General features: G+C 56.4%; 74 protein-coding genes and 5 tRNA genes. 20 read left to right on the top strand and 59 right to left on the bottom strand.

Annotated elements, in window-relative coordinates:
- Window positions 1–139 precede the first annotated feature (139 nt).
- The 4 genes from hemG to pepQ are packed head-to-tail and all read right to left on the bottom strand — an operon-like array spanning window position 140 to window position 4,134.
- Window positions 140–685, bottom strand: coding sequence for a menaquinone-dependent protoporphyrinogen IX dehydrogenase (gene hemG, locus AB8818_RS20900; RefSeq protein WP_192984991.1), 546 nt, complete (start codon window positions 683–685; stop codon window positions 140–142).
- 10 nt (window positions 686–695) lie between these two features.
- Entirely contained in the window at window positions 696–2,147 is a 1,452-nt protein-coding gene (trkH, locus tag AB8818_RS20905; protein WP_116343725.1) for a Trk system potassium transporter TrkH, read from the bottom strand.
- A gap of 41 nt (window positions 2,148–2,188) precedes the next feature.
- Entirely contained in the window at window positions 2,189–2,803 is a 615-nt protein-coding gene (locus AB8818_RS20910) for an IMPACT family protein (protein WP_063155602.1), read from the bottom strand.
- Window positions 2,803–4,134, bottom strand: a complete 1,332-nt coding sequence (gene pepQ / locus AB8818_RS20915) for a Xaa-Pro dipeptidase (protein WP_116343724.1) — start codon at window positions 4,132–4,134, stop codon at window positions 2,803–2,805. Before pepQ ends, AB8818_RS20910 begins: the two co-directional genes overlap by 1 nt.
- A gap of 190 nt (window positions 4,135–4,324) precedes the next feature.
- Between pepQ and fadB the strand changes: the two genes are divergently transcribed.
- Entirely contained in the window at window positions 4,325–6,514 is a 2,190-nt protein-coding gene (gene fadB / locus AB8818_RS20920; protein ID WP_163330929.1) for a fatty acid oxidation complex subunit alpha FadB, read from the top strand.
- A gap of 9 nt (window positions 6,515–6,523) precedes the next feature.
- Complete coding sequence (gene fadA, locus AB8818_RS20925) at window positions 6,524–7,687, top strand: acetyl-CoA C-acyltransferase FadA (protein WP_192984993.1); 1,164 nt, start codon at window positions 6,524–6,526, stop codon at window positions 7,685–7,687.
- A gap of 125 nt (window positions 7,688–7,812) precedes the next feature.
- Here the strand turns inward: fadA and fre are convergent, their stop codons facing one another.
- Window positions 7,813–8,514, bottom strand: a complete 702-nt coding sequence (fre, locus tag AB8818_RS20930) for an NAD(P)H-flavin reductase (RefSeq protein WP_116343720.1) — start codon at window positions 8,512–8,514, stop codon at window positions 7,813–7,815.
- 42 nt (window positions 8,515–8,556) lie between these two features.
- Window positions 8,557–10,050: a 4-hydroxy-3-polyprenylbenzoate decarboxylase gene (gene ubiD / locus AB8818_RS20935; protein WP_162874999.1), complete on the bottom strand. Its 1,494-nt coding sequence runs from the start codon at window positions 10,048–10,050 to the stop codon at window positions 8,557–8,559.
- Between the two features lie 170 nt (window positions 10,051–10,220).
- Between ubiD and rfaH the strand changes: the two genes are divergently transcribed.
- Window positions 10,221–10,712: a transcription/translation regulatory transformer protein RfaH gene (gene rfaH, locus AB8818_RS20940; RefSeq protein ID WP_020882871.1), complete on the top strand. Its 492-nt coding sequence runs from the start codon at window positions 10,221–10,223 to the stop codon at window positions 10,710–10,712.
- Here rfaH and tatD read toward each other — a convergent pair.
- The 9 genes from tatD to udp all read right to left on the bottom strand — a co-directional run bounded on the left by tatD (window position 10,709) and on the right by udp (window position 18,619).
- Window positions 10,709–11,491 (bottom strand): 3'-5' ssDNA/RNA exonuclease TatD, encoded by a 783-nt coding sequence (tatD, locus tag AB8818_RS20945; RefSeq protein ID WP_163330931.1) that lies wholly within the window; start codon window positions 11,489–11,491, stop codon window positions 10,709–10,711. The two genes, rfaH and tatD, sit on opposite strands and share 4 nt — an antisense overlap.
- Before the next feature lie 41 nt (window positions 11,492–11,532).
- Window positions 11,533–12,303 (bottom strand): Sec-independent protein translocase subunit TatC, encoded by a 771-nt coding sequence (tatC, locus tag AB8818_RS20950; RefSeq protein WP_116343717.1) that lies wholly within the window; start codon window positions 12,301–12,303, stop codon window positions 11,533–11,535.
- Window positions 12,304–12,305: 2 nt separating this feature from the next.
- A complete protein-coding gene (tatB, locus tag AB8818_RS20955) occupies window positions 12,306–12,848 on the bottom strand; it encodes a Sec-independent protein translocase protein TatB (protein ID WP_116343716.1) in 543 nt (180 codons plus the stop codon).
- A gap of 3 nt (window positions 12,849–12,851) precedes the next feature.
- Window positions 12,852–13,106, bottom strand: a complete 255-nt coding sequence (tatA, locus tag AB8818_RS20960) for a Sec-independent protein translocase subunit TatA (protein ID WP_013099238.1) — start codon at window positions 13,104–13,106, stop codon at window positions 12,852–12,854.
- A 76-nt stretch (window positions 13,107–13,182) separates the two neighbouring features.
- Window positions 13,183–14,823 (bottom strand): ubiquinone biosynthesis regulatory protein kinase UbiB, encoded by a 1,641-nt coding sequence (ubiB, locus tag AB8818_RS20965; protein WP_080330389.1) that lies wholly within the window; start codon window positions 14,821–14,823, stop codon window positions 13,183–13,185.
- A complete protein-coding gene (ubiJ, locus tag AB8818_RS20970; RefSeq protein WP_192984995.1) occupies window positions 14,820–15,425 on the bottom strand; it encodes a ubiquinone biosynthesis protein UbiJ in 606 nt (201 codons plus the stop codon). Before ubiJ ends, ubiB begins: the two co-directional genes overlap by 4 nt.
- Window positions 15,426–15,438: 13 nt before the next feature.
- Window positions 15,439–16,194 (bottom strand): bifunctional demethylmenaquinone methyltransferase/2-methoxy-6-polyprenyl-1,4-benzoquinol methylase UbiE, encoded by a 756-nt coding sequence (gene ubiE, locus AB8818_RS20975; RefSeq protein ID WP_028014779.1) that lies wholly within the window; start codon window positions 16,192–16,194, stop codon window positions 15,439–15,441.
- Window positions 16,195–16,260: 66 nt separating this feature from the next.
- Window positions 16,261–17,718: a DNA recombination protein RmuC gene (gene rmuC / locus AB8818_RS20980; RefSeq protein ID WP_192984999.1), complete on the bottom strand. Its 1,458-nt coding sequence runs from the start codon at window positions 17,716–17,718 to the stop codon at window positions 16,261–16,263.
- Between the two features lie 139 nt (window positions 17,719–17,857).
- The gene (udp, locus tag AB8818_RS20985) at window positions 17,858–18,619 is read right to left on the bottom strand and encodes a uridine phosphorylase (protein WP_003860792.1); all 762 of its coding nucleotides are present in this window, start codon (window positions 18,617–18,619) and stop codon (window positions 17,858–17,860) included.
- A gap of 255 nt (window positions 18,620–18,874) precedes the next feature.
- Here udp and AB8818_RS20990 point away from each other — a divergent pair, with 255 nt between their 5' ends.
- A complete protein-coding gene (locus tag AB8818_RS20990) occupies window positions 18,875–19,681 on the top strand; it encodes a dienelactone hydrolase family protein (RefSeq protein ID WP_023333795.1) in 807 nt (268 codons plus the stop codon).
- A gap of 48 nt (window positions 19,682–19,729) precedes the next feature.
- On the opposite strand, the gene metE is transcribed toward AB8818_RS20990, so the two are convergent.
- Window positions 19,730–21,991: a 5-methyltetrahydropteroyltriglutamate--homocysteine S-methyltransferase gene (gene metE, locus AB8818_RS20995; protein WP_163330934.1), complete on the bottom strand. Its 2,262-nt coding sequence runs from the start codon at window positions 21,989–21,991 to the stop codon at window positions 19,730–19,732.
- A 115-nt stretch (window positions 21,992–22,106) separates the two neighbouring features.
- Between metE and metR the strand changes: the two genes are divergently transcribed.
- Complete coding sequence (metR, locus tag AB8818_RS21000; protein ID WP_116343712.1) at window positions 22,107–23,060, top strand: HTH-type transcriptional regulator MetR; 954 nt, start codon at window positions 22,107–22,109, stop codon at window positions 23,058–23,060.
- On the opposite strand, the gene AB8818_RS21005 is transcribed toward metR, so the two are convergent.
- The 3 genes from AB8818_RS21005 to pldB all read right to left on the bottom strand — a co-directional run bounded on the left by AB8818_RS21005 (window position 22,948) and on the right by pldB (window position 25,754).
- Window positions 22,948–23,847: a carboxylate/amino acid/amine transporter gene (locus tag AB8818_RS21005; protein WP_163330935.1), complete on the bottom strand. Its 900-nt coding sequence runs from the start codon at window positions 23,845–23,847 to the stop codon at window positions 22,948–22,950. The two genes, metR and AB8818_RS21005, sit on opposite strands and share 113 nt — an antisense overlap.
- 82 nt (window positions 23,848–23,929) lie before the next feature.
- Window positions 23,930–24,730: a sugar/pyridoxal phosphate phosphatase YigL gene (gene yigL / locus AB8818_RS21010; protein WP_045336944.1), complete on the bottom strand. Its 801-nt coding sequence runs from the start codon at window positions 24,728–24,730 to the stop codon at window positions 23,930–23,932.
- Window positions 24,731–24,761: 31 nt separating this feature from the next.
- The gene (gene pldB / locus AB8818_RS21015; RefSeq protein ID WP_116343710.1) at window positions 24,762–25,754 is read right to left on the bottom strand and encodes a lysophospholipase L2; all 993 of its coding nucleotides are present in this window, start codon (window positions 25,752–25,754) and stop codon (window positions 24,762–24,764) included.
- Window positions 25,755–25,865: 111 nt separating this feature from the next.
- On the opposite strand from pldB, the gene rhtB reads away from it, so the two are divergent.
- Window positions 25,866–26,486 carry a homoserine/homoserine lactone efflux protein gene (rhtB, locus tag AB8818_RS21020; RefSeq protein WP_008501533.1) on the top strand — a complete coding sequence of 207 codons (621 nt, stop codon included), beginning with the start codon at window positions 25,866–25,868 and terminating at the stop codon, window positions 26,484–26,486.
- Here the strand turns inward: rhtB and rhtC are convergent.
- The 3 genes from rhtC to pldA form a co-directional block, all read right to left on the bottom strand.
- Window positions 26,483–27,103 (bottom strand): threonine export protein RhtC, encoded by a 621-nt coding sequence (rhtC, locus tag AB8818_RS21025; RefSeq protein ID WP_163330936.1) that lies wholly within the window; start codon window positions 27,101–27,103, stop codon window positions 26,483–26,485. The two genes, rhtB and rhtC, sit on opposite strands and share 4 nt — an antisense overlap.
- Before the next feature lie 61 nt (window positions 27,104–27,164).
- Complete coding sequence (recQ, locus tag AB8818_RS21030) at window positions 27,165–28,994, bottom strand: ATP-dependent DNA helicase RecQ (protein ID WP_047653585.1); 1,830 nt, start codon at window positions 28,992–28,994, stop codon at window positions 27,165–27,167.
- A 90-nt stretch (window positions 28,995–29,084) separates the two neighbouring features.
- A complete protein-coding gene (gene pldA, locus AB8818_RS21035) occupies window positions 29,085–29,954 on the bottom strand; it encodes a phospholipase A (RefSeq protein ID WP_061096767.1) in 870 nt (289 codons plus the stop codon).
- A 162-nt stretch (window positions 29,955–30,116) separates the two neighbouring features.
- Here pldA and yigI point away from each other — a divergent pair, with 162 nt between their 5' ends.
- Both yigI and rarD read left to right on the top strand, forming a co-directional pair.
- Window positions 30,117–30,584, top strand: coding sequence for an acyl-CoA thioesterase YigI (yigI, locus tag AB8818_RS21040; protein ID WP_028014789.1), 468 nt, complete (start codon window positions 30,117–30,119; stop codon window positions 30,582–30,584).
- 51 nt (window positions 30,585–30,635) lie between these two features.
- A complete protein-coding gene (rarD, locus tag AB8818_RS21045; RefSeq protein WP_116343708.1) occupies window positions 30,636–31,532 on the top strand; it encodes an EamA family transporter RarD in 897 nt (298 codons plus the stop codon).
- A gap of 82 nt (window positions 31,533–31,614) precedes the next feature.
- Here rarD and corA read toward each other — a convergent pair whose 3' ends face one another.
- The 8 genes from corA to AB8818_RS21085 all read right to left on the bottom strand — a co-directional run bounded on the left by corA (window position 31,615) and on the right by AB8818_RS21085 (window position 38,546).
- The gene (gene corA / locus AB8818_RS21050) at window positions 31,615–32,565 is read right to left on the bottom strand and encodes a magnesium/cobalt transporter CorA (RefSeq protein ID WP_008501540.1); all 951 of its coding nucleotides are present in this window, start codon (window positions 32,563–32,565) and stop codon (window positions 31,615–31,617) included.
- 150 nt (window positions 32,566–32,715) lie between these two features.
- A complete protein-coding gene (gene ysgD / locus AB8818_RS21055) occupies window positions 32,716–32,772 on the bottom strand; it encodes a YsgD/CorL family protein (protein ID WP_212743980.1) in 57 nt (18 codons plus the stop codon).
- A gap of 149 nt (window positions 32,773–32,921) precedes the next feature.
- Window positions 32,922–35,084, bottom strand: a complete 2,163-nt coding sequence (gene uvrD, locus AB8818_RS21060) for a DNA helicase II (protein ID WP_045631335.1) — start codon at window positions 35,082–35,084, stop codon at window positions 32,922–32,924.
- A 79-nt stretch (window positions 35,085–35,163) separates the two neighbouring features.
- Window positions 35,164–35,880, bottom strand: coding sequence for a 5-amino-6-(5-phospho-D-ribitylamino)uracil phosphatase YigB (yigB, locus tag AB8818_RS21065; protein ID WP_116343706.1), 717 nt, complete (start codon window positions 35,878–35,880; stop codon window positions 35,164–35,166).
- Window positions 35,880–36,782 carry a tyrosine recombinase XerC gene (xerC, locus tag AB8818_RS21070; RefSeq protein ID WP_116343705.1) on the bottom strand — a complete coding sequence of 301 codons (903 nt, stop codon included), beginning with the start codon at window positions 36,780–36,782 and terminating at the stop codon, window positions 35,880–35,882. Before xerC ends, yigB begins: the two co-directional genes overlap by 1 nt.
- Window positions 36,779–37,486, bottom strand: a complete 708-nt coding sequence (locus AB8818_RS21075; protein ID WP_192985001.1) for a DUF484 domain-containing protein — start codon at window positions 37,484–37,486, stop codon at window positions 36,779–36,781. The genes xerC and AB8818_RS21075 overlap by 4 nt, the downstream gene beginning before the upstream one ends.
- On the bottom strand, window positions 37,483–38,307 hold the full coding sequence (gene dapF, locus AB8818_RS21080; RefSeq protein WP_061096761.1) for a diaminopimelate epimerase: 825 nt from the start codon (window positions 38,305–38,307) through the stop codon (window positions 37,483–37,485). The genes AB8818_RS21075 and dapF overlap by 4 nt, the downstream gene beginning before the upstream one ends.
- Before the next feature lie 35 nt (window positions 38,308–38,342).
- Window positions 38,343–38,546, bottom strand: coding sequence for a lipoprotein (locus tag AB8818_RS21085; RefSeq protein WP_041911830.1), 204 nt, complete (start codon window positions 38,544–38,546; stop codon window positions 38,343–38,345).
- A 135-nt stretch (window positions 38,547–38,681) separates the two neighbouring features.
- Here AB8818_RS21085 and cyaY point away from each other — a divergent pair, with 135 nt between their 5' ends.
- Window positions 38,682–39,002 carry an iron donor protein CyaY gene (gene cyaY / locus AB8818_RS21090; RefSeq protein WP_003860816.1) on the top strand — a complete coding sequence of 107 codons (321 nt, stop codon included), beginning with the start codon at window positions 38,682–38,684 and terminating at the stop codon, window positions 39,000–39,002.
- A 43-nt stretch (window positions 39,003–39,045) separates the two neighbouring features.
- Here the strand turns inward: cyaY and cyaA are convergent, their stop codons facing one another.
- Window positions 39,046–41,589: a class I adenylate cyclase gene (gene cyaA, locus AB8818_RS21095; RefSeq protein WP_116343703.1), complete on the bottom strand. Its 2,544-nt coding sequence runs from the start codon at window positions 41,587–41,589 to the stop codon at window positions 39,046–39,048.
- Window positions 41,590–41,939: 350 nt separating this feature from the next.
- Between cyaA and hemC the strand changes: the two genes are divergently transcribed.
- The 5 genes from hemC (at window position 41,940) to AB8818_RS21120 (ending at window position 47,403) form a co-directional block, all read left to right on the top strand.
- Window positions 41,940–42,881: a hydroxymethylbilane synthase gene (hemC, locus tag AB8818_RS21100; RefSeq protein ID WP_192985003.1), complete on the top strand. Its 942-nt coding sequence runs from the start codon at window positions 41,940–41,942 to the stop codon at window positions 42,879–42,881.
- Window positions 42,878–43,618 carry a uroporphyrinogen-III synthase gene (hemD, locus tag AB8818_RS21105; RefSeq protein ID WP_192985005.1) on the top strand — a complete coding sequence of 247 codons (741 nt, stop codon included), beginning with the start codon at window positions 42,878–42,880 and terminating at the stop codon, window positions 43,616–43,618. Before hemC ends, hemD begins: the two co-directional genes overlap by 4 nt.
- A gap of 20 nt (window positions 43,619–43,638) precedes the next feature.
- Window positions 43,639–44,820 (top strand): uroporphyrinogen-III C-methyltransferase, encoded by a 1,182-nt coding sequence (gene hemX / locus AB8818_RS21110; RefSeq protein WP_192985007.1) that lies wholly within the window; start codon window positions 43,639–43,641, stop codon window positions 44,818–44,820.
- 2 nt (window positions 44,821–44,822) lie between these two features.
- On the top strand, window positions 44,823–46,022 hold the full coding sequence (gene hemY, locus AB8818_RS21115; protein ID WP_116343728.1) for a protoheme IX biogenesis protein HemY: 1,200 nt from the start codon (window positions 44,823–44,825) through the stop codon (window positions 46,020–46,022).
- Between the two features lie 169 nt (window positions 46,023–46,191).
- The gene (locus AB8818_RS21120) at window positions 46,192–47,403 is read left to right on the top strand and encodes an MFS transporter (RefSeq protein ID WP_163330941.1); all 1,212 of its coding nucleotides are present in this window, start codon (window positions 46,192–46,194) and stop codon (window positions 47,401–47,403) included.
- Between the two features lie 506 nt (window positions 47,404–47,909).
- Here AB8818_RS21120 and AB8818_RS21125 read toward each other — a convergent pair.
- From AB8818_RS21125 to trxA, 17 genes are all read right to left on the bottom strand, one after another.
- Window positions 47,910–47,986 (bottom strand) — tRNA-Pro (locus AB8818_RS21125).
- 45 nt (window positions 47,987–48,031) lie between these two features.
- Window positions 48,032–48,117, bottom strand: a tRNA-Leu gene (locus AB8818_RS21130).
- Between the two features lie 21 nt (window positions 48,118–48,138).
- Window positions 48,139–48,214, bottom strand: a tRNA-His gene (locus tag AB8818_RS21135).
- A 68-nt stretch (window positions 48,215–48,282) separates the two neighbouring features.
- Window positions 48,283–48,359, bottom strand: a tRNA-Arg gene (locus AB8818_RS21140).
- A gap of 102 nt (window positions 48,360–48,461) precedes the next feature.
- Entirely contained in the window at window positions 48,462–49,847 is a 1,386-nt protein-coding gene (locus tag AB8818_RS21145) for an amino acid permease (protein WP_116343698.1), read from the bottom strand.
- Between the two features lie 197 nt (window positions 49,848–50,044).
- Window positions 50,045–50,785: a lipopolysaccharide N-acetylmannosaminouronosyltransferase gene (gene wecG / locus AB8818_RS21150; protein WP_192985193.1), complete on the bottom strand. Its 741-nt coding sequence runs from the start codon at window positions 50,783–50,785 to the stop codon at window positions 50,045–50,047.
- Between the two features lie 12 nt (window positions 50,786–50,797).
- The gene (gene wzyE / locus AB8818_RS21155; protein WP_116343696.1) at window positions 50,798–52,150 is read right to left on the bottom strand and encodes an ECA oligosaccharide polymerase; all 1,353 of its coding nucleotides are present in this window, start codon (window positions 52,148–52,150) and stop codon (window positions 50,798–50,800) included.
- Window positions 52,147–53,226, bottom strand: a complete 1,080-nt coding sequence (locus tag AB8818_RS21160; protein WP_192985197.1) for a TDP-N-acetylfucosamine:lipid II N-acetylfucosaminyltransferase — start codon at window positions 53,224–53,226, stop codon at window positions 52,147–52,149. Before AB8818_RS21160 ends, wzyE begins: the two co-directional genes overlap by 4 nt.
- Window positions 53,223–54,473, bottom strand: coding sequence for a lipid III flippase WzxE (wzxE, locus tag AB8818_RS21165; RefSeq protein WP_192985199.1), 1,251 nt, complete (start codon window positions 54,471–54,473; stop codon window positions 53,223–53,225). The genes AB8818_RS21160 and wzxE overlap by 4 nt, the downstream gene beginning before the upstream one ends.
- A 1-nt stretch (window position 54,474) precedes the next feature.
- The gene (gene rffA / locus AB8818_RS21170) at window positions 54,475–55,605 is read right to left on the bottom strand and encodes a dTDP-4-amino-4,6-dideoxygalactose transaminase (RefSeq protein WP_116343693.1); all 1,131 of its coding nucleotides are present in this window, start codon (window positions 55,603–55,605) and stop codon (window positions 54,475–54,477) included.
- A gap of 4 nt (window positions 55,606–55,609) precedes the next feature.
- Window positions 55,610–56,287, bottom strand: coding sequence for a dTDP-4-amino-4,6-dideoxy-D-galactose acyltransferase (rffC, locus tag AB8818_RS21175; protein ID WP_192985201.1), 678 nt, complete (start codon window positions 56,285–56,287; stop codon window positions 55,610–55,612).
- Window positions 56,284–57,546 carry a UDP-N-acetyl-D-mannosamine dehydrogenase gene (gene wecC, locus AB8818_RS21180; RefSeq protein WP_163330945.1) on the bottom strand — a complete coding sequence of 421 codons (1,263 nt, stop codon included), beginning with the start codon at window positions 57,544–57,546 and terminating at the stop codon, window positions 56,284–56,286. The genes rffC and wecC overlap by 4 nt, the downstream gene beginning before the upstream one ends.
- Entirely contained in the window at window positions 57,543–58,673 is a 1,131-nt protein-coding gene (wecB, locus tag AB8818_RS21185) for a non-hydrolyzing UDP-N-acetylglucosamine 2-epimerase (RefSeq protein WP_163330946.1), read from the bottom strand. The genes wecC and wecB overlap by 4 nt, the downstream gene beginning before the upstream one ends.
- 56 nt (window positions 58,674–58,729) lie before the next feature.
- The gene (gene wzzE / locus AB8818_RS21190; RefSeq protein ID WP_116343689.1) at window positions 58,730–59,776 is read right to left on the bottom strand and encodes an ECA polysaccharide chain length modulation protein; all 1,047 of its coding nucleotides are present in this window, start codon (window positions 59,774–59,776) and stop codon (window positions 58,730–58,732) included.
- Between the two features lie 13 nt (window positions 59,777–59,789).
- On the bottom strand, window positions 59,790–60,893 hold the full coding sequence (gene wecA, locus AB8818_RS21195; RefSeq protein WP_080330358.1) for a UDP-N-acetylglucosamine--undecaprenyl-phosphate N-acetylglucosaminephosphotransferase: 1,104 nt from the start codon (window positions 60,891–60,893) through the stop codon (window positions 59,790–59,792).
- A gap of 241 nt (window positions 60,894–61,134) precedes the next feature.
- On the bottom strand, window positions 61,135–62,394 hold the full coding sequence (rho, locus tag AB8818_RS21200) for a transcription termination factor Rho (RefSeq protein WP_008501566.1): 1,260 nt from the start codon (window positions 62,392–62,394) through the stop codon (window positions 61,135–61,137).
- Window positions 62,395–62,738: 344 nt separating this feature from the next.
- Window positions 62,739–63,068, bottom strand: coding sequence for a thioredoxin TrxA (gene trxA, locus AB8818_RS21205; RefSeq protein WP_006179218.1), 330 nt, complete (start codon window positions 63,066–63,068; stop codon window positions 62,739–62,741).
- 144 nt (window positions 63,069–63,212) lie between these two features.
- Between trxA and rhlB the strand changes: the two genes are divergently transcribed.
- Both rhlB and gppA read left to right on the top strand, forming a co-directional pair.
- Window positions 63,213–64,481, top strand: coding sequence for an ATP-dependent RNA helicase RhlB (rhlB, locus tag AB8818_RS21210; protein WP_021242834.1), 1,269 nt, complete (start codon window positions 63,213–63,215; stop codon window positions 64,479–64,481).
- A gap of 6 nt (window positions 64,482–64,487) precedes the next feature.
- Window positions 64,488–65,972 (top strand): guanosine-5'-triphosphate,3'-diphosphate diphosphatase, encoded by a 1,485-nt coding sequence (gene gppA / locus AB8818_RS21215; protein WP_163330948.1) that lies wholly within the window; start codon window positions 64,488–64,490, stop codon window positions 65,970–65,972.
- Between the two features lie 47 nt (window positions 65,973–66,019).
- Here the strand turns inward: gppA and rep are convergent, their stop codons facing one another.
- Entirely contained in the window at window positions 66,020–68,044 is a 2,025-nt protein-coding gene (gene rep, locus AB8818_RS21220) for a DNA helicase Rep (RefSeq protein WP_116343687.1), read from the bottom strand.
- 85 nt (window positions 68,045–68,129) lie between these two features.
- Between rep and ppiC the strand changes: the two genes are divergently transcribed.
- Complete coding sequence (ppiC, locus tag AB8818_RS21225; protein ID WP_004886861.1) at window positions 68,130–68,411, top strand: peptidylprolyl isomerase PpiC; 282 nt, start codon at window positions 68,130–68,132, stop codon at window positions 68,409–68,411.
- Between the two features lie 93 nt (window positions 68,412–68,504).
- Here the strand turns inward: ppiC and ilvC are convergent, their stop codons facing one another.
- Window positions 68,505–69,980, bottom strand: a complete 1,476-nt coding sequence (gene ilvC, locus AB8818_RS21230; RefSeq protein WP_045261004.1) for a ketol-acid reductoisomerase — start codon at window positions 69,978–69,980, stop codon at window positions 68,505–68,507.
- Window positions 69,981–70,132: 152 nt separating this feature from the next.
- Between ilvC and ilvY the strand changes: the two genes are divergently transcribed.
- Window positions 70,133–71,023: an HTH-type transcriptional activator IlvY gene (ilvY, locus tag AB8818_RS21235; protein ID WP_116343686.1), complete on the top strand. Its 891-nt coding sequence runs from the start codon at window positions 70,133–70,135 to the stop codon at window positions 71,021–71,023.
- Here ilvY and ilvA read toward each other — a convergent pair.
- The 7 genes from ilvA to ilvL all read right to left on the bottom strand — a co-directional run bounded on the left by ilvA (window position 71,020) and on the right by ilvL (window position 77,570).
- Window positions 71,020–72,564, bottom strand: a complete 1,545-nt coding sequence (gene ilvA, locus AB8818_RS21240; RefSeq protein ID WP_116343727.1) for a threonine ammonia-lyase, biosynthetic — start codon at window positions 72,562–72,564, stop codon at window positions 71,020–71,022. The genes ilvY and ilvA overlap by 4 nt on opposite strands.
- A gap of 2 nt (window positions 72,565–72,566) precedes the next feature.
- Window positions 72,567–74,417, bottom strand: a complete 1,851-nt coding sequence (ilvD, locus tag AB8818_RS21245; RefSeq protein ID WP_192985203.1) for a dihydroxy-acid dehydratase — start codon at window positions 74,415–74,417, stop codon at window positions 72,567–72,569.
- Between the two features lie 60 nt (window positions 74,418–74,477).
- Window positions 74,478–75,407, bottom strand: coding sequence for a branched-chain-amino-acid transaminase (gene ilvE, locus AB8818_RS21250; RefSeq protein WP_003860182.1), 930 nt, complete (start codon window positions 75,405–75,407; stop codon window positions 74,478–74,480).
- 18 nt (window positions 75,408–75,425) lie between these two features.
- Window positions 75,426–75,689 (bottom strand): acetolactate synthase 2 small subunit, encoded by a 264-nt coding sequence (gene ilvM / locus AB8818_RS21255; RefSeq protein WP_003860184.1) that lies wholly within the window; start codon window positions 75,687–75,689, stop codon window positions 75,426–75,428.
- On the bottom strand, window positions 75,686–77,332 hold the full coding sequence (gene ilvG, locus AB8818_RS21260; RefSeq protein ID WP_116343684.1) for an acetolactate synthase 2 catalytic subunit: 1,647 nt from the start codon (window positions 77,330–77,332) through the stop codon (window positions 75,686–75,688). Before ilvG ends, ilvM begins: the two co-directional genes overlap by 4 nt.
- Window positions 77,333–77,334: 2 nt before the next feature.
- Window positions 77,335–77,385 (bottom strand): peptide IlvX, encoded by a 51-nt coding sequence (gene ilvX, locus AB8818_RS21265; RefSeq protein WP_192985207.1) that lies wholly within the window; start codon window positions 77,383–77,385, stop codon window positions 77,335–77,337.
- Between the two features lie 86 nt (window positions 77,386–77,471).
- A complete protein-coding gene (gene ilvL / locus AB8818_RS21270; RefSeq protein WP_001311244.1) occupies window positions 77,472–77,570 on the bottom strand; it encodes an ilv operon leader peptide in 99 nt (32 codons plus the stop codon).
- Window positions 77,571–77,911: 341 nt separating this feature from the next.
- Here ilvL and AB8818_RS21275 point away from each other — a divergent pair, with 341 nt between their 5' ends.
- Window positions 77,912–79,432: a YifB family Mg chelatase-like AAA ATPase gene (locus AB8818_RS21275; RefSeq protein WP_192985205.1), complete on the top strand. Its 1,521-nt coding sequence runs from the start codon at window positions 77,912–77,914 to the stop codon at window positions 79,430–79,432.
- A gap of 24 nt (window positions 79,433–79,456) precedes the next feature.
- Here AB8818_RS21275 and AB8818_RS21280 read toward each other — a convergent pair whose 3' ends face one another.
- Window positions 79,457–79,795 (bottom strand): DUF413 domain-containing protein, encoded by a 339-nt coding sequence (locus AB8818_RS21280; RefSeq protein ID WP_008501577.1) that lies wholly within the window; start codon window positions 79,793–79,795, stop codon window positions 79,457–79,459.
- 118 nt (window positions 79,796–79,913) lie between these two features.
- On the opposite strand from AB8818_RS21280, the gene hdfR reads away from it, so the two are divergent.
- The gene (gene hdfR, locus AB8818_RS21285) at window positions 79,914–80,735 is read left to right on the top strand and encodes an HTH-type transcriptional regulator HdfR (RefSeq protein WP_116343682.1); all 822 of its coding nucleotides are present in this window, start codon (window positions 79,914–79,916) and stop codon (window positions 80,733–80,735) included.
- 99 nt (window positions 80,736–80,834) lie between these two features.
- On the opposite strand, the gene AB8818_RS21290 is transcribed toward hdfR, so the two are convergent.
- Window positions 80,835–80,910 (bottom strand) — tRNA-Trp (locus AB8818_RS21290).
- Window positions 80,911–80,956 lie beyond the last annotated feature (46 nt).

Genomic DNA, 80,956 nt, shown 5'->3' on the forward strand with positions numbered 1-80,956 from the left:
ATTTTGCTTTTCTCTGCTGACCCGGCGGCGTGTGTGCCGTTGTTCCGTGTCAGTGGAGGCGCATTATAGGGAGTTATTCTTCAGTGACAAGCACAAAATACAAAAAACTTTTCGTTCGCTCACTTTTCAAACTTAACGCTTATTTAAGTCGCGAATCGCCCGCTAAATGCGCAATTTCCCGTGCAAAACCGGCTACCTGAGACCAGTCGGTATAAACCACTTCTTTACGCGTATCGGTTTCCCCCCCGGTCATCTTCATAATCAGGCGGATCATAAAGCGGTCATACCAGCGGTAGCGAGGGTAGCGCAGCGCGCCGGCAAAAACGGCACACAGGTCTGGCTGCCACGGCGAGCTGAGCAAAAACTTGCGCGTGTAGCTGTTGGTCTGCGGCGTACGCTTTTCGGCTTTACGGGCAACCAGATTGACCGAGTAAAACGCGCCCGGCAATTTGTTGAGTACCGCCGTGTGCTTTTTCACGAAGCGATCCAGCGCCGGATGGAAATGCCCGTAACGAATGGAGGCGCCAATCACCACGCGATCGTACTCCTGCCAGGCAATCTGCTCCGCGCGATTCAGGTTCACCACATCCGAGTAAATGCCCAGCTCTTTTAATTCCGACGCCAGATACGCGGCAATCTCACGCGTTTGCCCGTCTCGCGTAGAGAAAAGAATCAGTGTTTTCATCAACGGCTCCTTATTCGCGCCAGAATGTTGGGGTGAACAGCACCAGCAGGGTAAAGACCTCAAGACGACCAAACAGCATATTGGCAATGAGGATCCATTTCGCGACCGGGTTCATACTGGCAAAGTTATCCGCCACAACCCCCAGGCCAGGCCCGAGGTTATTCAATGTTGCGACGACGGACGCAAAGGCGGAGAAATCATCCACCCCCGTCGCGATGATCGCCAGCATGCTGACGATAAAGACCAGCGCATACGCCGAGAAGAACCCCCACACCGCCTCGAGGATACGTTCCGGCAGCGCGCGGTTACCCAGCTTGATGCTGTAGACCGCATTCGGGTGAACCAGACGCTTCAGCTCACGGTTCCCCTGCTTGAACAACAGCAGAATACGAATCACCTTCAGGCCACCGCCCGTCGACCCGGCGCAGCCGCCGATAAAGGCAGAGCACAGCAGCAGTACCGGCAGGAACAGCGGCCAGCGCGCGATGCTGTCCGTAGTAAACCCAGCGGTCGTCGCCATCGACACCACCTGGAAGAACGCCTGATTAAGCGTGGTTAGCGCAGAGTTGTAAACATCATGGAACCACAGCACCAGGGTGCAGATGACGACCAGTGTAAGCTGGACGCCAATGAACATACGGAACTCAGGATCGCGCGAGTACACCTTCAGGCTACGCCCGCTGAGTAACGAGAAGTGCAGACCGTAGTTACAACCGGAGATAAGCAGGAAAATGGCAATGATGGTGTTTATCGTTGGACTGTCGAAGTAGCCCACGCTGGCGTCGTGGGTGGAGAACCCGCCGATAGCAATTGTCGCAAAGCTGTGTCCGATAGCATCGAAAGCAGGCATCCCGGCAAACCAGAGCGCCAGCGCGCAGGCTACCGTCAACAGAACATAAATCAGCCACAGGGTTTTCGCCGTCTCGGCAATACGCGGGCGCATCTTGTTGTCTTTCAGCGGTCCCGGCATTTCAGCCCTGTACAGCTGCATCCCCCCGACGCCCAGAATCGGGAGAATAGCCACCGCCAGGACGATGATCCCCATCCCCCCGAACCACTGCAGCATCTGGCGATAAAAGAGAATAGCGTGCGGTAACGAATCCAGCCCCACCAGCGTCGTCGCCCCGGTGGTCGTTAATCCGGAGAAGGATTCAAAAAAGGCGTCCGTGATGCTGAGATTAGGCTGTTCAGAGAAGATAAAGGGCAGCGAACCGACGCTTCCCAGCACCGTCCAGAACAGGACCACAATCAGAAATCCTTCGCGAGATTTCAGCTCACCTTTCTGACGACGGTTCGGCCACCACAGCAGCGAGCCGATCGCCAGCGCGACAAAGAAGGTCTGGGTAAATGCCCGCCCCGCGCCGTCCCGGTAGATAAGCGCCACCAGTCCAGGGAGAATCATCGTCCCCGAAAAGAGTATGACCAGCAGTCCAACGATTCGGGTTATGGCACGAAAATGCATCTCTGCCGTTTCCTTTGGTATTCAAAAAAGTGAGGTGGGGATTATTCTTCAATCGGCAGCAATTGCAACGAACCGCGACTGAAATCAGCCAGTTTTGCTGAAAAAGCAGCCAGTTCCGCCTGAGGAAGCGCCACGCGTAATTGCACCATTGCCTGGTAATCACTGTGCGCAATCACGCCGTTAAATTGTTTGAGCAGCGTTTCAATGCCCGATAGCTGAGCGTAATCGCACAACAAAGTATATTCGGTGAGCGGCGTTTTGCGGATGGTCGTCAGGATATTCAGTGCCTGCTGAACTCCGCCACCATACGCTTTAACCAGCCCGCCCGTACCTAACAGAATGCCGCCGTAGTAGCGCACCACCACGGCGGTAATTTCACCCACGCCGCTGCCCATCAGCTGTGAAAGCATGGGTTTACCGGCCGTGCCCGCCGGTTCACCATCGTCGGAAAACCCCAGTTGTTGTGAATCATCAGGCGGCCCTGCCACCCACGCCACGCAGTGGTGACGTGCGTCGGGATGCTCGGCCCGGACGGACTCGACAAACGCCTTTGCCGCCTCTACGCCATCGGTATGCGCCAGCAGCGTAATAAAGCGGCTTTTCTTGATTTCCTCGACAAAGGTGACCGGTTCAGCCGGTATCAGCCAGCTTTCCATCAGGCCAGCTTCAGGTCTCGCGTCATATTCTCGATACCGTTTTCGTGAACCACCACGTTATCTTCGATACGAATGCCGCCAAACGGCTTCAGCGCGTCGATTTTTTCCCAGTTGAAGTGTTTGCTGAACTGACCTTCACGCCACGGCGCCAGCAGGGATTCGATAAAGTAGATCCCTGGTTCAATCGTCAGTACCATACGCGGCTCAAGAATACGGGTGCAGCGCAGGTAAGGATATTTAGACGGTGCCGCCAGGTGCGTGCCGGTATCATCCTGCATAAAGCCCGCAACGTCGTGAACCTGCAGGCCCAGCGGGTGGCCGATACCGTGCGGCATAAATGGCCCGGTCAGATCGTTCTCGACCATCGCCTCTTCGCTCATGTCTTTCACAATCTGATGCTTACGCAGCAGTTTGGCGATGCGCTGATGGAACTGGATGTGGTAATCCACGTAGCTGGTTCCGGCTTTCATGGTGCCAATCAGCGCCAGCTGCTCATCATTCACGTCTTTAATCAACTGCGCGAAATCGGTGTCCGCATTTGCCGCCCAGGTACGGGTCAGGTCGGCCGCATAGCCGTTGTACTCTGCGCCTGCATCCAGCAGGAAGCTGCGCATCTCAGACGGAACCTGGTGATCCAGTTTGGTGTAGTGGAGAACAGACGCATGCTCGTTCAGCGCGACGATGTTGCTGTACGGCACGTCGGTGTCGCGGTGACCGGTTGCGGTCAGGTAGGCCTGGTTAATGTCGAACTCGCTCATGCCTGACTGGAACGCCTCGTGCGCGGCACGGTGGCCATTCACCGCCGTTTTTTGCGCTTCACGCATGCAGTAAAGTTCGTAGTCGGTCTTATACGCGCGATAGTAATGAAGGTAATCCAGCACGCCTTTCGGGTTGAGTTTATCTGCCGGAATATCCAGACCGAGCGCACGTTCAGGTACGGGGCCGATGTAGCCGATGTTGCCGCGCGCCGCTGGCAGCTGGCTACCAATACCGTCCGCTTTCGGCAGAGCAATAACCTCAATTTCTTCCGTCCAGAAAGAGGTCGGCAATGGTTCAACGTTGTGCCAGTAATCGACCGGCAGGTAGAACCACAGTTTCGGCTTGTTCACGCCATCCACCAGCAGCCAGCAATTTGGAACCTGAGTCACCGGCACCCAGGCTTTAAACTGCGGGTTGACCTTAAACGGGTAGGCGTGATCATCAAGAAAAGTATTCATCAGCTCGCCGGAGTGGATCAGCAGGGCATCCAGCTTGAAGCGGGCCAGTACATCGCGGGTACGTTCCTGTAGGGTAACGATATGATTTTTATAAAGCGAAGCCAGTGAGTCCATCATTCTTCCTTTCGTTTTTTTGACCTCAAGTCATCGCATCTTAGCACACCTCACTCCGGCTGCGTGATTTCCACCGACCGTGATCAATGCAGCATTTTCTTAATGAGTAATTTGCATTTTATTAACATAAATTCCACACTCCGTCTCATCTGGTATGACCAGATCCACTTGCTGGATTCAGGAGACTGACATGCTTTACAAAGGCGACACCCTGTACCTCAACTGGCTGGAAGACGGCATTGCCGAACTGGTGTTCGATGCCCCCGGCTCAGTGAATAAGCTTGATACCGCGACGGTGGCCAGTCTTGGCCAGGCGCTGGAAGTGCTTGAAAAGCAATCTGAATTAAAAGGGCTGCTGCTGCGCTCTAACAAAGCGGCCTTTATTGTCGGTGCCGATATCACCGAATTCCTTTCGCTGTTCCAGGTTCCGGAAGAACAGCTGAGCCAGTGGCTGCACTTTGCCAACAGCGTCTTTAATCGCCTGGAAGATCTGCCTGTTCCAACGATCTCTGCCGTGAACGGCTACGCGCTGGGCGGCGGGTGCGAGTGCGTGCTGGCGACCGACTACCGTTTGGCGACGCCGGACCTGCGCATCGGCCTGCCGGAAACCAAGCTGGGCATTATGCCGGGCTTTGGCGGATCCGTGCGCATGCCGCGCATGCTGGGTGCAGACAGCGCCCTGGAAATCATTGCCGCTGGTAAAGACGTAGGCGCGGAACAGGCGCAGAAAATCGGCCTGGTCGACGGCGTCGTGAAGCCAGAGAAGCTGGTTGAAGGCGCACTTGCCATACTGCGTCAGGCGATTAACGGCGATCTCGACTGGAAGGCCAAGCGCCAGCCGAAGCTGGAGCCGTTAAAGCTCAGCAAGATTGAAGCCACCATGAGCTTCACCATGGCCAAAGGCATGGTGATGCAGACGGCGGGTAAACACTACCCGGCGCCAATTACGGCGGTGAAAACCATTGAAGCGGCAGCCCGATTTGGCCGCGACGAAGCCCTGAAGCTCGAAAATCAAAGCTTTGTTCCGCTGGCGCACACCAATGAAGCCCGCGCGCTGGTTGGCATCTTCCTCAACGATCAGTTCGTGAAGGGCAAAGCCAAACAGCTGACCAAAAACGTTGAGACGCCAAAACATGCGGCAGTGCTCGGCGCCGGTATTATGGGCGGCGGCATCGCTTACCAGTCGGCCTGGAAAGGCGTACCGGTAGTGATGAAAGACATCAACGAGAAATCTCTGACGCTGGGCATGACCGAAGCGGCCAAGCTGCTGAATAAGCAGCTGGAACGCGGAAAAATTGACGGGCTGAAGCTTGCAGGCGTGATCTCCACCATTCAGCCTGTGCTGGAATACAGCGGTTTTGACCGTGTCGACGTGGTGGTCGAAGCCGTCGTCGAGAACCCGAAAGTCAAAAAAGCGGTGCTGGCGGAAACGGAAGACAAGGTTCGTCCTGAGACCGTACTGGCCTCTAACACCTCCACCATTCCAATCAGCGAGCTGGCGAGCGTGCTGAAGCGTCCGGAAAACTTCTGCGGGATGCACTTCTTCAACCCGGTACACCGTATGCCGCTGGTCGAAGTGATCCGTGGGGAAAAAACCTCTGACGAAACCATTGCTAAAGTGGTGGCGTGGGCAAGCAAGATGGGTAAAACACCGATCGTCGTTAACGACTGCCCGGGCTTCTTTGTTAACCGCGTGCTGTTCCCGTACTTCGCCGGTTTTAGCCAATTGCTGCGCGACGGCGCGGACTTCCGCAAAATCGACAAAGTAATGGAAAAACAGTTCGGCTGGCCAATGGGCCCGGCATATCTGCTGGACGTGGTGGGCATTGATACCGCCCACCACGCCCAGGCGGTGATGGCGGCAGGCTTCCCGCAGCGCATGCAGAAAGATTATCGTGACGCCATTGACGCGCTGTTCGACGCCAACCGCTTCGGCCAGAAAAACGGCCTGGGCTTCTGGCGCTATAAAGAAGACAGCAAAGGTAAACCGAAGAAAGAAGAAGATGCCGTGGTCGATGGCCTGCTGGCCGACGTTAGCCAGCCGAAGCGCGACTTCACGGACGATGAGATCATCGCCCGGATGATGATTCCAATGATCAACGAAGTGGTGCGTTGCCTTGAAGAAGGCATTATCGCCAGCCCGGCAGAGGCCGACATGGCGCTGGTATACGGCCTCGGCTTCCCTCCGTTCCACGGCGGCGCGTTCCGCTGGCTGGACACGCTCGGCAGCGCCCGCTATCTCGATATGGCCCAGCAGTACCAGCACCTCGGCCCGCTTTATGAGGTGCCGGAAGGGCTGCGTAACAAAGCGCGCCATAACGAACCCTACTATCCAGCAGTTGAGCCAGCCCGTCCGGTTGGCGAGCTGAAAACGGCTTAAGGAGTCACAATGGAAAAGGTTGTCATTGTTGATGCGATTCGCACCCCGATGGGCCGTTCAAAAGGCGGCGCGTTCCGTAACGTGCGTGCGGAAGACCTCTCCGCGCACCTGATGCGTAGCCTGCTGGCGCGTAACCCGGCGCTGGACCCGGCAGCGCTGGATGATATCTACTGGGGCTGCGTACAGCAGACCCTGGAGCAAGGTTTCAACATCGCCCGTAACGCGTCGCTGCTTGCGGAGATCCCACACTCGGTTCCGGCGGTCACCGTCAACCGTCTGTGCGGTTCGTCCATGCAGGCGCTGCACGACGCGGCGCGCATGATCATGACCGGCGATGCCCAGGCCTGCATGGTGGGGGGCGTGGAGCACATGGGTCACGTACCGATGAGCCATGGAGTCGATTTCCACCCAGGCATGAGCCGTAACGTGGCGAAAGCCGCGGGGATGATGGGTTTGACCGCCGAGATGCTCTCTCGTCTGCACGGCATCAGCCGTGAAATGCAGGATGCCTTTGCCGCGCGCTCTCACGCTCGCGCATGGGCGGCGACGCAGTCCGGCGCCTTTAAAAATGAGATCATCCCGACCGGCGGCCACGACGCGGACGGCGTACTGAAGCAGTTCAGCTACGACGAAGTCATCCGCCCGGAAACCACCGTAGAAGCGCTTTCCACGCTGCGCCCTGCGTTTGATCCGGTCACCGGTACGGTAACGGCGGGTACTTCGTCAGCGCTGTCCGACGGCGCCGCCGCGATGCTGGTAATGGGCGAAAGTCGCGCCCGCGAGCTGGGCTTAACCCCTCGTGCTCGGGTACGTTCGATGGCGGTGGTGGGCTGCGATCCTTCCATCATGGGTTACGGACCGGTTCCGGCCTCGAAGCTGGCGCTGAAAAAAGCGGGGTTAACCGCCAGCGATATCGATCTGTTCGAGATGAACGAAGCGTTCGCCGCGCAGATCCTGCCGTGCATTAAAGATCTGGGGCTGATGGAGCAGATCGACGAGAAGATCAACCTCAACGGTGGCGCGATCGCTCTCGGTCACCCGCTGGGCTGCTCCGGGGCGCGTATCAGCACCACGCTTATCAACCTGATGGAACGCAAAGATGCCCAGTTTGGTCTGGCAACGATGTGTATTGGTTTGGGTCAGGGTATCGCGACGGTGTTTGAAAGAGTGTAAATCAGGAAAAGTATCTCAAAGCCAATGGCGTCAGAACGAGCGCAGCCAACGCAGTTATGGCGTCATTGGCGAAGAGAGACAGTTTAGTTGCCGTTCTTCCCGCCTGTCAGGGGCGGGTTTTTTATTTAGATAAACGCAAACGCATCACCGAACAGACGGTCTTCACGCGCGTCACGTTCGTTACAGAACAGATCGCGGGCAATTTTCGCCATCTCGAAACGGCCTGCAATGTAGATATCATGTCCCGCCAGCGTACCGTGATCCTGCAGTACCGCCGTCAGCACCGTTCCACTACGTCCACGCCAGCCCTCTTCAGGCTGCTCGACCACTGGCTCGATGCGTAGATTTGGATGGTTGATGCTCAGCGCTTCCAGTTCAGACAGGTCATACAGGTGCTTCTCTTCGCGGCCGCCCCAGTAGATGGTGATATCACGTTCCGGGTTACGCGCCAGTGCGGTCAACAGAATAGAGCGCACATATGAGAAGCCTGTACCACCAGCGATCAGGATCAGTGGACGGTCTTCGTCATCACGTAACCATGCCTCGCCGTGAGGAATATCGACCACAATCTCACGCTCTTTCAGGATGCGGTCCATCACGGCCATCGCGTACAGGTTAAGCTCAGACGCACCAATATGCAGCTCAATAAATTCCTGCTCTGCTGGCGTAGAGGCCATAGAGAAAGGACGCTTATCACGCTCATCCATCACGACCATCAGGTACTGGCCAGCACGGAATGAGAATGCCGCTTCAGGAACCAGGCGGACGCGATATACGGTGTCGGTAATAGCATCTACCGACGTCACTTTACAGCTTAAGGTTGTCATTCGCTCTCTCTGTCGGGAAGTCTATAGGGCTTAACGGTCAGCTCAGGGTTTACCGTTATTCATTATGGCCAGTTCGTCCCAGATCGCGTCAATTCGCGCGGTCACGGCAGGATCTTTTTTGATCGGGCGACCCCATTCACGGTCGGTTTCGCCAGGCCATTTATTTGTGGCATCCAGTCCCATCTTTGAGCCAAGACCGGAAACCGGCGAGGCAAAATCCAGATAATCTATCGGCGTGTTTTCGACTAACACCGTATCACGCGCAGGATCCATTCGCGTGGTGATTGCCCAGATGACGTCATTCCAGTCGCGGGCGTTAACGTCATCATCGCAGACAATAACAAATTTGGTATACATAAACTGGCGCAGGAAAGACCATACGCCCATCATCACGCGTTTAGCATGACCTGGGTACTGTTTCTTCATCGTAACCACCGCCATGCGATACGAGCATCCTTCAGGCGGCAGATAAAAATCAACGATTTCCGGGAACTGCTTTTGCAGGATCGGCACAAATACTTCGTTCAGCGCCACGCCCAGCACCGCCGGTTCATCCGGTGGACGGCCAGTATAGGTTGAGTGATAAATCGCATCTTCACGCTGGGTAATGTGCGTGACGGTAAACACCGGGAAGTTATCCACTTCGTTGTAATAGCCGGTATGGTCGCCGTAAGGGCCTTCTGGCGCCATTTCACCCTGCTCAATGTAACCTTCCAGCACAATTTCTGCACTGGCCGGTACTTCGAGATCGTTAGAGATACACTTCACGACCTCGGTTTTGGTCCCGCGCAGCAGGCCGGCAAAGGCATATTCAGAGAGCGTATCCGGGACGGGCGTGACCGCGCCCAGAATGGTGGCCGGATCGGCGCCTAAGGCGACAGACACCGGGAAACGTTCACCCGGATGCGCAGCACACCACTCCTGGAAATCCAGCGCACCGCCGCGATGCGACAGCCAGCGCATGATGAGCTTATTTTTGCCAATCAGCTGCTGGCGATAAATACCGAGGTTTTGCCGCTCTTTATGCGGCCCGCGCGTCACGGTGAGGCCCCAGGTGATCAGCGGCGCAGCATCTTCAGGCCAGCACTGCATAATCGGAATTTTGGTGAGATCCACCGCCTCACCTTCCAGCACTTTCTGCTGGCACGGCGCGCCGCGCAGTCGTTTGGTGGGCATGTTCAGCACCTGCTTAAACTGCGGCAGCTTGTCGAACAGATCGCGGAAGCCTTTCGGCGGCTCTGGCTCTTTCAAAAATGCCAGCAGTTTACCCACTTCACGCAGCGCGGTAACGTCTTCCTGCCCCATCCCCAGGGCGACACGACGCGGAGTGCCGAACAGGTTGCACAGCACCGGCATGGAGTAACCTTTGGGATTTTCAAACAGTAATGCGGGACCACCGGCACGCAGAGTCCGGTCAGCAATTTCTGTCATTTCCAGATAAGGATCAACAGGAAGCGTAATGCGTTTCAATTCACCCTGCTGTTCCAGCAGCGTCAGGAAGTCGCGGAGATCGTGGTATTTCATGCAGTTAGTCATGGCCTCTCTGTAAGCGCTTCATTATACGGCGTAAGCCTTCTCGATGCTGTAATTTTGTTAAATTCGCGTGAACTTATCCGTTGTGTTCGAATTTCCCCCATTATAATCAACTTAGCGATCCCTCCAGGGTTTTGATATGCTTGCGCCCCGAACTAAGGGAAAGAGTGATTATGCAGGCCTGGTATTTACTGTATTGCAAACGCGGGCAACTTCAGCGCGCGCAGGAACATCTTGAACGTCAGTCAGTAAATTGTCTGACACCCGTGATCACGCTTGAAAAAATGCAGCGCGGGAAGCGCACAACCGTCAGTGAGCCTCTATTCCCGAACTATCTGTTCGTGGAGTTCGACCCTGAGGTGATCCACACCACCACCATCAGCGCAACGCGCGGCGTCAGCCACTTCGTTCGTTTTGGTGCCCACCCGGCCACGGTTCCGTCGACCGTCATTCATCAGCTGTCTGTTTATCAACAGCCTGAAGGGATCACCGATCCGGAAACCCCTTACGCGGGCGATAGCGTCGTCATTACGGAAGGCGCATTCGAAGGCCTGCAGGCGATTTTCGCCGAGCCGGACGGTGAAGCACGCTCAATGCTGTTGCTCAATCTGCTGAACAAGCAGGTGCTGCAGAGCGTGAAAAACACCGACTTCCGCAAAGTCTAAACGTTTATCCCGAACAGGCGACGCACGTTGTCATCCGTCTGCGCGGAAAGCCAGTGCGGATCCTCTCCGCGCCAGTGCGCTACGCGCTCAACAATGTGCCCCAGCCAGGCGGGCTCATTTCGCCGCGATGCCGGTTTGGGCTTCATATCTCGCGGCAGCAGATATGGCGCATCGGTTTCAAGAAGCAAGCGTTCTGCCGGGATCGCCGGCAGCAGCTCGCGAAGCTCAAGCCCGCGACGCTCATCGCAAACCCAACCGGTAATGCCCAGATAAAGCCCTCGCTTCAGGCAATCCAGCGCTTCCTGCCGTGAACCGGTGAAGCAGTGCAGCACTGCGCCCGGCAGTTTATCCAGCCACGGGTCGAGCAGTGCGAGAAAACGTTCATGCGCATCGCGACAGTGCATAAAGACGGGCATCTCAAGCTCTGCAGCCAGCGCAAGCTGGGCAGTGAATGCCTTTTCCTGTTCGTCAGGCGTCGAGAAGTTGCGGTTGAAATCGAGCCCGCACTCGCCAATAGCCACCACCTCTGCTGTTTTCGCCAGCGCGCGCAGTGTTTCTGCGCCCTCCTCAGTCCACTGGCTGCTGTCATGAGGATGAACGCCTGCGGTTGACCAGCAGCGTTGATAACGTTGCGCCAGCCGCTGCGCCTGCTCACTCTCATGCAGGTTGGTCCCGGTCAGGAGGAGTCCTTTGACGCCGGCGTCAAAAGCCCGTGCAACCACCTCGTCACGATCTTTCGCAAACTGCGAACTGGTCAGGTTGAGACCGATATCAAACATGCGAATCCCCATAGAACAACCGCCCTGACGGGCGGCTGGTTTTACTCTTCAGTGGTCTTTTCGGACGCGTCGTCTTCATCGTCCGACCGGCGTCCTTTACCCACGTAAAAACGCGAGAAGAAGACGCCAACCTCAAACAGGCAGTACATCGGTATTGCCAGCAGCGTTTGCGAGAAGACGTCCGGCGGCGTCAGCAGCATGCCGACTACGAAGGCGCCTACCAGGATATACGGACGCTTCTTACGCAGGTCATCAGGGGTGGTTACCCCAACCCAACAAAGCAGCACAATGGCCACCGGCACTTCAAATGCCACGCCGAACGCCATAAACAGCGCCATCACAAAGCTGAGGTAGCTGGCGATATCCGTCGACACCTGGACACCTTCCGGCGCGGTGTGCGTCAGGAAGCCGAAGGCCAGCGGGAAGACAACGAAGTAGGCAAACGCCATGCCGATATAGAACAGCAGCGAACTGGATACCAGTAGCGGGATGACCAGCTTGCGTTCGTGCTTATACAGTGCCGGCGCAACAAACGCCCATACCTGATAAAGGATGACCGGAGCAGAGGCAATCAATGAAACCCAGAAGGTCAGCTTAATCGGCGTAAAGAACGGAGAAGCAACGTCTGTTGCAATCATCGTTGCGCCCAGCGGCATCTGCTTGATCAGCGGCGCAGAGACCACCTGATAGATATCGTTGGCGAAATAGACCAGGCAAAGGAATATGAGGAATACCGCAATAATGCAGTTTAACAGGCGCTTACGCAGCTCAATAAGGTGCGTAATAAGCGGTTGAGTATCATCTACTGCCATGGTTACGCTTTATCACTCGACGAGGGGGATGATTCGGAAACGGGCGCGGCGGGTTTAGCTTCAGCCGTTTTTACCATCGGCTCTTCCGGCTGTGCCTGTTTTTTCAGTTCAGTTTCCTGCGGCGTTTGCTCAGGCGCTGCGGCCTGGTGCTCCGCACTCGCTGGCGTCACGCCCTCACGCTGCGCTTCGCTGTCCTTCACCACCGGGTTATGAATAGTGTTCGCTTCATCGCTCGCTTTTTCAGGATCGTTAACGCTGTAAGAGCGCTTCATGGATTCCGCCGCTTCGCGCAGTTCATCCATTGAGGCTTTCAGTTCCGGCGTCAGGTTATCCATGCTCGCCTTCTCGACCTTTTTCAGGCTTTCCTGAAACTCCTGCAGCTTAAGTTCCTGCGCCAGCTCATTTTGAACGGTCGAGGCCAGCGATCTTAGCGCACGAACCCAGCCCACGACGGTTTTTACCGCAACCGGCAGACGCTGCGGTCCCAGCACGATCAGACCAATCACAAAGACCAGCAGCAGCTCACTAAAACCAATGTCGAACACGACTTACACCTGCTCTTTATCGTGGCGTTTAGCGTCTTCCTTTTTGGCATCTTCTTGCTTGTCGGAGATGGATTTAGCAGTAAAGTCAGCGTCCTGGCTGGTTTTATCCTGCTTGCTCTCATCATCGCTCATCGCTTTCTTGAAGCCTTTGATAGACGCGCCCAGATCGGAACCAATAGAACCGAGCTTTTTGGTGCCAAACAGCAGCACGACGATGACGGCAATAATGACTAATTGCCAGATACTGATACCACCCATACATATTCCTCAGGGATAGATGATTAATTGGTCAGATCGCATTATACGTATGCGACCCGTCGATGGCGACGCAAACTCAGCGCGTTTTTCTCCATCCTGCAAGCCAGACAACAACCCCGCCAGCCATCAACCAGGCGGGCATCATCTGCCAGTCAGGACGGTTGATCAGCAGCAGCGTACCGCTCAGCAGCAGCGTTGCGCCAATCCCAAAAAGATAGCGTGACTGTCCCTGGCGCACACGGCTGGACTGAAGCTCGCGGGCGATTTTATCCATGCTGTGCTGAAGATTCTTGCTCTGACGCAAACTGTCGTAAACCAGCTCAGGAATTTCAGGCATTTTTTCTATCCAGAACGGGCCTTTCTCTTTAAGAGACCGAACCAGCGCCGGAAGGCCAACCTGATCCTTAATCCAGGATTCCAGGAAAGGTTTAGCCGTCTTCCACAAGTCTAACTGAGGATAGAGTTGTCGACCTACACCTTCAACGTAAAGTAATGTTTTCTGAAGTAAAACTAACTGCGGCTGAACTTCCATATTAAAGCGGCGAGCCGTATTGAACAGGTTTAACAATACGTGGCCAAAGGAGATTTCTGCCAGCGGTTTTTCAAAAATTGGTTCGCAAACGGTCCGGATCGCAAACTCGAACTCTTCGACGTTGGTGTCCGGCGGAACCCAGCCGGAATCAACGTGCAGCTCAGCCACTTTTCGGTAGTCGCGGTTGAAGAACGCGATGAAGTTTTCAGCCAGATAACGTTTATCTTCTTTGTTCAGCGAGCCCACAATCCCACAGTCGATACCGATGTACTTCGGATCCTCAGGATGCTCGTAGCTCACGAAGATATTACCCGGGTGCATGTCCGCGTGGAAAAAGCTGTCGCGGAAGACCTGGGTAAAGAAGACCTGAACGCCACGTTCGGCCAGCAGCTTCATGTTCGTTCCCTGCTTCTCCAGGGCCACCACGTCCGAAACCGGAATACCGTAGATGCGCTCCATGACCATCATGTTCTGGCTGCAGTAGTCAGAATAGACTTCAGGCACATAGAGCATCGGGCTGTTTTCAAAGTTCCGACGCAGCTGAATAGCGTTTGCCGATTCGCGCAGCAGATTAAGCTCATCAATCAGCGTTTTTTCATACTCCCGCACCACTTCCATCGGGCGCAGTCGGCGACCATCAGGTAACAAACGCGGTACCCAACGCGCCAGACGATAAATCAGCTTCATGTCGGCTTTGATGATCGGCAGGATATCCGGGCGGATCACCTTGATCACCACCTCTTTACCGTTCTCTTTCAGACGCGCAGTGTGCACCTGAGCGATAGAAGCCGACGCCAGCGGTTCTATTTCGAAATCGTCAAACCAGGCTTCAACGGGAAGATTTCCCATCGCCTCTTCGATCTGTTTCTTCGCTCTCACCCCATCAAACGGGGCGACACGGTCCTGAAGCATCGCCAGTTCATCGGCAATGTGCGGCGGGAAGAGATCGCGGCGGGTTGAGAGCATCTGCCCGAACTTAATCCATACCGGGCCGAGCTCCTGCAGCGCCAGACGCAGGCGTTCACCCAGCGGCTGACCTTTATGGCGATTTGGCATCCAGAACAGCGTCCGCCGCCAGATTCTGAGCGGCAGCGTGATACGCATTTTGGGGATAAGCTCGTCGAGCCCGTAACTCAAAAAGGTGTGGATGATAAAATAGAGGCGCCGAATTTCACCAGGCGTCATTTGCCCTCCAGTTTTTCCAGCCGTTTGGTTAACGCATCAACCGCGCGTTCAACAGCAGCAGTCTCTTCCGCAAACCACGCCACTTCCAGCGGTCCAGGGGCCATGCGCCACTCTTCCGTCAGTACTTCCGCGGCATAGCGCTGTTGACGTTGCAGATTTTTGCGCAGGAACGCCGTGCCGCCATGAATAACTTTCCCGATCCCTTCAGCGGCGATGTCGCCAATAAAAGGCGCCAGCAGCTCTGCCGGGTCGAATTCAGCCAGATCGCTGAGCGCAACAAAGTTCTGCACGACCTGGATGTCACCTTCTACTTCCAGCTCACCGCTGCGGATAAGCGCCGTTAATTGCTGGCGATCGCGCAACTTTGGCAGCACGCTCATATGGGTAATGACCGAGCAATCAGCCTCGCCTTCCCACTCACCCAGAACGTCAAGCTGGCGTTCGCTGAAGACCAGCACGAGCGGCGTCGAGAACTCTTTTAATACAATGCGCAGTACCTTCCCGTTTAGCCGCTGACGTGCGGCTTTCAGCGCCGGAGCGCGATACAGGAAGGCATTCAGCACATTCTCGATGCCTGCGGTGACTAAGGGTTTAAAGGGCACGGGACACCTCCACTCAGAATTTGTAACCGCGATGCAGCGCGACGACACCCGCCGTCATGTTGAAGTATTCAACGTTCTCAAATTCCGCATCCTGCATCATGGCTTTTAAGGTGTCCTGATCCGGGTGCATGCGAATTGATTCCGCCAGATAGCGATAGCTTTCCGCGTCGTTTGCCACCAGCTCGCCAATACGCGGCAGCACGTGGAAGGAATAGGCGTCGTAGGCTTTGCTCAGCGGGTCGATAATCGGTTTAGAGAACTCGAGCACCAGCAGGCGTCCACCCGGCTTCAGCACACGGTACATGGAGCGCAGCGCTTTTTCTTTATCGGTGACGTTACGCAGACCGAAGGAAATAGTGATGCAGTCAAAGGTATTGTCCGGGAACGGCAGCGCTTCGGCGTTGGCCTGCACGTACTCCACGTTACCCACCACGCCGATGTTACGCAGCTTTTCGCGTCCCATTTTAAGCATGGAGTCATTAATATCAGCCAGTACAACGCGACCGGTTTCGCCCACCAGACGGGAGAATTTCGCCGTCAGATCGCCCGTACCGCCAGCCAGATCGAGAACCGTTTGTCCACGACGCACACCGCTGCAGTCGATGGTGAAGCGCTTCCACAAGCGATGAATGCCGAACGACATCAAGTCATTCATCACATCGTACTTCGCCGCCACAGAATGAAATACGTGGGCCACCATGTCAGCTTTCTGCGCTTTGGCTACAGTCTGAAAGCCAAAGTGCGTCGTGTCTTGTGAATCGTCAACCATCTCAGAGCCTGCTAATCAGTCAAATGTTCGTGAAGTGTAACAGATTGGGCGCAATTGCCCTACGATTCAACCACCGCGAAAGAAACGCGCCGGCTGTTCATCTGGCGATAAACCCGCCGCTAAATCGTTGTCCTGGCTGAGGGTATTTTGTTCATCCCTGCCCTCACGCAGACGGAACTCTTCGTCCTGCGCTGTCGCCTGTTCGACCAATTCCGGATTAATCTCGCGTTTAACCTCCACCCCCAGGCTGCGGAATGCTTCAGCCTGCGCAAGCAGGTTGCCACGCCCCGAGGAGAGCTTTTTCATCGCCTGGCGGTAGTTATCCTGCGCACGGTCCAGGCTTTGTCCGACGGAAGACATATCGTCCACGAACAGACGCATTTTGTCGTACAGCTTGCTGGCGCGATCGGCAATCTGCTGGGCATTGCGGCTCTGGTGCTCATAGCGCCACAGGTTGGCAATGGTCCGCAAGGCCACTAACAGCGTGGTGGGGCTGACCAGCATAATGTTATTTTTCAGCGCTTCAGTGATAAGCTCAGGCTGTCTGTCGAGCGCCAGCAAAAACGCGGGTTCGACCGGGATAAACATCAGCACGTAGTCCAGCGAGCGCAGCCCCGGCAGCTGCTGATAATCCTTTCTGCCCAGCAGGCGAATATGGTTACGCACGGAAGCAATGTGCTCCTGCAGCGCCGATTCGCGCGTGTAGTCATCTTCGGCATTGAAGTAACGCTCATAAGCCACCAGCGTCATTTTGGCGTCAATGACCACATCTTTGCCCTGTGGCAGCCGCACAATCACATCCGGCTGCAGGCGCGAGCGGGCGTCGTTTTCGATACTTACCTGCGTTTCGTATTCATATCCTTCCCGCAGGCCGGAGGCTTCCAGCACGCGGGTAAGTACCACTTCCCCCCAGTTACCCTGAGTTTTGTTATCGCCTTTCAGCGCCCGCGTCAGGTTGACCGCCTCCTGTGCCATCTGCGCATTCAGCTGCTGAAGATTGCGAATCTCATGGGCCAGCGTGTGGCGCTCGCGGGCTTCCTGACCAAAGCTGTCCTGCACCTGACGGCGAAAGCCGTCCAGCTGTTCGCGCAGCGGCGTCAGGAGGCTGTTCAGGCTCTGGCGATTCTGTTCGTCAACGCGGCGGTTGCTGTGCTCGAAAATGCGGTTAGCGAGGTTCTCAAACTGCTCGCTGAGGCGCTGCTCGCTGTTAATCATCTGGCGGATTTTGTCTTCGGCGTGCAACTGAGTGGACTCAAGGCGGGTAGTCACTTCGCGGAGATCGGCCTCCAGCGAGGTGTTGATATCACGCAGGTTACGCAGTTCGTTATTGAGCAGCTCGCACTCGTCGCGCCAGTGGTCGCTCAGCGCAACCTGTTGTTTTGCCGCGCTAAGCTCGGCGACGATCTCTTCCCGCTCAGCCAGCTGCTCGGCTTTCTGCTGCGCGTGCTGGTAACTGGAAATCAGCCAGCCTATCCCTACGCCCGCCAGCGCAATCACCGCATAAATCAGGATTGAGATATCCACAATGCCCCCTGCATCAACGTATTACCCGCACAAAATAAGATTGTGCTGTATAAACGTCCAGTTTGAAAGGGTTTTCCTGCGAGGCGCTACGCAAAAAATAAAGGCCGAACGCGTCGGCCTTTTATCTCAGAGAGGAGAACTAGATCAGGCGGCGAGCCGCTTCAACCACGATTTTCACCGCATGACTTTCGGTCTGCTTCATAGTTTCGGCGTTCGGGATCTCCTGCTGGGTACGGTTGACGATAACGCCCGCCACCATACCGGCACGCAGACCCTGGCTTGCGCACATGGTCAGCAGCGTTGCGGATTCCATTTCGTAGTTCATCACGCCCATAGACTGCCACTCTTCCATTGAGCCTTTGAAGCGGCTTACAACGCGGCCAGAGAAGGTGTCGTAACGCTCCTGGCCCGGGTAGAAGGTATCGGAAGAGGCGGTTACGCCCACGTGAGTGGTTGCGCCCACGGATTTCGCCGCTTCAACCAGCGCGGTGGTGCACTCGAAATCAGCCACTGCCGGGAATTCCATCGGCGCAAAGTGCAGGCTCGCGCCGTCCAGACGCACGGACGCGGTCGTCACCAGCACGTCGCCGACGTTGATGTGCGGCTGAATAGCGCCGGTGGTACCGATACGCAGGAAAGTACGAATGCCCAGTTGCGCCAGCTCTTCAACCGCAATCGAGGTAGACGGGCCACCGATACCGGTAGAGCACACAATCACCGCTTTGCCATCCAGCTCTGCGCGCCAGGTGGTGAATTCACGATGGGCAGCCAGCTTGACCGGCTTATCCATCAGCGCGGCGATCTTTTCCACACGCTCCGGATCGCCAGGGACGATAGCGAGCGTAGCCCCTTGTAAATCGTTTTTAGTGAGGCCGAGATGAAAAACATCAGACTTAGACATAGGTGACTCCTCTGTGGGTCGGTTAGTCAGAAGAAGTAAAACGGTACTTTACAGAAGCAGTAAGCATATTTTCGTGACGCACCTCACCATGAATGAAAATGATTACATTGAATTTCCATAAAAAAGTGATTTACATCACATTAACAAGTTATATCGCCAGGTGCTGCACAAAAGATAGACCGTTTAAGGCACTGTGAGTTGTTAACCTGGTGTCTATATTTACCTTTGCGCTAACTCATTGGTACGGAGAATGCCATGACTGAAAAAACCGGTTTTGCACCTGCTGCGGCCCCACATGCTTCAACCATCGTGTCGACGCCAGAAGCGGCAATTACCGCGGGTGAGACCTCCATTCCCTCGCAGGGGGAGAATATGCCTGCTTATCACGCACGGCCAAAATCGGCAGACGGCCCGCTGCCCATCGTGATTGTGATTCAGGAGATATTTGGTGTTCACGAACACATTCGCGACCTCTGCCGCCGGCTGGCGCTGGAAGGGTATCTGGCCGTTGCGCCAGAGCTCTACTTCCGTCAGGGCGATCCGAACGACTACAGCGATATTCCAACATTGCTCAGCAACCTGGTCAGCAAAGTCCCGGACGCGCAGGTGCTGGCCGATCTCGATCACGTCGCCAGCTGGGCGGCGCGCAACGGCGGTGATCCGCATCGTCTGCTGGTCACCGGTTTCTGCTGGGGCGGACGCATTAGCTGGCTGTATGCCGCGCATAACCCGCAGCTCAAAGCCGCTGTCGCCTGGTACGGCAAACTGGTGGGTGAAAAAACGCTGAATTCACCGAAACATCCCGTGGATATCGCCACCGAGTTAAATGCCCCCGTGTTAGGGCTTTACGGTGGACAGGACACCGGTATTTCGCTTGATTCGGTAGAGACCATGCGCCATGCGCTCCGTGCGGCCAATGCGAAGGCGGAGATCGTGGTGTATCCGGATGCCGGGCATGCGTTTAACGCGGATTATCGTCCGAGCTATCACGCTGAATCGGCTAAAGATGGCTGGCAGCGGATGCTGGCGTGGTTTAGCCAGTACGGCGGTAAGAAGGCGTAATAACAAAAAAGCCCGGTGGCGGCTACGCCTTACCGGGCAATCCAGCACCTACGCCTGACGCAAATTCTGCGCCGCCTTCACCATGTTGGCGAGCGCCGCGCGCGTCTCTGGCCAGCCGCGAGTTTTCAGTCCGCAGTCCGGGTTCACCCACAGGCGCTCTGCAGGGATGCGCTGGGCCGCTTTTTTCAGCAGGGCTTCAATCCACTCCACGCTCGGCACGTTCGGGGAGTGAATGTCGTACACGCCCGGCCCGATTTCATTCGGATAGTCGAACTCTTCAAACGACTCCAGCAGCTCCATGTCTGAACGCGAGGTCTCGATGGTGATCACGTCAGCGTCCAGCGCGGCAATCGAATCCATGATGTCGTTAAATTCGCAGTAACACATGTGGGTGTGGATCTGGGTGTCGTCCTTAGCCACCGCAGCGTTGATGCGGAACGCTTCCACGCCCCACTGCAGGTAAGCATCCCAGTCGCTGCGGCGCAGCGGTAAACCCTCGCGCAGCGCCGGTTCGTCAATCTGGATGATGCCAATCCCCGCAGCTTCCAGATCCGCCACTTCATCACGCAGCGCCAGCGCAATCTGTTTGGCAATGGTCTCGCGGGTCACGTCTTCACGCGGGAACGACCAGCAGAGAATGGTAACCGGGCCGGTGAGCATGCCTTTCACCGGCTTGTCGGTCAGGGACTGCGCGTACTTCGCCCACTCAACCGTGATCGGTTCCGGACGGCTGACGTCACCGATGACCACCGGCGGCTTCACGCAGCGGGAGCCGTAGCTCTGCACCCAGCCGTTTTGGGTAAAGACGAAGCCGTCCAGGTGTTCACCGAAGTATTCCACCATATCGTTACGCTCGGCTTCGCCGTGCACCAGCACGTCCAGCCCCAGGCGCTCCTGCTCGATAATCGCCTGCTTGATGTGTTCCGCGATGCCGGTGCGGTAGTGGTTCGCATCCAGATTGCCCTTTTTGAAGTCCAGACGCAGGCCGCGGATCTCCGTAGTCTGTGGGAAGGAGCCGATCGTCGTGGTCGGCCACGCGGGAAGGTTGAAGCGGGCGCGCTGGGCTTCGGCACGTACCTCATATGGGCTCTGGCGCTGGCTATCCTGGGCGGTGATGGCCGCCAGACGTTTTTCCACCGCCGGGTTGTGCACGCGGGACGAGTGACGACGCGCCTGGATCGGAGCGCTCCAGTCGGTGATCGCCGCCGTGTCGCCGCTGTTCAGCGCGTCGCGCAGCAGTGTTAGCTCTTCGCATTTTTGCAGGGCGAAGGCAAACCAGCTTTTCACTTCAGGGTCGAGGCGGGTCTCCACGCTGAGATCGATTGGGCTGTGCAGCAGCGAGCAAGAGGATGCAACCCACAGCTCACGTTTGCCGACGATGTCTTTAATCTGTGCATATTTTTCGGTCAGATCGGCGCGCCAGACGTTACGGCCGTTGACCAGACCGGCGGAGAGCAGCCAGTCTGCGGGCAGGCGCTTGTGCAGTTCCACCACATCGTCCTTACCGTGAACCAGGTCAACGTGAAGGCCCTGAACCGGCAGCGCGGTAATGGTCTTCAGGTTCGGCGTCACGCCTTCGAAATAGGTGGTGAGCAGGAGTTTTACCTGTCCGGCGAGCGCGTCATACGCCGGTTTGAAGGCATCGAGCCAAACCTGGGGAAGCTCCAGCACCAGCGCAGGCTCGTCGATTTGCACCCACTGGATACCGCGCTTGCCCAGCTCAATCAGCACCTGCTTATAGACCGGAAGAATATCGTTCAGCAGGCTGAGGCGGTCAAACTGCTCGCCCTTCACTTTACCCAGCCACAGGTAGGTTACCGGCCCCAGCAATACGGGCTTCACCTGGTGTCCCAGCGCCAGCGCTTCATCCACCTCCTCCAGAAGCTGCGTCCAGGTCAGCTTAAACTGCTGGCCTTTGACGAACTCCGGCACCATATAGTGATAGTTGGTATTAAACCACTTGGTCATTTCCGCCGCTGCCGCTGGCTCACCCGTTGGTGCGCGGCCACGGCCGATGCGAAACAGGGTATCAATATCCACCGATCCATCTTTGTTCTGATGACGAGCCGGTACGTTGCCAAGCAGCAGGCTGGTCGTCAGAACATGGTCGTACCAGGCGAAGTCGCCCACCGGCAGCAGGTCAATGCCCGCCTGTTTTTGCTGATCCCAGTGGCGGGCGCGCAGCTCCCGCCCCACCGCCAGTAGTTCTTCACGGGAGGCGTTGCCCGCCCAGTAGCTTTCTTGCGCTTTTTTCAGCTCGCGACGCAGGCCAACGCGAGGGAAACCGAGAGTGTGATTGCGGATTGTCATGGTGTGCCCCTTGTGAAATTCGTTATTTAGACGTCCAGATGTTTACACTTCTATAATTGGCAGGTACTGTATATTCCTCAAGCGCAAAATGTTCATGGCGGAGTGAAGGACTTTCATGATCGAGATTAAACACCTGAAAACGCTACAAGCGTTGCGGAACTGCGGTTCGCTCGCGGCGGCTGCGGCCACGCTGCACCAGACCCAGTCCGCCCTTTCTCACCAGTTCAGCGATCTGGAACAACGCCTCGGATTTCGTCTTTTTGTGCGTAAGAGCCAGCCCCTGCGCTTTACGCCGCAGGGTGAAATTCTTCTTCAGCTGGCGAATCAGGTGCTGCCGCAGATCGCCAGCGCGCTGCAGGCGTGTAACGAGCCGCAGCAGACCAAACTGCGCATCGCCATTGAGTGCCACAGCTGCATTCAGTGGCTGACCCCCGCGCTTGAAAACTTTCGCCAGAAGTGGCCGCAGGTGGAGATGGACTTTAAATCCGGCGTGACGTTCGACCCGCAGCCTTCGCTCCAGCAGGGCGAACTGGATCTGGTGATGACGTCCGACATCCTGCCGCGCAGCGGCCTGCATTATTCACCGATGTTCGATTATGAAGTGCGCCTGGTGCTGGCGCCGGACCATCCGCTGGCGGCCAAAACGCGCATCACGCCGGAAGACCTGGCGACGGAAACGCTGCTAATTTATCCGGTCCAGCGCAGTCGTCTGGATATCTGGCGCCACTTCCTGCAGCCAGCAGGCATTAGTCCGCAGCTGAAAAGCGTGGATAACACCCTGCTGTTGATTCAGATGGTGGCGGCCAGCATGGGGATTGCGGCGCTGCCGCACTGGGTGGTGGAAAGTTTTGAACGCCAGGGTCTGGTGGTCACCAAAACCCTGGGAGAAGGACTGTGGAGCCGGCTGTACGCCGCCGTGCGCGACGGAGAGCAGCGTCAGCCCGTTACGGAAGCGTTTATTCGCTCAGCGCGGAACCACGCGTGCGACCACCTTCCGTTTGTGCGGAGCGCGGAGCGACCCAGCGGCGATGGACCCACAGCGAAGCCAGGATCACCGCTCCCCCAATAAGGAAGCTCGGCCAGTGCGGCTGTTCCTGCCAGATGGCGAGGTTCACCAGCAGCCCCGCTGGCACATGCACGTTGTTCATGATCCCCAGCGTCCCGGCGTCGACCTGCGTAGCGCCGTAGTTCCACATGAAGTACCCCAACCCTGACGCCACCACGCCCAGCCAGACCAGAACGCTCCACTGCACGGTGGTGGTCGGCAGCTTTTGCGGGTTACCGAGCAGAAACCACGCCGCCACTGCGACAATCGCCGCACCCATATAGAACCACGCAAACGCGTTGTGCTGCGGCATAGGGCGGGTTTCCATCAGGCGTTTGTAGCCTACCATGCCGATAGCAAAGCTGATATTGGCGAGCTGGACGAACATCAGCCCGGTCCAGAAGTGATCGCTTACTTTGTCATAGCGAATTATCGCCGCCCCGACCACCGCCAGCGCGGCGCTCAGCAGGTATCCCCAGCGCAGACGGCGTCTGCTGAGCAGGTCGTAAATCAGCGTGATATAGAGCGGCGTCAGCACGGTAAAGAGCAGGAATTCAGAGACGGACAAGTAGACGTAAGCCCGGAAGCTAAACAGATACATGATGCCGAGCTGCATCGCGCCCACCAGCATGTAGAGCAGAATGGTTTTCAGCGATTGCCCGCGCGTGCGCAGGAATGGCAGGAACACCAGCGCCGCCAGCCCCACGCGCATCAGCACCGAGAAGTAGCTGTCGACCGAACCGGCAAGGTATTCGCCAATCAGGCTAAAGGAGAAGGCCCACAGGATAGTGGTGATAATGAGTAGCGCCACAATGCTTGTCTCTCAGAAAGAAGGAGAGGCATTGTAGCGAACTCTTTAGTTGACAACTGAGCAATAAACAACCGAATGAAGATTATTCAAGGAACAGCTTGCGCAGATACTTCGGTACCGCGTTGTCTGCGTTGGTGCCGATCACTTCCAGCTCCGGGTGCAAATCTTTCAGACGCTGGTGTGCGTTTTCCATAATGCAGCCCTTGCCTGCCATCGAAAGCATCTCGGCGTCGTTCATGCCGTCGCCGAAGGCGATACAGTCCTTCAGCTCAAAGCCCAGTCGTTTCGCGACGGCTTCGAGCGCGTGGCCTTTAGAGACGCCCCCGGCCATTACTTCCAGACAGGTCACGGTGGAGAAGCTCACGTTGACACGATCGCCCCAGCGGGCGTTGATCGCCTGTTCCAGCGGCAGCAGCTCTTCGTGGCTGTCGCAGGTGAAGAACACCTTGCTGATCCCCTCTGGATCCAGCAAACCCGGCTCATAAAGGGAGTAGTTGAATACCGCTTCCCTGAAGAAACGCATTTCATCCGGGCGGTGGCGATTCATGAACCATTCGTCGTCGCGGTAAACGTTAGTGACGATAGCCGGGTTGTTATGCACCACGCCGAACAGATCGGCTGCAATATCGCGATCCAGGTTGTGCGTAAAGATCAGGTTGCCGTCGGTATCATGCACGCGCGCACCGTTGGAGGTGATCATGTACGACTTGATCTCAAGGTTATCGCGGATCTGCCCCACGTCCACGTGGTGGCGGCCGGTGGCAAACACAAAGTTCACGCCACGGGCGGTCAGAAGCTTTAAGGTCTCTTTCGCGTAAGGCGACAGGGTGTGGTCGGGGGAAAGCAGTGTGCCATCTAAATCAGATGCAACAACCTGGTACATAGGGATTTCAACCTCTGGTGGAAAACAATAATCAATTATGCCTGTTGAAAAATTCAACAATGGCGTTAAGCGCGACTGAGCGCATAGCGTCCTTTTCAAAAAGGATCTCATGGAACGCGCCGTTGATGACCAGCGGTTTACCCCCTTCGCAGGGGTGTCCCGCCGCAGCGCGCAGTTCACAATAGCGGTCATGCATGCGGTTATCCACCACACGCTCTTCTTCCGCCTGAATCAGAAGCGTCGGCGTGTCATCATCGCCTACGCCCGCCAGCACCTGCTCACCAGCCAGAATACCCTCCCGCACCCAGTGCCAGGTCGGGCCGCCGACGCGCAAGCGCGGTTCATCGGCATAAAAGCGCAGGTTGCGGCGATAGCGCTGCCGACTGTGGGTCAAGACGTTGATGGCGAACGGCAATGCGCGCCAGCGTCCGGTTCCGATGGCATAGCCTTCACGAATGCGCTGATGGCCCTCAGCCCAGTCGAGTAGATGGCGCACCATCCAGTCGGGGAAGCGAATAACGATACCGTACATCGGCGCGGTAAGCGCAATGGCGTCGCACTGGTGCTCATACCGCTGCAAAAACAGCGTCGAAATGGCACCGCCCATGGAGTGGGCAAGGATATACCGCTTGCGCCAGGGGCCGGGCTGCAATTCCTGCTGCCAGAATGCGGCAAAATCGTCGACGTAATCGCTGAAGCGATCCACGTGCCCACGGTGCGTGTCGGGCAGCATACGCCCGGACAGCCCCTGCCCACGGTGGTCGATGATCAGCACATCAAAACCCATATGGACCAGATCGTAGGCCAGTTCGGCATATTTAACGTAGCTTTCGATACGCCCAGGGCAAACCACGATCACCCGGTCATTTTTTTCATTGCGGAAACGAACGAAGCGCACCGGGATGCCCCCGACGCCGGTAAACTCGTCTTCCTCGCGCTGCCGCCAGAAATCGGTCAGCGGCCCCATTGAGAAAGCAGCAAATGCGTTTTCTCGTGTTTCCCAGTCCTTTTTCTGCTGAAACATTGGGTTTCCACTCACGTAATCCAGGGAATATCGTTTTTTTTCGTCACTGGTCACAAAATGACTCAACAATAGCGTATTGTGGCATAAAAATAGACGGTTCGGGAGTTTCAAATGACCTTCGAGTGGTGGTTCGCCTATCTGCTGACATCCATAATCCTCAGCCTTTCACCCGGCTCTGGCGCCATTAACACCATGACCACCTCCATCAACCACGGCTATCGCGGTGCGGCGGCGTCGATTGCCGGTTTGCAGACCGGGCTGGGCATTCATATTGTGCTGGTCGGGATTGGTCTGGGGACCCTGTTCTCCCGCTCCGTGCTGGCCTTTGAAGTGCTGAAATGGGCCGGGGCAGCGTATCTGATTTGGCTCGGTATCCAACAGTGGCGTGCGGCAGGCTCCATTAACCTGAATACGCTCGCTCAGACGCAAAACCGCGGCCATCTGTTTAAGCGCGCGGTGTTCGTTAACCTGACCAACCCGAAGAGCATCGTTTTCCTCGCCGCCCTGTTTCCGCAGTTTATCGTGCCGCATCAGCCCCAGGTGATGCAGTACGTGGTGCTGGGTGCGACCACGATTATTGTCGATATCATCGTGATGATTGGTTACGCGACGCTGGCGCAGCGAATTGCGGCGTGGATTAAAGGGCCTAAGCAGATGAAGGCCCTGAATAAAGTTTTTGGCTCGCTGTTTATGCTGGTTGGCGCGCTGCTCGCGTCAGCGCGTCATGCTTAGCGAGAAATGATGAGATGAATGCCGAAGCCGGCGAACAGCGCGCCGGCGAAGCCGTCGATCCACTTCGCGATACGCTGGTAGCCGCGGCGCATCGCCGGTAAGGCGAACAGGCTGGCCACAATGGTAAACCAGGCAAAGGTTTCAACGACGATCAGTAGGAAGATGCCCCAGCGTGCGCCCGCGCCAACGCTATCGCCGACAAACAACGAGAACACGGAGCCGAAATAGATAATCGCTTTCGGGTTCGCCAGGTTGGTCAGCAGCCCTTTTACAAAGCTGCGTCCGCCCGTTGCCAGCTCTACTTTTGGTTCTTGCGGTTTTTGCTCTTCTTTCTTCAGCGCCCCGCGCAGCATCTGGTAGCCCATCCAGCACAGATACAGCCCGCCGCCAACCATAATGATGTTATGCAGCCAGGCCATCTTCGCCAGGATCAGGTTCAGACCGAGCAGCGCGACCGCCGCCCAGATCATAACGCCCATGGTGATACCGAGCACGCCCATCATCGCTTCTTTGCGGGAGCGGCTGACGGCCGTTTGCGACACGAAGAAAAAGTCAGGGCCGGGGCTCATCAGCGCAACGATGTGCACTAACGCCACGGTGAGAAATAGCATTAACATAATTAGCTCGCGGGGAAATAATTTAGTGAGTCATCATCCTGGCACTTTTTCGCCCGGCTGACTACTCCTCATCATCACCATCAACGTGTGAACGGATGAGCGCCATAAACTCTTTACCAAAGCGCTCCAGCTTGCGCGTGCCGACGCCGTTGACGCTGAGCATTTCACTGGCGCTAAGCGGCATCTGCTCGGCCATCTCGATCAGCGTCGCGTCGTTGAACACCACGTAAGGCGGGATGTTTTCTTCGTCGGCGATAGCCTTACGCAGCTTGCGCAATTTGGCGAACAGCTTGCGGTCGTAGTTACCGCCGTAGGATTTCTGCATCACGCGAGGCTTGAGGGCGACCACGCGCGGCACGGCGAGCTTGAGTTCAACATCACCGCGCAGTACCGGACGCGCCGCTTCGGTCAGCTGCAGGGCGGAGTGCTGGGCAATGTTCTGCGTGGCAAAGCCGAGGTGGATCAGCTGACGAATAATGCTGACCCAGTGTTCGTGGCTCTGGTCTTTACCGATGCCGTAAACCGGCAGCTTGTCGTGGCCCATGTCGCGGATACGCTGGTTATTGGCACCGCGCAGCACTTCTACCACGTAGCCCATCCCGAAGCGTTGATTCACGCGGTAAATGGTCGAGAGCGCTTTGCGCGCGTCCATCAGGCCATCGTACTGCTTCGGCGGATCGAGACAGATATCGCAGTTGCCGCACGGCTCCTGTCGCCCTTCACCAAAGTAGTTGAGCAGCACCAGACGGCGGCAGGTTTGCGCTTCAGCGAAGGCGCCCATCGCGTTGAGCTTGTGGCGCTCGATGTCCTGGAGCTGCCCCTGTGGCTTCTCTTCCAGACAGCGGCGCAGCCACGCCATATCGGCCGGATCGTAAAACAGCATCGCTTCCGCCGGCAGACCGTCACGCCCGGCGCGGCCGGTTTCCTGATAGTAGGATTCGATATTGCGGGGGATGTCGAAGTGCACCACAAAGCGCACGTTCGGCTTGTTGATGCCCATCCCAAATGCCACCGTCGCGACGACGATTTGCAGGTCATCGCGCTGGAATTTCTCCTGCACGTCGGCGCGGATGTGGTTCTCTAACCCGGCATGGTAAGCAGCGGCGCTAAAGCCGCGGTTTTGCAGACGCGCGGCGGTGTCTTCCACCTTAGCACGGCTGTTGCAGTAGATGATGCCGGACTTGCCGCGCTGCTCCTGCACGTAGCGCAGGAGCTGATCCAGCGGCTTGAACTTTTCCATCAGCATATAGCGGATGTTAGGGCGGTCGAAGCTGCTGACCTGAATATACGGGTCGTTCAGCCCCAGCAGGCGAACGATATCCAGACGCGTGGTGTCATCTGCCGTGGCGGTAAGCGCCATAAACGGCAGCTCGGGGAAGCGTTGACGTAGCTGGCCGAGAGCGGCGTATTCCGGGCGGAAATCGTGTCCCCACTGGGAGATACAGTGCGCTTCATCGACCGCCAGCAGGACCGGGTTCCAGTGCGCCAGGTGATCGAGGAAGTTATCCAGCATCAGGCGCTCTGGCGCGATATACAGCAGGCGAATCTGCCCGGTGCGGCACCCGGCCATGACCTCTTGCTGCTGCTCGCGGGTTTGCGTCGAGTTCAGACAGGCCGCCGCCACGCCGTTGGCGAGCAGCTGGTCCACCTGGTCTTTCATCAGGGAAATGAGAGGCGATACCACGACCGTCAGGCCGTTCAGCACCAGCGCGGGCACCTGATAGCAGAGAGATTTACCGCCGCCAGTCGGCATTACTACCAGACAGTCCCGGCCTTCCAGCACGGTTTCAATGATGGTTTCCTGGCCGGGGCGGAACTGCTGGTAGCCAAAGGTTTCATGCAAAACCTGTTTAGCCAGCGACTCCTGATTCAATACTTCCGCCTGCGCCACGTTAACCCCATTTGCGAAAAATAAAACAGGCGCTATTTTCAGCGCCTGAGAGAGAAACTTCAACGTTTAACGCAAAAACATTCGAGCAGCCTAGAGAATATCGTTCAGCATTACGCCTACGCCAACGCGAGTCTGGTTAAAGTTGTAGTCGATCAGCGACTCGCCATAGCCGCTATACACCTGGGTATAGAGACGCACGTGCTTCGTCACCGGATAGCTTAAGCCCACTTCAGCACCGCCGTAGCCAGTGTTCCAGTTGTACTGGCCTTTCGCGCTCAGCACGGCGTCGCCTAACTGGTAGCCGACTTTGAGCTGGTAGTAGCCCATATATTTGGTAATGTCCGGGTTATCATCCGTGCTGCCGACCACGTACCATGGCTTCACTTCCACCATCCAGTTGCCGTTCTGCGCCATCAGGCGCGTATAGGCACGGTTCCAGCTGCGTGAAGTAGGGTCAGACCGGCCGTTAGAGTCGTGATTAAAACCGACCTCAACGTCACGCAGCGTCCAGCCAGCAAATTCATAATCCGTTGCGAAGCCGAGGAAGAGCTGCGGCTCATAGTTGGTTTCACGGAACGGTGAGGATTCGCCGCTGTTAGAGAGCTGCCACCAGGATTTCTGCGTGTAAGAGGCACCGAGCACCGAGTTCGGCCCCAGAATACCGCGCCAGAACGGGAACGCGAGGCTGAGCTGGAACTTCACCTCATCCTTACGCGCATTATCAGACCAGTTATAAGAGCTTATCGCCTCTTTGTTGAGATCGCTGGTCTGGGTATAAATCACGTAGTTCGTGTCATACGGGTAGAGCGTGAACGGGTTGTCATGCTCCTGAAGCATATTGGCGATAATGCTGCCCTTAACGGCAGGCTTATCATGGACTTCTTTGATCGTCGCTTCCTGCGCATATGCTGTGAGGGGCAGCGCAACCGCCGCCAGTAACCAGGCCAGATACGTCCGCATCGGTGGTGTTCTCCTGCAAAGAGTAAAATTACCTGAATAGTTATGAGGCGAACATTCTACAGACTTCTGCGATAACTGCTGCATCCTCGTTTCTGAAAGTGGAATTCCTTATTGCCGAGGCATAAAATCAACATTTCATTAACAATAAGGATGTGATGCCTCATGTCAGCCATGCTTACCGCCGAAGAAGTGTTAAAACTCGTGGGCGAGATTTTTGTTTACCATATGCCGTTTAACCGTGCGCTGGGACTGGAGCTGGAGCGTTACGAGAAAGAGTTTGCCCAGTTAAGCTTCAACAACCAGCCGATGATGGTGGGTAACTGGGCGCAAAGTATTTTGCACGGCGGGGTGATTGCCTCCGCGCTGGATGTGGCGGCAGGCCTGGTCTGCGTGGGCAGTACGCTGACCCGTCATGACACCATCAATGAAGACGAACTCCGCCAGCGTCTGGCGCGCATGGGCACTATCGATCTGCGCGTCGACTATCTTCGCCCGGGCCGCGGAAATCGCTTCACCTGCACCAGCAGCCTGCTGCGCGCGGGGAATAAAGTTGCCGTGGCGCGTGTTGAATTACACAACGAAGAACAGGTGTATATCGCCAGCGCAACCGCTACTTATATGGTGGGTTGAGGCGGCAAAATCGGGTAAAATTGATTCACTTTTTTGTAACGGATTTTCCCGATGGATGCTAAACAGACGCGGCAGGGCGTTTTACTCGCCCTTGCCGCTTATTTTATTTGGGGTATCGCCCCGGCGTACTTCAAATTTATCGCCTATGTACCGGCCGATGAGATCCTCACTCATCGCGTCATCTGGTCGTTCTTCTTTATGATCGCGCTGATGAGCATCAGCCGTCAGTGGTCCGGTGTTAAAACGCTGCTCAAAACCCCGAAAAAGGTCCTCCTGCTGGCGCTCTCTGCGGTGCTGATTGGCGGAAACTGGCTGCTGTTTATCTGGGCGGTGAATAACCACCACATGCTTGAAGCAAGCCTCGGTTATTTTATTAACCCGCTGGTGAACATCGTGCTGGGGATGATTTTCCTCGGTGAGCGCTTCCGCCGGATGCAGTGGGTGGCAGTGATTCTGGCCTTCTGCGGCGTGCTGGTGCAGCTCTGGACGTTTGGCTCGCTGCCAGTTATCGCCCTCGGTCTGGCGTTCAGCTTTGCCTTCTACGGCCTGGTGCGTAAGAAGATTGCGGTGGAAGCCCAAACCGGGATGCTGTTTGAAACCCTGTGGCTACTGCCGGTGGCGGCGATTTATCTCTTCGGTATCGCCGACAGCCCCACCAGCCATATGGGCAGCAACACGTGGTCGCTGAACCTGATGCTGATGGCGGCGGGTGTGGTGACCACCATTCCGCTGCTGTGCTTTACCGGTGCGGCGACGCGCCTGCGTCTCTCCACGCTGGGCTTCTTCCAGTACATTGGCCCGACGCTGATGTTCCTGCTGGCGGTGGTGTTTTACGGCGAAGTGCCGGGTGCGGATAAGATGGTGACGTTCGCCTTTATCTGGGTGGCACTGGCGATTTTCGTCGCGGATGCGATTTATACCCAACGCAGGGCGCGCAAAGGGCTGTGATGTTGCCCTCACCCTAACCCTCTCCCACAGGGAGAGGGAATTCGATCGTAGGGCGGGTAAGCGCAGCGCTACCCGCCAAATTTTACAGCCAGTTACGACGCTTAAAGTAGAGATACGGCGCCAGCCCGGCGAGGATCATGAAGATAATCGCCCCCGGGTAGCCAAAGCTCCACTTCAGCTCAGGCATAAACTCAAAGTTCATCCCATAGCTGGACGCCACCAGCGTCGGCGGCAGGAACACCACGGACACCACCGAGAAGATCTTAATGATGCGGTTCTGCTCGATGTTGATAAAGCCCATCGCCGCCTGCATCAGGAAGTTAACCTTCTGGAACAGGGATTCGTTGTGCGGCAGCAGGGATTCGATATCGCGCAGGATCTCACGCGCCTGTTCCAGCTGACCGCCCGGCAGACGCGCCTTGCGTACCAGGAAGTTCAGCGCGCGCTGGGTATCCATCAGACACAAACGCACCTTCCAGCCGATATCCTCCAGCTCTGCCAGCGTTGACAACGCTTCATCGTACTCATCGCCCTGATGGCCTTCCATGATCACGCGGCTCAGCTTTTCCAGATCGCTGTAGATGTTTTCAATTTCGTCCGCCAGCTGTTCAATTTTGGTCTCGAACAGATCGAGCAGCAGCTCGTAAGCGTTACCGTCCACCATCGCCTGGCTGCGGGCGCGCATGCGGTAGAGACGAAATGCCGGCAGCTCACGCTCGCGCAGAGTGAACAGACGACCGTCGCGAATGGTAAACGCCACGGTGGAGTTACCCGCGTGGTCTTCTGCATCTTCAAAGAAGAAGAAGGAGTGAATGTGCAGGCCGTCTTCATCTTCAAAGAAACGCGCGGAGGCTTCGATGTCTTCCAGTTCCGGGCGGGTTGCCAGGCTTTGCCCCAGCTCAGATTGTACGCGAAGGCGCTCATCGTCGTCCGGCTCGACCAGATCCACCCATACGGCATCAATGAGGGGCTGTGACTCTTCGGCTTCAAGCCGAGTCAGTCGGTTATTTTCGAGTTGAAATGCGCTCAACATGACCGGGACTCCCAATGCAAAAAATATCGGACAGTTCGGTGGGCACACAGAAACAAATTGGGTTTCAGACCATTAAACAGCCTGACTCAGCGCGACGGGAATAATGCAGTCGCTGACAACCACTAAGGCCATCAGCAAGAGGAGATAGCCTTAGGAGTTGTTCCTGGATGACAGGGAATTGAGCCAGTATCTACTGGGTGTGTCCAAGGCGAATGTCCTCTTAGCGTAATCGTGCGCGCATGTTACGCCAGCTATAACTGTGGCGTCAACACGCAACGGAACGCTGAAGGGCATTAATTGACCTTCAACGTATAAGGCTAGCAGATTATTACAAAATAATGATATTTTTCTGAATGTTAGACTGTTTCCAGCTTCGCATAGGCCGCCACCAGCCATTTAATCCCCTGTCCCTGGAACGCGACCTGCAGGCGGCTGTGCTCGCCGCTGCCTTCCAGATTCACAATGGTGCCTTCGCCAAACTTCGAATGGCGCACGCGCTGGCCAAGCTTATAACCGGTGTCGGTTTCAGAGATCGGCGACCCCATGCGCGGATGGCTAACCGGGCGGCTGATGCTGGCGCGCAGACGCACCTCCTCCACGCACTCCTCCGGCAGTTCGCCGATAAAGCGCGACGGACGGTGATAGACCTCTTTACCGTACAGGCGGCGGGTTTCCGCGTAGGTTAGCGTTAGCTTTTGCATCGCACGCGTCACGCCCACGTAGGCCAGTCGACGTTCCTCTTCCAGACGCCCGCCTTCATCCAGCGACATCTGGCTCGGGAACATTCCTTCCTCCATCCCGACGATGAACACCTGCGGGAACTCCAGGCCTTTGGCGGAGTGCAGGGTCATCAGCTGAACCGCATCCTGCCAGGTGTCCGCCTGCCCTTCACCCGCTTCCAGCGCGGCGTGGGAGAGGAACGCCTGCAGCGGCATCAGATCTTCGTCTTCTTCGTTGTAGCTGAACTGGCGCGTTGCCGTGACCAGTTCCTCTAAGTTCTCAATACGGGTCTGGCCCTTCTCGCCTTTTTCCTGCTCGTACATGGTGCGCAGGCCGGAGTCTTTAATCACCCGGTCGGTCTGCACGTGCAGCGGCATGTCGGCGGTTTCCTGCGCCAGAGCATCAATTAATTCCAGGAAGCGCTGCAATGCGCTGGCGGCACGTCCGGCGAGGGCTTTTTCCTGGAGCAGCTCGCGGCACGCCTGCCACAGCGTCAGCTGGCGATCGCGCGAGGCCTGACGCACTACGTCCAGCGTACGGTCGCCAATGCCGCGCGTCGGCGTATTGACGACGCGCTCAAACGCCGCGTCGTCGTTGCGGTTAGCGATCAGGCGCAGGTATGAGAGCGCATCTTTGATTTCCTGACGCTCGAAGAAGCGCATGCCGCCGTAAATGCGGTAAGGCATGCTCACTTGCAGCAGCGCCTCTTCCAGCACGCGCGACTGGGCGTTGCTGCGGTAGAGAATAGCGCACTGCTCCAGCGCGCCGCCGTTGTCCTGCCAGGTTTTGATGCGGTTCACCACGAAGCGGGCTTCGTCGAGCTCGTTGAAGGCGCAGTAAATCGAAATCGGTTCGCCGTCGACGCCGTCGGTCCACAGCTTTTTCCCCAGACGCCCGTTATTGTTCTCAATCAGGGCGTTGGCCGCGCTCAGGATGTTGCTGGTTGAGCGGTAGTTCTGCTCCAGACGAATGGTTTCCGCGCCGGGGAAATCGTTGAGGAAGCGCTGGATGTTCTCCACCTGCGCCCCGCGCCAGCCGTAGATCGACTGGTCGTCATCGCCCACGATCATCACCTTGCCGGTATCCCCCGCCAGCAGGCGGATCCACGCGTACTGGATGTTGTTGGTATCCTGGAATTCGTCCACCAGGATATTGGTGAAGCGTTCGCGGTAGTGCTGCAGGATGTGCGGCTTGTTGAGCCACAGCTCGTGGGCGCGCAGCAGCAGCTCGGCGAAATCCACCAGGCCGGCGCGATCGCACGCTTCCTGGTAGGCCTTGTAGACGTTCTGCCAGGTCTGCTCGACCGGGTTGCCGAAGCTCTGAATGTGGTGCGGGCGCAGCCCCTCGTCCTTCTGGCCGTTGATGTACCACATCGCCTGACGCGGCGGCCACTGCTTCTCGTCGAGATTCATCGCCTTGATCAGGCGCTTCAGCAGACGGAGCTGATCTTCGCTGTCGAGGATCTGGAAATCCTGCGGCAGATTGGCGTCCATATGGTGCGCGCGCAGCAGGCGGTGCGCCAGGCCGTGGAAGGTACCAACCCACATGCCGCCCTGGCTGGTGCCCATCAGTTGGGCGATGCGGTGGCGCATCTCCGCCGCCGCCTTGTTGGTAAACGTGACCGCCATGATGGAGTACGGCGAGCAGTTCTCCACGCTCTGCAGCCAGGCGATGCGGTGAACCAGCACGCGCGTCTTACCACTGCCCGCCCCAGCCAGAACCAGCAGGTTGGTGCGCGAGGCGGCAACCGCGTCACGCTGTTTGTCATTAAGGCTGTCGAGCAGGTAAGAAACGTCCATTGGCACCGTCACGTCATGTCGGGCAGGCAACTGTTTCCATTCGCCAAAACCCTGTTAATTTATACAGAACAATTGATGATTATATCAGCGTCGTGAGGGATGCCAACCGCGAAATTTCCACGTGCGGCAGAAGACGGCTGTCGGTTGCGGTCATCAGCTCCGCATTTTCTGGCCTGATCCAGCAGGCCTGCATCCCGCAGCGGATGGCGCCGGCCACGTCCGTGGTCAGGTCATCCCCCACGTGCAGGATCTCACCCAGCGGCAGGTTAAGTTTATCTGCCGCCAGATGGTACATGTCACTGAACGGCTTCGCGCGCCCGTGCGGACCCGCGCGCAGCACGAACTCAAAGTAATCGCTGAGGCCAAACAGCTCCGGCTGGGCATTACCGTTGGTAATGGCCACCAGCGGCCACTTTTCGGCAAGCGTCGCCAGCGTGTCGTGGGTCTCCTGCGGCACGTCGATACGGCTGCGCCATTTGGCGAAGTTTTCCATTGCCGCTTCAGCACCGATGGCCGCATCCTGCGCGCTCAGGCCAGCGTTGAGCATCGCCTGCTCAACCGCACGGCGACGCCATTCGGTCACGTCATGGTAAATGTCCGGTTCGGTCTCCCGCAGGGACTGGCGCAGCTTCTGGAAATCCTTGTTCTGCATCGCTTTCAGCGCGGGGTGGTAGTTCTGTACAAACGCCAGCGACTCCTGCTCGGTACGCAGGATCACCTCGCGGTTGTCATAAAGGGTGTCATCAAGATCAAACGTCAGGGCTGAGATCTGTCCGAGTGGGCGGTAAAAACGCATTATTTCCCCCGTTTGGCGCGTGGATGCGCCGCGTCATACACCGAGGCAAGGTGTTGGAAGTCTAAGTGGGTGTAGATTTGAGTGGTCGACAGATTCGCGTGGCCAAGCAGTTCCTGCACGCCGCGCAGATCGCCGCTCGATTCCAGCATGTGTGTCGCAAAGGAGTGGCGCAGCTTGTGCGGGTGAACGTGGCTGTTCAGCCCCTGCTTAATGCCCCACTCCGCAAAGCGCTTCTGCACGTTACGCGCCGAGATCCGCTTGCCGAGCTTCGATAAAAACAGCGCATCTTCTTCCGCGCCAAACAGCCCGCGTAGATCCAGCCAGTGCTCAATCCAGGAGACCGCATTGCGGCCAATCGGCAGGCGGCGCTCTTTGCTGCCCTTGCCCATCACCCACACTTCGCCGGTGTCGAGATCGAGATGCTTTAAGTCGAGGTTCACCAGTTCAGACAGACGCAGGCCTGCGCCGTACATCACCTCCAGCATCGCGCGGTCGCGCACGGCGAGCGGATCGTTAAGATCGATATCCAGCAGGCGGTTTACGTCGTCGACGTCGATATTTTTCGGCAGATGGCGCGGAGCTTTCGGCGTGGCGATCCCTTTCGCCGGGTTGGCTTTCAGGCCGCCCTGGCTGACCAGCCAGTCGAAGAAACTGCGCAGCGCGGAGAGCCGGAGCGCCAGGCTTGCCGGACTGAGATTTTTTTTTCGGCTACGCACGACGAACCCGCGTACCGTGGCAGCATCACATTGTTGCCAGCTTTTCAGGCCGATTTCGTCGGCAATCTGCATGATGGCATCAAGCTGACGCTGATAGTTGAGCAGCGTGACAGGGCTGAGCTGACGCTCAACGCCCAGATAGCGCAGAAAGCGCGAGACGTCAGTGGCGAGCAGTCCGTCCGTCATACGCGTTCAATCCAGCGCTCCAGCAGCTCGGGCAGCATCAGGGCGATCTCCTGCAGCAGGTGCGTGGCTTGCCCCTGCTCGTAGTGGTGCGCGTCGCGGCTGGTAAATAATATTACCCCCAGGTCACCATCGCGCCCCATCAGCGACATTGCCACCGAGCCAATCGCTTTGGCTTCCGGTAACACCACCAACAGCTCTGGCCCGTTAAGCGGCCCCAGATAGTGATGCTCATGGCCCAGGCGCTGAATGCGCAGCGGCTCAAACGCCTGACGGCTGAGCGCCAGATGGGTGAATCCCGACGGTGCGCCAATGCGCCAGCGGTCAGGGAACAGACGAATCGTTGCGCCTGCCAACCCCAACTCCCGGGCCCATCGGTGGAAGCGGCTGAGGAACTCGTCAAGGCTGTGCGCCGACGCCAGACGCGCCTGAAGATGCAGCAGACGATAGAACAGGCTTTCGTTGGTGCTGGCCTGCTCCATCAGCAGCGTCATGTTCTCTTCAAGCTGATTGATGTGGTTGCGCGAGCGCGCCATGTGCCATTCGACCAGCGACACGGTCCCGCGAACCGGATGCGGCACGCGCATCTGTTCGACGATGCGCGCATTGCGAATAAAAAACTCAGGATTGTTCAGCAGATAATCAACAACAGCGCTGTCGTCCAGTTCCGTCACTGTTTCCTGCAGTTCTTCCCCTGGTTGTTTCATAGATGGATAAACCCGTCATAAACATGTGTCGCCGGGCCCGTCATATACAGTGGATGACCCGGTCCTTTCCAGGCGATATCAAGCCGACCGCCCGGTAATTCCACGCGAACCTCTTCTGCCAGTAACCCCTGAGAGATCCCGACGGCGACGGCCGCACAGGCACCGCTTCCGCAGGCCTGAGTCTCGCCCGCGCCGCGCTCGTACACCCGCAGGCGGATGTGCTCACGCTTCACCACCTGCATAAAGCCGATGTTCGCGCGCTCCGGGAACCGCTCGTGGCTTTCCAGCACCGGACCGAGCGTTTCGACCGCAGCAGTTTCCACGTCATCCACCTGAATCACGCAGTGCGGGTTACCCATCGAAACGACGCCGCACAATACTGTCTGCTCGGCCGCACGCATAATATAGGTCTTTTCCGCTTTGTTTGCGCGAAACGGCACGGCGGAAGGCTCGAAATTAGGCTCGCCCATATTCACGCGCACCAGCTCGTCGTCGGTGACGCTGAGCACCATGCGGCCGTTGGCGGTGCTGACCCGAATATCGCGCTTGTTGGTCAGCCCTTTCAGGCGGACAAAGCGGGCAAAACAGCGCGCGCCGTTGCCGCACTGGTTAACCTCGCTGCCGTCCGCGTTAAAAATACGGTAGTGGAAATCGAGGTCGGGATCGTAGGGCGGCTCAACCACCAGCAGCTGATCGAACCCCACGCCCACGTGCCGATCCGCCAGTCGACGGATCAGCTCCGGGGAGAAAAACACATTCTGCGTTACCGCGTCGACGACCATAAAATCGTTGCCAAGGCCATGCATTTTAGAGAACTGCATCATTTGCTCCATTGCGCGGGTACAGAACGTTGTCGTCAGAGGTTAACCTGAGTTGGGCCACCGTTGTCGCCACGATCGTTAGTCTTTGGCGTGGAAGACTCGATGCCGCTGTTAACAGGTTTTGTCGGCGGCGGCGCGGTTTTATCCGCAGGTGGGAAGTAGAGTGGTCCCTTCAGTCCGCAGCCGGTCAGGCTAAACAGCGTGATGAGAACGGCAAGCGTTCGGAAAGCGTTTTTCATTATAAAGTTGCCCGTAAGTTCAAATCTGTTTCTATCATCGCAGGAGAAGACACAAAAGCAAGAGTTTGCCGCTTTCCTGCAACGGGAATTATTTAGCGTTATACTGCCGCCATCACGAAAAACAGGAACAAAACCATGAACGACAGTGAATTCCATCGCCTTGCCGACACCCTGTGGATGACCATCGAAGAACGTATCGACGACTGGGACGGCGACAGCGATATCGATTGTGAAATCAACGGCGGCATTCTGACCCTGAGCTTCGAAAACGGCAGCAAAATTATTATTAACCGCCAGGAACCACTTCACCAGGTGTGGCTGGCGGCCAAACAGGGCGGCTATCACTTTGATCTGAAGGGTGACGAGTGGGTTTGCGACCGCAGCGGCGAAACGTTCTGGGATCTTCTTGAACAGGCGGCGACCGCGCAGGCGGGTGAGGATGTAAGTTTCAGATAGTTTTGTTGCCCGGTAAGGCGTAGCCGCCACCGGGCGAAAAACCTCAGGAGAAATATTGCTGCAACAGCGGTGCGGTATCCTGATTAGCGGGTACTGCTGGGGTAATCGCCTGCGTACGGAACGGGATCACCTGCGCTCGCCCATCCACGTTCACAATCTGGTAGAACTGCGGCAGGTTGAAGTTGATAAAGCTGGAACCGTAGGTAAAGCGGTCATGTGAGGAAGAGTAGAAGCGGCTGACGTCGCGCACCAGCTCCTCTTTGCTGCCTTCACAGTGGTGATACACCTCGGCGCGGTTGGTCTCATCCAGAATGTAGATGTTGAACCCGGCATCGTCGCCAGACTCTTCAAAGAAGAATTGAATAATCCCTTCACTGGCAAAGCCGTCCACCACCTGCGGCAGCTTGACGTGGTTGGTTTCCACCTGAACTGAGAGGCCATGCAGCTTGTTGTGTGAAATCGCGCCGTAGAACTCAATGGCATTTTCCAGCTTCTGTACCGACACGTTCAGACGCTCGAAGAACAGGCCCCAGGTCTGCCCGGAGACGCGCAGCGCTTTAAAGCGCCCGGTTTCCTGACGGGTGCTGGAGAGACGTAGCTCGATACATTCAGAAACCAGCTGCTGCACGCGGGTACGAATTAAACCACGCAGGTGCTGGCTGTAGCAGAACACTTCGACGCTGTCCGGCGGCGCGGCGTCCTGGTGCATCTTGCCGAGAATGGTTTTCAGCGCTTCGATCATCGCCTGCTCGCCGTTAAAGTGCAGGGTACGCACTTCGTTCCACGAGTTGCGGTACAGCAGGTCTACGCTGCCCACCAGGCAGTTTTGCTGCTCGCCAAAGCTGAACACGTCCAGCTTGCGGAAGTCAAAATGAACCACCTGATTGCGGAAGGCCGCCGTCGGGTCGTATTCCAGGTTGACGATGATCGCCAGATGGCGGATCTCGCACGGGCTGTAGAGCGCTTTTGGCGTTGGCGCAGGCAGACGCAGCGGGAAGTGGTGCGAGACATCCGCCACCATCTCCTGCAGCTTGGCTAAATCGACCACCTCGTTGCCCTTGATAAACAGGCGCGTGCGCGAGGTCAGCAGGCCGTTAAACCAGGCCCACGCCACCAGCTTGTTCAGGTAGCGGTTATACTCCAGCGGCTGATGGCTGATGATCGAATCCATGCTTGGCGCACGGTTGTACAGATACCACCCGGTGCGGTTTGCGCGACCCGGCGGCACGTAAATAAAGGTCAGGTTTGGTTCAGACAGGTCAGGCGAAATCTGCGGGTTAACCAGGGTCACTTTGCCCGGGAGCGCTTCAAACGCGGCGTACAGCTTACGGGTTAACACCCCGATATCCTGAGGGCTGGCGGACACGCTGAGGTTGTTGCGGCGCGCAAAGCGGATCAGGTTACGGTAGCTCTGCATCATTGCGTCGAGCAGTTCATTGTGCGCTTCACGCACCTGATCGATCTTCCAGTTGGCGCGGTTATCGAGCATGGACAGACGCGCTTCGTCCCATCCCCACTCTTTCACTAGCTGACTGACCACTTCACGACGCCAGCCCACGCAGGCGCGCTCGCGGCTCAGCTTTTCACAGACTTTGAGATAGAAACATCGACGCACCAGGTCAAGACGCGTGGAATCATCAATGGCTTTCAGGTATTCGGTAACGCGCTCCAGCATCATGCAGTAGGCATCGAGCCCGTAGGAGACAATCTCCCCGTCGTGCAGGCGCTGCTTGATATCTTTCGCCAGCAGGCGCGGCGTAGGGTATTCCCACGAGTAGGCTTCGAGCAGCAGCGTTTTCAGCACCGCTTTATACGGTGAATCGATACTTTTGTAGAGCTGCCAGAGGCTTGCGCCAAAGTACTCTTCGGCGGACAGAGAGCTGAGGCCGCCCAGGTCCAGCCATTCGTTTGGCGTCAGTACGCCCTGCGCATAGAGCGACATGACGTAGTCATCGTAATGCTCTTCTTCTTCGCACGGGACCATATTCCACAGAATACGCTTTCCGGCGAGGCGAACGGCAGTACGGTAAAATTCATCCAGCAACAAGATGTGCTGAGTCGAGCCGCAGTCTTCACCACCCAGACTGCCGCTTTCGTTATGGCGGAAACGGTTTTCATCAATCAGGAAGAAGCTCACTTCCACGCCGAGCGAGGCTGCCCAGCTCTCCAGCAGGCTGCATTTACGCTGCAGTAGCTGGCGCTCTTCGTTATCGAGCCAGGATTGATGGCAGACCCAGATATCCAGGTCCGAAGAACAGCTCTGCCCTACCGATGAGGTACTCCCCATCGAGTAAACGCCGGTGATAGGCAGTTCACCTTTCGGAGAAACCTGAGGCGGCATGCCGCGGTAGAGTTCCAGCTCGTTCAGATAATGCTGTTGGGTTTCATCAGGCGTGAAGAGGCAAATGCCCTGGGGAACGTTACCATCAAGGTAGCCAGGCATCAGCGGATGGTGATAGTGCAATAATGTCGGCAGCAGACTGTATACCTGCTGGAAAGCAGGGCCCATGGCAGCAAGCGCGCGATCCACACGCAGTTGATTTATGGCATCCAGTCTCTGTTTCAGAGTCTCAATATAGAGGTACAAGACGTATCGCCTGATGTTTCCGGGTGTCGTAAGCTATTCAAAACACGAACAACAGCGAGCCCGCAGTATTTCAAAAAGATAACCGTTACCCTTTTTTCGCCCTTGTGATTATGGTGGTACCGACGAAAAAATGGTCTAAAACGTGATCAATTTAACACCTTGCCGGTTGACCGTAAAGAAAGATGCGCTACATACAAGTGTAGCACCGTTCTGTACGTGTAAATTCCTGAATACGGCTATGGCTGACGAATACGCCGCCTTGTCCCTCTCGCGCTTAATCAACCGTAAAACTGCCATCCCAGAGTCAACAATGTTAGGATGGTTAGCGATTGATAATGACGGTAACAAGCATGTTAGACAATGTTTTGAGAATTGCCACACGCCAAAGCCCTCTCGCGCTCTGGCAGGCACATTATGTTAAGCAGCGCCTTGAAGCCTGCCACAGTGGATTGCGCGTCGAGCTGGTGCCGATGGTCACGCGCGGTGACGTGATCCTGGATACGCCACTGGCGAAAGTGGGCGGCAAGGGCCTGTTTGTCAAAGAGCTGGAACTGGCATTGCTTGAGAACCGCGCCGATATCGCCGTACATTCGATGAAGGATGTGCCCGTCGAGTTCCCGGAAGGGCTGGGGCTGGTGACCATCTGCGAGCGCGAAGACCCGCGTGACGCGTTTGTCTCTAACCACTATGACTCGCTCGACGCGCTGCCTGCGGGTAGCGTGGTTGGCACGTCCAGTTTACGCCGTCAGTGTCAGATGGCGGAGCGTCGTCCTGACCTTATCATCCGCTCGCTGCGCGGCAACGTTGGCACGCGTCTGGGCAAGCTGGATAACGGCGATTACGATGCCATTATTCTCGCCGTTGCCGGCCTGAAGCGTCTGGGGCTGGAGTCACGCATTCGCGTGGCGTTGCCGCCAGAGCTGTCGCTGCCGGCCGTGGGTCAGGGTGCCGTCGGCATCGAGTGCCGTCTGGACGATGCGCGCACCCGCGAGCTGCTCGCCCCGCTGAACCATGACGAAACCGCTACCCGCGTAAAAGCCGAGCGGGCGATGAATACCCGCCTCGAAGGAGGGTGTCAGGTGCCGATTGGCAGCTATGCTGAATTAACCGATGGTGAACTGTGGCTGCGTGCGCTGGTCGGCGCCCCGGATGGTTCACAGATGGTGCGCGGCGAACGTCGCGGCAAGCCGCAGGATGCCGAGCAGCTTGGCGTTTCGCTGGCGGAAGAGCTGCTGAATAACGGCGCGCGTGAAATTCTGGCCGAGGTCTATAACGGAGAACCCCCTGCATGAGTATTCTTGTCACCCGCCCTTCTCCCGCAGGAGAGCAGTTAGTGAGCCGTCTGCGCGCACTGGGGCAGGTGGCCTGGAGTTTTCCGCTGATTGAATTCTCCCCCGGTCGGGAGCTCTCTGCGCTCGCCGACCAGATGAATACCCTGCAGGAAGGCGACCTGCTGTTTGCGCTATCGCAGCATGCCGTGGAATTTGCCCACGCGCAGCTGCAACAGCAGGGCCTGGCCTGGCCTGTCGCTCCGCGCTATTTCGCGATTGGCCGCACAACGGCACTGGTGCTTCATACCGTAAGCGGCGCGGATGTTCGTTATCCGTTAGATCGGGAAATCAGCGAAGTCTTGCTACAATTACCTGAATTACAAACTATTGCCGGAAAGCGCGCGCTTATTTTGCGCGGCAACGGAGGCCGCGAACTGCTGGGCGAAACGCTGCGTGAACGCGGGGCTGACGTCACGTTTGTTGAGTGCTACCAGCGCTGTGGGAAACACTACGACGGCGCGGAAGAGGCCATGCGCTGGCACGCGCGCGGAATTAATACGCTGGTGGTCACCAGCGGTGAAATGTTACAACAGCTTTGGTCGCTGATACCGCTTTGGTATCGCGAAAACTGGTTACTCCGCTGTCGGCTTCTGGTCGTCAGTGAGCGTCTGGCGAACCTCGCCCGGGAACTGGGCTGGCAGGATATTCGGATCGCTGATAACGCCGACAACGATGCGCTGCTGCGCGCATTACAATAACTCTCAAATGGGAAGCCATAATGACGGAACACGAAAAATCCTCCGCCGTGGTTGAAGAGACCAGGGAGACTGTGGACATAACGCCACAGCCAGAGACGACTGAGAAAACCGCTGAGAAGAAAAACGGCAGCAATAAAACCAGCCTCGCTTTGAGCGCGATTGCCATCGCCATTGCGCTGGCAGCCGGCGTTGGCCTGTATGGTCTGGTGAAGCAACAGAGTGCTAACCAGACGGCCACCAGCGATACGCTGGTGAATCAGCTTACCTCCCTGCAAAAAGCGCAGGAAACGCAGAAAACCGAGCTGGAAGCGGTGATTAAGCAGCAGGCCGCCGCGCTAGCCGAGGCAAACAGTAAACAGGAAGAGCTGACCAAACAGCTGGGTGAAGTACAGCAGAAAGTCGCCACGATTTCCGGCACCGATGCTAAAACCTGGCTGCTCTCGCAGGCCGATTTCCTCGTAAAACTCGCCGGGCGTAAACTGTGGAGCGATCAGGACGTGACCACCGCCGCCGCGCTGCTGAAAAGCGCCGATGCGAGCCTGGCAGACATGAACGATCCGAGCCTCATCGCAGCCCGTCGCGCGATTACCGAAGATATCGCCAGCCTCTCCGCCGTTTCGCAGGTGGATTACGACGGCATTATCCTCAAGGTGAACCAGCTTTCGAATCAAATTGATAACCTGCAGCTGGCGGATAATAACGACGACGACTCCCCGATGGATTCCGACGGTACCGAACTTTCCAGCTCCCTGAGCGAATGGCGCATTAACCTGCAGAAAAGCTGGCAGAACTTTATGGACAGCTTCATTACCATCCGTCGCCGCGACGAAACCGCCGTACCGCTCCTGGCGCCGAATCAGGATATCTATCTGCGCGAAAATATCCGTTCCCGCCTGCTGGTCGCGGCGCAGGCCGTGCCGCGCCATCAGGAAGAGACCTACAAACAGGCGCTGGATAACGTCTCAACGTGGGTGCGCGCCTACTACAACACCGATGATGCGACGACCACCGCCTTCCTCGAAGATATCGACAAGCTGAGCCAGCAGAACATCACCATGAACGTGCCGGATAAGCTGGCCAGCCAGCCGATTCTGGAGAAGCTGATGCAGACGCGCGTGCGTAATCTGCTGGCGCAGCCGGGCGTTCCGGCCGAGCAGACCGGCACAGCGCCAGCGCCTGAAAGCGCGCCACAGGGAGAGTAATGATGCTAAAAGTCCTTTTACTCTTCATCCTGCTGATCGCCGGGATCGTCCTGGGGCCGATGCTTGCGGGTCATCAGGGATACGTCCTGATCCAGACCGATAACTACAACATTGAAACCAGCGTAACGGGTCTGGCGATCGTTCTGATCCTCGGCGTCGTGGTACTGCTTGCCGTTGAATGGATCCTGCGCCGTATTTTCCGTACCGGTGCCCATACCCGCGGCTGGTTCGTAGGCCGTAAGCGCCGCCGCGCCCGTAAGCAAACGGAACAGGCGCTGCTGAAGCTGGCCGAAGGCGATTATCAGCAGGTTGAAAAGCTGATGTCGAAAAACGCCGATCACGCAGAACAGCCGGTGGTGAACTATCTTCTGGCAGCCGAAGCGGCCCAGCAGCGCGGTGATGAAGCCCGCGCTAACCAGCATCTGGAACGCGCGTCTGAACTGGCGTCTGGCGACCCGATCCCAGTGGAAATTACCCGCGTCCGCCTGCAGCTCGCGCGCAATGAGAACCACGCGGCGCGCCACGGCATTGACCGTCTGCTGGAAATCGCACCACGTCATCCGGAAGTCCTGCGCCTTGCGGAGCAGGCCTATATTCGTACCGGCGCGTGGGGCTCGCTGCTGGACATCATTCCGTCGATGGCGAAGGCCGAGGTGGGTGATGATGAGCATCGTGATGAGCTTCAGCGTCTCGCATGGATTGGCCTGATGGATCAGGCGCGCGCCGACCTGGGCAGCGACGGTCTGAAAACCTGGTGGAAAAATCAGAGCCGGAAAACGCGCCAGCAGGTTCCTCTGCAGGTGGCTATGGCGGAACATCTTATTGAGTGTGACGATCATGACACCGCGCAGGAGATCCTCCTCGACGGCCTGAAGCGCCAGTACGACGATCGTCTGGTCATGGTGATCCCGCGCCTGAAAACCAATAACCCTGAGCAGGTCGAGAAAGTGCTGCGCCAGCAGATCAAAACCGTCGGTGACCGTCCGCTGCTGTGGAGTACGCTGGGCCAGTCGCTGATGAAGCACGGGGAATGGCAGGAGGCGAGCCTGGCCTTCCGTGCAGCGCTGAAACAGCGTCCGGACGCGTTTGACTACGCGTGGCTTGCCGATACGCTCGACAAACAGCATAAGCCAGAAGAGGCAGCCGCCATGCGGCGTGATGGGCTGTTATTGACGCTGCAAAATAACGGAACGCAGCAGTAATTCATCAGGAGGCCAGACGGCCTCCTTTTTTTATCACTGTTCTCCTGCTACATTCTTTACACCGACAGCCGCAAACGAACCCGCCAATGTAACGATATCTTTTCATTAACCTTTTTTCGCACATGCGCGATCTGCGCATGGACTAAATCGTTTCTGAAAGGAAAGCGTCATGAACTCGCTTTTATACGCGCTTATTGAAGCGCTGCGCTGCCATCGCTGGCTGCGCCTGCTTGCCTGTGCTTTTATCTTCTCTTCTCTGGGAAATGGGTTAACCCAGGTCGTCGTCTTCGGCCTGCTGTTAGCGTGGTCGGCCCCGCCAGCGCTGCTGACCCTCGCTTTTCTGTTCGCCACGGTGCCGGGGTTTATCGGCAGCATGCTCGGCGAAAGGCTGTGCTCGCGCTTTTCTCCGATATCCCTGCTGATATTGACCGAAGGACTGGGCTTACTTGCCCTGCTCTTTCCCCTGCTTGGCGTGGGTTATCATAGCGTTGCCGCGTTACTCGCCGTGCAATCCACCGAAGCGCTGCTCAGCGGGATGAGCTGGCCCGCCCTGACTTTACTCTTTAAGCGCGGACTCAGCGAAACGGAACTGCCTGCCGCCACCTGCCTGGAAAATGTGATTTTTGCGTCTCAGGTGTTATTAGGTACCGGGCTGGGCGTGGTGCTTTTTCAGAAGATACCCGTGCTCGCCTTGCTGGCCATTGATGCCATCAGCTTTCTCGGGTCGCTGGTCATGCTATGGCTGGCGGGAGGCCTGTTTACTTCGGCGTCACGCACCGGCCATGTGGAAAAGGGGGCTTCAGCGACATTGCGCTGGCAGACATTGACCGTTCGGCAGAAACGCAGCTTGCTCATTTTGCCGGCGCTGGCCGCCGTCGGGTCACCTGCGATGGCGCTTCTTCCGGCGCTGGCCCAGCAGCTCCGTCCTCAGGACGCGGCGGGCCTTGCTCTGCCTTTGCTTTTCGCGAGGAGTATGGGGCAGCTTTGCGGCCCTCTGCTGCTGCAAAGAGACAGCCTGGCGCGTTTTGCGGCTCATACGCCGCGACTGTTGCTTTGCCTCGGCATCTTTCTGGCCGCTTATGGAATGCTGCCGTTTATGGCCGGCTGGATAGGGTATGCGCTGGGGATGATCTTTGTCGCGCATCTGGCCTCAAACGTGATTTTTGCGGCGGGTACGTTTGGCGTACTCAGTAATTTTCAGGCCGCGCAAACCGCTATAGCCAGCGGTAAAGCCTGGCGCTGGCAAACGCTCAGTGCCTCTCTTTTTACCGGAGTAGCAGCGATAGTGGCATCAGGGTTTGGCTCAGTACAGGCGCTTTATATGGTTTCGTCAGCGGCTCTGCTGATGGTTGCCCTCATCATGCGCTTTTATCGGGAATAAGACATAAAAAAACGCCTGCTATAAAAGCAGGCGTTAAAACAGGTCTGTAAGACAACATATTTGGTGCTTCACTCAACGTTATGTCCATGGTGTCTGATGAGGCCGAAGCGACATCTGTCAGTGGACGATAAGCACCGTAAATGGCTCTGCGTCATTCCTGAGTTTATGAGGCACTAAGGCGAACATAAGAGATGGAATGAGCATCTACTCGTATATTATTGCACGTAACGTGCCAGATTTACACGCAGAAGTTTTACATGGCGCAACATTTTAAGATAAAAGGAAATTATGCTGTTCAGCGGCATCTGACGCTTCACAACGTATCGGCAAAAGCATAAATATGTCGCCAGGAAGAGACAGCAAATCCCGTAAATAATTATTTCCTGTAATTTCAATTTGTTGTATGTCGCTGAATCGCGACAGTGATACAGGGCGCTGTCGGGGGATAACTACAGGGGAGAAAAGTTGCAGAAAACAAAAAACCCCGCCGAAGCGGGGTTCAAAATTGGTCGGCGAGAGAGGATTCGAACCTCCGACCCACTGGTCCCAAACCAGTTGCGCTACCAAGCTGCGCTACTCGCCGATGTACTGCTTTTTTGAATTTTTAGTTCAATTTATTAAAAAGTCGTGGTGCGAGGGGGGGGACTCGAACCCCCACATCCTAAGGACACTAACACCTGAAGCTAGCGCGTCTACCAATTCCGCCACCTTCGCAATTCACAACTCTTTCAATAATGGGGTGGCTAATGGGATTCGAACCCACGACAACTGGAATCACAATCCAGGGCTCTACCAACTGAGCTATAGCCACCACTGTATTCTTTCACGCGGTACTGACTACTTCTCAGACCACCGCAGCTCTAGCGCCGGGAACTAAAATGGCGCGCCCGACAGGATTCGAACCTGAGACCTCTGCCTCCGGAAGGCAGCGCTCTATCCAGCTGAGCTACGGGCGCTTAGCGCCGTTGCGGGGCTGGATATTACGTACCTCCGCCCCCGCTGTCTAGTGCTTTTTTGAAAAAAATGCGCGTTTGGTTATGGTTTGCACATTTTGCCGCTTATTCCTCCACTTTCTGCGTGGTGGCACGGCGACCCAGGCCAAGAAGCTTATACGCGGCCGTCACTGCCGCCAGGAAGATCAGCCCGACAAACAGCGACATGCGGGTATCTTCATTAAAGTACATTCCAATTAATACGCAAATCAGGAACGCCATCGTCAAATAGTTCGCATACGGGAACAGAATCGAGCGAAACGGATGGCTGGCGATCGCTTTTTTATGCGCATGGCGGAAACGCAGTTGGCTGATGAGGATAACAAACCACGGCACCATGCCCGGCAACACGCTGGCGCTGTAGACGTAAACAAACACGCGCTGTGGATTAGGAATGATGTAATTCAGGCAGGAACCAATCAGCAGGATGACAATGGAGACCGCTACGCCCGCTACCGGCACGCCAGCGCGTGAGACTTTACTCATTGTCGCAGGCAGCTGGTTATTTTTCGAGAGCGCGTAGAGCATACGGCCACAGCTGTACATCCCGCTGTTACAGCCTGACAGCGCTGCCGTCAGAACCACAAAGTTGATGATACCCGCTGCTGCTGTAATTCCGATCTTCGCAAAGGTTAATACGAACGGACTCCCCGTCGTCCCGATTTCGTTCCACGGGAAGATGGTGACGATGACGAAGATCGCACCCACGTAGAAAATCAGGATACGCCATAGCACTTTGCCCACCGCACTACGCAGCGTGACCTGCGGGTTTTTCGCTTCACCGGCGGTAATCCCGATCAGCTCCACGCCCTGGTACGAGGCCACAACGATACACAGCGCCGTCAGGAAGCCCTTCCAGCCGCCGGCGAAGAAGCCGCCGTGTTCAGTCAGGTTGCCAAAGCCGATGGCGTGTCCGCCGTTGCCAAAGCCATAAAAAATCACGCCCAAACCAATAACAATCATCACGATGATGGTGGTCACTTTGATCATCGCAAACCAGAACTCGATTTCACCGTAAAGGCGCACGGCTGCAAGGTTTGCCAGGGCCACCAGCCCCACGGCAATGAGAGCCGGTATCCACTGGGCCATGTCCGGGAACCAGAACTGGACGTAAACCCCTATCGCGGTGATTTCAGAGATGCCCACCGCCATCCACATAAACCAGTATGACCAGGCCGTCAGGTAACCAAAGAACGGGCTCATATACCGGTGTGCGTAAACGGCGAAGGAACCGGTCACCGGCTCCAGAAAGAGCATTTCACCCATTGAGCGCATGATGAAGAAAACAAACAGCCCGGCGATGATATACGCCAGTAATACGGAAGGGCCTGCCCATTTTAGGGTGCTTGCGGAGCCCATAAACAGGCCAACGCCGATAGTGCCGCCCAGCGCTATCAGTTCGATGTGACGAGCTTCCAGCCCACGCTGTAGCTCCGGTTGTTTCTCTGCCATAGATCCTCGATTGTGTTTGCTGTTTCCCGGCTTAATACCGGTTATTGTTTTTTAGGGGTACTAAAATACGGTGCGAATGGTTTCTTAAAATCGGCCAAATGGCAAACGATGCATTAAAAAAATGAATGCATTGCACAAAATATCAGCAGTTTTGCAGGCGAGTTGCAGCGCGAATAGCATATCGCGCTGCATTCTGATTACATTTTCCCGGTATAGTGCCAGGCGAGGTAGCGAAGCAGACGAATCTGTCGTTTAATGCGCGTCGGTTGCGATAGCAGGCGGTAAAGCCACTCCAGCCCCAGATTTTGCCAGACCTTTGGCGCACGCTTAACATGGCCGGTGAAGACGTCGTAGGTGCCGCCGACGCCCATATAGAGGGCATCCGGACAGACCAGACGGCAGTCGCGCATCAGGATCTCCTGGCGCGGGGATCCCATCGCCACGGTGACGATTTTTGCCCCGCTGTCGCGCACGCGGGCAAACAAAGCCTGCTGGTCTTCAGGCTTGAAGTAACCATTCTGGCTGCCGACGATATTCACATTCCATTGACGACGCAGTTTCTCTTCGGTCTCGGCCAGCACTTCAGGCTTACCGCCAATCAGGAAGACTGGCGTACCTTCCGCGCCTGCGCGGGCCATAAGCTGCTCCCAGAGGTCGGCACCCGCCACGCGGGAAACATTAGCGTCAGGATACTTTTTACGGATAGAGCGGACCACGCTGATACCGTCCGCGTATTTAAATTCAGCCGCTTCAATCAGGCTTTTCACCTCGGCGTTATCTTCCACCGCCAGCATCTTTTCCGCGTTGATAGCAACCAGCGTACCGGATTTCATCTGCCCGTCGGCGAACAGAAAGTCCAGCGCGTGCTGCATGTCGCGCCAGCCAATAAGCTGCAGGCCACGAAGCGCATAGCGCGGTGCAGAAATTTTATCAGTCATTACTTTCCCTACTCAGACTTGCGACAGCGTTGTGTTGCCCTGTTGCTCGCGCTTGTGCACAAGCCCTGCGCTGTCGAACAGCCAGTACAACAGTTTGGCCAGTAACAGGCAGATGCCAAAAACGACCATGAAGAACACCACGCGTGAAACGAACGAGTCCAGACCCTCGCGCGCCAGAACGATCATATTGAAAATGGCACCAAAGCAAAAACTGTGCAAAATAGCCGCCTTGTAGCGGTTGGTCTCTTCGTTACCACGCACGTAGAGCCAGTCGAACCACTTGATAATCAGCCCTACGACAAACGCGCCCGGCAGGATAAACCAGCCTCCTCCCATCACCACCAGGGAACCAATCAACGTTGGCGAGATCGCCAGGCCCGAATGGTTGTTGAGCACTTCCCAGGTAAAATAGTTCGCGGTATTGAGCACCACACCAGGGCGGTCCGGCCACAGCCAGCTCGGGATAAAGACGTAGAAGTCGCGAACAATCGGCGCCAGCCCCTGGAAATCAATCTTGTCGTAGTTTTGCAGCAGCAATGCCAGATTTTCCCACGGCGAGAAGGTGTCGCGCGTCAGGTAGAGGAACGTGTAAAACGCCTCATCGCCCGCCACGTTCATCCCGTAGCGCTTCAGCGCCAGCCAGAACATCCCCACAATGCCAAACACGCCTGCCGCAACCAGCATCCACAGCGAGATCCAGCCGCGGATAATGCCGATAAACAGGAAGATAGCGAAAGCAATGATAATGTTGGCGCGCGTACCGCCCACAATCATGTAGGTCAGGATACCGAACGCAACGGTACTGACCAGGAAGAACAGCCACGCTTTGCTGTCCTGGCGCAGGAAGAAGATCACCAGCATCGCCGGGATGAAGAAATAGAAGAATCGCTTAAGCGCCACGCCTGAGACTTCGGCCGAAAAAATCTGGCTGTAGGAGTGGAGCTTAAACAGCAGGAAGCCGTTATGCATGAAGAAGATGCCAACGCTGACCAGGGCGATGGTCATGAGCATCACCCACGTCAGATGGGTCTCCACCCGGTTCATGGTAAAGAGCGCCCGACGCGGGGCGGCGGCCTGCGCTGGCCGCAGACGCGTTTTATAGGTGACGTAGTAAACCGCATAGAAGCAAGTCGCCGCCAGCAGGGCCTGGAGGAGAATCTCCGGCGGCGCGACGCTCACGTCAAAACGGAAGACCAGAATGCTGGTCAGCGGGAAGCCGAAAAAGAAGGTCAGCAGAAACAGCAACGAGAAGAACACGTTAAAGTTGAAGCGCACGCGGCGGAACTCAAACCAGGTGAGCGTGGCGATAAACAGGGTGCTCAGAAGCCAGACAACCAGTAAGCCGCTGAATTGCAACTGACTCATGCGTTGTCTCCTGAAGCGATACGCAGCGCGCGGTGCCACGGCGTGAGGTAATTCGGGCTGAAAAAGTCGATGCTATTTTTATCCACCAGCGTGAGCTGGCGCTGTGCTTCACGCACCACTTCGACATTCAGCGTGTCTGAGGTGAACAGCACCGGAATATGCTGCTCGGCCATGTCCTGCCAGAACGGGTTGTCGCGGTTGAGCACGCACGGTACACCCGCCTGAATCAGCAGGCACAGCGTACCAATACCCTGCTGGCGGGCAAAGATGAAATAGCCCAGATCGCATTTTCGCAGCAGCGCAAGATAGTCATCAAACTCCAGCTTTTCGCTGAGAATGTGCAGATTTCCTTCGCTGAATAACGCAAGCCCCTGCTGGCGAACCTCATCAATATAGGCGTCGTTGTTGACCGGATAACCCATCGGCACCACCACGTTCACCGTGTCGCCAAACTGCTGGTATACCGCCCGTAGCGCGGCCACATGTTCGTTACTGCGGTCGCCGGAATTCCCCACCAGGATCGTCAGCTTGCCTTCGCGAACCGCGTCATTCGCCATGGTGTTCAGCGCCGGGTCCATACGGGTTGGGAAATAGAGTAGCTCGCCGCGCACGTTCGGGTGCTGCTTCGCAAAATAATTCAGATCGCCGCGGGTGGCAAAAACGCGGCCCACCCTTCCCTGCGCCATGCGACGCAGGGGATAGAAAAGACGGAACTTCCAGCCGCGGGAAACTTCGTAGAGATCGGCTCCCCAGATATGCCAGCTGCACTGGGAGGGTTTAATTCCCCCGCTGAGCAGAGCCAGCCACAGGCCGGTATTGAACTGCCCGTGGAAAAAGAAACGTTGCTCACGATCCGCTTTGGCTTTGGCAATAACCGCCTTCGCCAGGGAAGCTTTATCCGGCCAGAAGGCGATAGTCAGCGCCGGAAACGCCGCGCTCAGGCCATTATCCTGACCTGCAACCATAAACTCGCGCGCATCAGGATTTCCTGATGCCAGCTCGTCGTTAAAGAACCGCAAAACGGTCTGGTTATGGTGTGGGATATCCGATCCCAGGATATGAATCAGTGCAGTCATGCGCGTTTACGCCACAATAAAAATACGCCGCAGCAGGCAGCGAAATAAACGATATAGGTTGCCATATAGGCCTGAGCCGCCCCCAGCGCACCGTGCGCGGGTATCAACCAGTGTGAAAATGCTGTCAGTAGCGCAAACTGGCTAATCTCCGCCAGGATATACAACCGCAGCGAAGCTTTCGCAATCACCAGATAGCCGAAAACGTAAGCCCCCACTTTCAGCACATCGCCCACAAGTTGCCAGGCAAAGAGATCGCGCATGGCGGTAAACTTTGCGGAGAAAAGCAGCCAGATGGCAACATCGCGCAATAGCCAGACGGTCAAACTGGCCGCCGCCACAGCGGGTAATACGAAACGCAAGGAGCGGGAAATTTCGCGGGTAATATCCTGCCGGGACGTCAGGCGCGATAAGGTTGGCAGCAAATAAACGCTAAAGGAAGCCGTTATAAACTGGAGGTAAGCGTCGGAAATACTGCTTACCCCTTGCCAGATCCCCACCTCATCCCAGCTGTAATGCGCCGCCAGCAGGTTTCGCATCATCACGTATGCCACTGGCAGCGTGACGGAAGTAATGAGCGCCATCAGGGTAAACTTACCCAGTTGGCTGGCAAGCACCTTGTCCCATTGTGGTTTCAGGTAGCTCAGAGGGATAACGCCCCGACGCATCAGCATAAATGCCGCAGGCACAACAACCAGCGCCGGGACCAGCGCAAGCCCCAACAGTGCGCCTTCATAGCCGCCCAGGCGATAGCAGAAGTAATAGGCAATCACGCCGATGACGCTGCCCAGGATTAAGGCAAGCGCGTTCCCGGCAGCATCGCGAAAACCTTTCATCAGCGCCAGCAGCAGGTTAGCCCAGGCAATACCCATCTGGACCAGCGCAACCAGACGCACCAGCCCCTGGTAATGGGTGTGCCCGAACAATCCCTGGCTGATGGGCGCCGCCGCCAGCAGAAACACAATCGCCAGCAGGGTCGAAAAGCCCGTCACCATCGCCGACGCGGTGCCCACTACCCTGCGAAGCTGGGCCGCATCATCATGATATTGAGCAACGTATTTGGTCACGCCGTTGAAGATTCCGGCACCGGCCAGCACACCAAGGACGGTGACAAGCTGGCGGAAGTTGCCCGCCAGCCCCACACCAGAGGGCCCAAATGAGACGGCCAGCAGCTTTACGACCAGCAGTCCGGCACCAATTTTTACAAGCGTGGACGCGGCGGTCCACACCGATGCTTTTGCCAGAGACATATCAGCTGAAATAGCTCAGAAGGGTATTGATCACCGTACGCTGGTTAACTGGTGCGAGGTTGTAGAACAGCGGCAAGCGAAGCAAACGCTCACTTTCTTTCGTAGTGTAACGATCTTCACCCGCAAACGTGCCAAATGCTTCTCCGGCCGGGCTGGAGTGCAGCGGGATATAGTGGAACACCGCCATAATTTCGGCCTCTTTCAGCCAGGCGATGAGCTGGCTGCGATCGTCGTTATCGCGCAGCTTGATGTAGAACATGTGGGCATTATGGACGCAATCGGCCGGAATGGTTGGCAACTCAATACGCCCGGCTTTGGCCAGAGGCTCCAGCGCGTCGTAATAGGTTTGCCAGAGGGACAGACGCTGGAGATTAATCCGCTCAGCCGCTTCCAACTGCGCCCACAGGTATGCCGCCTGCAGATCCGCCATCAGATAGCTGGAGCCGATATCGCGCCAGGTGTACTTATCAACCTGACCGCGGAAGAACTGACTGCGGTTGGTGCCTTTTTCGCGGATCACTTCCGCACGCTCAACCAGGGCACGATCGTTAATCAGCGTCGCACCGCCCTCACCGCCAGCGGTGTAGTTTTTCGTTTCGTGGAAGCTGAAGCAGCCAATGTGGCCGATCGTGCCCAGCGCGCGCCCCTTGTAGGTGGACATCACGCCCTGCGCGGCATCTTCAACCACAAACAGGTTGTGCTTTTTGGCGATCGCCATGATGGTGTCCATTTCACAGGCCACGCCCGCGTAGTGAACCGGCACAATCGCGCGCGTTTTATCGGTGATCGCCGCTTCAATCAGCGTCTCATCAATGTTCATGGTGTCCGGGCGGATATCCACAAAGACAATTTTCGCCCCGCGCAGGACAAAGGCGTTTGCCGTGGAGACGAAGGTATAGCTCGGCATGATCACTTCATCACCGGGCTGGATATCCAGCAACAGGGCCGCCATTTCCAGCGATGCCGTGCAGGACGGGGTCAGCAGCACCTTAGCGCTGCGAAAACGCTGCTCCATCCACTGCTGACAGCGACGGGTAAAACCGCCGTCACCGCAGAGTTTGCCGCTGCCCATGGCAGACTGCATATAGTCGAGCTCGGTTCCCACGACGGGTGGTGCGTTAAATGGAATCATCTTGTCACCTGTATAACCAGTAGGCGGTGGCGTCGATGTTGGCACCACTCGCAATATAACGTTTAAGCGCGGCGGTGTTGCCCACCTGGGTCGCCACCCGCAGCGTCTCAACCTGCTGCTGCTGCGCCCAGTGCAGCGCCGCCTGCATGAGTTTCTCACCCATGCCGCGCCCGGCTAATAAGCCAATACGCGCCTCACGCGCGTTGAGCTTGCGCAGCGAGACAAATCCCTGAATCTGACCGTTCGCTGTACGGAAAACCAGGCAGACGTGGTCAAAGGTGCCTTTGACCGCATTCTCTACCCACTGGGCATAGAAACGTCCGCTATCGTCAGGGGCATACCAGGGCGTGCGAAAGCGGCTCTGCGCAAACGCCTGAGCCGCCATCTGGCGCAGCACAGGAATGTCCTGTTCCGTTGCAATTTCCGCGCCGGACACATCGTGCCAGGTAAGGGCAATGGAAAGGTCTACCTCACCCTCAACCAGCTGAAAACCACGCTGCTGGAGCGCGTCAAGCAGGTCGGCACGGTCCGCCGGGATTTTAGCCTGCACGCGCTGCCAGACGCTGAAGTCTACTTCCTGCAGGGCGGGCGCATTTTCGCACAAGCGGACTATCGCCGAGGGGCGGGCAAAAAATGTGCTTTCCCACTCAAGGGATTCAAGCACGCCGTGAAGTTCACTCAACGCCAGACGCCTTTCGTATCAACCACATACTGCTGACGTACGGCATCACCGGACGTCGCTTTAAACTCTTTATGATCCACCAGCAGCACCAGCACGTCCGCCGTCGCCAGCGCGTCATCGAGCGCCGTCAGCGTGCAATGCCCCGCCAGTTTTGCCGGCAGTTCATGAACATTTGGCTCGACCACCAGCGTTTCGCCCTTATGCCATTCGGCAATCATCTCGGCAATTTCCATCGCCGGGCTTTCGCGCAGATCATCAATGTTGGGTTTAAATGCCAGACCAAAGCAGGCAATTTTCAGCTCGCTGGCGCGCTTACCGCTCTCTGCCAGACAGTCCGCTACCGTCGCTTTAACCTGGTTGAGCACCCAGTGAGGTTTGCTGTCGTTCACTTCTCGCGCGGTGCGAATCAGACGCGCCTGCGCCGGGTTCTGCGCCACGATAAACCACGGGTCGACGGCGATACAGTGGCCGCCCACCCCCGGGCCAGGCTGGAGAATGTTGACGCGCGGATGGCGATTCGCCAGGCGGATTAACTCCCAAACGTTAATCCCCTGATCGGCGCAAATAAGCGACAGTTCGTTAGCAAAGGCGATGTTAACGTCACGGAAGCTGTTTTCAGTCAGCTTGCACATCTCGGCTGTGCGGGAGTTGGTCACTACGCATTCGCCTTCCAGGAAAATCTTGTACAGCGCGCTGGCGCGTTCAGAACAGACCGGCGTCATGCCGCCAATGACGCGGTCGTTTTTAATCAGTTCGACCATCACCTGCCCCGGCAGCACGCGCTCCGGGCAGTAGGCGATGTTGATATCCGCCTGCTCGCCAGCCTGTTGCGGGAAGCGTAAATCAGGACGCGCTTCTGCAAGCCACTGTGCCATCTGCTCGGTGGCCCCCACCGGAGAGGTTGACTCCAGAATCACCAGCGCGCCTTTCTTCAGCACGGGGGCAATGGATTTTGCCGCCGCCTCGACATAGACCATATCGGGCTCGTGGTCGCCTTTAAAGGGCGTTGGAACGGCAATCAGGTAGGCATCCGCTTCCACTGGCGTCGTGCTGGCGCGCAGGAAGCCGCCATCAACCGCCTCTTTCACGACTCGGTCAAGATCGGGCTCTACAATATGAATTTCGCCACGATTAATGGTTTCTACCGCCCGTGCGTTGATATCCACACCGACAACCTGTTTTTGACGGGAGGCGAATGCCGCCGCCGTGGGCAGGCCAATATAGCCAAGGCCAATGACAGAGATGGTAGTAAAACTCATAGCGATACCCGATTGTGTTTAAGTGCATGCAAAATACGGCCACAAGCCTGCCCGTCTCCATATGGATTGTGGGCCCGGCTCATCGCCTGATACGCTTCATCGTCGTGCAGAAGGCGAGTGACCTCTTCGACGATGAGCTGTGCGTTGGTGCCGACCAGACGCACCGTCCCGGCTTTAACCGCTTCCGGACGTTCAGTGGTTTCACGCATCACCAGTACCGGCTTGCCAAGAGAGGGCGCTTCTTCCTGAATCCCACCCGAATCGGTGAGGATCAGCCAGGCGTGGTTCATCAGCCAGACAAACGGCATGTAGTCCTGCGGTTCAATCAGCAGGACGTTTTCGACGTGGCCCAGGATGCGGTTGACCGGCTCGCTGACGTTAGGGTTAAGGTGAACCGGATAGACAATTTGCACATCGTCGTTCTGCGCGGCGATTTCAGCCAGCGCGTGACAGATTTGCTCAAAACCCCGTCCAAAGCTTTCGCGACGGTGGCCAGTGACCAGAATGGTTTTTTTGCCGTTATTCAGGAACGGATAGCGGGCAGCGAGCTCTTTCTGCAGCTCGCCGTTTGCCAGTACGCGATCGCGTACCCAAATCAACGCATCAATGACCGTATTGCCGGTCACAAAAATGTTGTTATCGGCGACATTTTCACGCAGCAGGTTCTGCCGAGAGTTCTCGGTTGGCGCAAAGTGGTACATCGCCAGATGCCCGGTAAGCGTACGGTTGGCCTCTTCCGGCCACGGAGAATAAAGATTGCCGGTGCGCAGGCCCGCTTCAACATGACCGACGGGAATACGCTGGTAAAACGCGGCCAGGCTTGTTGCCATCGTCGTCGTGGTATCGCCGTGCACCAGCACGACGTCGGGCTTGAACGACTCCAGGATAGGCTTGAGATCCTGCAGTATGCGACAGGTTATTTCCGTCAATCCCTGTCCCGGCTTCATAATATTGAGGTCGTAATCCGGGACGATGGAAAAGAGGGTTAGGACCTGATCGAGCATCTCACGGTGCTGAGCCGTGACGCAGACCTTCGCTTCAATATCAGGATCGCTGGCCAGCGCATGAACCAGAGGCGCCATCTTAATGGCCTCCGGCCTGGTGCCAAATACAGTAAGTACTTTCACATCGATTCTCTTCGATTAGACGATGAAGGCCATAGCCTTCATCGTAAACGGCGTTCTTAGTTTGTACGACGACGCGTTAACGCCACGCCAGCCCCAACGAGTGCGCCCACAATCCCCCACATGATCATCAGGAATGCACGACGCGGACTGTCGCGTTTTACAGGTTCTTCAGGCGTTCTCAAATAACGATAGGTCTGAAAACGCGGATCCAGGGAGGGGCCGACATTAAGCGTATTAAGCATCGCGCGATTTTGATCGTAGTCGAGGTCAAAATCAGGCCCAACGGCCTGCAGATTTTCCAGACGCGCCTGCAGCATTGGGCGACCAAGAAGGAACATTTCAGAATCAGGTAATTCATCAGCCGGAACATCCGTCTCAGTGCGGGAAATGTTGTGCTGTTCCGCAATTTTCAGCGCCTGCTGAATATTATGGACGCGGCGCGCAAAAATAGCGTTTGCCACCTCTTCCTGACGTTTGACCTGTGCCTTCATCTGGATAGTACGGGCTGCCCAGGCACCTTTGAGCTCTTCATTGAGATGGCTTGCGGCACGCTGGCTGGCAAACGCGACGTACTGGCGCAACAGATTGTTGGCGTCCGGCGCGGTTTCGGCAATCAGCTTAACGCTGTCGTTGACGTTACGCAGCGCGTCGCCGGGCATAAACTGAATATTATTAATCAGATCGTCCAGCAGCGCGGCATCGGCTTTAGTGTTATCAACCCGACGCTGCTTGTAGTAATCCGTCTGGGACCAGAAATCGCGGCGCGTATCCCATGACGCCAGTTGCATCACAAACTCTTTGTAGGCCTCATCCATAACGGAGGCCTGGTCCGGGGTGGCAAGACTGGCTTTAATATCCAGGTTTCGCAGGAATTGCTGCTGGGAATAGTACCCCCCGAGCATGTTAACCGTTGGTCTGTCCGTGATTGCCGTGGCGCTCCACTCCTGTTTCGCAAAGAACGTGTAGGCCAGCGCCAACAGTGCGAACCCCAGCGCGATTCCCGCAATCCAAAGTTTGCCTGCCCATAACACGCGAAACAAACCCCGAATATCCAGTTCATTCTCAGTTACCACTGATTTCGCTCCCGCCAACGGTTGAGTCATCATAGTCCCGGTTTTACTTAGTTAATGTTGTGTTTTTGCCACTGTTACGTCGCATCCTGCGCTTAATACGTTTAATGAAACGCGCCACCTTCCATGCGCGCTTAATGCAGTAGCCGTAGAGAGAAAATGCTAGCAAGAACAATACCAACATGGCCCACTCAGGCACAAAATGCGTATATTCCGCCGTCACGCCAATCCCCGCTAGAATAGCAGCCGCCAGCGTAATAAGCACAAATGCCTGCCGGGAAGTGAATCCGGCTCGCATGATCAGATGATGAATGTGCTGACGGTCAGCAGAGAATGGGCTCATCCCTTTACGCAGTCGGCGATACATAATCGCAACCATATCCATTAACGGGATGGCGATAATCCATAAGGCTGTTACCGGACTGATGGGATGTACATCGCCCTGAGTAGTTTCCAGCAAAATCCAAATGATAGTAAAGCCGATAAGCGTGCTACCCGCATCCCCCATGAAGACTTTATAGCGTCGGCCCAATGCGCCGAGATTTAACAGGATATATGGCAGGATTGCTGCAATCATGGCGAAACACCACATAGCAAGGCTATATTGCCCATCGAACCATAAAATGAAACCAATTGCGGCAAATGAGACGCAGGAGAGGCCTCCAAGCAAACCATCAATACCGTCAACCATGTTGAACGCGTTAATCGCCACCCACACGGCAAAAAGTGTCAGGAAATAGCCGAACGGGCCGAGTTCCATCTCCCAGGAGCCAAAAATATAGCCCAGGCTACTCAAGTGCAACTTAGCGAATACCATCATTGCAATAGCGACAGCTGCCTGAACGAAAGCGCGGATTTTGACGCTAATGTCGTATCTATCGTCAAGAGCACCGATCACGACAAGAACTGCTGCGCAAGAGAGATACAACCTGGCATGCGGAATATAGTAATCTGCAATAGCAAAAGTGAAGCAGATCCCTGCAAAAACAGAGATACCACCGACCAGAGGGATCATGCCTTGATGACGTTTACGGAAGTTGGGTTTATCCACTAAGCCCAGATATTTCGCCACCTTACGTGCCAGAAACAAAAAGCAGGTGGTAAATAAGAAAATACTGGTTAGTTCAGTAAACGTATCAAGTAGGTTCACAATGGGTGTTCTCAACAAATGTTAGTCAAGGAAGTATAACCATCAAGGCGCCGAGCCTGAAGTTATAAAGCAAACCTCTTACAATTCCATTTGTTTATTATTCAAGCTATTAATGTTTTTACTGTGCGAATTATCTTATTGTCGCACTGACCGGTCAAAATTGGGAGTAGGTGGTACTAGCGTATAGTCCATAAAAGAAAAACGCCACGTAAAAACGTGGCGTTCGCTGGCTTTATTTGCGTTACGAGCGCTTCATCATGTCGAAGAAGTCGTCGTTGGTTTTGGTCATCGCCAGTTTGTTAATGAGGAACTCCATCGCGTCAATTTCACCCATTGGATGGATGATTTTGCGCAGGATCCACATTTTCTGCAGCTCTTCCTGCGTGGTGAGCAGCTCTTCTTTACGGGTACCGGAACGGTTGTAGTCGATAGCCGGGAAGACGCGTTTTTCAGCGATCTTACGAGAAAGGTGCAGTTCCATGTTACCTGTACCTTTAAATTCTTCGTAAATCACTTCGTCCATTTTAGAACCGGTATCGATCAGCGCCGTTGCGATGATGGTCAGGCTGCCGCCCTCTTCCACGTTACGTGCGGCACCGAAGAAGCGCTTCGGACGATGCAGGGCGTTAGCATCCACACCACCGGTCAGCACTTTACCGGAAGCTGGCACCACGGTGTTGTAAGCGCGCGCCAGACGGGTGATAGAGTCGAGCAGGATGATCACGTCTTTCTTGTGCTCAACCAGGCGTTTAGCCTTCTCGATAACCATTTCCGCAACCTGAACGTGGCGAGATGCTGGCTCGTCGAAGGTAGAAGCAACCACTTCACCTTTAACCAGACGCTGCATCTCGGTTACTTCTTCCGGACGTTCGTCAATCAGCAGCACCATCAGCACGCAGTCTGGGTGGTTATAGGCGATGCTCTGCGCGATGTTCTGCAGCAGCATGGTTTTACCCGCTTTCGGCGGCGCCACAATCAGACCACGCTGGCCACGACCGATTGGCGATGCCAAATCCAGAACACGCGCGGTTAAGTCTTCGGTAGAACCGTTACCACGCTCCATGCGCAGGCGAGAGTTCGCGTGCAGCGGCGTTAAGTTCTCAAAGAGGATCTTATTACGCGAGTTTTCCGGCTTATCGAAGTTAACTTCATTGACTTTCAACAGCGCAAAGTAGCGTTCACCCTCTTTAGGAGGACGAATCTTACCTGAAATGGTGTCACCAGTGCGGAGGTTGAAACGGCGGATTTGGCTGGGGGATACGTAGATGTCGTCAGGGCCGGCGAGGTAGGAGCTGTCTGCAGAGCGGAGGAAACCAAATCCGTCTTGCAATATCTCCAGCACACCGTCGCCAAAGATATCTTCGCCACTCTTAGCGTGCTGCTTCAGGATGGCGAAAATGATGTCCTGCTTGCGCATACGAGCCTGGTTTTCCAGCCCCATATTTTCGCCGAGAGTGATCAGCTCAGAAACCGGCGTATTCTTTAATTCGGTAAGATTCATAATGGTGTGGGTTCTTAAACTCGGGGTGATTCTCGAACTTAATGTTGTGAATGGTATGGCAGGGTCATCCATGCCTGTTTAGCGGCCATCACCTCATGTCTGTTCGCTGTCTGGTCACAGGGAAAGAACGCAGAACTGAAACGACAAGACGGATTGAGTGACAAGCCCGGAATTTAGCCACTTCACGCATTGTTCATGTCAACAACGGGAAGTATCGGGTAAAACAAGATTCAAACAACAGATATGTTTAAAACGAAGTCATAGCTAACTTAGCACGACTTCAGCCGGGCGTCCAGAGTTCCACATCATTTAGCCGGGGGCTCTGGACGCACAGCGGAGAAACCTTACGCCAGGTTAGCGTCCAGGAACTCTTTCAGCTGACCTTTGGACAGCGCGCCCACTTTGGTCGCCGCCACTTCGCCGTTTTTGAACAGCAGAAGGGTCGGGATGCCACGGATACCGTATTTTGGTGCGGTACCCGGGTTCTGGTCGATGTTCAGCTTGGCAACCGTCAGTTTGCCCTGATATTCGTCAGCGATCTCATCCAGAATCGGGGCGATCATTTTGCAAGGACCACACCATTCAGCCCAGAAATCGACGAGGATCAGCCCGTCAGCCTTAAGTACGTCCGTGTCAAAACTGTCGTCAGTCAGGTGAATAATTTTATCGCTCATATATAACTCCACAGGAATAAGCCTGGTACGTTGGTTTTGTCTCCACCAACGACGTGTTGATGTCGCATTAACCAACTAAAGGTTGACTTTATTTCACCGGATACGCTTTCGTAAAGCAATAGTAAGCTGATATTCTACCACACTATGAGCAAAACACATTTAACAGAACAGAAGTTTTCCGACTTCGCCCTGCACCCGAAGGTGATTGAAGCCCTTGAAAATAAAGGGTTTCATAACTGCACGCCCATTCAGGCTCTCGCCCTGCCGCTGACGCTGGCCGGTCGCGATGTTGCAGGGCAGGCGCAAACCGGTACCGGCAAAACGATGGCGTTCTTAACGTCAACGTTCCATTATTTACTTTCTCACCCAGCGATTGCAGACCGCAAAGTTAACCAGCCGCGCGCGCTAATTATGGCCCCGACGCGAGAACTGGCGGTACAGATCCATGCAGACGCTGAGCCTCTGGCGCAGGCCACCGGCCTGAAGCTTGGCCTGGCCTATGGCGGCGACGGCTACGATAAGCAGCTGAAAGTGCTGGAAAGCGGCGTGGATATCCTGATCGGTACCACCGGCCGTCTTATCGACTACGCCAAACAGAATCACATTAACCTCGGCGCAATCCAGGTTGTGGTGCTCGATGAAGCTGACCGTATGTACGATCTGGGCTTCATTAAAGACATCCGCTGGCTGTTCCGCCGTATGCCGCCGGCCAACCAGCGCCTGAACATGCTGTTCTCTGCAACCCTCTCCTACCGCGTTCGCGAGCTGGCGTTCGAGCAGATGAACAATGCGGAATATGTGGAAGTGGAACCTGAGCAGAAAACGGGTCACCGCATTAAAGAAGAGCTCTTCTATCCTTCCAATGAAGAGAAAATGCGTCTGCTGCAAACTCTGATTGAAGAAGAGTGGCCCGATCGCGCCATTATCTTCGCGAACACTAAACACCGCTGTGAAGACATCTGGGGCCATCTGGCTGCCGATGGTCATCGTGTTGGCCTGTTGACCGGCGACGTGGCGCAGAAAAAACGCCTGCGTATTCTGGAAGAGTTCACCCGTGGCGATCTCGATATTCTGGTCGCAACCGACGTGGCGGCACGTGGTTTACACATTCCGGCCGTGACGCACGTCTTTAACTACGATCTGCCAGACGACTGCGAAGACTACGTACACCGTATCGGTCGTACTGGTCGTGCGGGCGCAAGCGGTCACTCGATTAGCCTTGCGTGTGAAGAGTATGCGCTGAATCTTCCAGCCATTGAGACCTACATCGGTCACTCTATCCCGCAGAGCAAATACAATCCGGAAGCGCTGTTAAGCGAACTGCCGCCGCCTAAGCGTCTTACCCGCCCGCGCTCCGGCAATGGTCCGCGTCGTTCAGGCGGCGCACCGCGTAATCGTCGTCGTTCAGGTTAAGAAAATATGCTCAGCTCCACCTCGCTCTATGCGGCAATTGATCTCGGTTCGAATAGTTTTCATATGCTGGTTGTGCGTGAGGTGGCGGGAAGCATACAAACGCTGACGCGCATTAAGCGCAAGGTCCGCCTCGCGGCGGGCCTGAGCAGCGATAATCACCTCTCCCCTGAAGCCATGGAACGTGGCTGGCAGTGTCTGCGCCTCTTTGCTGAGCGTTTGCAGGATATCCCGCATGCCCAAATCACCGTCGTCGCCACAGCGACGCTCCGACTGGCGGTTAACGCCGTAGATTTTATTGCCAAAGCGCAGGAAATTCTGGGGTGTCCGGTTCAGGTTATTAGCGGCGAAGAAGAAGCACGCCTGATCTACCAGGGCGTTGCCCACACCACCGGGGGTGACGATCGCCGCCTGGTGGTGGATATCGGCGGTGCCAGTACCGAGCTGGTCACCGGCACCGGCGCGCAGGCCACGTCACTGTTCAGCCTGTCGATGGGCTGCGTAACCTGGCTTGAGCGCTACTTTACCGATCGGAACCTGGGGAAAGAGAATTTCGACGAGGCGGAATACGCCGCGCGCGAAGTGTTACGCCCGGTGATGGACGAACTGCGCTATCACGGCTGGAAAGTCTGCGTGGGTGCGTCGGGTACCGTTCAGGCCTTGCAGGAAATCATGATGGCGCAGGGAATGGACGAGCGAATTACGCTTGCCAAACTTCAGCAGCTTAAACAGCGTGCCATTCAGTGCGGACGCCTGGAAGAGCTGGAAATTGAAGGCCTGACGCTGGAACGTGCCCTGGTTTTCCCGAGCGGGTTGGCCATTCTGATTGCCATATTCACCGAACTGAATATCCAGTGTATGACCCTGGCCGGCGGCGCGCTGCGCGAAGGTCTGGTCTACGGGATGCTGCATCTGTCGGTGGATCAGGACATCCGCAACCGTACTCTGCGCAACGTGCAGCGCCGTTTTCTGGTTGATATCGATCAGGCTGGCCGTGTATCGCAGCTGGCATCACGCTTTGCCGACCAGGTCGCTAACGCCTGGGATCTTGATCATCTGAGCCGCGATTTATTGCTGAGCGCCTGTGCGCTGCACGAGGTGGGGCTAAGCATTGATTTTAAGCAGGCACCTGCTCACGCAGCGTATCTGGTGCGCAACCTGGATTTGCCGGGCTACACGCCTGCACAGAAAAAGCTGCTGGCAACGCTGCTGCTAAACCAAACCAATGCCGTAGACCTCTCCTCTTTGCATCAGCAAAACGCCGTACCGCCGCGCGTGGCCGAGCATCTGTGCCGCCTGCTGCGTCTGGCGATCCTGTTTGCCAGCCGCCGCCGCGATGATTTGCTGCCTGCCATTAATCTGCTAGCCGATGATGAAAAGCTGACGCTGACGCTGCCAGAAAACTGGATTGATAATCACCCGCTTGGGGCAGAGATGATCGAGCAGGAGTGCCAGTGGCAGAGCTATGTGCACTGGGTACTCGAGGTGAAGTAATACGCTGAACATTGCCGGGTGGTGGCTTCGCCTTACCCGGCCTTGTATTATCCTTTCTCTTTGGCTTTTGCCAGCATGGCGCGGATGTTTGCCACGTTAGCCTGCCCCTTGTGCATCCGCTCTTCTGCGGTAATCACCTTGCGCTCCTGTTCCCAGATCAGGTCATCTTGCGGCAATTCCAGCAGGAAACGGCTCGGTTCCGGGCGGACGAGTTCACCGTACTGGCGGCGCTCTTTACAAAGCGTGAACGTCAGCTCCTTCTGCGCACGGGTGATCCCCACGTAGGCCAGGCGGCGCTCCTCGTCGACGTTATCTTCATCAATGCTGCTCTGGTGCGGCAACAGTCCCTCTTCCATGCCGACCAGATACACATACGGGAACTCAAGCCCTTTTGACGCATGTAGCGTCATAAGCTGAACCTGATCGGCCTCTTCTTCGCTCTCGCCGCGCTCCATCATATCGCGCAGGGTAAAGCGAGTGACCACCTGCGTCAGTGTCATCGGCTCGTCAATTTCAGAGCCCTCCAGCATTTCGGTCATCCAGCTGAAAAGCTGGTTAACGTTTTTCATCCGCATCTCAGCGGCTTTCGGGCTGGCGGAGGTTTCGTACAGCCAGGATTCATAGTCGATGCCGTGGATCAGATCGCGTACGGCTGCCACAGGCTCGCGCTCTGCCAGCCGCTGTACTTCGCCAAGCCAGTGAGTGAAGCGGGTTAAATTATCATACCCGCGCCCCGTCAGCGTCTGGCTCAGGCCCATATCAAAGCTGGCGGTAAACAGGCTTTTATTGCGGGTCATCGCCCACTCGCCGAGCTTTTGCAGCGTTGCCGGTCCAATCTCTCGCTTCGGTGTATTCACGATGCGCAAAAACGCGCTGTCATCATCCGGATTAGTGAGCACGCGCAGATAGGCCAGCAGATCTTTGATCTCTGGACGCGAGAAGAACGAGGTGCCGCCCGAGATCTTGTACGGAATGCGGTTCTGCATCAGCATCTTTTCAAAGACGCGCGACTGGTGATTGCCGCGATAAAGGATAGCGTAATCTTTATATTCGGTTTTATTGACGAAGTGGTGAGCGATGAGTTCGCCCGTCACGCGCTCCGCTTCATGATCCTCATTGTTGGCGCTGAGCACTTTCAGCTCCGTGCCGTAGCCCAGTTCGGAGAAGAGACGCTTCTCAAAAACGTGCGGGTTATTGGCAATCAGGATGTTTGCTGCCTTCAGGATACGCCCGGAGGAGCGGTAGTTCTGCTCCAGCTTAATCACCTGCAGGGCGGGGAAATCTTTGCTCAACAGCACCAGGTTTTGTGGGCGCGCGCCGCGCCAGGAGTAAATTGACTGGTCATCATCGCCTACCACGGTGAAACGCGCGCGCTGCCCCACCAGCAGCTTCACCAGCTCGTACTGGCTGGTGTTGGTGTCCTGATATTCATCCACCAGCAGGTAGCGGATTTTATTCTGCCAGCGCTCGCGCACTTCTTCATTGCGCTGCAGCAGCAGCGTGGGCAGCAGGATAAGGTCATCAAAGTCCAGCACGTTGCACGCTTTCATATGTGCATCGTACAGACCGTAGCAGTGGGCGAAGATCCGATCCCGTTCACCTTTAGCGATCGCCGCGGCCTGGGCCGGGGTCATCAGATCGTTTTTCCAGTTCGAGATCGTCGAGATCAGCTGCTGCAACAGCACCTTATCATCTTCGATCAGCCCCTCAGTAAGCTCTTTAAGCAACGCCACCTGGTCGGTATCGTCAAAAAGCGAGAAATTAGACTTCATTCCCAGCGCCGCATACTCGCGTTTGATGATATCCAGCCCCAGCGTGTGGAAGGTGGAGATCATTAGCCCGCGCGCCTCTTTGCGCCCCAGCGTCTGGCCGACGCGCTCTTTCATCTCGCGCGCCGCTTTATTGGTAAAGGTGACCGCCGCAATGTGGCGCGCCTGGTAGCCGCAGCCGCGGATCAGGTGCGCAATCTTGTTGGTGATGACGCGCGTTTTACCGGATCCTGCGCCCGCCAGTACCAGACACGGTCCGGTGACAAATTCGACGGCTTGTTGTTGTCCGGGGTTTAAACGCATAAATGATCGCTCAATGAAAGTCAGGAGGGGAGAATAACAGCGTGGTAGTATAGCGAGCCTAATCCATACCACTCAAGGCACGATCATGGCAAAAACAGCAGCAGCACTGCATATCCTTGTTAAAGAAGAGAAACTGGCTCTGGATCTTCTGGAGCAGATTAAAAACGGTGCCGACTTCGGCAAGCTGGCGAAGAAGCACTCTATTTGTCCGTCAGGCAAGCGTGGCGGCGATTTAGGTGAATTCCGTCAGGGTCAGATGGTTCCGGCGTTCGATAAAGTGGTTTTCTCCTGCCCGGTGCTGGAGCCAACCGGTCCGCTGCATACCCAGTTCGGTTATCACATCATTAAAGTGCTGTATCGGAAATAAACAGCAAGGCCTTCTCTTAGAGAAGGCCTTTAATGTTTGCACCCTCTCCCCGTGGGAGAGGGTCGGGGTGAGGGCATCAGCCCGCACCTGGTGTTAACCTGCTACCGCGATACGTTTCATATCGGTCATGTAGCCACGCAGTTTGTGGCCCACTTTCTCGATCTGGTGGCTGCGAATGGCTTCGTTTACGTCACGGAGCTGCGCGTTGTCTACCGCACCTTCCGCAATCGCTTTGCCCAGATCACCCGTCTGCAGGGTGGTCATGAACTCTTTCAGCAGCGGTACGCAGGCGTAAGAGAACAGGTAGTTACCGTATTCTGCGGTATCAGAGATAACCACGTTCATTTCGTACAGACGCTTACGGGCGATGGTGTTCGCAATCAGCGGCAGCTCGTGCAGAGATTCATAGTACGCAGACTCTTCGATGATGCCAGAATCCACCATGGTTTCGAACGCCAGCTCAACGCCTGCTTTCACCATCGCGATCATCAGTACGCCTTTATCGAAGTACTCCTGCTCGCCGATTTTACCTTCATACTGCGGCGCGGTTTCGAACGCGGTTTTACCGGTCTCTTCACGCCAGGTCAGCAGTTTCTTGTCGTCGTTCGCCCAGTCCGCCATCATGCCGGAAGAGAACTCGCCGGAGATGATGTCATCCATGTGTTTCTGGAACAGCGGCGCCATGATGGTTTTCAGCTGCTCAGAGAGTGCAAACGCGCGCAGTTTGGCCGGGTTGGACAGGCGGTCCATCATCAGCGTAATCCCGCCCTGCTTCAGCGCTTCGGTGATAGTTTCCCAGCCGAACTGAATCAGTTTTTCCGCATAGGCCGGGTCGGTACCTTCTTCCACCAGCTTGTCGAAGCAGAGCAGAGAACCGGCCTGCAGCATGCCGCACAGAATGGTCTGCTCGCCCATCAGGTCAGATTTCACTTCGGCAACGAAGGAGGATTCCAGAACGCCCGCACGGTGGCCGCCGGTCGCTGCAGCCCACGCTTTGGCAATCGCCATGCCTTCGCCTTTCGGATCGTTTTCAGGGTGAACCGCGATAAGCGTCGGTACGCCGAAGCCACGCTTGTACTCTTCGCGTACTTCCGTACCCGGGCACTTCGGCGCCACCATCACTACGGTGATGTCTTTACGGATCTGCTCGCCCACTTCAACGATGTTGAAGCCGTGGGAGTAGCCCAGCGCGGCGCCGTCTTTCATCAGCGGCTGTACGGAGCGCACTACGTCTGAGTGCTGCTTGTCTGGCGTCAGGTTAACAACCAGATCCGCCTGCGGGATCAGCTCTTCGTAGGTACCCACTTTGAAGCCGTTTTCGGTCGCTTTACGCCATGAAGCGCGCTTCTCGGCAATCGCTTCTTTACGCAGGGCGTAGGAGATATCCAGACCGGAGTCACGCATGTTCAGGCCCTGGTTCAGGCCCTGTGCGCCACAGCCGACGATGACCACTTTTTTACCCTGAAGGTAGCTCGCGCCATCGGCAAATTCGTCACGCGCCATGAAGCGGCATTTGCCCAGCTGCGCCAGCTGCTGGCGCAAGTTCAGTGTATTAAAGTAGTTAGCCATGGGTGATACCTCGTGATGTTGTGTGTCTTATAGTTCGGTTCGCGTTTCAGCGAGAATGTACCCACATTACAACAGGAAATTTATTGCGGAAATTGATATATTCACAACGTCATATTGCAATTTTTGCAATGTAAAAAGAGGGAGTGGAATCGGTGGATTTACGCGATCTAAAAATGTTCCTGCACCTGGCGGAAAGCCGCCATTTTGGCCGCAGCGCCCGGGCGATGCACGTCAGCCCCTCCACGCTTTCGCGCCAGATCCAACGCCTTGAGGAAGACCTCGGCCAGCCGCTGTTCGTACGCGATAACCGTACTGTCACCCTCACGGAAGCGGGAGAAGAGCTGCGCATTTTTGCCCAGCAGACGCTGTTGCAGTACCAGCAGCTGCGGCACGCCATCGATCAGCAGGGGCCATCGCTCTCCGGCGAACTGCATATTTTCTGCTCCGTGACCGCCGCCTATAGCCATCTGCCACCCATTCTCGACCGCTTCCGCGCAGCCCATCCGTCGGTTGAGATTAAGCTCACCACCGGCGACGCCGCCGACGCCATGGAAAAAGTGGTGACGGGCGAAGCGGATCTCGCCATCGCCGGGAAACCCGAAACCCTGCCGGGGGCAGTGGCGTTCTCGATGCTGGAGAACCTGGCGGTGGTACTGATTGCCCCGGCGCTGCCCTGCCCGGTACGTAACCAGGTCTCAGTGGAAAAACCGGACTGGTCCACGGTGCCGTTTATCATGGCCGATCAAGGGCCGGTGCGTCGCCGCATCGAGCTGTGGTTCCGCCGTCAGAAAATCAGCAATCCGTCGATATACGCTACCGTCAGCGGTCATGAGGCGATGGTGTCAATGGTGGCGCTCGGCTGCGGCGTAGCGCTGCTGCCGGAAGTGGTGCTGGAAAACAGCCCGGAACCAGTGCGCAATCGCGTGATGATTCTGGAACGCAGCGATGAGAAAACACCGTTCGAGCTTGGCGTGTGCGCACAAAAAAAGCGGCTGCATGAGCCGCTTATTGATGCGTTCTGGAAGATATTGCCGAACCACTAGCCCGCCAGAAAGAACCTGAACGCCGGGTTATGGGTTTCGTCGTGGCACTCATAACCCAGCTCGTTCAGCCGCGTTTCGAAATCCGGCTCGTGCTCGCCCAGTTCGAACGCCGCCAGCACGCGGCCGTAGTCGGTGCCGTGGCTGCGGTAGTGGAACAGAGAGATGTTCCAGTGCGTGCCCAGCGTGTGCAGGAACTTGAGCAGCGCGCCCGGCGATTCCGGGAATTCGAAGCTGAACAGGCGTTCCTGGAGTGGCTTCGATGGACGCCCGCCGACCATGTAGCGCACGTGCAGCTTCGCCATCTCGTCGTCAGAAAGATCGACCACGCTGTAGCCGCCGTTATGCAGCAGGCTAAGGATCTCTTTGCGCTCCTCCACGCCACGGCTCAGACGCACGCCGACAAAAATGCAGGCATCTTTGGCATCGGCAAAGCGGTAGTTGAACTCCGTCACCGAACGACCGCCCAGCAACTGGCAGAACTTGAGGAAGCTGCCCTTCTCTTCCGGAATCGTCACCGCCAGCAGCGCTTCCCGCTGTTCGCCCAGCTCGCAGCGCTCGGAAACGTAGCGCAAGCCGTGGAAGTTCACGTTCGCACCAGACAGCACGTGCGCCAGCCGCTCGCCGCGAATGTTGTGCTGCGCGATGTATTTTTTCATCCCCGCCAGCGCCAGCGCGCCGGACGGTTCCGCCACAGCACGCACGTCCTCGAACAGATCCTTCATCGCCGCGCAGATCGCGTCGCTGTCTACCGTGACGATATCATCGAGATATTCCTGGCACAGGCGGAAGGTTTCGTCGCCAATGCGCTTCACCGCCACGCCCTCGGCAAACAGCCCGACGCGCGGCAGGTCGACCGGATGGCCGGCATCCAGCGCCGCCTTCAGGCAGGCAGAGTCTTCCGCTTCAACGGCGATGACTTTGATCTGCGGCATCAGCTGTTTGATCAGCACCGCCACGCCCGCCGCCAGCCCACCGCCGCCCACCGGGACGAAGACGCGGTCGAGATGCGCATCCTGCTGCAGCAGTTCAAGCGCCAGCGTGCCCTGCCCGGCAATCACCATCGGGTGGTCGAACGGCGGCACCCAGGTAAAACCCTGCTGCTGCGCCAGCTCGATCGCTTTGGCTTTCGCTTCGTCAAAATTGGCACCGTGGAGCAGTACTTCCCCGCCGAAACCGCGGACCGCGTCGACTTTGATGTCTGCGGTAGCGACCGGCATCACGATCAGCGCCTTCAGCCCCAGACGGGCCGAGGAGAAGGCAACGCCCTGGGCGTGGTTGCCCGCCGACGCGGTAATCACGCCGCGCGCTTTCTGCTCGTCGGTCAGCCCGGCCATCATCGCGTAGGCGCCGCGCAGCTTGAAGCTGTGCACCGGCTGGCGGTCTTCGCGCTTGACCAGGATAACGTTGTCGAGGCGCGAAGAGAGTTTTTCCATTTTCTGCAGGGGCGTGACCTGCACGGCTTCATAGACCGGCGCGCGTAGCACCGCTCTCAGGTATTCCGCCCCCTCGGGGGCGGCGGATAAGGGTTGAGACTCGGCCATTATTAGCCCCCAAGTTTAGATTTATCGCGCACCGCGCCTTTATCTGCACTGGTGGCAAGGCTCGCGTAGGCGCGCAGGGCGAAGGAGACTTCACGCTGGCGGTCTTTAGGCGTCCAGGCTTTGTCGCCGCGGGCTTCCTGCGCTTCACGACGGGCCGCAATCTCCTGGTCGCTCAGCTTGAGCTGAATGCCGCGATTCGGAATGTCGATTTCGATCTGGTCGCCGTCTTCGATGATGGCGATGTTGCCGCCGCTTGCCGCTTCAGGGGAAACGTGGCCGATAGAGAGGCCGGAGGTGCCGCCGGAGAAACGTCCGTCGGTGATCAGCGCGCAGGCCTTACCAAGTCCCATAGATTTCAGGAAGGTGGTTGGGTAGAGCATCTCCTGCATGCCCGGACCGCCTTTCGGCCCTTCGTAGCGAATGACAACCACGTCGCCTTCCACCACTTTGCCGCCGAGGATGGCGTCTACCGCTTCATCCTGGCTTTCGTACACTTTCGCCGGACCGGTGAATTTCAGGATGCTGTCGTCCACGCCCGCGGTTTTCACGATGCAGCCGTTTTCCGCAAAGTTACCGTACAGCACGGCCAGACCGCCGTCTTTGCTGTAGGCATGCTCCAGCGAGCGGATGCAGCCTTCGGCACGGTCATCGTCCAGGGTATCCCAACGGCAATCCTGCGAGAACGCCTGCGTGGTGCGAATACCGGCAGGGCCAGCGCGGAACATCTTTTTCACCGCGTCGTCTTTGGTCAGCATCACGTCGTACTGGTCCAGCGACTCCGGCAGCGTCAGGCCGAGCACGTTTTTCACTTCACGGTTCAGCAGCCCGGCGCGATCCAGCTCGCCGAGGATACCGATGACGCCACCGGCACGGTGCACGTCTTCCATGTGGTACTTCTGGGTACTCGGCGCGACCTTACACAGCTGCGGCACTTTACGGGACAGCTTGTCGATGTCGCTCATGGTGAAGTCGATTTCGGCTTCCTGCGCGGCGGCCAGCAGGTGCAGAACGGTGTTGGTAGAGCCACCCATCGCGATATCCAGCGTCATGGCGTTCTCGAATGCGGCTTTGCTGGCGATGCTGCGCGGCAGCGCGCTGGCGTCGTCCTGCTCGTAGTAGCGTTTGGTCAGCTCAACGATGCGCTTACCGGCATTAAGGAACAGCTGCTTACGGTCGGCGTGGGTCGCCAGCAGCGAGCCGTTGCCCGGCTGAGAGAGGCCCAGCGCTTCGGTCAAGCAGTTCATGGAGTTAGCGGTGAACATCCCGGAACAGGAGCCGCAGGTCGGACACGCGGAGCGCTCTACCTGGTCACTCTGCTCGTCAGAGACTTTCGGGTCCGCGCCCTGGATCATCGCATCGACCAGGTCGAGCTTGATGATTTTGTCGGAGAGCTTGGTTTTCCCCGCTTCCATCGGGCCGCCGGAGACGAAGATCACCGGAATATTCAGGCGCAGGGAGGCCATCAGCATCCCCGGGGTGATTTTGTCGCAGTTGGAGATGCAGACCATCGCATCGGCGCAGTGGGCGTTAACCATGTACTCAACCGAGTCGGCGATCAGCTCGCGCGACGGCAGTGAATAGAGCATGCCACCGTGCCCCATCGCAATACCGTCATCCACCGCAATGGTGTTGAACTCTTTCGCCACGCCGCCTGAGGCTTCGATTTGCTCGGCAACCAGTTTGCCGAGATCGCGCAGGTGCACGTGGCCCGGTACGAACTGGGTGAAGGAGTTCACCACGGCGATAATCGGCTTGCCGAAATCGGCGTCGGTCATTCCGGTGGCGCGCCACAGCGCGCGGGCTCCCGCCATATTACGGCCGTGGGTGGTGGTGGCTGAACGATACTTAGGCATGCTTTATTGACTCCCGTCTGACTATTTAATGGGACGGTGCGTGCCGTCCCAAATTTATGCTTAGTGATTAACCTGATCTAACCAGCCGTATTTATCTTCTGTTTCGCCGGTGAAGAGGCCAAAGAACGCTTGCTGAATGCGCTTGGTGACCGGGCCACAGCGGCCTTCGCCCACCTGGATACCGTCTACGCTGCGCACCGGCGTGATTTCAGCTGCCGTACCGGACATGAACACTTCATCGGCCAGATACAGGGATTCGCGGGACAGCACCTGCTCGCGCACTTCGATACCCAGATCTTTCGCCAGCTTGATGATGGCGTCACGGGTGATGCCCGGCAGCGCGGACGAGGTGAACGGCGGCGTGAAAAGGATGCCGTCTTTCACTTCAAACAGGTTTTCGCCCGCACCTTCAGAGATGTAGCCGTTCACGTCCAGGGCGATACCTTCCTGATAGCCGTGGCGGCGCGCTTCGCTGCCGACCAGCAGGGAAGAAAGGTAGTTACCGCCTGCTTTCGCGGCGGTCGGGATGGTGTTTGGCGCCACGCGGTTCCAGGAAGAGACCATTGCGTCGATCCCCTGATCCAGTGCTTCTGCGCCCAGGTAGGCGCCCCACGGGAACGCGGCAATGATCACATCGGTGTTGTAACCGGCCGGCGGGTTCACGCCCATGCCGACGTCACCCACGAAGACCAGCGGACGAATATAGGCGCTGGTCAGTTTGTTCTGGCGAATCACTTCGCGGCAGGCTTCCATCAGCTCATCAACGCTTTGAGAGACCGGGAAACGATAAATTTTGGCTGAGTCATGCAGACGCTGCATGTGTTCGCGATGGCGGAACACCACTGGCCCTTTGTGAGAATCGTAGCAGCGGATGCCTTCAAACACGGAGGTACCGTAGTGCAGCGCGTGGGACATCACGTGGACCTTCGCGTCCTCCCAGCGAACCATCTCACCGTTGAACCAAATGTAATCAGCTTTTTTTGTCGTCATTTTTTCGTCCTGTCACGCTCAAGCGCGGATTTGTTGTGATGTGGTTGTGCTCTGGCAGATGGCAACATGGGCAACGTCTACCAGCTTTGATAACTGACTAAACAGTAAGTCGACCGGCCGCGGGCTGGCAACGGTTAATTCGATACTGATGTTTTGCGCGTCGGTGGCGGTTTCCATATTCATAGAGCAAATCTGAAAACCACGGTGACGGACCACGCGCAAAACGCGTTCTAAAGTTTCCGGGTTGAAGCGAGCCTGCACGGCGACCTGATGTTGCATCATGATAATTTCTCCAGCATTTGTGAGTTACTGGCACCGGGCGGTACCAACGGCCAGACGTTCTCAAGCTCGTCGATTGAGACATGAAGCAGGTATGGCCCTTCGCTTGAAAGCATGGTGTCGAGTGCCGCTTCAACCTGGTCTTTACGGGTGATGTGCTGGCCAGGAATGCCGAAGGCGCTGGCCAGAGTGAGGAAATCGGGGTTATCGGTCAGGGTTGTTTCGCTGTAACGCTCCTGGAAAAACAGCTGTTGCCACTGGCGAACCATCCCTAAACGCTGGTTATCGAGCAAGACGATCTTCAGCGGTAACTGCTTGCGCTTCACGGTGCCCAACTCCTGAACGTTCATCATGAAGGAGCCGTCACCGGAGATACAGATAACGGTATCGTTCGGGCGGGCTACCTGTGCGCCTACGGCTGCCGGCAGGCCAAACCCCATGGTGCCTAAGCCGCTGGAGGTGATGAAGTTTTCCGGGCGGGTGTAGGTCATGTGCTGTGCGGACCACATCTGATGCTGTCCCACATCCGTTGTCACCACGCTGTCTGCCGGCTTACGGTCGGAGAGTTGCTTCAACAGCAGCGGCGCGTAGATGGCCTCGCCGGGATGGTCGTAACGCCAGGCGTGCTCGGCGCGCATGTCTGCGGTGTGCTGACGCCATGCATTGATATCCAGCGGCTGCTGCAGTGCCGGTAACAGCGCGTTGAGATCGCCCTGCAGCGCGATATGCGCCTGACGCAGTTTGTTCATCTCCGCCGGGTCGATATCCATATGAATAACTTTGGCATTTGGTGCGAAGGTATTGAGCTTGCCGGTGACGCGGTCGTCGAAACGAGCCCCCACGGCAATGAGCAGATCGCACTCCTGCACCGCCAGGTTTGCCGCCTTGGTGCCATGCATTCCCAGCATGCCGAGGTAGTACGGGTAGTCCGCGTCGACTGCGCCCAGACCTTTCAGCGTGCAGGTAGCGGGCATCTGCGTCACCGCGATAAATTCGCGCAGGGCAGGAACGGCCTGCGCCATGCCTACACCACCGCCAACATAGAGCATCGGCTGTTTCGCCTGCGCCATCATCTGACGCGCCTCTTCAACGTCTGCATGCGGGAATGCTTCGTTGCTTTCAACGGTAGAGAAGTGCGGCTCCAGATCGCCGAGTGCAACCTGAATATCTTTCGGGATATCCACCAGAACCGGGCCAGGACGGCCAGAACTGGCGACCTCGAACGCTTCGGCCATCACGCGAGGCAGCTCTTCGAGAGATTGAACGAGGAAGCTGTGCTTGGTGCAGGCCAGCGATAAGCCGAGGACGTCCACTTCCTGAAAGGCATCGGTACCAATGAACGGAGAGGCTACCTGACCGGTAATCGCCACGACGGGGACGGAATCGAGCAGCGCATCAGCCAGGCCGGTGATCAGGTTCGTTGCACCCGGACCTGAGGTCGCCATGCACACGCCTGTTTTACCTGTCGCACGGGCATAGCCAATGGCTGCCATCGCTGCGCCCTGCTCGTGTCGGCACAAGAGGTGTTCCACGCCGCCGTCATACAGTGCATCGTAAATCGGCATAATTGCGCCACCCGGATAACCGAATACTGTCTCGACTCCCTGCGCGCGCAACGCATGTACTACCCATTGTGCCCCATTCATAGTTAGTTCCCCGTCATAAATCTGGAGAAACAGAATTTTATGCTGGTGTTCATTCTCTGCTCCTCGTTTAAGTTTTTTAGTCATAAAAAAACCCCCGGACCTTTCGGTGCGGGGGTCTTAGTTCGTTAAGGCTTGATTTCTAAGCCTTTCCTCGTCCAAGTGCAGCCCCGCACGGTGGGATAATAATCACCACCACGCTAATCACGACCAGGCTAATCACTCGTAGAAGGGCTGTCATTTTCAGTTCTTTTTGCATCTTGTTCGAAGGAATACCTAAAGAGTTATCACAGTTTTTAAATCAAACACAAGATTTATTTATGACGGACTTGGTTAGCCAGCGAATCATTTCCCATGAAGACGTTGTTTTATATAAGGAAATTTGGGAATGAATTTTTTTCATTTTTTTCCTGCCGTTCTTAACGTCAAAACGGGGGTTTTTATACTCTGCGAGGGTGCTTCCACAGTTATGCAATGGTTTCACTGTGCTATCAAAATCTCTGAACAGGCAGCGTAAATACACCAAAAGACACTAAACAAAGAAAACGGGCAATGGCACAGTCACACCAGGAGGTAGTACAAATGTCACTGTCAGTTGTTTATACGCGAGCGGCTCTCGGGGTGAAGGCTCCGCTTATTTCCGTAGAGGTTCATTTGAGTAATGGCCTCCCCGGACTCACGCTTGTTGGGTTACCTGAAACCACGGTCAAAGAGGCCAGGGACCGCGTTCGTAGTGCAATAATAAACAGCGGTTATACCTTCCCCGCAAAGAAGATCACCATCAACCTTGCCCCCGCAGACCTGCCTAAAGAGGGTGGGCGATATGATTTACCTATCGCAATTGCGCTTCTCGCGGCTTCTGAGCAGCTTAATACGACCAGGCTAGGCTCGTACGAGTTCGTGGGTGAACTCGCGCTCACAGGCGCATTGAGAGGCGTTCCCGGTGCGATATCGGGAGCGCTGGAAGCAATACGTGCAGGGCGGCAAATCGTTGTGGCCAATGAAAACGCATCAGAAGTGAGTCTTATTGCAGAAAAGGGATGCCTCATCGCAGGGCATCTCCAGGAAGTGTGCGCCTGGCTGGAGGGCCGGCACGAACTGTCCGAGCCGGAAGAGTGTGACGAGGCTATAGCGGATGCGCCAGAAGACCTCAGCGAGATCATGGGACAAGAGCAAGGGAAACGGGCGCTGGAGATTACGGCAGCGGGTGGTCACAATCTTCTGCTGATTGGCCCGCCGGGTACGGGCAAAACCATGCTGGCAAGCAGGCTGAGCGGGTTGCTCCCACCGCTTAATAACCATGAAGCGCTGGAAAGCGCTGCCATTTATAGCCTTATCAGTTCAACGTCGTTGCATAAACAGTGGCGCCGCCGTCCTTTTCGTTCACCGCATCATAGCGCTTCGCTGACGGCAATGGTCGGCGGTGGGTCTATTCCGGGGCCGGGTGAGATCTCACTGGCACACAATGGCATTCTGTTCCTCGATGAGCTGCCTGAATTTGAGCGGCGCGTGCTGGATGCACTGAGGGAGCCCATTGAATCCGGTGAGATACATATCTCACGCACGCGAGCCAAAATAAGCTATCCCGCCCAGTTTCAGCTTGTCGCAGCGATGAATCCCAGCCCGACGGGTCACTACCAGGGAAACCATAACCGCTGTACGCCAGAGCAAACGCTGCGCTATCTGGGAAAGCTTTCCGGCCCGTTCCTCGATCGTTTCGATATATCACTGGAAATCCCCCTTCCGCCGCCGGGCCTGCTAAGGCAGACGCGTACACAGGGTGAAAGCTCAGCGACTGTACGCGAGCGGGTTATCGCGGCGCAGGCACGGCAGTACGCTCGACAAAACAGACTGAATGCACGGCTGGATAATGCCGGGATTCGACAGTTTTGTTCTCTTAACGCTGAAGATGCGGGATGGCTGGAAGAGACGCTGACGCGCTTTGGGCTTTCCATACGTGCGTGGCAGCGCTTGTTAAAAGTAGCCAGAACCATTGCTGACGTGGAGGGCTGTACTGACATTGAGAGGAAACATTTGCAGGAAGCGTTGAGCTATCGGGCGATCGATCGTTTGCTTTTGCATCTGCAAAAGTTACTGGCATAAAAAAGGGGCCGTAGCCCCTTTTTCTTAATCATCAGACTCGGTGTAGTCTTCTGCACCTTCCATCTGCGGTTTACCGCCAGACAGCGTATGGAAACGTTTTGGACGCTTAATGCGAGCCATGTACTTGATCCATACACGTTCTGCTTCAGACTGCGGCTCACGCTCACCACGGCACACCGAGACAAACTGCTTTTCATCTTCGGTTGCAGGCTCACGTTTACCCAGATCCAGCTCGTTAAAGGCATAACCATGACGCTCAAGCAGCTGCGCCTCTTTGATGGTGAAATCGCCGTGACGAGAGAACCCGCGCGGATAATGTTTATTGTCGAAAAAACGATTAGTCGTCGTAAAGCTTTCCGCCATCCTACACGCTCCTAATTCTTTGGCCGAGCTATTTATGGCGCGGAGTATTAGTTACGCTTGACAGAGTGTAAAACAAAACATTTAAATCATAACGACAAATTATTTTGCGGAGAAAGATGTGGATACGGAATTGCTAAAAACTTTCCTTGAAGTGAGCAGAACGCGCCACTTCGGGCGAGCAGCTGAAGCCCTTTACCTGACGCAGTCAGCAGTCAGTTTTCGTATTCGACAGCTGGAAAATCAACTGGGTGTGAATCTTTTTACCCGTCACCGCAACAACATCCGTTTAACGCCCGCCGGTGAGAAACTGCTCCCGTATGCCGAAACGCTGATGAACACATGGCAGGCAGCACGCAAAGAGGTTGCCCATACGTCGAGGCACAATGAATTCTCAATAGGGGCCAGCGCGTCTCTGTGGGAATGTATGCTCAGTCAGTGGCTTACCCGGCTATATCACTCCCATGGTCATTTGCAATTTGAAGCCCGAATTGCGCAACGTCAGTCGCTGGTTAAGCAACTTCATGAGCGCCAGCTTGATCTTCTGATCACAACTGAAGCCCCCAAGATGGACGAATTTAGCAGCCAGATTGTGGGGCAGTTTGGTCTGGCGCTTTATGCCTCTGAGCCTTCGATGATGAAAGCAGACCTGACCTATTTACGCCTGGAATGGGGGCCAGATTTTCAACAGCATGAGACGGGATTGATTGCTCCTGATGATGTTCCACAGCTAACAACCAGTTCTGCCGAGATTGCCTGTCAGCAACTTCCCCTTTTGAAGGGTTGCACCTGGTTACCCGTTCGTTGGGCAGACACCAGGCCTGGACTGCATACCGTGGTGGATTCCACCACCCTTTCGCGACCACTATATGCAATTTGGCTACAAAACAGTGATAAGCAATCGCAGATAAAAGATCTATTAAAAATCAATGTAATGGATTGATGCTGAGGCCAGCAGAGATGCTGGCTGCATTTTAGAATGCGGAAATTTTCCCGAATTTCAGGCAAAAAAAAATCCTTTGCCGAAGCAAAGGATTCTATATGGCAGGGGCGGAGAGACTCGAACTCGCGACACCCGGTTTTGGAGACCGGTGCTCTACCAACTGAGCTACGCCCCTAAAGTTTTTTGCCATTAAGCCTGCCAGTGATGGCAGGCTTAATGTC

Source organism: Enterobacter sp. KB-280D8 (genome assembly GCF_041399405.1).
In the GTDB taxonomy this organism is placed as follows: domain Bacteria; phylum Pseudomonadota; class Gammaproteobacteria; order Enterobacterales; family Enterobacteriaceae; genus Enterobacter; species Enterobacter cloacae_N.

Excerpts from the sequence above, each read along its gene's own strand:
- trkH (WP_116343725.1), bottom strand. The coding sequence starts at position 2,147 with ATGCATTTTCGTGCCATAACCCGAATCGTTGGACTGCTGGTCATACTC.
- tatC (WP_116343717.1), bottom strand. The coding sequence starts at position 12,303 with ATGGCAGTAGATGATACTCAACCGCTTATTACGCACCTTATTGAGCTG.
- yigI (WP_028014789.1), top strand. The coding sequence starts at position 30,117 with ATGTCAGCCATGCTTACCGCCGAAGAAGTGTTAAAACTCGTGGGCGAG.
- fre (WP_116343720.1), bottom strand. The coding sequence starts at position 8,514 with ATGACAACCTTAAGCTGTAAAGTGACGTCGGTAGATGCTATTACCGAC.
- wecC (WP_163330945.1), bottom strand. The coding sequence starts at position 57,546 with ATGAGTTTTACTACCATCTCTGTCATTGGCCTTGGCTATATTGGCCTG.
- hemC (WP_192985003.1), top strand. The coding sequence starts at position 41,940 with ATGTTAGACAATGTTTTGAGAATTGCCACACGCCAAAGCCCTCTCGCG.
- ilvD (WP_192985203.1), bottom strand. The coding sequence starts at position 74,417 with ATGCCTAAGTATCGTTCAGCCACCACCACCCACGGCCGTAATATGGCG.
- AB8818_RS21160 (WP_192985197.1), bottom strand. The coding sequence starts at position 53,226 with ATGACTGCACTGATTCATATCCTGGGATCGGATATCCCACACCATAAC.
- AB8818_RS21275 (WP_192985205.1), top strand. The coding sequence starts at position 77,912 with ATGTCACTGTCAGTTGTTTATACGCGAGCGGCTCTCGGGGTGAAGGCT.
- tatA (WP_013099238.1), bottom strand. The coding sequence starts at position 13,106 with ATGGGTGGTATCAGTATCTGGCAATTAGTCATTATTGCCGTCATCGTC.
- AB8818_RS21085 (WP_041911830.1), bottom strand. The coding sequence starts at position 38,546 with ATGAAAAACGCTTTCCGAACGCTTGCCGTTCTCATCACGCTGTTTAGC.
- cyaY (WP_003860816.1), top strand. The coding sequence starts at position 38,682 with ATGAACGACAGTGAATTCCATCGCCTTGCCGACACCCTGTGGATGACC.
- wzzE (WP_116343689.1), bottom strand. The coding sequence starts at position 59,776 with ATGACTCAACCGTTGGCGGGAGCGAAATCAGTGGTAACTGAGAATGAA.
- trxA (WP_006179218.1), bottom strand. The coding sequence starts at position 63,068 with ATGAGCGATAAAATTATTCACCTGACTGACGACAGTTTTGACACGGAC.
- xerC (WP_116343705.1), bottom strand. The coding sequence starts at position 36,782 with ATGACGGACGGACTGCTCGCCACTGACGTCTCGCGCTTTCTGCGCTAT.
- AB8818_RS21145 (WP_116343698.1), bottom strand. The coding sequence starts at position 49,847 with ATGGCAGAGAAACAACCGGAGCTACAGCGTGGGCTGGAAGCTCGTCAC.
- metR (WP_116343712.1), top strand. The coding sequence starts at position 22,107 with ATGATCGAGATTAAACACCTGAAAACGCTACAAGCGTTGCGGAACTGC.
- ubiB (WP_080330389.1), bottom strand. The coding sequence starts at position 14,823 with ATGACGCCTGGTGAAATTCGGCGCCTCTATTTTATCATCCACACCTTT.
- ilvE (WP_003860182.1), bottom strand. The coding sequence starts at position 75,407 with ATGACGACAAAAAAAGCTGATTACATTTGGTTCAACGGTGAGATGGTT.
- rarD (WP_116343708.1), top strand. The coding sequence starts at position 30,636 with ATGGATGCTAAACAGACGCGGCAGGGCGTTTTACTCGCCCTTGCCGCT.
- ppiC (WP_004886861.1), top strand. The coding sequence starts at position 68,130 with ATGGCAAAAACAGCAGCAGCACTGCATATCCTTGTTAAAGAAGAGAAA.
- rhtB (WP_008501533.1), top strand. The coding sequence starts at position 25,866 with ATGACCTTCGAGTGGTGGTTCGCCTATCTGCTGACATCCATAATCCTC.
- hemD (WP_192985005.1), top strand. The coding sequence starts at position 42,878 with ATGAGTATTCTTGTCACCCGCCCTTCTCCCGCAGGAGAGCAGTTAGTG.
- yigL (WP_045336944.1), bottom strand. The coding sequence starts at position 24,730 with ATGTACCAGGTTGTTGCATCTGATTTAGATGGCACACTGCTTTCCCCC.
- AB8818_RS20990 (WP_023333795.1), top strand. The coding sequence starts at position 18,875 with ATGACTGAAAAAACCGGTTTTGCACCTGCTGCGGCCCCACATGCTTCA.
- dapF (WP_061096761.1), bottom strand. The coding sequence starts at position 38,307 with ATGCAGTTCTCTAAAATGCATGGCCTTGGCAACGATTTTATGGTCGTC.
- AB8818_RS21120 (WP_163330941.1), top strand. The coding sequence starts at position 46,192 with ATGAACTCGCTTTTATACGCGCTTATTGAAGCGCTGCGCTGCCATCGC.
- fadB (WP_163330929.1), top strand. The coding sequence starts at position 4,325 with ATGCTTTACAAAGGCGACACCCTGTACCTCAACTGGCTGGAAGACGGC.
- metE (WP_163330934.1), bottom strand. The coding sequence starts at position 21,991 with ATGACAATCCGCAATCACACTCTCGGTTTCCCTCGCGTTGGCCTGCGT.
- rep (WP_116343687.1), bottom strand. The coding sequence starts at position 68,044 with ATGCGTTTAAACCCCGGACAACAACAAGCCGTCGAATTTGTCACCGGA.
- wzyE (WP_116343696.1), bottom strand. The coding sequence starts at position 52,150 with ATGAGTCAGTTGCAATTCAGCGGCTTACTGGTTGTCTGGCTTCTGAGC.
- tatD (WP_163330931.1), bottom strand. The coding sequence starts at position 11,491 with ATGTTTGATATCGGTCTCAACCTGACCAGTTCGCAGTTTGCGAAAGAT.
- yigB (WP_116343706.1), bottom strand. The coding sequence starts at position 35,880 with ATGCGTTTTTACCGCCCACTCGGACAGATCTCAGCCCTGACGTTTGAT.
- AB8818_RS21280 (WP_008501577.1), bottom strand. The coding sequence starts at position 79,795 with ATGGCGGAAAGCTTTACGACGACTAATCGTTTTTTCGACAATAAACAT.
- gppA (WP_163330948.1), top strand. The coding sequence starts at position 64,488 with ATGCTCAGCTCCACCTCGCTCTATGCGGCAATTGATCTCGGTTCGAAT.
- udp (WP_003860792.1), bottom strand. The coding sequence starts at position 18,619 with ATGTCTAAGTCTGATGTTTTTCATCTCGGCCTCACTAAAAACGATTTA.
- ilvL (WP_001311244.1), bottom strand. The coding sequence starts at position 77,570 with ATGACAGCCCTTCTACGAGTGATTAGCCTGGTCGTGATTAGCGTGGTG.
- rffA (WP_116343693.1), bottom strand. The coding sequence starts at position 55,605 with ATGATTCCATTTAACGCACCACCCGTCGTGGGAACCGAGCTCGACTAT.
- pepQ (WP_116343724.1), bottom strand. The coding sequence starts at position 4,134 with ATGGACTCACTGGCTTCGCTTTATAAAAATCATATCGTTACCCTACAG.
- wzxE (WP_192985199.1), bottom strand. The coding sequence starts at position 54,473 with ATGTCTCTGGCAAAAGCATCGGTGTGGACCGCCGCGTCCACGCTTGTA.
- ilvA (WP_116343727.1), bottom strand. The coding sequence starts at position 72,564 with ATGGCCGAGTCTCAACCCTTATCCGCCGCCCCCGAGGGGGCGGAATAC.
- pldA (WP_061096767.1), bottom strand. The coding sequence starts at position 29,954 with ATGCGGACGTATCTGGCCTGGTTACTGGCGGCGGTTGCGCTGCCCCTC.
- hemG (WP_192984991.1), bottom strand. The coding sequence starts at position 685 with ATGAAAACACTGATTCTTTTCTCTACGCGAGACGGGCAAACGCGTGAG.
- ilvG (WP_116343684.1), bottom strand. The coding sequence starts at position 77,332 with ATGAATGGGGCACAATGGGTAGTACATGCGTTGCGCGCGCAGGGAGTC.
- AB8818_RS21075 (WP_192985001.1), bottom strand. The coding sequence starts at position 37,486 with ATGAAACAACCAGGGGAAGAACTGCAGGAAACAGTGACGGAACTGGAC.
- ubiD (WP_162874999.1), bottom strand. The coding sequence starts at position 10,050 with ATGACTAACTGCATGAAATACCACGATCTCCGCGACTTCCTGACGCTG.
- ubiE (WP_028014779.1), bottom strand. The coding sequence starts at position 16,194 with ATGGTTGACGATTCACAAGACACGACGCACTTTGGCTTTCAGACTGTA.
- rfaH (WP_020882871.1), top strand. The coding sequence starts at position 10,221 with ATGCAGGCCTGGTATTTACTGTATTGCAAACGCGGGCAACTTCAGCGC.
- corA (WP_008501540.1), bottom strand. The coding sequence starts at position 32,565 with ATGTTGAGCGCATTTCAACTCGAAAATAACCGACTGACTCGGCTTGAA.
- wecG (WP_192985193.1), bottom strand. The coding sequence starts at position 50,785 with ATGACTGATAAAATTTCTGCACCGCGCTATGCGCTTCGTGGCCTGCAG.
- ilvM (WP_003860184.1), bottom strand. The coding sequence starts at position 75,689 with ATGATGCAACATCAGGTCGCCGTGCAGGCTCGCTTCAACCCGGAAACT.
- uvrD (WP_045631335.1), bottom strand. The coding sequence starts at position 35,084 with ATGGACGTTTCTTACCTGCTCGACAGCCTTAATGACAAACAGCGTGAC.
- AB8818_RS20910 (WP_063155602.1), bottom strand. The coding sequence starts at position 2,803 with ATGGAAAGCTGGCTGATACCGGCTGAACCGGTCACCTTTGTCGAGGAA.
- fadA (WP_192984993.1), top strand. The coding sequence starts at position 6,524 with ATGGAAAAGGTTGTCATTGTTGATGCGATTCGCACCCCGATGGGCCGT.
- pldB (WP_116343710.1), bottom strand. The coding sequence starts at position 25,754 with ATGTTTCAGCAGAAAAAGGACTGGGAAACACGAGAAAACGCATTTGCT.
- rho (WP_008501566.1), bottom strand. The coding sequence starts at position 62,394 with ATGAATCTTACCGAATTAAAGAATACGCCGGTTTCTGAGCTGATCACT.
- rhlB (WP_021242834.1), top strand. The coding sequence starts at position 63,213 with ATGAGCAAAACACATTTAACAGAACAGAAGTTTTCCGACTTCGCCCTG.
- hemY (WP_116343728.1), top strand. The coding sequence starts at position 44,823 with ATGCTAAAAGTCCTTTTACTCTTCATCCTGCTGATCGCCGGGATCGTC.
- ilvC (WP_045261004.1), bottom strand. The coding sequence starts at position 69,980 with ATGGCTAACTACTTTAATACACTGAACTTGCGCCAGCAGCTGGCGCAG.
- rhtC (WP_163330936.1), bottom strand. The coding sequence starts at position 27,103 with ATGTTAATGCTATTTCTCACCGTGGCGTTAGTGCACATCGTTGCGCTG.
- hemX (WP_192985007.1), top strand. The coding sequence starts at position 43,639 with ATGACGGAACACGAAAAATCCTCCGCCGTGGTTGAAGAGACCAGGGAG.